This is a genomic window from Cohnella silvisoli, assembly GCF_021190915.1.
Lineage (GTDB): Bacteria > Bacillota > Bacilli > Paenibacillales > Paenibacillaceae > Cohnella > Cohnella silvisoli.
Genome location: NZ_JAIOAP010000001.1, coordinates 519,043 through 634,385, shown reverse-complemented (window position 1 = coordinate 634,385; position 115,343 = coordinate 519,043). Strand labels below are relative to the sequence as shown.

The window sequence follows — 115,343 nt, the reverse complement described above, 5'->3', positions numbered from 1 at the left end:
CGCTTCAGGAGGAAGCTCTTTAGCCGCTACTTTATACTCATTGTACAGAGAAGAGAAGAACGCTAACCCTTTCTTGGATTCCGGCGAATCCAGAAAACCTTTGACTTGGGTTCCGTCGGGGCTTAGAATCTCGCCTCCCGCTTGCCAGATGAACGGAAGTTTGACGAAAGTAGAGCCTTCTCCTTCTCCCAATCCCCAGCCCGGATCGATTCCGTATATTTTATTGGCGGGGTCGTTGATTTTCTGAGCGGCTTTAAGCACTTGATCCCACGTCCATGCCTGCTGAGGATCTTTAGAAGGCAGCTCGATTCCGTTTTTCTCGAACAGCTTTTTGTTATAGAACATCCCTATACTCGCATCGTTAAGCGGCGCCGCATAGATTTTCCCCTTATAGGTCAAGCTCTCCAATACCGGGGCGGCGATGTCCTCCTTGTTCCCGTCCATATCCATGTACTTATCTAACGGAATAACGGCATCCTGATGCGCGTAAGCCGCAAGCGTTGGACCGTCCAATCCAATAATATCCGGTGGGCTGCCTGCAGCAAGCGCCGTACGAATCTTCGTTTCGTAGTCTCCGTATGGAATGACTTCCATCTTCACGGTGACGTTAGGATTTTTCTCCTCGAATGTTTTGATCAGCTTCTTGATCGCATCGACTTCGGGAGCGAAATCATGTCTCCAGTATTTGATTTCTATCTTTTTGCCGTCCCCTTTGTTCTCTTCCTGACTGGCGCTTGCACTGCTTTCGCTCGCCGCGCCTTCGCTTGAACCTGGTTCATTCGACTTCTTGGAAGAGCAAGCCGACAACACCATAATTCCTAAACAAATAATAAGTAGCACGACCATCGACCTGCGCAACCTGAGCATTGTATCCCGCCTTTTGTAAAGAATGATGAATATGAGTTTAGGATAGCACGCCAAAGGCCGGGTCTAAATGCAGCCGTTTTGGGTGATGAGATGTAATATTTTTGGACTACGATTCAAGGGTAGACATCTTCTTGCGATACTCGTTCGGTCCTACTCCGAAGCAGCCTTTGAATACGTTGCTGAAATAGGCCGAGCTTGAAAAGCCCGTCAGCTCGGCGATGTCGGCGATCTTTAAGCTATTGTCTTGAAGTAACTTGCACGCATTGTCCATTCTAATCTTGAGCAAATAATCGCTGAACGTGCTGCCGGTTTGCTTCCTGAACAGATCGGACAAATACGCCACATTGTAATGAAATTGCTCCGCAATCGCGGATAACGTCAGCTCTTCTCCATAATGATTGAGCATATGCTTCTGAATAACGGTGATCGTGTCCTCTCTCCCCTTGTTCTTAAAACGTTGAAGAGACGCGACCGCCCGCAAGGAAATATCCCGTATGTTGCCGATGATTTTATCGAACGATTCGTAACCCCATACGGAATTAATGTAATGCCATAACATGAGGTGCAGGTCAATATCTCTAAGGTCGTACTTGCGTATCAACTCATCCATCATCAAACAAAGCTGTACTAGGAAAAAAGAAAAGGACTGAACGGATGCCTGTTTGCCGGCTTGAGAGATTTCATCCAGCGTCTGCAGCATCTGACCTTCATTTGCATTCTCGATAGACAAGGCGAATCTCTTGAGAATCGCGTTCGAGAGCCCTTCCTCATGCTCGTGGTAATCGTTGAAAATCGTTTGCGACACCATATCCGGCTTGCTTCTGCTCAAGGATAATAGGCTCGACTCTAAACCCGTTTTCCAATGCTGAACGCCGCATACCGGGTGACTGACACCGATTACTAGCTCGATTTGCAAGAAGCGGATTACTTTTTCCTTCACATCGGCAATAAATCTATTCAGAAGTTCATCGCTATCCTCATTCATGGAGCCAGAGTCTTGATGAACAATGAAATGCATCCGGTAAGGCTGATTGGGATCGCGGAAAACGACAACGTTCTTGTCCCACTGCGAGACGACTTCCATAACTAACAGTTGATAAGCTTCTTTGAAAGAAACCCCGCTTACTTGGCCTCCCGCAAGCCGCGATTGGGGTATGCGCATCTCCGAAGTGACAAAACGAACGGGAGCAGCATGATTCGCCCATTCCGCCATGCCATACATCGTAACAAGTGCCGAGACTTCAGGAAATAAGACATCCTCATGGACAATTTTTACAAGTGCCCGCTCCCTCTCGTCATCGAGTTCTTTCTTTATTTTAAGCAGCACGGCAATGAGCTCCGTCTTCATGACGGGCTTCAGAAGATAATCTTTGGCGCCCTTGCGTATCGCGGTTTGAACGAGCGGAAAATCATTGTACCCCGATAAGACGACTGTCTTCATCTCCGGATACCGGATTGCGCATTCCTGAAGCAGCTCCAGCCCGTCCATAACAGGCATTCTAATATCCGTAATGAGTACGGGTACTCTCCGGGCTTTGAGCAACGCTAATGCTTTTTCTCCATTAGATGCTTCCGTTAAAACATTAAAGCCATATTCCTGCCAGTTCAGCTTGAGCATTAAACCTTTTCTAATTTCCGCCGAATCGTCAACGATAATAATGTCATACACGTTCTCATCACCTCTTGATAGGCAGAATCATCGTTATCTCCGTGCCCTGGTTCATGGCTGTATGAATATCGAAAGCAAACCGAGACCCGTAATAAATTCGCCCTCTTGCGATTACGTTCTTAAGGCCAATTCCCTTCTCTCCTATGTCCAGCACGTCTTGCAGGAAATTCATTTCGGTTCCCGGCGATAAATCCTTCAGCACTTCATCCGGTATTCCGACGCCGTTATCCTTAATGACGATTGTCAGTTCATCGGCCGTCTCATGCAGCGAAATGGATACGACCGCAACCTCAACGATTCCGAGGCTGTATTTGACGGCATTCTCAATTAACGGTTGAATCAGAAGCTTAGGAATTTGAATATTATCGCTGATGTGGTCGTCAATAATATCGAACTTAACGCGACTCCCATAACAGATCGTGAGAATAGAAATAAACGCGCGAATCGTTCTGATTTCTTCATGAATCGAGATGAGCTCGGTGTCCACCCTGAGCGAAGATCTTAACATGCGGCTTAAGTCGTTTACGACTTGTTCGATATCTTCATTCCGGCCTTGCGCCGCCAATGACGTAATGACTTCCAGCGTGTTATTAAGGAAATGGGATTGATTTGCAGCAGCAAGGCTTTGTATTCCGCATTGCGTCTTCTAAGGTTTTGCGCGAATTCGGTTTCGATGTAGGATTTGAGCCGCTTGACCATGTTTAGGTAATTGGATGTCAGAAACCCGATCTCGTTTTGCTTGACCTTCTTATTCAGCATGACGGCATTTCCCTTGAGAAAATCGCCCGCTTCGACAAACCTCATGGATCGCACGATCTTGGAGATAGGAGTGGCGATGCTTGACGAAAACCAGAACGTCAGAGAAACGGTTATTACGAAGAGGATGCAAGCAACGATCAATACGTTTTGCCGAGCTACCGTTATCTTCCGGAATAGTTCCTTTTCCGATACGCTCCCCACCGCAACCCAGCCGGTCGTCTCCATCGTTTGATAAAAATAGATGTACCTGTGCTCCTTGTCCCTAAAGATCTGCGTCCCCGTATTTCTATCGCCATTCAGGGACTGAACCCGTTCGAGAAGAGCATGCGGCAATAGGTCCACCTTCTGATTCAGAACGGGGGAGCCGTCCGGGGTAATCAGAAATACTTTGCCGGTTTTGCCAAGCGACAGCTTGTCGAGCGGGTCTTGCAAAGAGGACGTTTTCAAGTTGATCTTCAGAACCCCTTCTTCTCGCAAATTCAGCAGATCCGACAACGGATAGACCAAGCCGTTGACTCTCGTGCTGTTCATATAAATTCCGTTCTGCCTCGAATCATAATGAGCTCTTGCCCACCTTACACCGGCTTCCCGATAGTTTCTGTACCAATCGCTCTGAAGGTAAGAGTCTCCTTCGAGATTCCACATGTCCCAACGATCATAAAAAATATTGACCGAGAAAATAAGGGTGCTGTTGCTAATGATGGAGTCGAAATATTTTCTCATCCGATAGTTCTGCTGAACGCTGCTAGCCTCATTATTCTCTTTTCTTGATCGAATCCAATCCTGCGTCGTGTCGCTTCTTATGATTTGATTTGCCGTATTCATGATTTGCGAGGTGGTGCTCTCCACGAAATCGGCATATTGATTCAAGGTTTGAACCGTCGAAGTTTCAATGGAGTCGCGCAAAGCGGTGGCCGCCTGATTCCAGAACAAATAACCCATCAGCACGAAAGGAACGATAAGCATAACGATAATCGCAATCAGTTGGGTTCGAATGGAGTAAAACATGGGCTCCCCGCCTTTGTCCTAGTTCTCCAAAGCATATGCACTCCGTTGCACCGAGTCAAATGCGAAAAAGCCGTCCCGAATGGAACGGCTGGGCTACTATAAAATATCGTATCAAATCGAAGGGCGATTAGAAATTCATTCTATTTGGATAATGAGATGTAATTTCTTTGGGTTTGCGGCCAGTTTGTACCGAGTGAATTGCTGGTTGGCTGGCCTAGGACCTTAAATTGTTTAGATGACGATACGGCCCTAATGACCGTTACAACACCATATGCTATGGAAAAGAGAGACCAGCCAAAGACCGGTCTCTCTCCCACGTTATCAAACATTTAATAAACCGCTTTCCAATCCGCGATGTTGGAGGCGTCGAATTTGAACGGGTCTCCGAGCATGATTTGCGTGCCGTCACCGTCTTGGATAACTTCCTTCTCGCCAAGCTTGCCGGCCGTTACTTTGTCTCCTACTTTGCCGGTGATCGTTCCTTTGACTAGCGCGTCGGCAACGTACCCCGACAGATAACCGACGTCCAGCGGGTTCCACAGGTACATCCAAGGACATACGCCGCTCTCGATATATTCCGCCATCTCGCTTGGCAATCCAAGGCCGGTCAGCTGCACTTTGCCTTTCAGGCCTTTGTCCGTCAGCACTTTACCGGCTGCCGCGATACCTACTGTCGTCGGAGCAATGATGCCTTTCAGGTTCGGATACGATTTCAGCAACGCTTCCGTTTCGGATACGCTCTTGTCGCGCAGATCGTCGCCGTATGCAACTTTGACCAATTTAACGTCTTTGTATTTCGCATCTTCCAATTCTTTTTTCATCCACTCGATCCAAAGGTTCTGGTTCGTCGCTTGGGACGTCGCGCTCAGGATCGCGATCTCCCCGGAGCCGCCGATCATTTCCACGACGCCTTGGATCAGCGTACGTCCGATGCGCTCAGGGTCCGCTTGGTTCACGTGCACCATGCGGCTTTGCGCGTTTACCGCGGAGTCGAGGGACAACACTTTGATGCCTGCTTTCATTGCTTTCTCCAGAGCTGGCTGAAGGGCATCCGGGTCATTGGCGACCATGGCGAGCGCATCGACCTTCTGCGAGATGAGCTCGTCGATCATCGTGATCTGGGCTTCCGCAGTCGGCTGGTCCGGCGCTTTCAGAATCGCTTCGTAGCCAAGTTCTTCAACCGCCTTTTTGTAGCCTTCCATTTCTTTCTCGCCGTAAGGGTTACCGGTATTCTTAAAAATAATGGCGAATTTCTTCTTGCCGCCCGCGCCGTTATCCACGGTGCTTGCTTTCGGGCTTTCGGATGCAGCTTGGCTGCCGCCGTTATCCGAGTTTTTGCTGCCGCATGCCGCGACCAGCGTCATCAGCATTATGGCGGTCAAACACGTTACGAGAATCTTTTTCACTTTCATTTCCTCCCTTTAATCTGTTTTTTTCTTTGTGATCTATACAGAACGGTTCGGAAACCGTCTTGTAACGCGGATTATCCCTTTCGTCCCGAAGCGAAGCGTTGCTTCAGTTGCGGAATCGCCACGGAGAAAATAAGCAGCAAGCCGAGGATGATGAGCAGCATTTGCGCGGACACGTTCACTAGCCCGAGCCCGTAGCGCAGGAAGCCGATCAGGAATACCGCGAGAATCGCGCCGATCATCCTGCCCTTCCCGCCCGCGGTGCTGATCCCGCCAAGCACGACCATCGCGATGACCTCCAGTTCGTAACCGGTCGCGATGTTTGGGCGCGTGCTCCCCATTCTCGAAGTCAGGAACAACGCAGTGACCGCGGACATCAAACCTGCAAGCGTGAAGACGATAATCTTGATCTTATCGACCTGCACGCCGGAGTATCGGCTAGCGGTGGCGTTGTTGCCGATTGCGTACACCCTTCTTCCGAACGTCGTCTTGTGCAGAAGCAGTCCGAACGCGATCGCGAATACGGCAAAGGCGATGAGAATGAACGGAAGGGTGCCGACATAATCCCAGCCTAGAAACTTGAACCATTTCGGAAACTTGCCCGAAGCCTGATCCTCAAGCAATATATAAGCGATTCCCCGGTAGATGATCATCGTCGCAAGCGTCACGATAACCGCCGACAGTTCCTTGAACTTAACGATCAGCATCCCGTTAATCCAACCGCACAGCGCCCCTACCGCCAAACAGACAACCATTGCCCAGGCCATCGGCATGCCGTGGTTGTACAAATCCGCCATGATAACGGAGGACAACGCGACGATGGAGCCAACGGAAATATCGATATCTCCCATGAGAATGATAAACACCATCGGAAGGACGATGAACGCCTTGTCGAGAAAACCCATCGTCGCATCCCTGAGATTACCGTAGTCCATGAAAAAATCGGACAAATTGGCATTCATCACGAACACGGCCATAATCAGTACGACCAGCAGCCATTCCCATTGGAGGAAAAAGCCCTTGGACGTAAACTCCTTCTTGTTCGCAAGCAACCTCTGTTCCATGGCTTATATTTTCCTCCTCATAAGATGATTGCGGTCGATTCCCCGCTTAACAAGAGCATTGACCAGAACAGCGATGAGGATGATCGTTCCCTGAATGAACATTTGCCAGAAAGGCGACACGTCGATCATCGGGAGCGCGTTGTTCAGGATGCCTAGCAAAATCGAACCGAGCACGATGCCGGAGATTTTTCCGACGCCGCCCGCGATGCTGACGCCGCCGAGCACGCAGGCCGCGATGACGCTAAGCTCGTAGCCGGAAGCCGTGTCGCCTTGGGCCGATGCGAACTTGGACACCCACAGCACGCCTGCGAGTCCGGACAGCCCGCCCATGATTGTGTACACGAGCCATAGCACTCTGCCGGTGCGGATTCCGCTGATCGCCGCCGAATCCGGGTTGCTTCCGACCGCGTAGATTCGTCTTCCAGTACGGGTATGGCTAACGAAGTAATAAGCGATCAAATAAATAACGATAGCGATCAAGATCAGATTGTTGATTCCGAATAGAGAACCCGTCGCAATCGCTTTGAAACTCGCCGGCATCTGATGCGCGCTGACCCATTTCCCGCCGCTGGCCTCGAAGGTCAGCCCGCGGAAGACGTTCATCATTCCTAGCGTGGCAATGATCGGCAGGATATTGATCCAGGCCACGAGAAAGCCGAGCACCATTCCGCACAGCAGTCCGATGCCAACGCCCGCAGCGATTGCCAGAAGCGGATGAAGATCCGGGTAATGGCTTACCGTCAACGCCGCGATCATGCCCGATAGGGCCAAGGTGGCACCGATCGATAGGTCGATGCCTCTCGTGATGATAACTAGCATCATGCCGACCGCCAATATGCTCAAGATCGCGGTATTTGTTGCGATATCGCTGACATTCTCCCATGTTAGGAAGCTTGGGTTGCGAAGCTGAACGCCAACCGCCAGCAAGAGAATAAAGGCTAGCAGGCCCAATTCCCTGAATTTAGCTATAAAGGCGCTCATCGAGAGTTTCTTGCTCTCGCTGCCAGCCTGCATAACCGATTGCAAACCCGTGGGCTCCGTTGCTGTCTGTTTCATGCTTCAACCCACCTTTTCCCATCTGTATTCGGCGCCCCGTTATCCATCGATGCCTTGAGGATCGCCTCCTGCGAAAGTCCTTTTTGACTCAACACCGCCGTTATCCGGCCTTCCCGCATGACTGCCACACGGTCGCACATCCCGATGATTTCCGGCATTTCGGAGGAGACGAGGATGATTCCGTACCCCGCACAGGCCAGATCGCTGATCATCTCGTAGATCGCCGATTTTGCGCCGACGTCTACGCCCTTGGTCGGCTCATCGAGAATGAGCACGTCCAGTTCCGCGGTCAGCAGCTTGGCGAACACGACCTTCTGCTGGTTGCCCCCCGATAAGGAACTAACCAAGTCGAACACGCTTTTCGCTTTGACGCTGACCTTCTCCGCCAGCCGTTTGGCGATGTCGAGCTCCTTGCGACTGTTTAACGCACCCTTGCTCGAGAATTTTTCCAACGTCGGCAAAGTAATGTTTCGGCCAATGCCCCATTGGAGCACCAAACCCTGCTTCTGGCGATCCTCCGGAAGGTAGCCGATGCCTAGCCGCATTGCTTCGCGGGGGCTTCGAACTTTAAGCTCCTTCCCCTTGAAGAACACTTTGCCTTTGTCAAACTTCTCGACTCCGAACAAGGTTTGGCATACTTCCGTCCTGCCCGCGCCGACAAGCCCGGTCAGCCCAAAAATCTCGCCTCTGCGAAGCGTGAAGCTGACGTCCGCGAAATAGCCGGTTTTCCCTAGCCCTTCCACGCGCAGCAACTCTTCGCCGATTTCCGCTTCCTTCTTGGGGAACAGCTGTGAGATTTCCCTGCCGACCATCGCTATGATTAGATCGGAATTTGAGATTTCGTTCACGTTCCAGGTCCCGATATATTTGGCATCCCGGAAAACGGTAACCATGCTGGCCAACCGGTACATATCCTCGAATCGGTGCGAGATGAAAATAATCGAGGTTCCGTTATCCCGCAGCCGCTCCGCGATCCGGTACAAATCCTCGCTTTCGTTTTTCGTCAGCGCCGCCGTAGGTTCGTCCATGATGATGATTTTGGCGTCCACGGACAGCGCCTTGGCGATTTCCACGATCTGCTGCTCGGCTATGCTCAGTGCACCCATCAGCGTTTTTGGACTAAATCCCGCGCCAAGCTCGCGTAGAAGACGTCCCGCTTCCTCGTGCATCTCGTTCCACAGGATCCTGTTACTGCCGCGCTTGATTTTCTCGTGTCCCATAAATATATTTTCCGTTACGCTTAAGTCCGGATAACAAGTAACATGCTGATAGATCGCTGCGATTCCCGCTTTCTGCGCATCCGTCGGGTGGTTAAAGCTCACCTTCCGGCCGTTCAGGAACATCTCGCCTTCCTCGGGCGAATGGACGCCGGTAATCACCTTGATGAAGGTCGATTTTCCCGCCCCGTTTTCGCCCATCAAGGCATGGATCTCCCCGCGTTTCAGCTTGAAATAGACGTCGTCCAACGCTTTAACACCCGGAAATATTTTCGTTATCCCTTTAAGCTCCAACACGTATTCCGACTCCGCCATGACCGATCCCCTCCTTGTCTCTAGGTGTCTGCCTCTCTTGACCTAAAGATACAGGCAAACGCCTCGCGCAAGTAGGTGACATTATTCGGGTAAGGGGGATAAAGCTCGGATCATCGGCAAAAAGCCTTCATCGCTAAGATGAAGGCTAAGTATACTCAGGGCAAACGCATTAGACTTGCTCCGCACCTGATTAAATTCTGGCATTATTCAGTTGCACGTAACGGTCAAAAGGACCGTTACAGAAGCCATTCAGTGAATATTTTCTGCCGTAACGGCCTTTTTGACCGTTTCGGCTTCATGCATTCAATATCTATATATCCCGTCCTAGGACATGTATTCTAATGCGATTGCCCTCTAAGTATACCGAACATTAATTGACAGTCTAAAGCGACTGATTTATGATTAAGATAACAAAGGAGCCGTGCTACAACACGACTCCCCGAACAACATCCGCTTCAAAGGCGGTCGGCTTTCGGAATAACGATCAGAAATAGACCGATTCCTTCGCGAGGGGCGGTCTATTTCCTTTTATGGAATGAAAGAATAAGTACGATTAATGTCGCAAATGAAATGATTAGCGCCAAAGCATCCTTAACTTCCATGGCATCACCTCCCTTCCGGGAGATTAGCCGACCGCCCTTGCAAGCCTTATGCTGTTAACTATATTATGCCAATTTTAGCCTAACAACGGAGGCTCTTTTTTATGTCCATCGCCGAACTGCAAAGGAAAATGTCCAAGCGAATTCATTGTTCGTCTCCATGCGTTTCGTTTCCTTCATAAGCGATCGTCAGCTCCCGGTATTTCGAAGGGGTCTGCCCCGTCCATTGCTTAAACAAACGGCTGAAATACTTGACGTCCTGATACCCGATCCGCCCGCAGACGTCCTGCAGCTTAAGGCGTTGGTCGCCGAGCAGTTCCTTCGCCCGCTCCATCCTTTGCCGCGTCAAATAATCGAGAACCGTCTCCCCTGTTTGTATTTTAAATACTTCACTGAAGTAAGTCGGGTTCATAAACACCTGATCGGCGATTTTCTTGATAGTGATGTCCTGATCAAAATTGTCTTTGATCCACAGCTTCGCTTGTTCAACCGGCTTCATATTAGCGCTCTCGCGCGATTGGCGGATATCTCCGATTACGCGGTCCACCATCATCTTCACGCATTGCTTTAACTCGTGCAGATTGGTCGCCCTACCTGCCTGATGGAGCTCGTCTTCGATCGACACTGGGTTCGCGATGCCGCGACGGTTCTCCAATCCTGCCGAATGAATCAGGATCATCGCATTCTGTACCGCCGTTTGCAAGGTCGATGGTGAATCCAACCGGTCCAACAGGTCGAAGAACTGCTTGGAGCACTCCGCGGCTTCTTCCGGATTTCCCTGCTCTACGCTCCGCTTCAGCTTCTGGACGACCACCGATAAATCCTTGTCGCTTGGGCTCGGAAGGCTTCCCTTCTCTTGCGAAGGCCGAAACACCTGATTGCCGCCGTAGAGGAACCGGTAATTCATGAGAGCGACCGCTTGGCGCTTCGCATCCGGCAACAGGTACAAATCCTCGATAATGTCCCCATAAGCGACGGACACCGTGAACGGCGTATACTTCTGAATGGCGGAACGGATTTGAACTGATAAGTCGTAAGCGGCAGTCTCCCACTCAAACTCGGTTTCCGGACTGAACAACAGCATCCAGAAATCCGAATCCCCTCCTCTCCAGTTCCACCCCCGCCGATCCGATCGGGCGAAATGGTTGTCCAACAGCTCGGCCATGATGTTCTCAAGCGCATAGAAGTAAGCTTTCCAGTCATTCGACTTGAAGCTTCGGGTCTTCACTGGAAGCGTATCCATACGAATATAGAAGAGTGAATACGTTCCTTTCGGAAATTCGTCCACCCAGTATCCTAAGGCGGTCATATCGATGTCCATCGAAGTAATATAGCTTAGCGTTTGGACTTCCCGGGTTCGAACCAACTTCTCCGCTTCCCGTTCCATCTCCCCGCGCTTATGGTTCTGATAGCGGCCGTTAGAGATGATCGTCCTTATCTCCGACATCCTCGTTCGAAATTGCTCGCGATCTACCGGCTTCAGGAGATAGTCTACTGCCCCTTCACGCAACGCCGTCTGCAAATAGGCGAAATCATCGTATCCGCTAATGAGCAGGGGATAGAACGAATAACGCTTCTTCGCTTCCTTGATCAACGTAAGGCCGTCCATTTCGGGCATCTTCACATCCGTGATCAGAAGGTCGATATTCCCTTGCGCGGCGTGAAAACAATCGAGCGCCTCCTTGCCGTCGCTTGCCGTCGCGACGACTTCCCATTCCTCCCCGCAGGAGTTGACCAACCGTTCGATGCCGCGGCGGATTCGGGCTTCGTCATCCACGATCAGCGTCTTTATCGTCTGCATGCGAGACCTCCTCCCCACGTATTTTCGGTATCCGGATAATAACCTCGGTGCCCTTGCCGACTATGCTATGCAACTGCAGGCCGTAATCCGTTCCATGCATCATGACGATGCGGGCATTCACGTTAATCAAACCGAAGTGCGAGCTTCGACCTTCGAAGCTGATTTTCTTCAACGATTGCTCCAAATCGTTCAAGCGGTCGCCGGGTATGCCCGGGCCGTTGTCGCGTATTCGGATGACAATATCGCGCTTGCCGGACTTCGCGCCGAACTCTTCGCTGACCGCAATATGGATCTCAAGGGCCTTGCGGCTTTCTAAGCCGTATTTAATCGCATTCTCGACGATCGGCTGAAGAATAAATTTAGGCGTAAAGAAGGCATGAAGATCATAGTCCCCTATCACCTGCACTATCTCGAAATGGACCCGCTCCTCGAACCGGAACTTCTGAATCGTCAAATAATCTTTCACGTGTTGTACTTCTTCCGCGATCGTCACGGACTTGGACTGATTGGAAACGGAAAACCGGAGCATACGGCCAAGCAGCGTTACCATATCGACGGCTTGCTCGGTTTCCCCCTCCTCCACGGCCATTCCGATCGTCTCAAGCGTATTGTACATAAAATGCGGATTGATCTGCGACTGCAATGCGTAAAGTTCCGCTTCCTTCTGCCGAATTTCAATTTGGTAATTTTTGTTAATCAATTCACGGATCGTGGCGATCATCGAATTGAAGCTGCGCGCCAAGGTGCCTACTTCATCCCCGCTTTGGACTTTAAGGTCGACCTGTAAATCCCCCCTCTCGACCGTCTTCATCAATCCGCTTAGTTTCTTCAACGGGCGGGTCATATTATAGGAGATCAGTACCGCGATCATGGAAGCCGCTATAACAATCGCGATGAACACGAAAACCGTCACATTCCGAATCAGATCGGTTCTCTGCGTCAGGTCGTGCAGGGGAATGCTGTGAACAAGCACCCATCCCAACTTAGAGGTTTGGTTAACGCTGACGAGCTTAGCCTCCTCTCCCGAGACGCTCGTGCGGAAGCTGCCGTTAAGAACCGGATAACGAGTTTTCTCTTCGTCTACCGTACCGATGAGCTCGTGGTTCGTATGGTAAATGATTTTACCGGACGGATTCATCACCCATAAATCGGCTCTCTTGTTCGTTTCGAAATTGCGCACGATATTGTCGATGAACGACAGGTCGACCGCGATTAGCATCGTTCCCAGATTTTTGCGGTTATCGTCGTCATTAATAGGCTTCTGAATGAACACGTAAGGAATGTCGCTTTCGAAATGAAGGCTCATTTCCTCTGGAAGAAGTATTGTTGCCTTGCCGCTCGGCTGAGGGTCAAGAGTGGCATAGCTACCAATCGTTTTCGTCCAGTTCGACTCTTTAAAACCCGCCTTGGAGTTGTAAAATACCCTATTGCCCGAGACGACAAACACCCCGAGCACGTCGTCGTTTCTCCCGTTAATGTAGGTGCGGGCCAGATAGCTGTTCAGAGTGTATTGGTCCTTGTTGAGATCGGATCGCTTTGCGTAAGACGTCCGTCTAAGGATGCCCAGAATATTTTCCGAGTTGAACAATATTTCCGGAAGCGTAGTTAGCTCCTGAATTCGCTTCTCGATATCCGCGTTCGCTTGGTACAGAAACTTAGGCATGTATTCGCCGATTTGTTGTTCAACCGATCGCGCATACTGGGTATAGGAGATATAAACAAGCAATAGCATCGGGAGCACCGTCAACAGAATATAGGTGACGATAAGTTTGTACACAAGGGGATAGTTCCTGAATTTCAGGCCTCGCCATCTTCTAAAAATCATATTGATCCACGTTATCAGTCGTGAAATCGAGCGGTTCTCCCATAATGACCATATCCCCATTCACCCGAATGTTTCCGACGCCGTCGATCTCTTGACCGTCGACCGGCATTTCCCCGTTCAAATAATGATAAGCGAGCATAATCGTTAAGAAACCGAGCTTCTTGGGACTCCATAGCGTAGCGACCTGTGCGGAGCCTTCATGCAAATAGGACCGCATCAGGTTCGGGTTCGACAGCCCAACGACCTTCACCTTTCCCGATTTGCCCGCTTCTTTCACCGCTTTGGCCGCACCTGGAGGTCCTACGGAGGAATTGCCGAGAATGCCGTTCAGGTTCGGATAATCGGCCAGTAACTTCTTGGCAACGTCGTATGCCTTGCCATGATCATCGTCCGTAGCCACCGTGGCTACGAGTTTCAAGTCCGGATAATATTCCTTCTGCTGAATGCGGATCCATTTCAGCCATTCGTTCAGGTTCGCCGCGGCGAACGAACCGGTCATGATCGCATAGTTGCCCTTCTCTCCCATCGATAGCGCCAAGGTGTCGAGCAGGTGCCTGCCAAGCACCTCCGGTTCGACCATGTTCACGAAAAACTGCCTGCCCTGAGGCTCCGTGTCCGCATCCCAAGTGATGACCTTGATCCCCCGCTCCCTAGCCTTCTGCAGCACGGGTACCAGCTTGACGGGATCGTTGGCGGATATGGCAATAAGATCGACCTTCTGTTCGATTAGCCCTTCCACGGTTTCGATCTGCAGATCGGCATCGGCAGTAGGCGGACCGCTAAAGATAATATCGATTCCGAGGCTCTTGCCCGCCTCCATTGCCCCTTGCGCAGCATAATTGAAATAGTCGATCCCAATGCCTTTCGGAACGAGTCCGATCTTGATTTTCTTCTCGGGCCTGCTTGACTTGGCCGGTTGTTGCCCCGTAGGTCCAGCCTTATCCATGGAGTAGATCAATTCATATTTCATAGCCGAGCTGGCTTGGCATGAGGTGGCCAGCAGAACGATCATAAACAGTGCCGCGATTGTTCGGTACACATGACTCCCCGCTTTCGTACCTAATGTCCTAACATCCTAACTTCTATTTCATATCGTAACATAATTCAGCCTTACTAATTCAGTCTGCTTTGGGACACCGAGTCAAATGCAAAGAAGCCGTTTCCGGTGAACGGCTGGACTATTGCAGTATTCTTATTGTTAGTCTTCGTCTTCGTCCGTCTCCGGAAAAATATTGCCCAAATCAATCTTCAGACAAGGTACGGTCAGAGAGGCAAGCTGATCCTGCTCGGTCAGTGTTGCCGCCAGAATGTATGCACCGTCCGTCAGTACAAATTGCTCGACGATGCGATAAACAGGGTCGGTCAGCCAGTATTCCTTCACGCCAAATCTCTCGTACAACGCCTTCTTGATCGTTTTGTCGCGGCGCCCCGTGCTTTTGGATAAAATCTCGACAACAAGATCCGGTACGCCGAACACAAAACCATCGCGGATGATCCCCAAATTATCACGATTAATGTAGATAACATCAGGCTGCACGATGTTTTCTTCGTCGAAATGGACGTCCAGCGGAGCCAGATACGACTTGCCCTCCTGACTGCAGGCGCTTCGAAAAGCTATATGAAAATTGCCCAAGATTTCCTGATGTGTGACTGTCGGAGAAGTCAAGAAATCATAACGAATTCCGCCAATTATCTCGAACCTCTCGGGCCGGTCGTATACTCCTTGTGATTCTTTAATAACCTGATCAGACTTCGATTTTTTGGATTCGCTCATGAGCATGATCACCTCCGCATATCCTTTTTTCGCTATTATATCATTTACAGATCCATATCAATTCCCATTCTTCTGAGCGCATTGCGTTCCCGGCAGGCAGGACATCTTTTAGGAGGCTGAAAGCCCTTCATTTTAAAAAACTTCTGCTCGTCCACCTCGAATATAAACCGTTCTCCGCACTCCCAGCATTTCAGGCGTTCCGCTTCAAGGGACGGACCCTCCAGCAATCTCAGAATTTCCTCTTCATGACTCTGATTCTCGATTGCTCCGGCGGACTCACCCCGTTCGATATGCTGGATAGTTTCCAAAATGGCCGCCTGCACCTTTTTGTAATCGATCTTATGCCATTGCCGGAGAAAGGGAATGTACTTGGGGTTGGCCGAGTGTTTCACTCGATCCAGAAAGAGCAGAATCAAGCCTCGGTTCCGATCTTTAAGATAGCTCATATCGAGGTCGAGATCGGTCTTCTTCTGGCTGATCCACAGATCCCATTCCCGCATGAACTCTTCCGCTCTTTGAGCACGTTCGATCGTCCAGCCTCGTTCCGTGAAAATAAGCATAGGCAGTTTACCGCTCATCTCTATTTCCAGAAAGTCATGCTCAATCATCCAATCGATCTTTCGTGTGATTTCTTCTAGAGTAAGCTCACGAAAATAGCCATAGGAGGGATTCGTCTCAAGCCCATGAGACAATAGCTTCTTGTCTTTGGATCCCTTCAGTATTTTCGCCAAAAGGTTCCTTCCGCCCTGTCCAATAAGATCGTCTGCTGCTCTGAGGATAGCTAGCCGGTCTGCAAATAATGGACTATCTATTGTGTGAGACTTATTTTTCATTTGGTTTCACTCCCATGAGTTCCTATATTAGTAATTCATCCCATCTACGTATTTCAAATTACCACGTTATATCAAAATTATAACTTTCTTTTCTCCATTCACAATAAAAAAGCTTAATCATATATGGAGAGCCGGTAAAGCGGAAACGCAATAAAAAACCTCGCTAAACCCAGAAGGGTTTCACGAGGTAAAGAATGAACAGCGGCTTAAAATCGGAAAACGTTTATTTTGGATTTCAGAACATCCGCTTGGCTTTTCAGCATTTCCGAAGATGATGAAAGCTCCTCCATGACGGCCATCTGTTCTTGAACGGAAGAAGAAGCCTGCTTGATGTCATTCGCAATCTGATTGGCAATACCCCCAACTTCATGCGTCTTAACCAAAGCGCTCTCCACTTGCTGCATCTGACCCGTAATGCTCGTAGAAATATTTTCAACCGCTTGCGCAGTTTCCTGTACGGCGAGATTGATTCGATCCAACGCCGCTTTAGCGGCTTCGCCTTTGCGGGATTCACGGCTTGCAAGCTGTTCCTGCGCGTTTGTTTTATTTACGACACCCGCTACGCCCGATTCCATCAGGGTAATTAGCTGATCGATAACCTTCACGGCGCTTGAGCTTTCTTCCGCCAGCTTACGAATCTCCCCCGCTACGACAGCAAATCCTTGGCCGTATTCTCCGGCTCTAGCCGCCTCAATGGATGCATTCAAGGCTAGAAGATGCGTTTGATCGGCGATTCCCCCTACAACCCGCGATATTGTTCTAATTTCCTTGGCATTTTCGTCTAATTCCCCGACAAAACCGATAGACTCCCGGTTTGATTGCGCAAGGTTCATCATGCCATCCACAAGAGAAAGGACAATGTTCTCGCTTTCCTTGATCGTCGCCAGCATGTCTTTAGTAATAGCCAGCGACTCGCCCGCCTTCTCTCCGATTTCACCCGCAGCTATCTGAATTTGCGATACGGCCGTTAATGTTCCGAGGGCGGACTCGGCTTGCTCCGCAGCGCCTTTCGAGATCGTTTCCGTGACGCTGGCAATGAGTTCGATTTGTTTGGCCGCCTGTTCCATACCTCCGCTCAACGCGCCTGCTTGATTATAAGTAAAAGAAACATTACCTGATATGCCTGTAATCATTTGCTGCAGATTGGCGATCATTTTCTGAAAAGATACGCTCAGCAGCCGAATCTCATCATCGGATGGATGAATCGGAATTTCCACCTGCAAGTTGCCTGTCGCCGCTTCGTTCGCCACGGTTGTCAACCGCAGAAGCGGCTTGATCAACCAAGAGGCGCCTATCCATCCCAGCAAGCCTGTCCAAAAAACGCCGAGCAATAGCACAATGGAGACATATAACCAATCGGACATCCCCGGCGCAATGATTTCTTTTAAGTAGAAAATAAAAAATGCACTGCACCCGTAAGTCACGATGGATACGCAGGTGATACCGGCTACTGTCTTCTTAACTATGCTTAACTTCACGATATCACCTTCATTTCCTATAAGTACAACGAGAACGCCACGTTACCAGGTTACGTAACCCGGAGAGGTAACCGTATTGCGGAGCATGTCGATTAACGGGATCGTGTAGGCGAAAAGGATAAGGACGACGGCAATGCCGATCCATACGCTCCAGCGTTCCAGAAAACGCGGAGTCTGCTCCGCCGCTTCCGATACTTCGCCGATCGGATACTCGGTTTCCCCTTTAGGAGCGCGCATCAGAGCAACGACATTGTAGACGATCAGAATGACGCCGACGAATAAGATCATACCGCCGATCGCCATCGCCACATGATACGGCATCCACAGTACGGCATCCGGATGATCGTCATAAGTCGTGTATGCGGTACGCCGCGGATCGCCCATTAACCCGACCGTGTGCATGGATCCCGACATGAACAGCATACCCACGCACCAGATCAGCGTCTGGATGATACCCAACCGATTCATCTTGGGGGTAAGTACCCGTCCCGTAACAACCGGAATAAGCCAATAAATGATGCCGAAAAACGTCAGTGCTACGCTGGTCGCCACTGTCAGATGGAAGTGGCCGGTCACCCAAAGCGTGTTGTGGACGACCGCATTCATCTGGTTGCTGGCATTGATGATACCGCCTGCGCCGGCTGGAATGAATACGAGCATGCCCATGAAAGGAGCGAAAAACCGAACGTCTTTCCAAGGCAGCACCTTCACCCAGCCGAACAGTCCGGTCGCTCCTTTGGCCCGTCCGTTCATTTCGAACGTGGCGAACATCGAGAATGCCGTCATAAGAGATGGAATAATAACCATAAACGTCAGCACAACCTGGAGGAATTTCCAGAAGCCGCTAATGCCCGGTTCCATCAATTGGTGGTGGAACCCAACGGGAATCGAAAACAATAGGAACAGGATGAACGAAAGCCGAGCCAGCGAATCGCTGAAAATCCGTCCCCCAATGATTTTCGGAATGACGACATACCAGCAGATGTACGCCGGCAGCAGCCAGAAGTAGACAAGAGGATGGCCAAAATACCAGAATAACGTGCGGCTCAACACGACGTTGACCGTTTCGACCCATCCAAAGGACCATGGAATGAGCTGAACGACCACTTCAATCGCCACGCCAATGGTCGCAATTTGCCACATCAGCATCGTAACGACGGACATGTATGCGAATAGCGGCGAGATTTTACCATTGTTCGACTTTCTCCATTTGCGGTATTGGTAGAAAACTCCGAATCCGCTAAGCCAACTGCCTATGACAACGAGCGCCAGGGCAATATAAAACCAGGGCGACGCCTTCATCGGCGCATAGAACGTATACAACACGCTCGCCTTGCCAAGCAGAATAACAACGACGCCGATGACGGTTCCGATCGACATGACATAATAACCGGCCCACCCTAACTTGCGCGCGACAGGGAGCAGGCTACCGCCCAGCGTCTGGGAAACGCCCGAATACAAGAAACCTATAATGAAATACGTCGTAAAAATGAGGGCCATCAGTACGCCATGCGCTGTTAGCAGTTCATAATAACCGATGTTCCCAGGCAGCGTCATCATGCCGCCGCGCACCATCCCTTGCAGCATCCCGGCGATTCCGCCGATGAGCAGCGCCCCGAACGCGAACAATATGTGGGCCAGCACTAATTTGCCGTCGCCTCTGTCAAAAGATTGTTTCATCCGGATTTCCCCCTACTTGACGACAATGGTAGTTTTCATAAATTCATGGCCTGTGCCGCAATATTCGTTGCACAGAATCAAATACTCTCCCGGCTTGTCGAACGTGTGGCTCACGTGGCTCACTTCGCCAGGCTCGATCATCATGTTCACGTTCGTGCCCACAATCTCGAAGCCGTGCACGACGTCGGAGCTCGTTACCTTGAAATCGACCGTTGAACCGACTGGAACCTCAAGTGTCTGAGGATCATACCCAAACGCGTAGGCAACCAATACGGCTTCGTAATGCATGTCTTCGATCTGCGTCATGGCCGGTTTGTCGAATGGAGCCGTTTCCGTAACCTTAGTCGGGTCAATCGTATGATGGTGCTCGCTAGGAGGCGTCATTCCCATGCTGAACGCCATCGTGCCGATTACGATCAGAAAAATCACAAGCATAGAAACGCCGATGCTGAGCCATATTTTTTCCAAACGATGAAGATGCATCAAGACCACTCCCCTTTAGTTTCGAGCGACGAACAGGGCGAACACACCGAACCAACTGACGGCTATGAACGCGCCCAGCAGCATAACGGAAACGAATGTGCCTTTCAGAGCTGGCTCCTCTTTCGTTTCCTTCGCCGCTTCGTTTGAAGTTTGCGTATTTTGTCCGATTTGAGGACGTAATTCCGGCATATGATTACCTCCTGTCATTTCACGATTAGAACGGGAACTCGCGCCTGTTGTACGACATGATGGCTGACGCTCCCGAGCATCCATTCCTTAATGGCACCCAGTCCCCTGCTGCCCATGACGATGAGATCGCAGTTATTCCCTTGGGCATACTCTAAAATGGCGGCCGCCGGATTGCCTCTCAACACCGCAACGCTCGCATAGGCTAACGACGCGATCCTGTTTCGGGCTTGATCCAGCATAACGGTTTCATATTCCTGTATTTTCTCTTGATAGCCTTCCGGCGGGACGAACCCGTACCCTGCGACCGCGAACGCCGGCTGATATTGCACGTATGCAACCGTCAGCCGAGTACCCGGCTTGCTCCCCGCGATCATAACCGCCTGTTGCAAAGCTTTATCGGACGGTTTCGATCCGTCGTATGCGGCCAGTATATGATGGTAGATCATCTTAAACCGCCTCCTGTGGACATTCTATTTTCAAGCAACTTCTTGGCTCTCTCGTAATCCTCTTGCCCGTGGATCGTAAAGGCGAAATCGCCGACTGCCTCTTCCTCCGCCCAAGAATCCGCCGGTATGCCTAACCACCGGATATGACCGAGGAATGCTTCCAGTTCTTTCTTTCCTGCCGAGAGCAGTTCGGCCGCGGCTTCCGCACACCGCTTGTCGTAAATCCCGTGCAAGGGCAACGGCCGGTTATGGACAAGCGGAATGACGGCGTGGCAGAACTCCGTGCGGCTGTCCGACAAACGTCTTGCCGCTTCCGCCGACACGAACGGCATATCGCAGGCCGTTATCCATACAGAAGGATTACGGGCCAAATACAACGCGGCGTGCATTCCCCCAAGCGGACCGCAACCAGGGAAATAATCGGTGATGATCCGTACGGATGGGTCGAGAACTTCAAAAAACGGTTTCGGCGTGTTCGTCACTACGATGATTTCCTTGCAAATTTCCCGCATCGTCTTGATTTGCCGTTCGATCAAGGTCTCACCGCCTAATGGAAGCAGCGCTTTCAGCGTGCCGGCCATGCCGGCGTTCGAACCGCCGACCAGAATGGCGCCGGTTATCGAAGAGGATTCCATGGTCCTCCCCCCTCTCATTGTTCCCCTAAAGTGACATGGTGCTTTGCAATCGGCCCTCTCGAATCAGCCTGCAGGCCCGATCGACTTCTTTGGAACCAGGCTCCGCCACATTTTCCAGTTCGTAACGCTTCCCTATTTGCTCCCACTTGTATACGCCCATCCGGTGATAGGGAAGCACCTCGATTTTATCGATGCCACCCAATTCGCCGATGAAACGTCCCAATGCGAGCAAGTCGTCTTCCCCGTCAGTCCATCCCGGTACGAGCACTCGCCTGATCCACATCCGCGTCCCCCGGTCCGAAAGGTGTCTGGCGAATTGAAGAATTCGGTCGTTCGGTTGGCTCGTCAGCTTCCGATGCCCCTCCCGGTTCATGTATTTGAGATCCAAGAGGACCAGATCGGTGACATCCAGAAGCGCTCCGGCATGGGCGACATCGCAAAAACCGGACGAATCGAGCGCGGTATGAAGCCCCCATCGTTCCTTGCAGCCGCGGAAGAGCTCGGCGACAAAAGGCGCCTGCAACGTAGGCTCTCCTCCCGTGACCGTAATGCCGCCTCCCGAATTTTTGTAATACTCGATGTAGGGTTCCATTTCGTCCAAAATATCCTCGACGCTCTTCACCGTTCCCACACTCGTGTCCCAAGAATCCGGATTGTGGCAGTACAAACACTGCAAGGCACAGCCCTGCATGAACAATACGAAGCGGATACCCGGACCGTCGACGGTACCGAAAGTTTCGAGAGAGTGGATTCTCCCCGTATGCATGACGGTCATCTCCCTTCGGACCTTTCGTTTTCTCTCTTTCCATCATCAGTATGATCGTACTTGAAAGTTTTGAATGTGAGATTCGTCACATAGGAGGAAATCTTCGCGAGTTTTTCGAGATCGGGCTCAATCAACCACCGCAGCCGGAAACGGACTTGCGGTTGGGCAAGCATAACGGCGAAGGCTGCGATCGAGAAAATCAGCAGCGCAATCGGGCAAAATAACCCGTTACGAAGGCGAACAGCGGAATATGAAATAGATATATCCAATTGTAGAAAGCTTGCAGACCGGAGAAACGCCCGATGATCGGCTCGATTCCGGTGGCAAGGAACACGAGAAGAATCAAGGCGAATCGCAGGTTGAGCATCCGAATTTCCACAAGTTCCCATGCAACGGCTCGCTGTAAGGTTTCCCTCATGGCTATTTCACGATATTGCTGATTGCATTTTGATGATTCACGGGCTTATTCTCTCCCTTGCGCCGAAGTAAAACCGGCGGCAAAATTTCGGATGGCCTCGAGATCAAGATTGGAAACATCTTGCGTCGTACCGCTCACCATTTTCACCATTGACCGTTCCAGGAAATTCATCTTCGAAAAATAAAACTCCCAACCGAATAGACCGCACGACGCGGATATCTCCCTCAGGGAGAGCGGAAAGGCCTTTTCGAATTGTTCAATCGCTTTGTCGCCCTGATACATGCAGCAAAGAAAAAGTCCAAGCTTCTTCTTCGATAGAACGTCCCCGCGGCTTTGAATGAACTTCATCACTTTTCTTTGGATGGAACCGGCATGAATCGAGCCGCCGATGATCACCGCGTCATACGGCCCGGGATCAGGGTTTCCCACTTGATCAAGATCGGCAAAATCGACTTTTCCCGTCATTAAATCGCCAACCATGCGGGCGGCTTTTTCGCAAGCTCCATGGGTGGAGCAAAACACAATCAACGTTTTCATGGAAATACCTCCATGTCCGGTTCTGTTCGTTAAACCGCCTTCCTTGATCGTCCCGTTGCAGAAAAAAACCTCCCGGGACACGCAGCAGGGTACGGATGCCGGGAGGGCGGTCTAAAGGTTGGCGAAAATCGCAGCTTACACCGATCCGTGGAACGTCCGGTTGATGACGTCGAGCTGCTGCTCGCGGGTCAGCTTAATGAAGTTGACCGCGTAACCCGAAACGCGGATCGTCAGTTGAGGATACAGCTCCGGATGCTCCATCGCGTCTACGAGCTGCTCTCGGTTGAAGACGTTGATGTTGAGGTGATGCCCGCCTTTGGCCGCGTAGCCGTCGAGCAGCGATACAAGGTTGAGAACCCGGGTATCCGCCTCCCGTCCAAGCGCCTTCGGAATGATGGAGAACGTATTCGATATCCCGTCCAGACAGCTTTCATAAGGAAGTTTGGCTACGGAGTTCAGCGAGGCGAGGGCCCCTTTGCGGTCTCTGCCGTGCATCGGGTTCGCCCCCGGGGCGAACGGCTCCCCGGCTTTGCGTCCGTCCGGCGTACTTCCGGTCTTCTTGCCGTAAACGACATTGGATGTTATCGTCAGAACCGACATCGTCGGCATGGAGCCACGGTACGTCTGGTGCTTGCGAAGCTTGTTCATGAACGTTTCCGTCAGTTGAACGGCGATGTCGTCCACCCGGGCGTCGTTGTTCCCGTACTGCGGATACTCGCCTTCGATAACGAAGTCGACGGCCAGCCCCTTCTCGTTGCGAATCGGCCGTACTTTGGCGTGCTTGATCGCGCTAAGAGAATCGGCCACGACCGACAGGCCCGCGATGCCGCATGCCATCGTGCGCAAAATCTCCGTATCGTGCAGCGCCATCTCGATCCGTTCGTAGCTGTATTTGTCGTGCATGTAATGGATGACGTTCAGCGTATTCATATACAGCTTTGCCAACCATTCCAGCATGTCGTCGTAACGTTTCATGACTTCGCCGTAATCCAAGGTTTCGCTGGCGAGGGGCGAGAGAGCAGGTCCAACCTGGATGCCAAGCTTTTCGTCCATGCCGCCGTTTATTGCATATAGAAGAGCTTTCGCCATATTGGCGCGGGCGCCGAAAAATTGCATCTGCTTGCCGATGCGCATTGCCGATACGCAGCAGGCGATTCCGTAATCGTCCCCGTAGATTGGACGCATAAGGTCGTCATTCTCGTATTGGATAGAGCTCGTATCGACGGACACTTTGGCGCAATAATTTTTGAATCCCTGCGGTAAGCGTGTCGACCACAGCACCGTCAGGTTCGGTTCCGGAGCAGGACCAAGATTATAGAGCGTATGGAGAAAACGGAACGAGTTCCGCGTTACCCTCGTCGTGCCGTCGCTCCCCATCCCGCCGATCGATTCGGTCACCCATGTCGGATCGCCGCTGAATAGCTCGTTATAGTCGGGCGTGCGGAGAAACTTGACGAGGCGCAGCTTCATGACAAGATGGTCTATTAACTCCTGTGCCTGCTTCTCGGTCAGTCTGGCCTCCTGAATGTCGCGCTCGATGTAGATATCGAGAAAGCTGGACACTCTGCCGAGGCTCATCGCCGCTCCGTTCTGCTCCTTGATCGCCGCCAAGTAAGCGAAGTACAACCATTGCACCGCTTCCTTTGCAGTTTTCGCAGGACCGGAGATATCATACCCGTAAGAAGCAGCCATTTCTTTCAGCTCGCTTAAGCTGCGGATTTGCTCCGACAATTCTTCCCGCGCCCGGATGACGCTTTCGGACATAACGTCCGTTTCCAGTTGCTGAAGATCAGTTTTTTTCGCTTCTATTAAGCGGTCTACGCCATACAGCGCCACCCTCCGGTAGTCGCCGATGATCCGTCCTCGACCGTAAGCATCCGGCAGCCCGGTAATAATGCCGGCTTTGCGGGCCAGCTTCATCTCCATCGTATAAGCGTCGAACACGCCCTGATTGTGCGTTTTGCGAATGTCGGTAAACAACCGCGAAATCTCTTCCAGAAGCTTGTAGCCGTAAGCCTCGCAGGCGTCTTCGACCATGCGGATGCCGCCGAACGGCTGTACGGAACGCTTCAGCGGCGCATCCGTCTGCAAACCGACCACACGCTCCAGCTCCCGGTCGATGTACCCCGGCTTATGGGACGTGATCGTGGATATCGTCTGCGTATCGATATCGAGCACGCCGCCGTTTTCCCGCTCGCGCTTCATTAGTTCCAGTACGGATTCCCACAGCCGCGTCGTCGCAATTGTCGGTTGGGCGAGGAAAGATTCGTCCCCCTCGTAAGACGTTATGTTGAGGCCTAGAAAATCGTTAACGTCGATATGCTTCTGCCAGCGTCCCGCCCGGAACCCTCTCCAGCCGTCGAGATGGCCGGATCCGTGTATTAGACGCAAATTATTTTCCGTTGTCCCCATATGCTTTTTTCACTCCTTCATGATCGATCGTTTATTCGAATTTTCCGTAAAAGGCATGACGGTAAACGTCGGCAAGCTCCGTCACCAGCGGCATTCGCGGGTTGGCGGTCGTGCACTGATCCTCGAACGCCCGATCGGCCAAGTAATCGACCTTCGATTCGAAATCGTTCGCGTCAAAACCGAGCGCTTGGAACGATTCGGGGATTTCGAGCGAACGGTTGAGCTTGCGGATCGCTTCGATCAGGCTGTTAACGCCCTCTTCCGTTGTACGGGCAGGCAGTCCAAGCAGACGGGCGATGTCGGCGTACCTCTTATCGGCTACGAAGTGATCGTATTTCGGGAACGATGCGAATTTCGTCGGCTTTTGCCCGTTGTAGCGAATGACGTGGGGCATCAGTATCGCATTAGTGCGTCCATGCGCCGTGTGATATTGTCCGCCCCATTTGTGTGCCAAGCTATGGTTGATGCCAAGAAACGCGTTGGCGAAAGCCATTCCGGCAATCGTTGAGGCGTTGTGCATTTTCTCGCGCGCTTTCGGGTCTGCTTTATGGTACGAAGCTTCCAGGTTCTCGAAGACGAGTTGGACCGCTTTCAGCGCGAGACCATCCGTATAGTCGTTGGCCATGACGGATACATACGCTTCGATGGCATGCGTCAGAACGTCCATGCCGGTGTCGGCGACCGCTGTTTTCGGCAGGCTGTAGACGTAATCCGGATCGATGATTGCCACATCTGGCGTCAACTCGTAATCGGCAAGCGGATATTTCGTGTTGCCTTTGCTCTTATCGGTGATGACCGCGAACGACGTCACTTCAGAGCCGGTTCCCGAAGTCGTGGGAATCGCGACGAATTTCGCCTTCCGGCCGAGCCGCGGGTACTTGTAAATCCGTTTGCGGATGTCCAGAAATTTTTGTTTCAACGCATCGAAGCTCGTATCCGGATATTCGTAGAACAGCCACATCGCTTTAGCCGCGTCCATCGGAGAGCCGCCTCCGAGAGCGATTATGCAGTCCGGCTTAAACTGGGCCATCATTCGGGTGCCGCGTTCCACGGTGTCGACCGAAGGATCGGGCTCGACGTCGGAGAAGATTTCGACGGCTACCGGCGTTTTCCGTTTCCGCAAGTAATACTCTACTTTCTCCGCATAGCCGAGCTTCACCATGGCGGCATCCGTAACGATCATGACCCGGCTGATGTCCGGCATTTTCTCCAAATATTGCGTCGATCCACGTTCGAAGTAAATTTTCGGAGGCACTTTGAACCATTGCATGTTCAGCGTTCGGTAAGCTACCCGCTTCACATTGACCAGATTAACCGCTGTGACGTTAGAGGTCGTGGAGTTGCTGCCGTACGAGCCGCAGCCGAGCGTAAGCGACGGCAGGTTCGTATTGTAAATGTCGCCGATCGCGCCGTGCGTCGACGGGGAATTGACGATGATGCGTCCGGTCTGCAACCGGGCAGAGAAAGCGGCGATGACCGCTTGGTCGTTCGAGTGGATGACCGACGAGTGGCCCATGCCGCCATAAGCGACGATCTGTGCCGCGCGCTCGATGCCTTGCTCAGCGGTTTTTACCTTGTAGCAGGCAAGTACCGGGCTCAGTTTCTCCGCGGACAGCGGGTACTTCTCGCCTACTCCCGCAAGCTCCGCTACCAGCACCTTCGTGCCGACAGGGACGGAAATGCCCGCCATTTCGGCGATCTTGACCGCAGGCTGGCCGACGATAACCGCGTTGACCGCGCATTTCTCTGGGTTTATAACAAGCCGTGATACGGCTTCTATCTCTTCTTTGTTGAGAAAATAGCAGCCGTGATGGATCATGCGTCTTTTCGCTTCGTCGTAAATCGGTTCCTCGAGGATGACAGCTTGCTCGGATGCGCAGATCATGCCATTGTCGAATGTCTTGGACAGGATAAGGTCGGTCACCGCTTGGTCGAGATCGGCAGTCCGTTCGATGAAGCAAGGAACGTTGCCGGGGCCAACGCCAAGCGCCGGCTTGCCGGTGCTGTAAGCGGCCTTCACCATGGCGGACCCGCCGGTTGCGAGAACAAGCGCCACGTCTTTGTGATTCATAAGCAGCTGCGTCGCCTCTACGGAAGGGTGCTCGATCCACTGGATGCAGTGTTCCGGGGCGCCTGCGGCGACCGCGGCTTCAAGCAGCGTCTTCGCCGATTCCGAACTGGAGCGTTGAGCGGATGGATGGAAAGCGAATATGATCGGGTTGCGAGTTTTGGCTGCGATTAGGGATTTGAACATCGTAGTGGATGTCGGGTTGGTCACCGGCGTGATCCCGGCGATGACGCCGATAGGCTCCGCTACTTTGCGGTAGCTTTCGTACGGATTGTCTTCGATGACGCCGACGGTTTTCTCATTCTTGATGCTGTGATAAATGTACTCGGTGGCGAACAGGTTTTTCGTGATTTTGTCTTCGTACACGCCTCGTCCCGTCTCTTCCACCGCCATTTTGGCAAGTGCCATATGCTTATCGAGCCCCGCCAGCGCCATCTGCTGAACGATCCGGTCGACCTGCTCCTGGTCTAGCCGCATATAAGCGTCATACGCCTGTTTCGCCCGCTCCGCGAGCAAATTCACTTCATCCTGGGCGGAAATGAGCGCTCCTTGCGTTTTTTCCTTCGTTGCCATAGGTTAGCCTCCGTTCTATTTTCAAGAACCGCTATATTCGATTTCATCCATCAGCCGCTCCGTCGCGGGGACTACGATCTCGTCCTCGACGCGAAAATGCTCGGCGATGATCATCAGCACCTGAAGCAGGCGGCATAGCGCGTCTTCGGGAGACGCGCCTTCCTCAGTCGCCTGCAAATAAGCCTCGTAAAACTGATCAACGATCCGACCGTCCTGCTCGAGGACGGCGACTGGACCCATCGGCCCCCCGCAAATGGCGGATTTGGCGATCGGATAGATCATCTTACGCTCCTTCGCCAAATGCTGCTGCCAATCCCGCATGAAAGGGAGGAAAGACTCCCGTACTTTGCGGTGATGGGTGCTCCAGTCGGGGTAAACGTAATTGCCCGGATTCCATTTCATTAAGCGGCACAATTCAAGCAGCCTGCCATGCAGCGTATCGTGCTCCTCTTTCCATTGGTCGTAGGTGAGATACAATTCGAGAAGCGGAGAATTCTGTTGCGTCATCGGGGTCTCGCCCTCCCTTTCGTTCCGGTCGGCGGGGCAAAATCTTGTTTCCCGCTTAGCCGGTTATGGTTTTGCCGTTTCTTTGGGTCAGCTTCGTCCAAGCTTTGCGGAGAATCGGGAGCAGGTAAACGTCAAGCCCGAAACGTCCGGCATTGGTGCCAGCCGTGAAGATGATTACGCCGAGCAGCAGCAGCCAAGGATTCGTGCTTACGGTTCCGGCAAAGAGGAACAGGAAGTTCAGCATCATTCCGAAAAATGCGGCCGTCAGCGTCAGTCCGCCGACGATGAGCCCGACGCCGATCAGGAATTCGCCGACCGGAATGAGGAAGTTAATCAGCTTAACATTCGGAAGAGCGAAGTGGTTAAGGAAGTACGTGTAGTTCGGGAACAGCACTTCCTGAGTCGCATGGTCCGCCACCGGTTTTCCGACCGCCCCTTTCAAGAAGCCCCCTGCATCGAATCCGCCCGTCAGTTTGTGCCAACCTGCATCCACCCATTTCCAACCTACGTAAATTCTTATCAAAGTTATCGCGACTGCCGCCCATACATTTTCTTTGAACCATCTCATAATCATTACGATCATCTCCATTTGGGAATTTGTTTTTGTTTTCCTTGCACCTTCAGTATGGAGGAGGATGAAATTCAAAAATGTGAGGTTTGTCACAATGAGAATAAATAACTTGTGAAAATAGGAACATATTATCTAGGAACCCTAATCTTCTCCGCCGCAAGAAACCAATACGCCATCCCAACGAAAGCTGCCCCGCCGACGATATTGCCCAGAGAGACCGGGATCAGATTGTTAACGAGTCCTTGCAAGGTTACGATATCCGGATGGGGTTCAAGCAACGCCAGCGTAAGGGTAGTCATATTGGCCACGCTATGCTCGAAACCCGAAGCGACGAAAGCGAGCAGGCACCAACCGATGAGCAGGATTTTAGCCGCTTCGTTGCGGACTCTAGCTGAACACCATAGCGCCAAGCATACGAGCCAATTGCACAGTACCCCTCGGTAAAACAGCTGTTCGAACGGAAGGTGCATTTTTTTCGCGGCGACGGCCATGAGTTGATGTTCAGGCGGGATTGCGGAAAATAACCCCGTCCGGCTCACGATCCAGGCGAAGATCGCCGCACCGAGGAAATTGCCGATCCAACACCAAAACCAGTTTTTGATTGCGTCTTTCCACGAGGTCGTTCCTGCGAACGTGCCTATCGTATACGTCATATGGTTGCCTGTGAACAGATCGGCTCCCCCGAAGACAACCAATAAGAGGGCGATGCCGAAAGAAGCGCCCATGCTCCATGACGTCCATGGAGAATGCACCGAATATAAGGGTGCGGAAACCGAAAACATGAGCACAACCGCCATCCCGACATAAGCCCCGGCAAGACCCGAGGACAACAAATATCGGGACAGGCTTGCGTCCAGCCTGCTTTTTTTATCCGCTGCGCTTTCGGTGAACTTTTCCAGCGTATCTCTATACATCCTCGGTTCTCACCTCTTTCAGAAGCCGTAACCGTTGGAGCGGTCGGTCAGCGACTGCATGATTTCCTCTTCCTCTTGGAATCGATTTTTCAGGAAAGCATAGGCCTGAAGCAAATACGACGCCATTTTACGAGCTTCCTCATGCGAGACGGGAATGACCGCCCGGTCCAAAGTATGCAAGAAGGCTTGGATATACTGCTCCGCAAGCTCATATTCCTGCTCCATCAACGCGAACATATCCGGCTCCGCTCCCAAGTACCAAGCGGCATAAGGGAATAGCTCGGATTCCTCCCATTTGGTATGGTCGCTCCACTCCTTCATGAAATGTTTGACGCTATCGTTCAGTTGACGGATTTCCCGGTTCAAGCGAATTTCATCCTCGTCGCTTCGGACCGTACACACTTGAGCGTATAGATCCTGAAGCTCTTCTTTAAGCAGATCGTGCTCTTGCTTGGCGCGGACAACGGCATTTTCCAGTAAAAAATGACGCGCATCGGCAGCGTGATACGCACCGGGAGTCGGGGCATGCGTTTTCATTGACAGCTCTCCTTTTATTGATTTTATGTGAATTTAATCACAAAGTGTGGTGAAAAAAACGTCCGCACACGGGAATTTCCAATCCGGTGACGGACGGTTGAATTCGGTATCGCATCCGTTATTCGACGATCAGTTTGCCGGTCATTTCAGCGTGACCTTTGCCGCAAATAATCGAGCAGGCAAATTTGAACTCGCCGGTTTGATCCGCAGTGAACGTAACCGTTTGATCCTTTTTAATTTCTTTATCGTAGCCTTCGATTTTGATCCCATGATTGCCTTGGCTGTTTTTCAATGTGATGCTGACCGTTTCGCCTTTCTTCACCTTGATTTCCTTCTGGTCAAACTCGAAGTTTTTTGCCTCGATCGTGATCGCTTTGGCAGCGCCCGCCGCTTGGCTCTCCACCGGCGAAGCCGCTGATTTTTCCTCTTTACTGTTGCCGCCTCCGCAGCCGGTTGCGATAAGCACAGCCGCAAGCACCACGCCGAACGTATAGATCCATTTGTTCATGTTGTCATCCTCCTTAAATTCGGTTACGGGTTTATCATAAGCATTGCCGCTTATCCAAACTGTGACATCCATCACATTGCCTGCGATTCCACAAAACGGACACAAAAAACCGGCTTTGCCATCTTCGGGAAGGAATGTGCCATCCTTATACGCCGTCATCGACCCTTCCGCCACTGTAATAGGGTGCGAAGGCCAAAAAACTGCCCTCATCACCTTAATCTGCAGCGTCGAGACTTCGCCAAGGCCAAAAAACTGCCCTCATCACCTTGATCTGCAGCGTCGAGACTTCGCCAAGGCCAAAAAACTGCCCTCATCACCTTGATCTGCAGCGTCGAGACTTCGCCAAGGCCATAAAACTGCCCAGGTGGCGATGCTGCTGATACGTCAAAAAAAGCCGCTCAGGTTTTAATCCCAAACGGCTGCAAAATAGCTTTCTTTTACTTAACTTTCTTAGCCGACTACTTTGCCGTAACCGGCACCTTCAGACTAATAACGGTGCCCTTTCCGGGCTCCGTTTGAACGCGCAGTTCTCCGGAAACGGCCCTCGCCCGTTCCTCCATGCTGAATAAACCGACGCCCCGGCCCGACTCGCCCCGGCTAAAGCCGATCCCCCGGTCTTCTACTACCGCTTCCAAATGAGCGCCTAGATCTCGTAGCGTCACTACGGCTTCGGACACGCCTGCGTATTTGCCGACGTTCGTGAGCGCTTCTTGAACGACGCGGTAAATCGTAGTTTCTACCAATAGGTTCGGCCGCGTACGGAGGTCGCAGTCGAAACGAATCCGGATGCCGTAATGGCGCTCGTAATTGTCGATATAGGTTCGCAGCGCCGGCACGACGCCCAAGTCGTCAAGAACGGAGGGACGAAGCTCCCAGGCGAGCCCGCGAACTTCCGCCATTAGCTGCGACACTTCCCGTCCGAGCATTTCCAGTCCTTTGTCGCCGCCTTCGGAGATCATACGGTCCAGCGTTATTTTCAAAGAAAATAGGCTTTGTCCGATCCCGTCGTGAAGATCTCGCGAGAAACGCCGGCGCTCCTCCTCCTGAATCTGCATCATCTGGGCCATCATCGACTGAAGCTGCGCTTCCGTGTTCTTCAATTGGGTCACTTCATGTCGGATCGCCAAATATTGATACGGCAACCCTTCGCCATCTACGAAAGGAACGATTGTCGTATCCACCCAATACTCCCCGCCGTGTTTGGTGCGGTTTTTGATTTCTCCCCGCCATACCCGGCCCGAAGAAATCGTCCCCCACAGGTCTCGCATAAACGTTTTACCGTGATAACCGGAATTAACGATACGATGATCCTGCCCGAGGAGCTCGTTGCGCGAAAACTCGGATATCTCGCAAAACTTGTCGTTAACATATTGGATAATGCCTTTATGATCCGTTACGGCGACGATTGAAGCTTCGTCCAGCGCGAATTTAACGTCGGCCAGTTGCTTGAGGGAACGATTAAGAAGCGCGCGAAACGCTGGATCGGCGATGTGCCCGTTCAGTTGTTCCAGTAAAGGCTGTACGTTTGCGGCGATATTCTCGGACGGATAGCGTTCCCGGTTATTCCGCTCACTCAAAGCTCAGCAATCCTTTCTTCATGGCGAATTTGACAAGATCAGGCCTCGTTCTCAATTCCAGCTTATCCATCAGGTTGCTCTTGTGGGATTCTACCGTCTTCACGCTGATGACGAGCATCTCGGCGATTTCCTTGTTGGAATATCCTTGAGCCACTTTGGCCAAAATTTCCTTCTCCCGATCGGACAATGACTCATACGTCCCGGCATGCTCGCCGTTCTTCATCTTATCCATGTAATCGCTCATCAGCCGTTTGGTCGCCGACGGGTGCAAGTAGGCATTTCCCGCCGCGATGTGGCGAATGGCCGTCAACAGTTCCTCATGCGGAGCGCTCTTCAAAATATATCCGGATGCTCCGGCGTGTATAGCCCGGAACAAATATTCTTCGTCATCGTGCATCGTAAGAATGAGTATCGCCGTGTCGGGCAGCAGCTTCTTGAGCTCGGCCGTCGCCGTCAATCCATCCTTGCCGTGAGGCATGCTGAGGTCCATAAGGATGACGTTCGGACGCAGCTCGTCGGCTTTGGACAACGCTTCATCCCCGTCAGCCGCTTCTCCAACGACGTCCATACCGTGTTTGCCGTGCAGCAACATGATTAGCCCCGACCGCACGATGGCATGATCGTCAACTACCAATATTCGAACCATCTATTCGCTCCTCTCGCCGTCAGCCCGTTTTTACACTCTTATTTTAACATACTAAACTAGGAAGACGGCGATTCGGCCGAGTTTGCGATAAGAAGCCGTGATATCCGCTCGCCCGCAAGCGACACGCACTTCCGCTCTTCGGGGCGATAGATGCGTTTCCTGCGGTCACCCGCCAGCAGCACGCCAATCACTAAATGGCCGTCAAATACGGGAACTGCATATGCGGATCGCAAATTTTCGGCGAGCAGAATCGGGTACTCATAGAGCTGACGGGACATGATGAGTTCTGCAACGTTCAGCGACATGGCTCGCCCGACCTTCACGACCGATCCGGTCAGTCCTCTGCCGGCCCGGTCCGTCATTTTCAGAAACCGTTCATTCTCGTTTCCCGATGCAAGCTTCCACTTAAGCGTACGTTCAGCACCTTCCAATAGCCCCAACGAGCAGAAATCGCTGCCGATCTCGGCCCGCAACCCATTCAATTGCTCCAACAACAAATCTGATTCCCGCCCGTTCATAGGGATCCCTCCTTCCACTCGCGCAAAGGTTGTTCTTTCAGTGTAACGGAACCCCTTCCAAAAGTAATTCGGGGAACTCCCTGAAAAAACAGTTAGGGAAAATCCTGATTTCACACTCCGCTGTGATATTTCTCCTATTAAATTAAGGGAATTCCCCCTGCGAAATTCAGGAAATTCCCCGATAACCTTCTCTTCGCGCAGGGGTTATGATGGACTCAACAGCGGAAAAGGGGTTGACGGACATGGCGATAAGCGAAGCGGCATTGAAGCAACGGCACGGTTCAGATACAGAAAAAAGAAACAATCCTCTTGGAATCAATAATTTTTTCTCGGAGGAGCAGTTTGCACGGCTTGAGGAACTGATGTATCCGAAGCGCGGAGAAGCGGGCAGCTACTTGTTCTGGGAAGGTGAGCCTACGGGCAAGCTGTACTATATCCGATCCGGCAAGGTGAAGCTGAGGAAATCTACAGCGGAGGGCAAAGATTTTATTTTGTCGATTTTGCAGGCGGGCGATATGCTTTGCGAGCCGGAGGACGGCATGCGGGCGGTTCATAGCTTCAGCGCCGAGGTGATGGAGGATGCGGAGCTAGGCGTTATTCAATGGAAAGACCTTGAAATATTGCTTTACCGTCACGGGGACTTCGCGGTTCGTTTCATGAACTGGATGGCGCTTATGCATCGGGTAACCGATTCGAAATTCCGCGACCTATTGCTTTTCGGCAAACCGGGGGCCCTTGCTTCTACGCTTATCCGACTAGCAAATTCGTACGGCGTCGCATGCACGGACGGCATACGGATCGGCCTCAAGCTTACTCATTCAGAATTAGCCGATATTATCGGAACATCCCGGGAAAGCGTCAACCGGATGCTGAACGGCCTCAAAGACGAAGGTACGATTGATGTGCGCAAAGGCCGAATTATCATCTTGAGCTTGGAAGCGCTAAGGCAAATATGCCATTGTCCCGTTTGCCCGAGTTGTCCGAAGGAAGTATGCCGGATTTGATGGGCAGCTCCCTACGCAATTAACCCCGCAGCTTAGCAACTGCGGGGTCTAGAAATCGCGGATGTGGGTAAGCTTCGAATCATTCGAATTCCAAACAAATGGCAACAACAGAATAAGCAGCTACTTCGAATGCAACAGAGTTGCCGCTAATTTGAATTGGCTGCAGCAAGAACAAGAAGTTACCGCTGCGTTCGCATTTTCACCGCAAATCGCTCTTTGCATCGATAAGGCGGCAAACAGACTTGGGAAGAGGATTCCCGAAGATCTTGCGATTATCTGCTTTGATAATCCGCAAATTAGAGATGTGGAGAACGATTACTTCACTTGGATCGAACAAAACTTTGAACGTATGGGGACTGAGGCTGCTCAACTTTTATTGAATACCATCCGCAATCCTTCCACATTAGAACAAATCGTGATTCCCGTATCTCTTCATGAAGGAAAAACCACCTCCATTCGAGCGAGCTTGGAAATTTGAAGAGCGTAGCCATTTGCCTGGTTCTAAACAGATTCAAAAACCGGGATACATAATATTGAGTCGAGTAATAAAGGAAAAAACCGCCAAAGAAGCAGGCGGTTAATGAATGCATATCCCCTATGGCTCAACACAATGAAGACCCGTTTTAGCTTTTCGTCGGTTTGATTGTCAGCACTCCCATTTTCGTATCCACTAAATAAAGAGTCCCTCTCTCATCAACTGCGATGTTATGTATTGAACTCTTGTTTTTGACAATCAAAACGAATCGCTCATTGCCCGCAGGGTCAAGAGAGAATACGCTGCCCCCGTTATCCGAAATATATACATTGCCTTTGGGATCGCTTAGTAAGGAGTTTACCGTATAATAACCGTTCAGGCGCAGCGGATATTCCCATATCGCTTTGCCTGCACTATCGATCTGGGTAATTCCACGTTTGGATTCCACATAATATCGTCCTTTGCCCGCTTTGGTCATCACAAGATCGAGTTGAGCTGCAGTCGGCTTGTTTACTTTGGTCAGATTCCCGCTCTTCAAGTCCAGAATTTCGACACGTGCAGTCGGATTGCCGAATGCACGGACCCACTGGCCTGTTTTCTGAATATAACCGGAAGCGCTCCAATCCTTCGGCGTTCCGTCAAGCGCCTTTTGCCACAATATTTCACCCGTATTGCTCAAGTAGTAAGCGTAATTCAAATCGGTTAGCACGAGTACATTGTTCTGAGAATCGACGATCAATTCCGCGATATTGGTTTCATGTCTTGTAAATGTATAATCTCCGACCAATGAAGTAACGACTTTCCAATCCACCACGTCTGAATTGATCCAGTTCAACGAACCGTTTGGAGACAGAGAAACGATGCTCCCGCTTGCAATCGTAATCAGGTTGTCATTCGAATCCATGGCAGCCGCAGAGATAAAATCCGGAAATATATACCGATCATGCGGAAGGAAATAATAGGATTTGACATTGCCGCGGCGGTCAATCAGATCCACCCTGGCATCGAGCGTGTCATCTGTAATATCCTTGCGAATCGTGTAGATGGTACCGTTTGCTGACTGTCCCCACCTATTCAGAAAGATCAAGTCGGAATCATTATAGTAATGCTCCCATAGTTCACTGCCATCCGATTTGGACACAGCTTTTGTAAAATTGCTGTCCAGAAGCAGCAAACGATCCCCATCCAGTTTAAACTGCCAAGAATCGGTAATTGCTGCACTCCAATCGACTTCAAAATTTTTGTGGCCTCGAAGCTGTATTTTCTGTCCGCTGTCGTTTACGTAGGGCAACTGCAGGTAGTCGTTTGCAGGAAGCAGCTTTACCTTCGCCGTTGCGGCAGCCATTGCTTGCACTCCGGTACTACTAAAAAGAAAGATGAGTCCCGCAATTAAGCAGATCAATTTCCGTTGCATCTAAAATCCCCTCTTCATACGTCGGTATGTAATAGATTTGTGTCATACTGACCCATTTTACTATAATGAGGTAAAATTTTCCACAATGGAGAATCTACAGATGGGCCGAAATTTGTCAATTGCAGGCTCACGGAAAGGTTCCTATTCGTACTATTTAATTGCGTTTTTCTACAACAAAAAACCTCGGAACACCCGGAATGGGGTCTGCCAAGGTTTAACGATTCAAGCCTCATTACTTTCTATCGGCTGCGCAAGCCATTGCTTAGGATCGGACGGATCCAACGGAAGTAAAATAGAAAACCGACAACGAGCACCGCAGCTGTTAGCAGAGAAATCGCCAGAAACGATTCTCTTCTGCTAAACGGCACAATGTTCAGGTCAAAGTTCATAAGTATGCTCCTTTGCGATACGGGATGCGCTTTCATTGTACCGAAAGGAGCCAAACGAAAAAACCGACGGTTGTTCTCGCCGGTTCGCGTTTCTGTCCTGCATATGCATCTGTTCCTGCAACGGGTGTCTTTTTGTTTGATAAAAATCGTCCGAATGTTAGATTACGAATTTCCGATCAATCGCATTAATAAACAAGAATACATCGAATACAGGTTGTACAGCATCTTCATGTTCGCCGACTAGCCTTTTTAAATTCCCCCATAATTCCAAAGACTTCTCATTATCGCCAAGAGCTCTTGCTTCAAATATAGCCGCAAGATGAACACAAATTTCCGCATGAAACCATAAATACTGCCACGATTGTGTTCTGTATTCATTTTCAATTCTTAGATTTTTTTCAATAGTGGACCTGAATTCTTCGATTACTTTGTATATTTTTCCAAACTGCATTGCGCTATCAATATTGACTTGCGGTTTCTCTCCCCTTAAATATACAGGATCAAACAGCTCGGAAAGCTTAGCCAGATAGACTCGGCATTTCTCGCCATCTTGACCGAATGCACTGCTAAAATAGTCCTTAGCAATGCTTTCGAAACAAAGCTGATCATTCCATAAAGTCTGTCCCAACACATATATGCCTAAGCCGGTTGGAAAAAAGGACCTCTGCGTCTGACAACTGATGAACCCATTAAGCCCTATCGTTTTCAAATTCTTGATATCGCGGCTTAGCAATTCGGCAATCTTGTAATACCCCGGATCGTTATAATGGTCCAGCATAAAATGATAATCAAAATCGAAGCTATCTCCCTTAAACTTCTGTTGCCACGCTTTTAGGAATGACAAATTTTCTTCTATGCCAGTCGGAAATATCAATTCATTCCGCTTAAACTCTGGCAGTTCTAGCTGAGCAGCTTCACTAAAAAATTCTTTGCTATATGTCCTTGAGCTCGGTGCAAACATCATAATAAAACGCTCTGGATTAAAAAACCTCTCCACTTGTGGAGGCCATAGTAAATCTATATAGATCAAGAAAACAATCCTCGTCTTTAGATTCTTTAAATTAAGCTGCTCATCTAACTCGTTAAGCATTTTCACATAAAAATCGGCAGGATTGGCTGTTCTGCACGGCTCACATTCACAATGATTATTGCCGTCATCGCCAAGCCATACATGCAACAGATCAATACCCTTATTTTCCTGAAGATATTGTACGATATTATCTACCATTAATCGCCTTACTCGCTGATTTGAATAACACAAGTTCGTATTGATGGGCACGCCATTCCAAAATTCTCGTTTTCCCTTTATTTCTGCAATGTAGGATTTATACTCGTCCGATAGATTGTATTCCTCTTTGCCCCAACCTAACCCAGGGATGCCCAACGGTTCACATGTCCATCCATGACCGACGGCATGATAGATTAAACCTCTTTTGTTGATTTCTTGTTCCAACTGGCGCGTATATGCTCTTGCTTGCTCTATGGTGAAAGCTTCAGGTTCTTTATGGGGATTGTTCTCATGAGAATACCAACGCTCAAAGAAAGTATGCGCTTCTCTGAACTGGATGAAATAACTGTTAAATCCTACCTTTGGCGACCATGCGATAATATCCGAGACATTTTCGTAGCTCACGGCACCCTCAATACATAACCCGCGATGCCTGTATGAAGCCTTTTCGTCTACATTAACCTGCATATCCGCTAGATTGTTTTTAGGTATATATTCACCGCTCATATCGGGCCTTATCCATCTACAGCCTAGCTCGGTTAGAAATCGATAAACCCCAAGCAAGACGCTTCTATGATTTACACCGGCTATAATGCCCAGTCCTTTTTCTACATGAATAGAATAGGCATCATCATATTGAGGATTATCTAAAGGGAACGCGCAGGTTAACCCCATCTCTTCATATAACCCAACCCATAAACATCCGAGAAGCGACGAATCATACTTTGCTTTCTGTTTTACATCTACAACATTTTCTCTCTCTACGATAAGCCGTAAATACTTTGCCAATTCCTCTGCGGCAAAATCAATCGTAATATTCCCCTCTGTTTTGCAGATGGTTATGGAGCTTATATGTTTATCATGCATAGTAACTACCTATTCTAATATAATCGATACTAAAGCTTCCGCTTGATGCTCCCTGCTCCGGATCAATACGCAGCTGCGATAGGGTTCCCGTCCAACCCGGTACGGACGACATATCAATGGTATATACCGTGTAATTTGGATCATTTACAGTAAGTCCAAAGCTAATGCTTTTTGCATCGTTCCAAACGCCATCTGTAGTTGTAGTAAAGTAAATCTGTCCCACATTACTGCTTGAAGTATTTTTCATGCGGATGGTTATCGTTTTATTGCTGCTAATAGGAGTGTTCACTCCAATTGAAGAAACGATATAGGGATCTGGTCCTGTGATCGTTCCATTAACAGCAGTTCCGCTTTGCGCAAAACCGGAAATATTGTTTTGAGCTGTCCATCCTTCAAGGTTGCCAGGAGCATTGAATTCCCATGCCGAATAATAGTTTTTATTATTAGACATGCTGACAGTGCTGGAATGCGCATTTACAAACCCGATTCCAGCCATGGCATAGTATTCATTATTGATTATACTGCCATTGTCATTCCCGTTTGGAGTATAGAAGTAGATTTCATAGCCTGATGGATTACCGCCATTCTGATTATTGTATTGAAATCTATTGCCATCTAACACAACGCGGTTGCTGACAAATCCTGAATTCCCATAGAACAAAGCGCCAACCGCTGCATTGTGGTGGATATAGTTATTTAGGAAAGTAACATCATAACATCTCAATTCAAAATCAATACCATCTCCATCAGGATCGGTGCCTTGTCGTTGCTGATAGGCAAACTCACTATTTTTAACTGTATAGTTCTTTATGTTTCCAATCATGATCGCTGCCGATCCAACCGTAATTTGTTGTTGACCATTAAACAAGAACGTACAATTATCCATGTACCCGCCATCTACTTCCGCGATAACAATACCGTATATTGCATTGTTGTTACTTACACTATTGGTTATCACCACATTTTTTTTCATCCAGTAAACATTGGCAGGCTCAGGGCTAACCAAAACCTGTCCAACACTACCCAGCAGCGCTCCACCACCGTTAGAAATACAGTTTGTGATCGTAATATTCTGGATCATCGTGTAATCTGCTCTTCCTGCCGTTTTTACATCGCCGCCAATCGCTATAGCGGAGGAATACTGATAGAAGATGCCTGATGCAGGTGGATGAAGCTGATCGATTCCATAGATGTCATGAAAATAGACATTCTCTACCCAGATATAATCATGTCCATAGGAATCATCATAGAAAAAGGTTATCCCCACGCCTGCATTACCGATATCTAAATTGGTTACTTTCCAACCGCCCACATTCGTAAACACGATGCATTTGTCTAGCGGTTGCATGTTACGATTAATTTTCGGTTTGTTGCCGCTCCCGTAAGAAGAAAGAAGAATAGGGTTGGCAGCTGTACCGGAGCTGTTGCTTATACTAAGCTGTTCATTCCACGAATCCCCGGATTTCAGCAGGATCTGATCTCCAGGCATATAGGATTTTGAGCCTACATTAGCTAGAGTCTTCCAAGGTGTACTGGGGCTTGTTCCGTTATTGCTGTCACTGCCGCTTGAAGAACTCACATAGTAGACCGTTCCGCTTGCATACGCCGTACTTGCACTAAATAAAGTTGAAACACTTAAAACCGCGGTTAAACTCAGCACAAAGCTAAACATCATGGCTAATGCTAATACAGAGCTTAATATTTTTTTCATCATCCTTTGACAGCCCCCTCTGTTACTGCGCTAATAAACGAACGTTGTGCGATAAGAAAAATGAGAATAAGCGGCATCGTCAGGAAGAACATGCCCGCATATACAGTGCCGAACCCCACGCTGTAGGCATTCGAGGCAAGCCTTGCCATGGCCACCGGAAGCGTGAATAGCTTGTTGCTGTTCAGGGCTACTTGCGCCCAAACGAATTCATTCCATATCCCAGGATAAGAGAGAATGCAGATGGTTCCAATCATGGGAAGCGCTAAGGGCATCATAACTGTGAATAGCATTCGGTATTCACCGCATCCGTCTATCGAGGCGGCATCCATCATATCTTTCGGAACCGATTCGAACACATTCTTAAGAAGAATGACCGGTAAAATAATTCCTCCGCTTATATAAGGGAGAAGGAGTCCAGCGTAAGAATCAAGCAAATGAAGCTTGCTGCTGAGAACGTATACGGGAACGATGAGCAACGAGCCCGGAACTAACATCGTGCCAAGCAGTATCGCGTAATGAATCCTATTGCCGAAAAAAGGGATTCGCGCTAATGCATAAGCACCCATCAAGGCGAAACCTATAACAGCCGCTAGGGAAACTATAGTAATCAGAATGCTGTTTAATGTGTATTGATTGAACTCGTAAGTGGTCCAAAGCTTAATGAAATGTTCTCCCGTCCAACCGGAAGGGGGGGTAAAGGGGTGGGCCAAAATTTCATTTTCCGGCTTGAAGGATTGGAAGAGCAGATTGATGAGCGGAAACAGCGATATGCCGGAATAAATAATGAGCACTGCGAACATAAGAGGTCGCGAGAGCAGCTTCATATAACCGTACCTCCTATAATTCATGGACGTGGCGGGTGACTCTAGATAAGACTCCAATGCTTATCAATGCTAATAGCAAAAGCACAAGAAGCGATACCGCGCTGGAATATCCGTAATGGTTTAGATTAAAAGCCTGTTGATAAGCGTAAAGACCAAGGACCATCGTTTTCCCCGCGGGTCCTCCATTGGTGAAAAGAAGCACGAAATCGTAAATTTTGAAGCTTTCCGCGATCGATAATACCGTCAACAGAAGCACGGCCGGTAATACTAAAGGAAAAATAATCGTCCTTATTATTCTGAACGATGACGCCCCATCGATTCTTGCGCATTCCAGAAGATCCTTAGGGATTCGAAGCATATAAGAAAATAGGATCAGCATGGTGAGAGGCATAGATACCCAGATTAAGACAACGATCATGGCATTCATGGCGGTTGCAGGCTCATTCAGCCAGTAATGCGTTAACCCATTCAGGCCAATCGATTTGAGCAGATTGTTTAACAGTCCAAAGTTCCCCTCGTAAATCAGCTTCCACAGCGCTGCGGATACAACGACAGGAACGATCGCGGGTAAGTAAAGTAAAATCTGAAAAAACTTCCATCCCATAGTCTTCCTATATAGAAAAACAGCAAATACAAAGCCGATTCCGATTTTGAAAATGGTCACCGTTGCTGCCAAGTAAACCGTTTTCCATAGTGCCGAATGAAAATCCTCCGATAGAAGTGCCTTCGAGAAATTGCCCAGTCCGACGAAAGGGGAAGAAAATAAGCTTCCGAAACCGCTATAATCATATAAACTATAGGCAAACGTTTGCAACAGCGGATAGACTACAAACAAATAGAAGACGATGAGCATGGGGCCAGCCATGCTGTAAGCTATCAACTGCCGCTTCCAATTTATTGCCTTCATAACTTTTCACTCCTTGTATGCTAAGGCAAGGGACGGTTAGACCGTCCCTTGTGTAACCAGTTGTGATATCAGATTATTTCTTGTTCTTAGGATTGTTAGCGTCCACATCCCATAGCTTCGCGTATTTGGTCATGAAGTCATCGACATTATGTTCGAAAACCAATGTCGGCAACAGCTCGTTATTGATTTTGGCTGTAGCATCCGCGCTGAATGGGACGGTTACCGGACTTGCAAATCCATTTTCATAGGCTTTGGCATAGGCACTCATGATCGTGTCGTCCGCTGGAGGTACATATCCCTCAACGGAAGGAACAACCTTCTGACTTGCCAGTAATTGAAATACCGTGGTCGAGGTCATAAATTTCGCGAACTTGACGGCAGCTTCTTGATTGGCCGTCTTGGCGCTAATGGACAGGTTGTTCGGAGCTCCCCCAAGCGAACGGGCAGGGAGGCCTTTCAAACCTGGCAGCGGGAAGGCGCCAAGAGTAACGTCTTTCGGCTTGTTCTCTACCAGATAAGTCACGAAATTCTCAGGCACGATATAGATTTGGGCGGCCTTCTGTTGAACGAACAGTTGCTGCGAATCTTCGATGGTTGCGGAAGCCATGCCCTCGTCGAAATGTTTTCTTGAAATCATATCGCTATAAGCACTTACCGCTTCCTTTACATATGGAGCATCCGCGTTCTTAAACGTGCCGTTCAGGAACGGATTGTCGGTGGAAGAATAATCTCGTCCGGTTTGATCTAAGAACGAACTGAAGAACCAATCGCCCCAAATTTTGCCCGCGACCGAGATCGGAATATAACCCGCGGTCCGAAGCTTGTCGTTATTGCTAAGAAACTCCTGAAAATCTTTCGGCTCTTGAATGCCCACTTTCTCATAAATGTTCTTATTGTAGACCATAGCGATGGAAATGGCTCCGAAGGGCAGCGACCAGAAGTGGTTGTTCTTCGGCTTCATGTCCTCTGGCATATTAACCATGTCGTTATTCAAGCTATCGGTGATTTGCTGCATCAGCGTCTTGGACTGAGTATCTCCCCAGCTCTTATCCGTATCGTAAGCTGGCGTTTTCAGGTATTCGTTCAGATCGAGCAGTTGTCCTTGTTTGACCAGAAAAGGAACTTTGTCCGACGGAGCGAATACATCCGGCAGATCATTCGTTGCAGCCAGCGCTTGCAGCTTATTGGCATAAGTGTCGCCTGGAGCGATATACATATTTTCAACTTCGATGTCCGGGTTCTGCTTCTCGAACTCCGCTATGATTTTGTCGTCCACATAAGCCCACCAATGCATGAATTTCAGCTTCACTTTGGGTTTGTCGGCCGTATCCTTCTCATTGGAACTGGATGCCGCAGGCGAATTCGTTTGGGCATCGGTTCCGGGTTGCGAACTGGAGTTGTTGTTCTTGGATGTTCCGCAGCCTGCAACAGCTGCAAGCAAGCAAAGGATAAGGAGGCTTAAGGTTAACGTACTGTATAATTTCTTCTGTTTCATCTCAATGTTGTCCCCCTCGGAGTTAGTTGTTGTTGCCGGTTAGCGGGGTTATTCGTCTCTAGAAAAGGAATCGCCCTCGAAATCATTTTATTCTGCTGGAAACCATTAAACAATCAACGGTTTTTGGGTTTGATGAATCGATTTTCAGAAGTCTTCCCGTATCCAAAAAATGATTCATATAAACCAAAAATAGCTTATTTTACGTTCTGACTAAGAGTTTGCCTATATTCGGACGGGGTGATGCCGACTATAGTTCGGAACGTTTTCATAAAGTGCTGAGTAGAGCCGTAGCCTACTTTCCCCGCGACCTCATAAATTTTCATGGAATAATCTTTGAGCAACGCTTGGGCTGACCGAATTCGCACTTGATTCAAATAATCCACGAAGTTGACCTCCATCTCTTGCTTAAACAACGCAGAGAAATAGGCGGGGTTTAGATGAACATATCCAGCCATAAACGTTAAAGTAATCGTATCGGCGTAATGCTCTTCGATATATCGGATCGCCTTCTGTACCAATACATGGTACTGTTTGCCGGAAAACGAACTCGCCGCGCTCGCTTCCTCTGTCCATACTCGAAGCTCATTCGAGAATCTTTCCCACTCTTCGGATATAGCCGCCGTCTTAAAAATGCGGAACAAGGCCTCCTCCGCCTCCGTTGACAGCAGATTATGGGATACGGCTTTCCAAACGCATAGGCTTAATCGGTATAGAAACTGCGATCTCTCCTCGGAACTTTCGCTATTTCTCCTAAATCGCTCCGTTATTCCGATAACATGGGATATCGCTTCCCGATCCCGACCTAGAAGAAAACCATTAGCTGCTTCTTGGAAGCCCAATTCCTTTTCGTATAGGCAAATGTGATCGGCGTATGTCACTTGTGCAGGGGTTATCATTCTAGAAAAGCTTAGACGCCTCACTTCAGGATAAGCTTCACTCATGTGAAAGATGTCGGGGCAGTCTGAGCTGATTCCAATAAAAACGGGAACGCGCAAATGGTCCTCGATATTCCGCTTCATGCGGTCGACGGCGATTTCTAGCGCTGAACCTTTGATTTCCGAATGAATCCCGACGAACATCATTTCGTTATGACGGCTTAGAAAGCATTTTACGCCTTGTTCCCCCTGCACGGATTCCTTCATCACTTGAAATGCCGCAAGATGCGCTAGTCGATAGTCGCCCTGCCAATCCGTTCTGGCGGAATAATCGATATGAACGATGCCCAGCCGCAAATTTTTCATTTCGAACAGACGAAGATCGCCGTAGAAACGTTCATCCAATAGCGGTTGTTCTCCATGAATCCATTGGTCGAACCATTTCTCGTGAATGTAGGGTAGAAGTCGATTGAACTGGTAATAGATATCGTCGCCCCCGCCGCGAAGCAAGGATAAAGCTTGGCGCCTCTCCGCAGCAAGACGTAAAGCCGTTTGGAGCTCTTCGGGTTGAAGAGGCTTCAATAGATAATCGACTGTCTCGCTTTGTATGGCTTTGCGCATGTAATGATAGTCATCATACCCGCTTACTACGATGGATACGATCTCCGAATGAAACGTACGAAGGTGATGAAGCAGCTCCAATCCGTCCATGCCGGGCATTTGCACGTCCGTCACAACGATATCGGGTTCGAGATCCTTCAGCAATTTTATGGCTTCAAGCCCGTTGGCCGCATAACCGGCGAGCGAAAATGGAGGTCCCATCGATTCCACGATAGCCGCTAATCCTTCCAAAATAAACCGTTCGTCCTCAACCAGCAGTACTTTCAGGTCCATCTCCTCCTTTGCGGAACGGAAACCTTATCGTTACAGTCGTTCCCTTTCCCGATTCACTGTGAATATCCAGTCCGTAAGGCTCGCCGTAATGCAAGCGAATTCTTCGATGTGCGTTAACAATTCCGATAGATTGATTGCGCCCGGAAGGATCGTTCAAACTCTGCCGCATCTTGTCACGGACATCCGGCATCATGCCGATGCCATTGTCTGAAACGGCTATATTGACCTCGCCATACCCGTCCTCAATTAGACGTATAGATGCCGAAACCGAGATTTTTCCTCCTGCGGGTTTGGAAGAGAGCCCGTGAATGACCGCATTTTCGATGAGCGGTTGGAGGATAAGCTTAATCATTGGAATGTTCGCCAGACCCTCATCCATGCTTGCCTCAACTTGCAGGCGGTCACCCATTCGTATCTTCTGGATTTCCAGATAAAGTTGAGTCATATCGAATTCCATACTCAATGGGATAAACAAATCTCTTTGTTGTACTTTAACCATCAACCTGTAAAATTTCGCCATTAAGCTTACCATACTGGAGATCTCAGGCGCTTTACGAACGATAGCCATCATATTAATCGTTTCCAATGTGTTGTACAGAAAGTGGGGATCCATTTGGCTTTGCAGCATCCGGACCTCCGCTTCTTTCAAGAGAAGCCTTGAACGAAGCACCTGATTAAGAAGTGTCTGGATTTCTTCCGCCATGGCGTTAAACGATTGGCCGAGCTGTTCAATCTCATCCTTTCGTTTCGTAGAATGGCGGACCTCAAGGTTACCTTGCCGAAGACGCTTTTGAAGAAGCGCCAAGTGGGCGATCGAACTCGTCAGCCGATGAGAAAATAAGAAGTAAATACTCCCCGATAACAGGATAAAGAGACCCACCATGAGCAATGTCACCCTTCTCAACGTGGATATACGGCTTGTCCACTCATCGTAAGGGATTAATGCGCCAACGGACATCCCGTAATAACCGAGAGGCTGTGAAACGACCAGATAATCTTTGCCTTCGATTTCCTGAAGACGGGAGCGCCCTTCCGACACCGTCCTGCTCCACACCTCAGGTGAAGCATTCATTGGAGTTCTTTCCTTACCGCGAAACAGTATGCGGTTATGATTATCCAGCAGATACAATCCCGTTTGACTATCCTCCCAGTTGGCGAACATGCTGCTCAGTTGTTCCGTGCTGTCTGCGATTCGCGCTATGCCCAGAATGCGCCTGTCGCTGTAATCCACGATAGGCCGGGTCATAGCAAACCATTCGGAATGGTCAGGAGGGAAAAACACCCGAGGTTCGGAGACGGGCCCGACGTCTATCGGGTGGAGCCACTGTTCTATTGCTTCCGGTTTAGGATCGTCGGGCCGCGGTTGGTACCGCGAAGTAAAACGCACATTGATTCCGTTGCTAAGATAAACGGAAGTTTGAAGATAGGCAATGGAATTCAGCAAAGATATAGAAGAAAATGTATCGTAAATATTCCGAAAATGAAGAAACTCTTCCGAGTTCGAAACTGGATTTGTTCCCTCGTTCAGCGCTTTCATATGGCCTTGCAAAGTCGGGTTGCCGGTCAGATACTCCAGATTCTGTCCCATGCCTCCAAAATAGGAATTCACATGCATAACCAACTGGTTTAATCCAAGCTCCGTATTGGCAGCAAAGCTATCTTCTAAAGTCCGATTATAGGAATAGTCCCAATAGCGATAGAAAAATAGAAAGGGGACCATAACCGCAAATAGAAAGATGGCCAGCAATTGCCGACTTATCTTGGAACGAATCCATTTCCACATAAGTGATCCTCTCTATTCTTTAATTATAGTGTCAACATTGTAACAGATTGAGTGAAAAAATAGGTTGTCAAAGATCATGTGAATGACGAAAAAAGTGATGGAACAGGGGTTATTCCTGCACCATCACTTTTCGATTTCGGTCAAGCTGCAACCGGACGCCTTCATTCGGTCGGCTGCACATTGAAGCGCATAGCCTCTTGAAACAGCAGATGCAAATCAATCGAAATACAGGTCAGATTCGGGGACTTAAGCGTGTCTTCTTCTCCGTAGGTGGCTTCCAGCCGATATTTGCCGTCAACGAACACCAACTGATCGATAGTGGAGTATACCGGATCGACAATCCAGTATTCTTTTACTCCGAACCGCTCATAAATGATTTTCTTTTGCACCTTATCCTTGGAGCCGGTGCTCGGGGACAGTATTTCCACAAGCAAATCCGGAACACCCTTAACCCATCCGTCTTTGATAATATGCAAATTATCGTTAGCGATAAAGATGAGATCCGGCTGCACGATGTTGTTCTCGTCAAAATGGACGTCCATCGGCGCCACCAGCACGATACCGCCCGCATGGCATGTCGAACGGATGGATGCGTAAAGTTCGGTGACCAGTATTTGATGCGAAACTCTCGGCGATGAGAGGAAGTCGTAGCGAACTCCCTCAATAATCTCATATCTCTCCTCGATCCAATAGTTGGCCTGCTGCTCCTTCATGGCTTCTTTCCGCTTGTCCTTTTCTTCTTCGCTCATAGTCCGTCCTCCCCCTTCACGATACCTCCATTATAGTTCAATGCCGTCGGATTGGGTATGATTCGGATTCGGCAAGGATTATTGCCTGTACGGGTACGGCGGTTTCGCCATAAGGCTTATTCCATGCGCGACTTATTGCAATAGCCTGGTCTACGGGCTATCTTCGGCGGTTTCGCGATGATTAAGCATCCGGTATATCAAGGTGAAAATGTAATTTTTATGCCGGTTCACAATTGACGCGGCTACCCTCAAAATCATTAAAAATAATTTCAAAGCTCTGACTTTTCTCGAAATTAAAAAACCTGACAGTAGATTACCGTCAGGTGTTTAACTCTGTTAATAAGCTGTTCAATTAGAATATAGAAGATATCTAAAATTCAGGTCGTGATAAACATGAAGATATTCTGAAGAATGAACAACATCACTCGCAATCTACGAAAAGCAAAGCAACCAGAGACGAAACGAATCGTTCCAAGTTTTCCGATAAGTGAATCAACTGTTTATGAATTAAATATTGCTCCTTGTTTTGAGAGGCTATCTCATCAGATGAAGCAGCAGTTTGCTCTGCGACCGCTCCGCTCTGAACCATCGCCTGAAATACGAATTGTCGGCTATCATCCAACATTCTAATGGATTGCGAGACCGTTTCAGTGTTAGTTACGAGAAACTCCATTTGTTGTTGAACCTTCATGAACAACGTCCCGACTTCCCTTGTGGACTCGTTCTGAGCATTTAGCATGGGCATGCAACTCGGCAAATTTTTTCAAGTGTGGGACAGGTTTGGTGAGGGCTAACTTCCGCTCAAGGCAACGTTAACCCTGACCACTCCCGACTCATAAAACTCGAATATAGGTTGAACGAATATCTATCATTGTCAGCCGAGAGGACTCCCACTCCCATAAGTGGTGAGGTGAATCGGCTCTTCTTGAATCTGCCCGAAAATCAGGTGTTGATGTTGTGGGCAAATAAGGTATATAATTGATAGGAACATACGTTCCTTGACAATTGAACATCTGAGGTTGTAGCAGGTACACCCTGGCTCTGCTACGTAAAATGTTCAAGCCACCAATAGAGCCGTATAAGCGCTCATGATTCTTAGGAATCCTGCAGTTGGCTCAAAAGTAGTCCCAAAGGCATGACCAATGGGATAGAGGGGTTGGGTGTCATAAACACACCACCGTGTCAACTCCACTAGCGTTAAGCGTCCGTACTCGACGATACGTTAGAAACTCCGACTTCAACAGCTTTAGCTGTAAGTGGGGGAGTATTCATTAGTTCCCTAATAAAATTTGATTAATATCCGTCTGACTCAGCGCTCTGTTGTATACCCTCACATCATCAAGCGCTCCATTAAATAACTCGTAGGTTCCCAAATGCCCGCTGAGCGTAAACGGATCGGTGCTGGAACCGTTAAGACTGGTGCACCCTGCAATGTTCAGCGTATTGCCGCTTGCCGCGCCGCAATAACCGGTGGCCGATGTCAACGTCTTCGCTGTGCCGTCCACATAAATCTGAATCGTTCGAGCAGAACGGTCGACGACTGCCGCGACATGATGCCAGTTGCCGTCCCCGAAGCCTCCGGGCGTTCCGACCAAAGCCGTGCTCGCGTTCGTCCCTTCTCCGCCGAGACTGAATGTCAGCGCCCCGCCCTCATACCAGAGGAAATAACCGGAGGCGCTGCCCCAATCCCCCTTGGACAGTATGCGTTGATGAGTACCGGTCGAATCGCTTTTGAACCACGCCGCTACGCTGAAGCTATGCTCTCCCATATTCAGCCCGCCCGACCTGCTCATTACGTCATAGCTGCTTTGTCCATTAAAGCTAAGCGCTTTGCCGAACTTGCCGGCCACCCAATCCGCATCGGTCGAAGTTCCCGCAGAGGTGTGACCGCTGGAATCGGCGAACACCGTACCGTTGCCTTCATCGAACTTCCACTGTCCCACAAGCCCATTGAAGGAGTAAATCTCCGTAATTTCCGCTGCGCTTAAAGCTCGTTTGTACAAGCGCACGTCGTCAAGCGAGCCGGAGTAGAATTCGGCAAACCCATTGTAGCTGCCGAACGTAAGCGCGTCCGAGCTCGAAGCGTTCAGCGAGGTACAGCCGGAAATATCCAGCGAAGCTCCGCTCGCCGTTCCGCAATAGCCTCCGCCCTTCGTAAGCGTCTTTGCAACTCCATCGATGTAAATCTTGACAGTCTGAGCCGTTCGATCCACTACGGCAGTGGCCTGATGCCAGTTGCCATCGTCTAAGCCACCTGGAGTGGAGACCAGAACGGTATTCGCCTGCACACCGTTTGAGCCGATACTGAACGTAATCGCGCCGCCATCATACCACATGAAGTAGCCCGACGAGTTGCCCCAGTTTCCCTTGGTGATCATCCGCAGGTGCCCGACAGGAGAGACGCTTTTGAACCATAGACCAACACTGAAGCTGTCCGTCCCCATGTTTGTCGCATTCGCATTCCCGCCAAAACCCAATGTTGCATAGCTGTTTGTACCGTTAAAATCCAGCTTGCCGCCGATTTTTCCATAATGATCGGAGGTAAGAACTTTGGTCAGTCTGTTGGCGATTTTGATATGCCCGCTTGCGGATGGATGTAAAGCGTCGCTATAGTCGGATGTTCCTGTCGTTACCCAGCCGTTCGTATCCACATAGAAAACTTTGGCATCCCCAGCATTTCTCCTCGCAGCTACAGCTGCGATCGTTGGTGCCACTTTATATCCGCCGAACGTCCGCAAGACGAATATTTCCGCTTTCGGATATTTCGTTCGAATATTTTGCAAAAAGGTCGTGTACGTGCTCTGAAAGGTGGCGTCCGATATCCCTGCGGTATTATCGTTCGTTCCCAGATTAATAACGACCTGGTCCGCCTGATAGCGATTGAAATCCCACATTGGAGAGCTTGGAAAATTAGGGGATTGCAATTTGAAATATTGAACGCTCATCCCGACGCCGCTCCCGCATGAGGGATCCTGCAAACAAACGCCGGAATAGGCGATTTGCGTATGATCCGCGTTCAAGCTTTCTCCTGTTAACCATGCGTAGTTATCCTGAACGTAATGTGGCAATGCGCAACACCCGGCGGTAATCGAATCTCCAACAAACTCAATTAATCTGTTTCTTACGGTAGGGGCTTGAGTCGTCGCGCCGCTGCCCAGAACTAAACCTTGAAACTGGATATTATCAACTTCGGCCCGGGCCGAAACCAGTAAAGTATGAGTACCTGATGATAGAGGAGTTGGTGTAAGATTCACGGTTCCGCTAACATTGTCGTACTGAACAACTGCCCCGTTATCTATCGTTACATACATGCCTGTTGTAGCAGCGAGTTTGATACTTAATGTCGTACCTGTAAAGTTCACCCGAAAATAAGCCCCTGCCCAATAGCTTTTCGCGTTCGTGAGATCGCTTTTATCCCAGCGCCCGAAATATTGAATATTGGCATCACCCGGTTGGCCGTCTCCCGTCGCCGCGCTCGTTGGCGCTGCGGGGAAAATACTTAAGAAGCTTAAGGCCACAACCAGTGCTACGACCCAATGAAATCCTGTTCTAATCATCTTTTATTCCTCCTATTGAAAATTCGCTCCTGTCCAGACCCTGATTACCAGCTCGTATTATAAAGCTGCGGTGCGAAAGTTCGGGTATTCGTATCATCTTCCGCACCCCCATCCAACCTCCAATGACCCACATAGGTCATCAAGTCGCGGATATCGGAGGCGCTTAACGCCCGGCTGTGCACGCGAACTTCATCCAATGACCCCGAGAAGAACTCATAGCTTCCATTATAGCTTCCGATTGTGAACGGATCATTGCTCGAGGCAGCCAAAAAAGAACAGCCGTCAATCGAAAGCGTCGTGCCCCCAACAACAGTGCCGCAATAGCCGCTCCCCTTGGTAAGCGAACGGGCAACCCCGTCGACGAAGATTTGAATGGTTTGCGCGGAACGGTCGACAACAGCGGCTACATGGTGCCAGTTGCCGTCGTTAAAGCCGCCGGAACTCGTCGCCAGTGTCGCGTTCGACTGTTGGGCGTTGCCTCCCACCCCGAAGGCCAAAGCCCCGGCTTCGTACCATAAGAAATAGCCGGCCGTATTGCCCCAGTTGCCCTTGCTAACCATCCGTTGGTGCACCTCGCCGGACGTACTCTTGAACCAGGTCGCCACGGTGAAGCTATGCCGATCCTGACTCAAAATCTGCGCATTCCCCACGTTCACGGAATTGTTCGTCCCGTTGAAGCTGAGACCCCAGCCCAGCTTCGCCCCTATCCATGAAGCGGTACCGGCAATTGTCCCGTTGTTGGCGCTTCCGGACGTATCCGATGCGATCGTTCCGGAGGAGTCGTCCATCGTCCAATGACCGACGAGATCCGGGCTGCCCTGAACCGTGACGAGAACGCTGTTGCTCGGCGCGGACAAGTTCCCCGCGGCGTCGCGTGCCCGAACCGTGAAATGGTATACTCCCCCGGGAGACAGCCCATCGATGAGGGCGCTTCGACCCGTGCCCGTCGTAGACGCCATAACGGTTTTCCCGTTATTGACCTCATAGCCGGTAACCCCTACATTGTCGGCCGCCGCGCCCCAAGAAATCGTGACGCTCGGCCCGGAGCCGACCGCGCTTGCGCTGGCACCGCCTGGCGCGCTTGGCGCTTGCGTATCGGAAGGCGGAACCGGGGCGGGAAGCATGTAGCGGTACGCCGGTTCCAGCCCCGCGTTCTGTAGAATGGAGGCCGGCATGGCGCTGATAGGCAGCAACATATAGTTGCCAAGCGCCATATCCGTCGCAAGCTGAAACTTGTAGGAATTGTCTTGATCGAAGAAATTATAGCGGATCGTGTTGCAGCATGGCTGCAGGATGAAATCGATGGTGTTGTAATCCAGGCTTGCGGAAGAATAGGCAACGTTATTCTTGACGACATATCCGCTTGCCCAAATGTCGAAGTAGATTTGGCCGTAGTTGTTATGGTTATCATAGAATACATTCCCGATCAAGGTGGAGTTCGGCTCGATACCGCTGACGCCGTTGTGCGTGCCGTTCGTATCGAAGCCTCCGCCGTCGCGAATATTGTTCATGTAGTCGTAAATCTTATTGTAGTTGAATTTGTTTCCTGAGGTTGCGGATGGCGGCTGAGTGGAATATTGGTAATTGGTTGCGATGCCGCCGCGAGGCAGATGGGCAATTGTATTATGCTCCACCGTCGTATTCTGCGTAATCGCATTCCAAATCCCGTAAGCGCCCGGATATTCGCGTCCGACATCATGAATATAGTTGTTTTTGATCAGATTGTCCGTGACGAGTTCCTGCACGGACGGCTGCGTCGTATCGACATTGCCGATCTGGATGCCGTTGCCCGATATATCGTAGAACTGGCTGCCGATAACCGCGTTGTTGCGGCTTCCCTCATCCAGGTTCAAGCCCGCTCCGCCCAACGCCCGGAAAGTGCTGCCTTCGATCAGTAAATGCTGCCCGGCGTAGAAGGAAACGGCTGCTCCCTGCTGGGATTCCGGTCCGGTCGTGTTGTTGTACTTGTTATAGCTCGTTTCCGGAAACCCTTGTGAAGCATTCGGAGCAAGCCAAGTCGCGTAAGCGAAGGTCAATCCCTTGAGCTGCACATGTTGAATCGGATTCGTAAGCGTTCCGTCTCCCCGAACCAGTTGCTCCAGCTTCGGCGCCACAACCGAAGCGGTTGCAAGATTCTGGCCGCTTCTCGGCTTGTAGTACAGCACGTGCGCGCCCGCGGTCGTGCGATCTAGGTAGAACTGCCCTTCTTGCGCGATCGCCTTGTAATTGTTCTCAATCCAGGTCGGCAGACTCAGGTTCCCGCCTCTGGCCGACTTGGCCAAATCAAAGCAGGGCTGTGCCATCGTAATGGTCGTCGTGCTCGCATTGCCGGTAATCGAAGCAACCGGACAGCGCGGCTCCGCCCACAGCCAGTTGCCGAGACCATCCCCATCGTGATAGACCATTTCGATGTCACCCGGCTGTGCCCAGGACTGCAGCGAAGTGTCGTTCGTCGTGTAGCCTGTTGCGGTTTTCGTTACCGTTCCGGGAATCCCGCCCGTCGTGCGAGCGCGGAAAGCCCTGACTCCGTCCACGAACAGCTGTCTGGTTTGCAAGCTTCCGACGTTCGCCTTCCATATATTCTTGACACTGTCGTGCAAGGTCCAGCCCGTAACGGTCTGTCCTCCGCTCAGAATGGGAACAGCCGGTGTAGATGTTCCATACCCGTCAGCCTGATAAATAATGTCATGCCCATTCGTGCCCGAGTCACCCAGAGACGGCGAGAAGACGAGCGTTTGCGACAGATCGTACGTGCCTCCAAGCAAATTAACAATGATATCATCAGTCATTGAAGCGCTTACAGATCTGACTTTGGCTTGAACTCCGGTTAGGGAGCAAGGAGAAGCCAGCGAGCAGGTCGAGCCGCTGCCGGTCGGAGAAGCATAATAAACCGTAGGAGCGGCATATGACTTGCCAGAATCCAGAGAAACAATAGCCACCAAAAACGCCGCAATGAATAACGTTAAAGCGATTGCCCCTGTAAACACGCTTTTTTTCCCGCAGATCAATTGCTTGGTATACCCTTTCATGAATGTCATCTCCTCTGCTTCATGTACTTGCTTCATTCTCAAGCGCTCAACTCTCGAATGCAAAGTCCAGCCAGTAAATGGCCGGTCATCCCCCCTCTCTTTGCTTGTTCTCGGCTCCAATCTTCTTAGCCCTTAACGCTGCCCAGAACGATTCCTTTAACGAAAAACCGCTGCAAGAACGGATAAACGACAATGATCGGCAGCGCCCCGAGGAAAATCTGAGCCGCTTTGGCTGTCCGATCGGAAACATCGCGCAATATTTCATAATCCTTGCCCGACATTGAAGTGATATCCATGTTCACGAGAATCGTCTGTAAATACGTGGACAGAGGGAAATGTTCCGGTAATTTCATCAGAATCAAGCCGTCAAACCAAGAATTCCAATGACCGACAATGGTAAAAAGCGAAATTGTAGCGATTGCCGGAAGCGATAAGGGGACATATATGCGCCACAAGATGATCCAATGGCTGGCACCGTCGATTGCAGCGGATTCATCCAATTCCTTCGGAAGCCCGCGGAAAAAGTTAAGCAACAAAATGATGTTGAACACCGGAACGGCGCCTGGCAGCACCAAAGCCCACAGCGTATCCATGATGCCCGTCCACTTGATTGTCATGTACCAGGGAATGAGCCCGCCGTTGAACAAAATCGTAAAGACGAATATCCAGGCGTATACCGTTCTGAACCGGAAGGCGGTAACCTCCTTGGACAACGGATACGCGATAAGCATCGTCAGCAGCAGGTTTACGAAGGAACCGAGAACTACCCGTTCTACGGTCACAATGATCGATTGCAGAAATGCCGGTTTCCTCAAAATAAATTCATATGAGCTTGTCGTGAATCCGACCGGCCACAGCTTGACCAGCCCTGCCGCAGCGGCGCTATTATTGCTGAAGGACAGGGCAAGCACGTGTACCAGCGGGAAAATGCATACTAATCCCAAAGCTGACAAGAAAATGATGTTCAGCACATTAAAAATCCGATAGGTTCCGCTCGTTTGAATCATGCCGAAACCTCCAATCTAGAAAATTCTATAATTTGCGAGGCGGTAAGCCAGTAAGTACGATAATGAAATCATAACGAACGACACGACGGATTTGAACAGTCCGATAGCCGTTGCTACGCTGTATTGGGCCTGCTCCAAACCTGTTCGATACACAAGCGTATCGATAATATCGCCGCTTTCGTAAACCGAAGGACTATATAAATTGAACACTTGGTCGAACCCGGCATTCAGAACGTTTCCTAAACTGAGCGTTGCAAGTAAAACAATAATCGGCAGTATTCCCGGCAAGGTAACGTGCACCGTCTGCTTCCAGCGACTTGCTCCGTCGATAAGAGCCGCTTCATAGAGAGAAGGATTGATCGCGGTCAAAGCAGCCAAATACACAATCGTATTAAATCCGAATTCCTTCCACACATCCGTTATGACGATCGTGAACGGGAACCAGCGGTTTTCGCCCAGGAAATAGATCGGCTCTATCCCAAAGGATTTAAGAATCTGGTTGACAATGCCTTGAGAAGGAGACAAGATATCAATCAGAATGCCGCCTAGAATAATCCACGATAGAAAATGCGGCAAATAGATCAGCGTCTGTACGCCTCGCTTCAGCCAATCTTTGCGAAGCTCGTTCAGCAGCAGCGCGACAACGATCGGCACGATTTGCCCCATCACTATTTTGAGTGCCGCAATATAGAACGTATTTCCTAACACGCGCAACGAATTCGGCATTTCCCACACGTACTTGAAATGGTCGAGCCCAACCCAAGGATTATCGAAATAGGGGCGCGCAGGCAAAAATTTAATAAACGCCATCGATAAACCGAACAAGGGCACGTAGCTGTATACGAGAACAAGAAGAAGTCCCGGCAACAGCATCACATGAAGCGGAATTTCCCGGATTGACTTTTTAGACAGCATTTCTTTCCACATCCTTGAGAAAAGAAGAAGGAGAAGCAATGAAGGTCACTTCTCCTTACTTCTTGTTCATAGTCTTTTATTTCCTTGAAGCGGCCCAATCGTTTACTTCCTTGGTAATTTGATCTCCGCCAAGCTTCTTCCAATTTTCCACGAATTTGTCGAACTCATCGATCGGTGCTGCGCCCATAATGATTTTCGTGAACGTTTCTTTTAGCAGCGTATCGAGTGTGCTTCCTTTTTCCCCCATCGTTGGCGTAGGAGCCCCGAAAAATTCGCTTCGCTGGATACGATTTTCTTGCATCAACTGCTCAATTACCGTGTAGCTGCCATCTGGGCCTAATATTTTGTAGTAGCCCCAACTCTTCTGATCGCCTTCCAAATATTTTGCAATTTCTTTGATCTGGCCTTCCCTTGCTGTCTTCATGCCTTCGATATCGTTGGCCTCAATCAGCGGCTTCGCCTTCCGGTATACATCCAGGTTCTCCGTGATCGGCGAGCCGGACAGAATCAGATATTTGAAAGTCTCAATGCCATCATATTTGCTTTCCGGCGTTTGATAAGGCTGCACGTAGTTGTGGTCGAACCAGTAATTCAGCAGCTTGATTGCCGCTTCCGGATTTTTGGCATCCTTCTTCACGACATAATACTGCGAAACGGTAAAAGGAACTTGTCCTTTAGCCGGTTGACCGTCTATGGAAGGAAGTGCGAACGGCTTCCATTCCATATTCGGATCGAGATTTCTGCCGTCCTGAATCGGCCAGACCGGTGTCCACATCGCACCGTAGTACATACCCAGCTTGCCGCTTGTGACGGCCTCTGCGACTTTACCGCCATCCTTGGTGCCGAATTCCTTGTCGATTTGTTTCCCGCTATATATTTTCTGCAGGTCGGCCAGAGCCGCTTTCATCTCCGGTTGAATATTGCTGTTGACCAGTTGACCGGATGCATCCTTCAACCATGTGTTGTAATACGCATGATAGCCGTTCAGGAAGCCTTCGAAGCCTGCGAATCCGCCGTTCAAATCTTTGGTGAGGCCGAGACCGAACGTATCGGCTTTGTTGTTGCCGTCAGGGTCCTTAGTCGTAAACGCTTCGGAAATGGCCAGCACATCTGCCATCGTCTTAGGCTCAGGCAAGTTCAGCTTTTTCAGCCAATCGGTACGTACCCACAAGAGAGGAACCTCGTCGATGTCGGAGCCAATACGCGGAAGGGCAAGCAATTTGTCGCCGAAAGTCGCGGAGCTAATCGCAGTGCCTCCGTCGTCCGCAAACACTTTCTTCATGAAATCCGAAGCATATTTGTCGTAAGTTTCGGTCAGATCCGCCAGTTGTCCCGCTTCCACAAGCTGCTTCAACTGGCTGCTGTTTACAGTCATGATATCAGCCAAGTCGTTGCTCGCAATCGCAACATTCAGCTTCTGATAGTATTGGTCGATCGGGCCTTGCAGCGTCCAGTTATATTTAATCTTGATGCCGAGCTTCTCTTCATATCGTCGAGTCCATAAATTATCATTGGCTGATTCGCCTTCGGCGAATTTGACGTTCTCGTCATAAGGACGAATAACCGTTACTTCAATCGGCGGATCGTACTTGCCGAGCGGATCGATCGCTTCAGCCGGTGCGCTGGCCGACGGGCTTGACTCGGTCGATGCCGACGGCGCCGAACTGGCGCTTGGACTTGACTCACTGTTCCCCTTGTTCGAATTGCATGCCGCCAGTACGGCGGCAAGCAGCACTATAACCGCAATGCTTGCTGCAACCGCTCTTAAATTCTTCATGCGATGGTTCCCCCTAGTGAAATTTTCAGAAGATATCTCTTCTTGTTATGAGTATAGATTCGAATCTAAGGAGGCACTATTAGACGATTTCGACTATTATTGACTTCTCGTTACAACTTGCGGATAACAGGAACGGTCACTGTGCAAGAAGTTATATGCGGGCTTGCTCGCGGTATTCCTGCGGAGTAAGTCCGCTTGCTTTCTTAAAAAAACGGTTAAAATAGGCTGCCGATTCGAAGCCGACTTGCGCTGCGATGTCCTGCACTTTGTCGTCCGTCTCCCGGAGCTTTCTGTTCGCGGCGGATAACCGGGTCGACATAATGGTGTCCGACAGGCTCTCGCCGGTAAGCTGCTTGTACAATCGGGACAAGTAAGAAGCGTTAAGAGAAACGACCTCGCCCAGCCGTATAACCGACAGATCACCGGACAAATTTGCGTCGATATATTGCCTGAGCCGATGAACGAGACTTTTGCCGTACTGCTTCGATATGCTTTCTTTTCTCATAAATACGGTCTCGCCCAGCTCGGCAAACAGCAGCATCGTCTGCTCCCAGCTAATATGCGTCTCCAGCTTTAGCAGACTATCCATGTTTGCGCTGCCGAGCAGCGGCTTAAGCAAGCCTTCATTGGCAAGAAAAGTCATGAACATGGATAGCAGTCGGCATGCCGCCGCAAGACGAAGATCGGCATCTCCGATAAGCAACTCGACGTTCATCAGCTCAGCTAGCTTGTGCCTAAACACTTCCCTTTGTCCGCTCTCCAGCAGCAGTCCCAATTCATCGGTCAGCTTGCATACCCGCTTCATTTGCCATTCTACAGGGGCGTTATCAATAAGTTCCTCAGCCGATTGTTCGGTTAGCAACAGCTCATAGCCCGCTCCGAAGCTTCTGCGCATTGCCCGTCTCAGCGCATCATGCTGGCCGGAAACAAGCGACCAAGTGCAGAATGCGCTCGATGCGGCGAAGGATACTTTCAGCTTCAGCAGTTCATTGCATGTCTGTTGGATTCTTTCCGCCGTGCCGTGTACGAATCGAATCAGCCGGGGAAACTCCTCTTCTCCTTGCAATTCGCCCATCGGCTGGATCAGGCAGGCAATCCGTGTCTTCTCATAGACGAATGATTGGGTCGCCACGGCGTCGTTTAAGTATTCATCCGCGATATTCTGCACAGCGAAAAGCAGCAACGCCTTGTCCGCCGTGCCGTAAGCGAGCCATTCATCGACACGGGCAAGCAGCAGCAGAACCGGGCGGCTGTCCGTGAGTTGCAAATTCAAAGCGTCGAATTGCTCCTGCATCGGTCTTCCCTTCGGAAGTTCGCCCTGCAGCAATTCGGTCAGAAATTCGTTCTGCAGCGATGGCAGCGCGATTTGCAGCCTGCTCTGCGCCTGCTCGACCTGAGCTTCTCTCTCCATCTCGCTGTCGAGCTCGCTTAACGCCCTGCGAATAGCGCCCAGCACCGCTTCGTCGCCCTCCGTCTTCAGAATATAATCTACGGCCCGATGATGAATCGCTTCCTTGATATAAGTGAACTCGTCATGTCCCGTCAGAAAGATCACTTTGCATCTCGGCCATTGCCTGATAATATGCCGCTGCAGCTCAATCCCGTCCATCCCCGGCATGCATATATCCGTCAGCACGATATCAATCGTAGCTCTATGCAGCCATTCGATCGCCTCGTCGGCCGAGGAAGCCTTGCACACTTCCAGATCGGCGTAATCGGCTTCCTTAATGATTCCGCTCAGGCCGTTTAAAATAAACAACTCGTCATCTACGATTAAAATTCGGCGCATAGCCTCATTCCTCCGCGTTCGTTGATTTTCCTAAAGGAATATACAAGGCGATCTTCAGACCGCCCAAAGCGCTTTTGGATACCCTCATGCCCCAAGGCTCTCCGAATTTAAGACGGAGACGCTGATGCACGTTCATCATTCCCGTCTTCTCGAACGAGCCTTCCATGACGCTCTCCAGCTTCTGCTGCAGACGGTGCAATTCTTCGTCGGACAAGCCTTCCCCGTTCTCTTCAACGGAAATGACGATAGCCTCTTCTTCCTCCGAATCTTGGATGGACAAGGCGATCATGCCGCCCGACTTCTTGGACTGAAGCCCGTGCTGATAGGCGTTTTCCACGATAGGCTGGAGAATGAGCCGGGGAATGCGTACAGATCTAAGCCGGGTGGACTGACAGGAGATACTCGCCTCGATCCGATTTTGGAATCGCATCTGCTGAATTTCCAAATAAGCGATCGTATGGTTCCACTCCTCCTCCAGCAAAGCGGCGTCTGAAGAATTTCGTGTAATATATATAAAATAATCTCCCAAATACTTCGTCGCCTTTGCAACATTATCAACATCATGAGCGCCCGCCATGCGATGAACCATATAATACGTGTTGTATAGAAAATGCGGATTGATTTGCGACTGGAGTTGCTTCAATTCGGACTGCTGGGCCATGATCTTCGATTCGTACACATCCTGCACCGATTGCTGAAGGCGGCTGACCATGATATTGAATTGGCGGTATAAATACTGGAATTCATCGTAGTTCCGATGGGCGATAGCCACGGTCAGATCGCCTTTCTCTACCTTACGGAAGGCCCTCACCATACTGCGCAGCGGAGAGTGAATAAGGCGGAATATCCAGTAGGAGAACCCGATGACGACCGCCAGGGACAGCGCGGACAATATCCAGAACCAGGTTTGGTATTTGTCCAGCGGTCCAAGAACCTGCTCCTCCGGCATATAAAGAGCCAGATACATATTAAGCAGTCCGGACCTCTCGAAGGTTACGTAGTAAGACCGACTGTCCACCGTAATCTTACCCTGGCCGAAGTGCTGGTCCACCGGCTGTCTTTTCACGAAAGCTCTGACTTGATCATTAATCGTCGTGCTGCCGGGCCCGCTCTCCAGCATCCATTTCTGATTATCGTTGAACAGCAGCGAGCCTCCCCCGCCGACCCCCGTCATATTGCGCAGAAAGGACTGAAGCCCCCGCTGATCCATCTCGGACTGAAGAATGTAGATCGGCGGCTTGGCAGAAGTAGACGGATCTGGGTAAATGGTGTTCAGCAGCAGCTTTCCTTGCCAATAGACGACCGGTGATGCTTGGCTTCTGTTCAGGTTCTGCAGCTCTCTCTCCTCTTCCTCCGTCATTCCCTCTTCGGTAGACAACGATAGCAGCGTCTTGCCGATCAGCGGAATGTACGCTCGGGCTTCCGAGATATACAGGCTGGCGTTCTCCATAATCCACAGCTTGTTCTGCACCCGCTTATGCAGAAGCATCACCTCGTAATAGGGCAGGATGGATGACATCATGCTCAGCTTCGTTACATCCTCATCAAGCGCATATTGCTTGTGGAGCCGTAACAGCCGATCCATCTCGGACTCGAGAGAGCCCATGTTAAACCGGATACGCGTCTCCATGGAGCCCCATATTTCTTTCCTTACGCTTTCCGCTCCCATGCGGTTGAGCTGCAGACTGACGACAAACAACGGCACGATAGCCACGAGGAACGTTAAAACCAGCTTGGGAAAAATGGTCATTCTGCGCATCGCCGAATGGATTTGTATGATGAACACGTCCTTTAATCCGAGTGAAAACGACATCTTTCTTATTCTTCGCCGACGGATTTCCTATTCCTGTCCGACTGCAGCCGTATCCGGTTGCATTATGATTACTTTTCTTGTCTTCCCGATACTTTCTTGCAGGTTCCATTCGATTAAACGCGAATAAGCCCATTCATTTATTTGGGCATGTACGGATCTGTGAGCTGTCGGGGTTGAGAATCGTAAATGGAATATGCTAAAATAGTTCTATCTAATGAACTTGGTTTACTATAATAAACCTAAACAACTAAAATCCGAAATACCTGTAAGGAGAATTCCTTCATGGATGCTAAATACCGAGTTCCGGCCATCGAACGCGCACATCTCATTATTAAAGAAATCTCGCAATCTCCCGGCAAATTGAAGCTTATTGATCTGTCCAAAGCGCTAACGATCAACAAAAGCTCGATGTACTCTTTGTTGCTGACGATGGAGAGCCTAGGCTGGATAGAAAAAGAGACCGGAGACACCTACCGATTAGGACGGGAGCTGTCGCGTTTCGGTCATGCGGCAAATCAGCAATTTGACTTGACGGGTTCTTTTCACAAGGAGGCTTCTCTTACTAAACTGAAGCTTGGCGAATCGCTTCAACTCGCCAGACTAGAAGGCAGAGAGGTCCTTTACATCGCCAAAGAAGAAGCGCCTACGCCAGTCCGACTCGCCTCCGAACCGGGAATGCGCCTGCCTGCGCATGCGACGGCGCTCGGGAAAGCGATGCTCGCCGATTTAAGCGATGATGAGATCGACCTGTTATATGGCTCGGAGCAAGAGCCGTATCGCAGTTTAACCATAAATACATCAACCACTTTACAGGCTCTTAAAAAAGATTTGAAGCAAATCCGATCTCAAGGCTGCGCCCTCGACATCGAGGAAGCCGTTGTCGGATTTTGCTGTGCAGCCGCTCCGATCCGCAACGCACAAGGCAAGGCAATCGCCGCAGTTAGCTGCTCGATGACGGTGTCCCAATGGGAGAAGAAACAGCAGCAGTGTATGGAAGAAGTTTGTAATCTGGCACAAAAACTTTCCGAGTAAATAGGAGGAGCTCTCATGAGACTTCAGGACAAAGTTATTTTGATCACGGGTTCGGGTTCGGGTATCGGTAAAAGCACAGCCCAGTTGTTTGCGCGGGAAGGCGCTCAGGTGATCGTCAATGATCTCGATGCAGCCAAAGGGAACGAAACGGTTAGCGAAATTACTGCCGCCGGTGGATCCGCCCATTTCATTCAAGCGGATGTCACGCAGCCGGAATCCGTCAAACAAATGGTAGACGAAATCATACAATTGCACGGCCGCATCGACGTTCTTTTCAATAACGCTGGAATAAGCGGCGTAGGCGCACTGCATGAAGTCGAGCCGGATGTCTGGGACCGCATTATGAGCATCAATATCAAAGGCGTATACTTGCCTTCCAAGTATGTTGTCCATCATATGATGGACCGCAAATCAGGCAGCATCATCAACATGTCCTCCTGCGTTGCGGAGATCGGCCTTGCTCGCAGAGCCTCGTATGCGGCAACGAAAGGCGCAGTTCTCGCCCTGACGAAAGCTATGCAAGTGGATTATGCCTCTTACGGCATTCGGGTGAATGCATTGGTACCTGGAACGATCATGACGCCATTTGTCGAAAACTACCTTCGCACCTCTTACGATGACCCTGAAGCGGCGATCGCATCCTTGAAAACGAGACAACTGAGCAATGAATTGGGACGCCCTGAGGATGTTGCTTACGCGGCGCTGTTCCTCGCTTCCGACGAATCGAAATTCATGATGGGCTCTCCATTCTATATTGACGGCGGCGCAACCTTCGGCAAGAATGCCTAATCGGTCTGTGAGCTATGTAATCATACATTCAGGAGGATGTTCTTGTGAAACTACTAACTTTCGTGAGAAATAAAGAGCAGTATCTTGGCGTGAAAACGGAATTCGGCGTGCTGGATGTTGCGGCAGCCGCCAAGCAATTATCTCCGACATTTACCGTTCCCCTTACCGTTCATGCAGCGATCGAAGGTGGAGAAACCGCGAATGCCGCGTTGCAGCAACTAGTAAGCCATACTCTGGAGAGCACAAAGAGAGATTCTTTGCTGCTTAATGAAGCAGAGTTGACCTTCGGTCCATGTGTCACCCATCCGAGCAAAATCATATGCATAGGCCTCAACTATCGCAAGCATGCCGAAGAATCGAAAATGCCGATTCCGGAATACCCAATTCTTTTCAACAAATTCAGCAATACGCTAACCGGACATAATCACGATGTTGCCCTGCCACGCGTCTCGAAGGAAGTCGATTACGAAGCAGAGTTGGTCATAGTGATCGGCAAGCAGACGAAATACGTGAACAAAGAACAAGCGCTGGATCACGTGTACGGTTACTGCTGCGTGAATGACTTGTCGGCGCGCGACCTGCAAATGCGTACCCAACAATGGCTGCTTGGCAAATCATGCGATGGCTTCAGCCCGCTCGGGCCCTATCTTGTAACCGCCGATGAAGTCGGCAATCCGAATGCGCTGCATATCAGCTGCACCGTCAACGGCCAAGTACGCCAAAACTCGAACACTGCCGATATGATTTTCCATTGTGACGAGATTGTCAGCTACGTCTCCCAGCATATGACTTTGTATCCGGGCGATATTATTTTGACGGGTACGCCTGAAGGCGTGGCGTTCGGAGCCCCGGTCGATCAGCGCGTGTACTTGAAAGACGGCGACGTTGTAACGATTGCCATCGAGAAATTAGGGGAATTGACGAACCGATTAGTGCGCGAGGAAGTTTGAGTTTGCAGATTCGTAGCTTGAGAAGCTTACTTATATGACAAGAAAACCTGCTTTGCCTTTTTCGGGAAAGAATGTGCCATCCTTATACGCCGTCATCGACCCTTCCGCCATTGTAATAGGGTGCGAAGGCCAAAAAACTGCCCTCACCACCTTGAACCGCAGCGTCGAGACTTCGCCAAGGCCAAAAAACTGCCCTCATCACCTTGATCTGCAACGTCGAGACTTCGCCAAGGCCAAAAAACTGCCCTCACCACCTTGATCTGCAGCGTCGAGACTTCGCCAAGGCCAAAAAACTGCCCAGGTAGCGAAGCCACCCTCGAATTTAATACTTCTGATATGTAAATAAAGAGCTAGCCCTGATGAGCATGAAATCGTTCATCTGGGCTAGCTCTCTCCAATTAACTTGTCCATTGTATGATCTAGTGAATTCAGAAAATGCTTCTCCACTAATGATAGTTCATTATTCGATTTCTCTCTATACTTGTCATATTCAGCATGTGCCTTCTTTAAGCCAGCCTCGTGACTAATCATACCTGGATGAGTCAGAATTTCATATTCATTAAGTTTGAGAAATGCATCCAATCGTTCAATCCAATTTTCCGATGAACGAATATCGCGAATTCTAGCAAGCAATTCATTGAAATAGTTGCCCCCGCCCGCTTGCTTCAGTAAAACATCATTCATAGTAAAACCCTTGATTAAGTATTCCCTCAATCTTTGGGTCGACCATATTCTAAATTGCGTCCCTCTATGAGACTTTACACGGTAGCCTACGGATATAATAACGTCGAGGTTGTATTAGTCCACTAGGTACGTCTTTCCATCCGTCGCAGTTGTTGCATATTTTGCAACAACTGAACCAGGGTCAAGCTCGCCCTCTTGAAACACATTCTTAATGTGACGTGATATAACCGATTTATCCCGTTGAAACAGTTCAACAAGTTGACTTAATGAGAGCCACACCGTCTCGTTCTCCATACGAACAATGATTTTCGCCTGACCATCCTCGCGCGCTAAAATCAACCGGCATGAATCGCGAGGCTAGGCGGCGTATGCAGTGAAAGTAAAATGCGCTAGCACTCTGGACTAGTTACACGCCGTGTACTCAGGTCGCCAGTGAAAGACGGCGACGTTGTGACGATTGCTATTGAGAAATTAGGGGAATTGACGAACCGATTAGTACACGAGGATGTTTGATCCTGAATGCTCGTAGCTAGTGAAACTTCTCACTGAATAGAGAAAATGAGCACCGGACGAGAAACTGTCCGGTGCTCATTTTTGTTAAACCTGATGCACTCTTGATGAAGTTCCGAAGGTATCAATACTTCCAACTTTAGGGTATGAGCAGCGAGGAAGCATACTGCGCATACCAACTGATCAAATAGTCGTTCGGAGTTCTGGGCTTTCACGGCATTTATGATCGATTGAATATTGGTTTAAACGTGCCTGATGTTACGCCGAATGTTCCATCGTTCATGCCGAAAGCAATAATACCAGCCTTGGTTAAATATGTTCCACCGTAAATGAATAGACACCCGATCCGACTTCCAATTCGGCATAACCCTCACTGCCTATGCCGCCATATATACCATCCATTCCCTGCATGAATCCCCCCCCGGTCCAGATGATGTTGCTTCCTTCCTTTATGATGAACGCCCTCGCTTGCTGAGCAGGAACGGGTAAGCATACCTTGGCGCGGCTGTTGGCCGGAATATTCACTTCCAGCGAAAATTCGTCGTTTCCCCGTACCCATCGAACCTCCACCAAGCCTTTGATCGTCTTCAAGGAGGCATTCACGAAGCTCAGATCGCCCGCCGGGTAAGGTTTGATGATCATCCTGTCGAATCCCCGCGCGGACTCGGCCGGGAGGATACCGGCAACGATTTTGTAAAACCACGATCCCACATTGGCATGCATCGGATGATTTCTGGAGTTCATCGCATTGCCGATGTCGTACTCCCATCTCTCCCATATCGTAGTCGCTCCGTTCGCGATCATGAATCCCCAGCTGGGATAAGTCGTCTGCGTGACGATCCGATAGGCCGTTTCGATTTGACCCTGCTCCGCCAGCGCTTCGAGCATATGCTTAGTGCATTGGTTGCCGGTGCTTAGATGAAAATCATGCGCTTGCTCGATATCTTCGACGAGATTGCGAACGACATCCTTGATCCGCTCTTCCGGAACTAAGCCGAATTTGAGCGCGATGGCATTCGACCCCTGACTGCCTTTCGCATAATTGTTCGTGTTGCCATCGAAAAAGCTTCGGTTAAACGCCTCTTTGATGTTTGCCGCAAGTCCGGCGTATACTCTCTCGTCTTCGGGCTTGTCCAATATCGCCGCGATCTGGACCAGCAGCGCGGCATTCCAATAAAAGTGCGCCGTCGATACCAATTCCCCGGGCGTACCTTTCGAGATCGCTCCCTCCCCGTCGCTCTGAATTTCGCAATCGATGATCGGCGACGCCCAATCCCCGTAATAGCTTCGCTTCACGATAAATTGCTCCGCCTCGTTGGCCAGATATTCTGTCCAGCCCTTCAATCCCTCATAATGCCGCTGCAGCACTCTCTTGTTCCCATAGTGCCGATACAGCAGAAGAGGAATCGTCAAGTAGCAGCTGGCGACCGGATCGGCGGGCCGGAATCCCCACCGGTAAGGTGCCGTGTCGGCGATCGCCCCCGTCGTTTCATCCCGGGTATCCTCGATGTCGTCCAGCCACTTCTGGTAAAACCGCGACATGTCGAAATTGTACAGCGCTTCTTCCGCCCTCGCGGTTGCATCGTTCAACCATGCCATGCGCTCGTCCCGCTGCGGGCAGTCCGTTGGAATGCTATGAAGATTGCTGGCTTCCGTCCACCACACATTTCGGTGAATCCGGTTGACCAGTTCATCGCTGCATGCGAAAGAGCCGATAGCTTCAACGGACGAACGCACGATCTGCGCTGTCAGCTGCGAAACCCGCGCATCCCCCGCTTCTATTTCCACTTGCACATACCGGAAGCCATGGTAGGTGAACCTTGGCGCATAGATTTCCCGCTCGCCGCCTCGCAAAATATAAGTGTCCTTGGCGTCGGCCAGCCTGAGATTTTCCTGGTTGACGGTCCCATCCTCGTAGAGGCTCTCCGCATATTTCATAGAGACGATAGAGCCGCTGGACCCGCTCACCACAATCTTCGCCCAACCCGCCATATTCTGACCGATGTCGTAAACCTGAACTTTATCGCTTATTCGGGTTACTTTTACCGGATTTATTTCTCCCATCACCTTGATCGGCTCCATCACCTGCGATACGAGTTTCCCTCCAGGGCTTTCCATCGACGAAGCCGTAATCCAGCCGCTTGCCCGATGGTTATATTTCGCCATATCATAAGCTTCAGTGTCCCAGCCCTCCTTTTCCAGCCGGGCGTCATACACTTCCCCTTCGAAAATGCTGTTCCTGACGATCGGACCGCGCGATACGTGCCACCCTGCTCCCCAATCCCACGCGGTGCATACTACTTCTCGGGAGCCGTCTTCGAAATCGATATTCATCTGGAGCAGCGCCTTCGGGGCGCCATACCAACCGTTGCCCAACATAATGCCGATGACGTTGCGTCCGGGCTTCAATCTATCAGCGACGTCATAAGTGCTATACAATATTCTTCGACTATAATCGGTAGCACCGGGATCCAGCACATGATCCCCGACCTTCCGGCCGTTCAGCCGGAGTTCATAGTACCCGAGCCCCGAAATGTAGGCTCTGGCCTTGGCGACTCGCTTGCCCTCTTGCAGTTCGAACTCCTTGCGCATGAGCACCGACGAGCCGTTAAATCCGCCGGCGTGGCCGTACCATGTGCCGTGCCAATCCTCGGGATAGAACAAGCCCGTTTCGAACGTGGCTGCCTTGCTGTAATCGCCTTCCCGTCCGTTTCCATCCCACGCTTTCACCTTCCACCAGCAAGTTTGGCCGCTGCTCAGATCGGCGCCGCCGTACGTGATGCCGCTTGATTGGTCCGAAATGACCTTGCCGCTGTCCCACAAATCCCCGTTATTTTCCTCCAGCAATGTCTGGCTGCTCGATACGACGATACGGTACGCCGTTTGCGTCTGTCCGCGCTCTTTATGCCGCAGAGCCCAGGATAGCAGCGGCGTTTTCGTGTCAATGCCCAAAGGGTTAGAAGCATACTCGCATAATAAATCAGCCGTAAAAAACAATTTGTCGGTGTTGTTCAAACGTTCCATCGGAAGCCTCCGTTGTCGGTTTTTCCTTTATTATTAAGGGTTCGGCATGCCGATTTGAAGTTTAAGTTTACGACTTTTGTTTGTTAAATCGCACTTCCGTTGTTTAAATTAGCGGACAAAAAAAGCCTGTGCGATCACAGGCCGAATTTGATTCTGTATTCGCTTGTCGTCATGCCGAATTTCGCTTTAAACATCGTGTAAAAGTAATTTTTATTTTCCCAGCCGATTTCGTCCACGATTTCCGGGATGCTTTTCTTCGTCGTACTCAGCAACTGAGCCGCTTTGTTCAGTCTGATCTCGTTCAAATATTCGCCGAAAGACTTCGCATACGTTTCTTTGAATATTCTTCCGATGTAATCCTTGGATACGTTCAAATCGCCGGCTACTCCTTCCTGGCAAAGCGCTTTGTTCGGATAGTCCGTTTCTAGGATGCGAATAATTTTTTCCGCTGTCGCGTTCTTCCGTTTGAACTTTTTCTGGTTAACGATTTCGGTCATCGTGGTGAACATCTCGACGAATTTGGCATCGACCTGCTCAAGCGTTTCACAGGAAATAATATCATGCGTGAATTGATGGCTGTCCAGCGACAGCTTGTCATAGCCCTTCGCCTCCATATCATTGATCTTCATATAAATGAGATAGGAGAAATAGAGAAGGTAGGATGCAACGTTGTCGAAGGAGTATCGGGCAGCGTGTTTCATAATCTCGTAATAATGCCGGATGCAGTCCTCCAGCTTGCCTGAAGTCAAGCTCTCCATCAAATCGCGCTCCAGATCCTTCGGATGTTCAAAGCCCGTCACCTCGACACGGTCCAGAATTTCCGCTTTCAAGAGCGATCGATGTCCGTATAGGAAGCGATACTTGGATAATTCGACCGCGTTCTTATAGGATGATCCGATTTCCGCAAACGTGGGCGCCAAATAACTGATCGCAGCCGTTAAAGATAAGCCAAGCTTCTCATCGAACCAGTTCTGCACCCTCTTCGCCAGATCAGGCGCAATTCCGTATACTTCCTCGGCATCCCCCGATTTATTTTGCAAAATGACGATCATCCGTTGGTTATCCACAATCACGCATTCCGTCCGGAAATGCTCCCCCATAATCTCGCAAGCCACGTTCCCGACCATGAATCGGAACAGCTTCTGATCTTCGATGCCGAATTTCCGGTTAAACGCCTCCGCGTGATCGATCGCATAGTTGCACACGAAGAACGGCTTGCCGGCATTCCACGTTATTTTATATTTATTGAAAACCCTTTCAACATAATCCATATCCAAGTTTACATCCGTCAGCATTTGGTGAAGCGCCTGCTGCTTCTGGTGAATATCGTTCTCGTTCTTGGCGATTTGCAGCGTTTTTTTGGCCTCGATGCTGTCCATGAAAGCTTTGGACAAAAAGTCGATATCGTTGACGTCCTTGCCAACTTCGGCAGCGTCGGTCGCTTTGACCACTTTCCCGATAATAAACCGGATCGGCGAATACAAATGCTTCGCCAGAAAATAAGCGAGCAAAAACCCGATCACAACAATGACGACGCAGGCGATATACGTCGCGACCCTGATTCTATCGATATCCTTGACGATTTCTTTATAGGGAGTAATGCTGACGAATTTCCAATCCGGAATGTCCGAAGACACAAAGGTGACCAAGTTGCTTTGCTTCCCGGTCGTATCCTTGAAGTAGCCGGATTTGTCCGGACTATGGAGAATTTGCTGAAAATAGGCATCGCCCATGGCATTACTATTGGCTTCGTTCGTTTGCTGGTTGCCCGTAATGAACCGGTTGCCGGCCGCAATTAAAATTTTGTTGGATATGGAGGAGCCCTTCGTTTTCAACGCGTTGATGACGCCAGTGAGATAATCGACCTTCACGTTGATGACGATCGCGCTTTGGATTTTGTCGCTGTTGTAGAACTGATCGAAGATGATATAAGTCAATACGTCGGTGAACAGCTGGTCTGAGCCGCTGTAGCTGTTGAGCGGAATTTTCCGCGGGATGGGCGAGAACTGATAATTGGCCGGCAGTCCTCCGTTTTCAAGTTTATGCACCATGTCCTTGTCCAGAAAATCCCTGGAGCTGACGATTGTCTCCCACGTCGTCGAATAGAATTCGTTTCTATTGCCGTTGTAGATATAGACTGAATAAATAAAGGGAGATTGATTGACCATCGTATCGATGCTTTTCATTTGCTCGTAAATCTCGTCCGGGTTTGTCGTTTGCGAGTACATCAGCGGAAGATTTTTCGAATCGGAATAGATGGTCGCCGCGAAGCTTCTAACCGAATCGTTCATGTAGTTGGAGCTATAGCTAATCTGGGATAAAATATTCAGATTGGAATTAAACGTGATCTGCGAGCCGATGCGTTCAAAATACCGGTTTAAAATAAACGATTGCAGCAACAGAATCGCGGCAATGAGAATGGAAGTGTATAGAATCATTTTTTTATATAGGCTGAAGGACCGGTTCAGAAATTTCATGTGGATGACTCCCTTGGATAGGTGACTCCATGATAGTACAAAATCGGAGTCAGAGGAAGTGTCGATCAAGCTCAACACCTCTCTAACCCCGACCATCCCGCCTGATCAGGAAAGCTTATTTTTTCGCCGCTTTCCATGCGTCGATTTGCTTCTGCATTTCTTTAATAATATCTTCGGCGCCCGCTTTGTTCATTTTGTCGATGAATTCTCCAAGCGCCTTGTTCACATCAAGCGATCCCGAGCCCAAAGAGGGCATAAATTGGTCGAAAACGGCGGTGACGCTGGCCACCTGCGTCTTCACAGGCTCCGGATTGAATACGAACCCGAGAATCGGTGACAGCTTCGCGGAATCGACGAATTTCTTCTGCGCTTCGACTTGGGCGACTCTGTCCGGGCTGTAATCGTAAAGCATCCACGGATCCGCGAACAACCAGCCCGAACCGTTCAGATCGTAACCGTTTGTCTCCGCCGTTACGCCGTCCGGACGTTTAATGATCTTAATATCAGACGAACCGTCCGTCACCATGTAATGCTTGCCTTCGATTCCGAAAGCGAAGAGGTTCAGCAAATGATAATCGGAGTTCACCAGGTCGAGCAGCATCATCGCCCGCTCCGGATTTTTGCTCGTTTTGCTGATCGCCGTCATGCTGGCGAAAACCCCTGCGGTGGACAATTCCGGCTCCGTCGTCGCCACTTGATAAATATCGAAGCCGTAATTGTTCTTGAACGAGACATCCCAGCCCGGCGCAACGTTATCCACAATTCCGGCAAACTTCCCGGCTTTCAGCGGCGTGTTGGAATCCTTCAAGGACACCGAATCTTTGTTGATGAATCCTTGTTGGTTCCAGCTTCGCATAAGCTCGACATAACTCTTGAATTCCGTAGACGTGTACTGGTTCATGATCGTGAGAGAATCGTCGTCGGCTTTCACGACTCCGGGAAGCTTATTGTCGATAAACATGAAGGGCATCGTATACATCGCTATAAAAGACCTTTGGTTATTATCCATGCCGATCGGAGTAATGCCCTTCTCGTTCTTCACGATCTGGGAGTAGAGCGGGTCGAAATCGGACAGTTTCTTAATGCCTTTCGGATCGAAGCCGTACTTGTCCGCCAATTGTTTATTGACATTAATGCCTCTTTGCAGCGCCATCGCGCCGATATTGTAAGGCAGCGCATACAGCTTTCCATTGATCGCGGCCGCCGGCAAGTATTTGCCGAACTTCTCCTTCAAATGAGGGCCGTATTGATCGATCAGTTCATCCATTGGCAAGAAGGCGCCTTTGCCCGCGTTCGTCACGTAGTTGTTGAACCAGGCAGCGGTAAACACGAGGTCGAAGTTTTCGCCTGTCGCCGTCATCGCGTTGAGCTTCTGCTCGAACGAGCTCCAGTCGATGTATTTGATTTTGATCGTGGCATTGATTTTGTCCTGCAAATATTTGTTGATTTCCGCCTCTACCGATTCGGTATCCTTCTGCGGCGTTCCGGGAACGTACCAAGACAGCTCCACTGGATCCAGCTTCGGCTTTTCCGAAGCGGCTGCCGTTCCCGACGGCGAGGATGATGCAGTTGCTGAGGCGTTTGGTGTGACGGCACCTTTCTCTTTGTTGGATGTACCGCATCCGGCCAGCACGAGCGCCAGCGTCAAGCAGACGGTTAAGACGAGACCCCATACTTTTGCAGTTTTGTTCATGTTGTTCGTTTCCTCCCTTTATGATGTTTAATTGTATACTTAACCGTTATCCGGTGTAAGCCGTTGTTCTCTCTACCCTTTGACTGCACCGACTTTCAAGCCTGCTATGAAGAACCGTTGGACGAACAGGAACGCGAACAGGATCGGTCCCGTGGCCAACACGGCAATAGCCATTCGCGTGTTTTCTCCGGGCAGTTTGATCTTCAACCCAGGCATCGGATTCGCTTGAATCGCCGAAAGATTTTGCATAATGTTATAGAGCAAATATTGTAAAGGGTATTTCTTACTGTCATCCAGATACAGCAGCGCCAAATACCAGTCATTCCAGTACATCAGAATAATGAACAGTCCCACGGTGGCCATGGCCGGGAGCGAGAGAGGAAGAACGATGGAAAATAAAATTCTGAATTCACCCGCGCTTTCGATCTTAGCGCTTTCAATCAACGACTCCGGAATATCCGCGAAATAGGTTCGCAATAAGAGCACAAACCACGGAATGACCAGATAAGGCAGAATAAGCGCCCACACGCTATTTTTCATATGAAGCGCCTGCGTAACCAGCATATAATTCGGCACAAGCCCTCCATTAAAGAGCATCGTGAAGTAAATGACGAACGAAAACTTGCGGCCATAAGCGAAGTCCTTCCTTGACAACACATAAGCGAGGCAGGACGAAATCGCTAAACTGAATACGGTGCCTATCGCGGTAACAAAAATCGTGACGCCGTAGGCTTGGAATATTTGCGAAGGGTTCGACAAAATGTACTTGTATGCGTAGGTACTAATGACCTTGGGCAACAAGGTGTAACCGTATTTCACGATTGCCGTTTCATCCGAGAAAGAAGCCGACACGACCAAGATTAGCGGAACGATGCACATGACCGCCAAGATCAGCAGCATCAAGTGGAGGACAGCGCGTTGCCATATGCTATATGTTTTCATCATAGTTGGCGCAGGAGACTCCGATCTCTACAGACGGAGAGGAATGCGCCTTCCCTCCTTACTTTTGCTTGAAAAGTTGCTCTCTTTGTTATAAAATAGAACATATATTCGCATTTCTATATGGGAGGTGAAATCTTGCAAGTTACGCTGACTGCCAAAGTCAAGCTGACTCCAACACCTGAGCAGGCTTCTCTGCTGCTCACGACCATTCGTTCGATCAAACAGGCATTGAATCACACCTCCCGGTTCTCGTTTGAACATCAAGTTGCTACCCCTTTTGCACTACATAAGCAACTATATAGGCCACTTCGTACCACATTCGGACTGCGTTCGCAAATGGCCCAAAGTGTCATCAAGACAGTGGCAGCCAAGTATCGGTCGATGAAGTCAAATGGTGTTACCGGAACACTGGCTGTGTTTAGAAAACCGGAATACGATCTGGTCTACAACCGGGACTACTCGATAAAGAAAGATCAATTTTCCCTCAACACTCTCGAAGGACGAGTCAAGGTTCCTTTTAACCCGAACGGAATGGAGCGCTTCTTTGATGGCACTTGGGACTTCGGTACAGCAAAGTTAGTTGTGAAGAAGGGAAAGTTCTTTCTGCACATCCCGATGACCAAAGAGATGGAAGAACCAACCGATGACCGCCGAATCCGAAACATCGTCGGAATCGACTTGGGCATCAACTTTTTGGCCACCACCTACGACTCGGATAGGAAAACGGCATTTTACAACGGCAGGCAAGTGAAGACCAGACGAGCCCGGTATGCCCAAGCACGCAAGTCCCTGCAGCAAAGGCAAACCCCTTCCGCCCGCCGGCGGCTCAAGGCCACCGGGAACCGAGAAAACCGTTGGATGAGCGATGTGAACCATCAGCTCTCGAAGGCACTCGTGACCCGGGCGGGAAAGGACAGTTTGCTCGTACTGGAGGACTTATCCGGTGTACGCGGCAAGACCGAAAAAGTCAGGCTGCAGGACCGGTATGTGTCAGTATCGTGGGCGTTCCGGCAACTGAGGCAGATGATCGAATACAAGGCCGCTTTGCACCAATGCAAGGTAATCGCCGTCGATCCGGCCTATACTTCTCAAACGTGTCCGAAATGTCTGAAGCCTGACAAAGCGAATCGAATCAAAAAGATCCACACGTTCAGATGCAAAAAGTGCGGTTATACGACGAACGACGATCGCGTCGGAGCCATGAATCTTCGATACAAGGGAACCGAGTACCTGTCGAAGTGACCGTAGGTGCAAGCACTTGCGGTACGGGTGGATGTCAGCCCGCCCTGATGTACCAACACGCTAATAAACGAGCGAATAAAGGCAGGAGGTTCCGACGAACCGCCCATACTGCCGGTTAGGTACAAGCTCCCGCTTCAAACGTGCAACGTTAAGCGGGGGTAGTTGATCTGTGCACCCTTTCATTAGAACAAGGCGTCGTCCGGGCTTACTTTTCTGACGCACCAGTTGGAAATATAGACGAGAACAAGTCCGCAGATCGCCTGATAAAATCCGGCCGCGGTGGCCATTCCCGCATCGCCCAGCACTCGAAACGTTCGGAAAACATACGTATCGATGACATCCGTTGTGCTGTATAACGCTCCGCTGTTCTGCGTAACGTTATAAAACAAGCCAAAGTCTGCGAAAAATATTCTGCCTACCTGCATTAGCACCATGATCGTCATTAACGGCATGAGCAGCGGCAGCGTTATTTTGCGAATTTGCTGAAATTTCGTAGCCCCGTCTATCATGGCGGCTTCATAGTATTCTTTATCGATGCCCAGCATCCCGGCCATGTAGATCAGACTGTAATAACCGACATACTTCCACATGTAGACGAGGACCAAAATAACGGGCCAGTATTGAGGCTTCGTATACCACTGCACGGCCTCCTGCCCTACGGATCCGAGCAGCCGGTTGATCGTGCCGCTGTCATAGTTTAGAAGAGCGTAAACGAAATAACCGACGATCACCCAAGAAATAAAATAGGGGAAAAATAATGCCGTTTGATACGCCTTTGTCAACCGCCGGCTGCGCACCTCCATCATGAGCAGAGCGACTAATACCGATCCCGCCAAAGAAAAGATGATGAACACGGCATTCAGATAGATCGTGTTGATCGTGCTGTTGAAGGCATCCCGCGTAGCGAATAAGTACTTAAAGTTGTCAAAGCCTGCCCACGGGCTTCCGAATATGCCGTCCGTAAAGTTGTATTTCTTGAAAGCAAGAACGACGCCGAAAATGGGTACATACGAGAACAAGATAACAGCTAACATAGCGGGAGCGGACATAAATAGGAGCCATTTGTTATGATTTAGAGTACTGATAAAACCGGATTTGCGGTGAGAATAATGTCTGAATTCTGATGTTGCCATTTTCCTTGTACTCCTTTCTCTTAACGACAACTCCATATTAGCAACTATCCCTATGAATGAAAGTTTAAATCCACGATCGTTATTTGTTTTGCCGTACAAGTCGGGTTTAAATTGCGGGGCGCCGGATTGTTGGGTTTTGTCCGAAAATATGAACAACGCAAAAAACCTTGATAGACCAATGATTGGGTCCAACAAGGCAGATAAATTATTCTCAAACATGTACAATGATTGTGGGTAATAGTTTTAGTTGAGACAAGAAACAACATCCAGTCTAACCGAATTATTAAAACGAAGGGAGACACTACGCCATGGAACTCAACGACTGGTCCGGCAAGCACCCGGCGGAAATGCACCCGGCGGATACGATCGGGAAACTTCTTGACTACCATTTTCCTCCGTATATTACGTTAGCGCATATGTTCAATGCCCCTAAGGGTTGGGAAATCCGTGACCGCGAAATGACTCAGTTCGTCCTTCAGTACGTTGTCGACGGTTTCTGCCGTTACCCGGTAGGCGATATCCCGTACGAGACACGCAAAGGGGACTTGTTGTTCCATCGTCCGCACGAGCGCCATTCCATCCTTACGGTCAAAGACCAGCCTTATACCTGTATCTCCATCGTGTTTCATTTCGGTTCTTCCGCTTTTCCCTACGATGACTTGTTCCAGAACAACCATCTTCTCGGAAATTTCGCGGGGCATCCGGTGGAATCCCTTCTCTCCCAACTCGTGTTCCACTATCGCCAGCCCGGGCTCGTTCACCAAGTTCATTGCCAGAGCCTTCTCATGCGAATATTAGCGGAAGCGGCCCAATGGGGCAGCGCTCATAGCGAACGAACGAAAACCGACGCGCACAATATGCCCAAGCTGGTGTTGATCAAAAACTATCTAAGCGAGCATTACGATCGGGAAATCCTCATAGGAGAGCTCGAGAAAGTATCGGGCCTCACCAAAAACTACATTCTGGCCCTGTTCCGCAAACACGTCGGCATGTCCCCCATGCAGTACCTGACTTGGATCCGAATCGGCAAAGCCAAAGAGCTCGCCATCCAATCAAACCTATCCATTGGCGAAATCGCGCTAAAGGTAGGGTATTCGGACGTGCACACGTTCGGGCGGATGTACAAGAAAAAAACCGGGCAGAGTTTAACCCAGTTTTGTTCGAATTTGATTTATTACTGAGTTCTGAGTCCTACGTTCTCCAGTACTTATCGTGCTGAAATCGATATCCGGTCTGCGATGGGGACGCGCCCGCAGCCAAAGCCAACGGTCCCGAGGGACGATAATCGAATGGCTTCTCCGACGCCCCGTATGAGGTTTGTTTGCGTCTGTCGATGCAGTCGTTCAGCAAGCGTTGTTTGATCGTCAAATACTCGAGCGTATGCGGTCCGAATTCGACTTCGATTTCTCCCGGACGGAATTCATAGTAAATGGTGCGTCGCAGGGCATTGCCCTCTCCTTCAGGTGACCCGTGCAGCAATTGAATGTCGTGGAAAATCACGTCTCCGGCTCTAAGCGGGACCGGAATCGCGCCCTCGAAATCGAAACCCGGCCGCGAGCAACGTTCTTGGGACGTCTTCGCATCCCATCGGTTGCTGCCCGGAATGACCCACAAGCATGACTTCTCGTCCGCATCGTCCAAATAAAAATCAACGTTGAAGATCGGCCGGGGATCGTCGCAGCCCTCCGGTACGGCGGCATCCCGATGCCAAGGCACGCTTGCCGCCTGGCTTGGAATCTTGACGACAAGGGAATCCCACGTCGGGATCAGATTGCGTCCTTGAAGTTTCTCCACAGACCTCAGAATAAACGGATGTCCCAGCAACGCCTTCGTCGCGTCCAGTTTGTCGATGACGTATTCCGTCCGCCAATAAACGCGCTCGCCACCGCTGCGTACTCGGTATAGAAAATCCTCGTCCACTCCCTCGCCCGTGATTCCTTTATCGACTATTCCTTTTGTTTGTTCCCTCAGCAGCCGTAATTCTTCGCCGGACAGTACGTTGCGGATGACCAAAAAACCGTTGTCCAAAAAAAACCTCATCTGCTCCTCCGTGATGACTTCCTGCACAGCCGCGTTCGCTTCCGGCAACCCTTTATTCGCAATTCCCAATTCAGCCAACCTCCTCCTAGAGTCGATTACAACCCTAGATTACCGGAAGGGGAGGGAAAAAGCTTTAGCCGAAACAGCCATTATGGTTGCCAAAAGCACTCGCGTTTTCAGATCTCCTACTTGTCTCGAGTAGACTAGCGGAACATTAGTAGAACAAATCTTAACCCCAAACGAAAGGGTTGGTGGATGTGCTCGCCATAGTCGGTAAATCCGACTATAAGTGGGGAGTGTTTGGTTTTATGCTCCCCATAGTCGGTAAATCCGACTATAAGCGTGGAGTGTTTGGTTTTATGCTCCCATAGTCGGTAAATCCGACTTTAGCGGGGACGAGAGGTGCTTGGGTGGTTTGGGTGGTTTGGGTGGTTTGGGTGGTTTGGGTGGTTTGGGTGGTTTGGGTGGTTTGGGTGGTTTGGGTGGTTTGGGTGGTTTGGGTGGTTTGGGTGGTTTGGGTGGTTTGGGTGGTTTGGTATCCTCTAGTTCGTGGCGGATGTGATTGGTATGAGCGTTAAAATCCGGGCTTCCTTCGCCAAGGCCAAAAAACTGCCTTCACCACTTTGAATCACAGCGTTGCGACTTCACCAAGGCCAAAAAACTGCCCACCGGGCGATGACACCCTTGAAACTCGGAGTTTGCTTTCTGAATGTATAAAAAACGGGCGGAAGTTCAGATGAACCTCCGCCCTATTCGTGCGTTTCGTGCTAGGGTGTTACGACCGTAATGTTGCGCCACTGCGTGGAAGTCCCCATTTGCCGCACACCGATTTCACCCTTCAATGGCCCTGCGGGGTCAGTGACCGTAAAATCCGTCAGCGTGACCAGATCGGACGAGCGTTGTACGATCGAACGTATAGTATGGCCGCTGACCTTGATCGTCACTGTGTACCACTGACCAGCTACAATCGAGGCGGCGTTATTTTGCAATAGTGTCCAGTTATTCTCCTCTCTGCCCACCATTACACCACCGACGTACATCGCAACGAAATACCCGTTGAGCGAATCGACCCCAACCGCGGGATTTGAAACTCTGACCAGGAAGCCCGAATGACCGGACGCATTGGCGAAATTCACCTCGCCCTTCAGCGTATAATCGCCCCAAGTCGTCGAGCCCGTAACCGACTTCTCACCGTTCCAGTTACTAGAAGCATTCGAATATATTCCGCCTGACGAAGTCCAAGTTCCACCGTAAGACGCCCAACCGGGATCGCTTGCGGTAAAGCTTGCCGTATAGGGCAAACTTGGCGCCGTAACCGAAATATTGCGGTACTGCGAGGGAGTACCGTTTTGTCGCAAGCCGATCGCTCCATTCAAAGGACCTGTCGGATCACTGACAGTGAAATCCGTCAGCGTGACCAAATCAGACGAGCGCTGCACGATGATCCGTAATAAATGACCGCTTACCTTGACCGTAACCGTATACCATTGACCCGTAGTGATTGACGCAGCGCTCGATTGCAAATTCGTCCAGTTATTCGCCTGCCTGCCCACCATTACACCGCCAACCTTGATTGCAACGAAATACCCGTTGAGCGAATCGACGCCAACCGCGGGATTCGAAGCCCTGACCAGGAAGCCGGTGTGGCCGGCTGGATCGGAGAAATTCATCTCACCTTTCACCGTATAATCGCTCCAACCCGTAGATCCCGCTACTGTTTTTTCGCCATTCCAGTTGTTGGAAGAGTTGGTAAGGACGCCACCGGAAGCGCTCCATGTCCCCCCGTAGTTCACCCACCCCGGATTACCGTTGGAAAAATCAGCTGTGTACGGAAGCACGCCTGCAGATGTGCTGTTCGTCCGTTCCGAACACGGCAGTGAACCTTGTGATGGCGCCGTATATCGTAAAGATAGACCGTCTGCCGATGGGAGCAAGCTCGGACTGTAGTTCGTAAAACATTGATTTCCTGGATTCTGTATCATGAAAGGCGCGGGCATCCACGACCAGTTACCGACACCCTGGTTCGTATTAATAAAGACCGATTGATAATCCTCTGTCGTAAACTGATTATTGCTAACTAACCTCGTGCGCATGCCCGCCATCATAAGTTGTCCATACGGTCCACCCTCGGGGCTCCATGTAATGTAAGGACTAGATCCGAGATAACGGCCATCGCTGGTCGTGACGAACGTTCCGACATTTGAAACTGGACTGTCCCATGTCTGTCCGCCATCCGTGGACTTTTTAATATAGGCTTCGCAAGCACTTCGTGGTGTAAAGCAAACTTCATATGCCAGGTAGGTCAGATTCCCGTACCCGCGAACCAAAGTCGGCATACCGGGTCGCTGCGTCTGATCCGGCATACCTACAACGCGTTCAAGTCCCGCTCCAAACGAAGTAGATCCGTTCGGATTCGCACTCCACGTATTCCCGCCATCAGTTGAAGTGATTCTAGCCACAAACTGACTGTAGGTTGGCGCTTGCCGCTCATCCGCGAAATAGACGGCCAACCTGTCCGAATCATCCAGAAAGATAAACGGCTCCCAGATTACCCCTGTCTGGTACGTGCTGATAAAGCTCCATGTCGCTCCGTGATCCGTGCTGCGCCACATCTGAAAGTTCGACTGAAAGGGAACGCCTCCGCGGACGTTAACGGTAAGTAACAGCGTCCCTGCAGCATAGCCCGCGATTGTCTTCGGAAACTCATAAAGCATGGGCTGGAACATATAGCTCGCAGGATGTCCCGCACCGGTCTGGCCGTCGCCCACGGTTGCTGCAGTTGTCCAGGTGGCGCCATCGTCGGTGCTCTTCCTGATCAGAAGCGCCGATGGCGACCCATCGCTGAAGCTTCGTTCAAAAGTAGCAAGCAAAGTTCCGTTCGCCGACCCCGAGTTTTGAAGCCGAATGACCCGGTTGTAGGCAAGAAATTCAGTCGTTTGGTTAGCCGACTGGTAAAGCACGTTACCGTTGGTATTCGCGTTTACGCTAGTCATCGGCATCATAGTCAGCATAAGGGCAAATACAAGCATCATAGCCAGTAACGGTGCGCTCAATCGCCGATGCCGACCATTTTGATCAACCGTCCAAACTCTTCCTTTCGAATCCCCTAACGGCTCAAAAGCTGCTTTGTTCATTTTTTTTCTCCTTTACTTTCGTATTTTTTAAGCGCTTTCAATATGGATTAAAGGTAAGGAATAAAGGAGAAAATAGCATGACCGTACACTATGCTCTCCCTCATTCCTTCCGATCCATCACTAAAAGACTAGTTACTTTACCGACTGCAGGTCGGATTTGGCCTGATTAATAGCATTTGTCCAATAATCACTCAACTTGTCCAATCCGAGCTTCTTCAAATCTTCGACCAATTGATTTCTAAGCGTTGCGTACTCATCATCATTTTTAGCCAGAATGACTTTGAATATATTTTTGTTCAGGTAATCCATGACTTTTTCATCCACGCGCTTCATATCGTCCGGTTCCGTAGCGGTCGCAATCTGAAGATCGGTATTGATATCAAGGAACTTCAGATTGCCGGATTCCCTCAATTTCTCGAATACTTGACCCGGATACTCCACACCGTAATGAGCAATGTATTCCTTGTCGATGTCGTTTAATCGTTTCTGAAATACCGCCGGCACGAGCGACAAATCCATCGGAGCGTTATCTCCTGGGTGAATGGCCATTTGCGCGTAACCGGCAAGCTTGTTATACCGGGTAATTCCCGCTTTATCCTTCATATCGGTGGTGCCGTAGGATTCGATCACCGAATCCGAAAGGTGAGGATTGCCGCCTTCCGCAACCCAATCCTTTCCTTCGACTCCGCTCCAAATCAAACGGCTGCCTTCAGGACTGAACAGGAAATCTATCAATTTCATGGCTTTATCGGGATGCTTATTGTTTTGGGTAATCCCAAGCAGACGATCCGGCATACCGTTGTTTGACGATCCGCCGAGATAGATATAAGGGAAAGCGCCTGGTATCGGCATAAACCCGCTAGTCGTCTTGCCTTTCTCCCTCATTTTGTCGTTGAATTGCGTCGTCCACTGAGCATACGTTGCCAGCACTTGACCATTATTGCCTTTGGCCAACATATTGTCGTACTTCTGGGTGAACGATTCGGGATCTAACAATCCCTTACGCTGCGCCTTGTTGTAGAAAGCGACTGCCTGCCACCATGAACTGTTCTCATCCAGTATGAAGTCACGGAAGTTGTGGTCCATGTCGTATTCCTTCGTACCTAGCTGCTCATACCCCAACCCGTACGAATGGAGAACTTTAATCGGCCATGTCATGCCCCAATCGTACCAGAGGGAAAATCCGTACATTTTTTTCCCGTCATCCGTTTTAGGATGTTTTTTCAGCATTTCGCTTACAACGTTTAGCAGATCGTCTGAGCTGGAAATGGCAGGGTAACCAAGCTCCTTGTAATATTCCCACCTTAACTCCGGACCGATGTCATAGGTGTAGTTTCGAGGCGTCGGGCCGGCCATCGTCGGTAGAACGAACAGCTTCCCCGTGCCGTCGCTTAGAAATTTTTTGGAGAAGTTAACCCTTTCCTTCATTCCTGCGATTCCGGGAGCATTGCTTTCCAGCAGCGGATCAAGCTCCATCAGACTATTCCCTTGAATGAGCGACTTAAGTTGGTCGCGCTTCACCAGGACGAGCTCGGGCAAATCGCCGCTCGCCATCAGAACCTTGAACTGATCGTCGCTCAGCTTCATGAACTCGAGCTGAACGCCGGTCCGTTTCTCGATTTCCTGCGCAACGGGGTCAGTCGCAACTCCTTCAAACGGTTCCATCATAAAAATCGACATCTTGACCGGAGGTTCAGCTGGTTGGCTGGACTCCCCGCTTGCACTCGCACTGGAAGCCTGCGAGTCGGAAGGACTTGCTGATTGCTTGCCGGTGTTCTTATTGCCGGAGCAAGCCGATATCGTAACGCTGATCAGAATCAAACTAAGAAAGATGACCGTCAATCTTTGGAACTTGAGCTTCGAATTCATGTGTTGTGCCCCTTTGTCTAGATTGGCTATCTTATATGGTATCCGGCTTGTCCGCGGAACAAGACCGGTATCACCCTTTAACCGCACCTAACATAATTCCCTTGACGAAATATCTTTGCAGCATCGGATAGACGACTAAGATCGGCAAGGTCGCAATCATCGTAATGGTCATTTTTATCGTCTCGGGGCTCATCTCCACCCGGGAAACATTGCCCATGGACGTCATATCCCGCATCCGTTCCGCCAGAAACTCCGCTTCGTTCAGATAGTCCCATAGAATCATCTGCAGAGTCTGCAAATGAGGATCCCGGACGAGAAAAAAGTTGTCCGTCCATGCATTCCAATGCCCAACGGACTGGAATACGGCTATCGTAGCCGCAATCGGCAGCGCCAAAGGAAAGATAACGGATCGGAATATCCGAAAGTAACCGGCCCCGTCGATCATAGCCGATTCCTGCAAAACAATGGGCATTTCTTCGATAAAGGTTTTAATCAGGATCACGAAAAATCCGACGATTGCCGAAGGCAGGATATACAGAAGAAAATTATCCTTCAATCCATACATCCTCATTGTCAAATACCAGGGAATCAGTCCGGCGTTGAAATAGAGGGTAATGATGACGGACCTGTACATCAATTTGCGGGCAACAAGTTCCTTGCGGGTGAGTAAGTAGGAAAATAACATGCAACTGAAGACAGTGATCGCGGTTCCCGTGATCGTACGAAGCAATGAAATAAGAAAAGCTTGCCCTATATCGTTCAGTTCGAATATTTTCGTGTAATTATGCAACGTCAAACCCACCGGAGCAAACGATACGTTTCCGGCAATTTCCGAAGCATCGCTTAGCGAATATATGAAAATATAATAAAAAGGATAGAAACAGCAAAAGGTGAATGTGACGAGGAGCGCATAGTTGACTATTTGAAATAAAATATCCGTTTTGGAGTGCTTCATTTCATTAGCTCCTTCATTAAAATATGGAATTGCCGCGAGTGCGCTTAGAAATGAAATTAACGGTAAACAGTAAAGCGATGCTGATTATCGTCTTGAATATACCTAGCGCTGTCGAGTAAGCGTAATCTGCCGATTGTATCCCTACACGGTAGACGTAGTAATCAAGTACTTCGAGCTTCTCGGATACCATGGGGTTGAAAAAAACGAAAAATTGCTCAAACCCGTTCGACAGCATATTGCTGACGCTCAACAATAGAAGCACCAGATAGGTTTGCACAGACCCGGGAATCGTAATATGCAAGATTTGCCTGAATCGTCCCGCTCCATCCACCTTCGCTGCTTCGTACTGCTCCTGATCGATTCCGGCAATCGCCGCCAAATAAATAATGGCGCTGAAACCAACCGTTTTCCAGGCGGATATGGCCGTCTGTACATACCAGGCGATGCTGCTGTCGGACAGCGGATTCGAGGGTTGGTCGATCCACCCCCAATTCAACAACTGCTGGTTCACTAGCCCGTCGTTGGAAAAAAGCGAAAACATGATCGAAAACACGATAACCCAACTGATGAAATGCGGCAGCGTCGTAATCGTTTGAACGATATTCTTAAACAATTTGCTTCTAACTTCGGACAGCAGAATTGCCAGAATAAGCGGCAGCGGGGAGATCAGCAACGATAATGCGCTTATGCCGAGAGTATTGCGGATAATGTTCCCGAGCTCGCTCCCATCCTCCAACGCCAATTTAAAAAACTTCAGTCCTACGAACGGAGTATCGGCTAACGGAATTCCGGGTTTATAATCGTAGAAAGCGTAAACCCACCCGAACAAGGGAACGTAGTTAAATGCGATAACGAGCAAAATAAATGGTGCAGCCATTAACAACAGTGACCATTCCATCTTGCGGGATATTCCGGCCTTCATTCATTCCACTCCCTAATTCCTTCTCTTATGTGATTTAAGTATAAAAAAATAGACCGTAAGGCATAAGTGGGTTTTCTACGACTTTTCGCACCATTCCCACTTGCACCATGCCGGTCTATTTCTTACGTTAGCATTATTCTACGAATTTTGGACAGAACCGACTCGAATGATAGCCGTTGTCTCCCCGTCTTCCCCGCTTTCCAGCCATAAGCCATAATCCGCGCCGTAGTTTAATCGGATCCTTTGATTGACGTTGCGAAGCCCTACGCCGATTCGGTAATTGTCTGCATAAGCACCGCGCTCTTGATCGAACATTTCGTTCCTGAGCGTGTTATTAATCCATTCCATAACTTCCCTATTCAATGGAATCCCATTGTTTCTAACCCATAACTCCATTCCAACGTCGACAAACCGACCGCCGATCATGATCTGCATATCATTTTGTCCATCGAAACCGTGCATAACCGCATTCTCGATCAGCGGCTGAAAAAGAAACCGCAAAATGGGCGCATTCAGCATTTCATCCGGAATCGTCAATTGCAGCTTGAGTTGCTCTCCATATCGGATGTTCATGATCTTAACATAGGTTTGAACAAAGTCCATCTCCTCCCTTAGGGAGCAAAAAGCCGACGAATTGCGGAAAATCCCTTGCAACAGCAGCCCCAGAGCCGTTACGGTTTCCGTAATCGAATGGTTTTGGGCCATAATCGACATCGATTTGATTGTATTAAGCGTATTGTACAAGAAGTGAGGATTAATATGAGCTTGAAGGGCAATCATTTCTTGCTTCATTTTCTGTTGCGCGATTTCCTGGTTTTGCTGAAGCAAATCCTCAATGCTTTGGGACATACGATTAAACTGGCGGCCAAGCAAACCGAATTCATTATTCGCCGGACTTTGGATACGTACGTCAAAACAACCTCTTTCCACACCTCTCATCACGGCGGCGAGCTCCTGCACCGGAGAAGTCAGCCTTCTAACCCAGTAAACGAATAGCAGCAAGGAGAGGATCAGGCTAACTCCAAAAATAATCGCGATAATGAATCGAATCGAACGGGTAACGCTTACAAATTCTTCGAATGGTATTTCCTTGACCATTGTCCAGCCTGTTTGACCGATCTTCTTGTAAATAACCTGTACCGGACCGTCTTTCTCCTTGACCGTAAAGCTTCCGTAGGACTTGTCTTCCGGAATATTGCTGAAATAATCGGTTTTCCTGCCCAGCATCTCTGTCTGATCGCCGGCAATGATCGCTCCCCCGACTTCTTCCATGTAGATGCGGGATTTTTCCGAATCAACCAATTGATTGAAAATGGTCGCAATCGACTCTTGGCGTATGTTCAATAGCAGGGTTCCTGCCTGAGGTTTTACGTTCAAAGATTTGATTCCTCTTGCCGCGGTTACGAGATTCGGAATTTGGTCCTTATCTTCCCCGGACCGCTGCACCGCGTATTCGTCTTTGCTTTGCCCCCCGAACCAAACCAGCTTGGGAAAAGCAAGCTTTGTTTTCTGATAAACAGGGTTCTCCTGAAATAAAATATTATCGCTTATCGTCGCCTTGCCGTTCGTAACCTCAATGATTTGCCCATCCTCGATAAAAATATAGATGGAATGAAGAAAGGAGTAATTCCCGAGAATCTGGGACAAATGTTCCAAGATCGGCCGAATATGTTCTATCCGCTCCACTTGGGTCATCGTGCCGTAGTTTTCCATCAGATGCTGCAGGTCTGAATTAATGATGATGCCGCGCGATACTTTCTCCACCTCATCGCGAAATTGCATGATGCCCGCTTCCGTTTGATTCAATGCTTGAACGGTGGACTTCTCCATGTTCACCTTAACGATATCCAGTACCCGATTGTAGATGAGCCCCATCGCAAGTGACAAAATGAGCAATATGATGACGAAGAAGGATACCGTCAGCTGAAGCATAATGCTTGTCTTGAATCGCTTGATTCTAGCGATCATACTTGTCCTCCGAAGACTCCGGGCTTCTCTGCTTGCGGTATTCGTTCGGAGCCAGACCTACGATTTTTTTGAAAGAACGGGTGAAATAGCTTTGATCCGAAAATCCTACCTGCTCGGAAATCTCGTAGACCATTTTATTGGAATCCTGCAGCAGCCGCTTAGCCTCTTCAATCCTCACGTTGGTCAAATAATCCATGAAATTGAGACGCACCTCTTTTTTAAACAGAGTGCTTAGATAATTGGGACTGATCCCGATCGTTTTGGCAATTTGCCGCAAAGTAAGCTCATCTTTGTACTTCGATCCGATTAAAGCCAACGCTTGCGCGATTTCTTTGCTGAAGCTGTTTAATTGGCGCAACTCCACCAATGCATTCAAATAGTTACCGAATTCTTCCGCCAACTCGAACAAAGTTTCGCATCCTCTGATTCGATCTCCGTATTCGGCCGTCAATTCAGCATACGTAACTTCCACCAAGCCGAGATGCGCAGCGGGTCGGTGCAGCCAAGCCAAAAAAAGATGGATGACCCTCTCTCTGAGATTCCCGTCATGACCAAGAAGGACAGACAGCTGTTGAAGGAAAGTTTTAGTTGCCTGACTGCCTAATGATGCCCATTTTCCCGCAAACTCGTTAAGGTTAATATTATCGTTATCAGGCAGAGCCCCGAACCGGAAGCTGCGATTCAAACCCTCAGTAAATTTGTTGGCTGCCGATTGACAAGCCTCCTCGTACATGAGCCGGATTTCGCCGAAACTATGGCCGAGACTGCTGACTCCGAATGTCAAAGTAACCTTAAAATAAGTTAAAAAGGTTTTGCGAACTTCCTCCATTAGCTTAGCAGTAGGATCCTGAGCCCCGTCCCCTGCTGTAACGTTGAGCAATAAAATATATCTATTGTCCGCGTCCCTGTAAGCTTCTCCTTTGCCGAAGGCCCCCAAAAGTTCGTCCAGAACATTGAGTAGAGACATTCGAACAAGCTGCCCCTTCTCGTCTTTGAACTTCTCATTCAAGCGTCTATAATGATCAATCTCCATGACCATTACGTACATCGGGCCGAGTTCGAATCTTTGACCCAAGTCGCGCAAGCCTTGCCCGAACTCTGCCTCCGTAAACTTGCCTCGAAACATAAAATCCATAAGCAAGCTTTCTTTCAACGCCTCTTTATCCCAGATCAAAGCCGGCTTTTCGCCTGACGGATGCCTCATGTCATCCAACTCCATGCGTACCTTGCCTAGCACCTTCTGGAGTTCGACCGGCGACATCGTTAGCTTCGGCAAATAGTCGGTCACCCCATATTGCATCGCCTGACGAGCCAAATCGAATTCTTCCACGCAAGTGAGAATGACGATTCGGGTGCGGGTATCGCGTTTCCTTATAGAAGCAATAAACGACATTCCGTCCATGATCGGCATTTTGATATCGGTAATAACAATGTCCGGAGCAGCCTTCTCATAGGCCTCTAATGCTAGCTTGCCATTCGGAACGTCGGCGACGACTTGCATATCGAACCGATTCCACTCAATCGAGTTTTTAAGCAGCATTCGAGCCAGTGTTTCATCTTCTGCTATCAGCACTTTATACACGGGTATCATCACTCGCTTCCGATAGATTTGCTTAAAGTTATTGAATATCTTTAGCAACATAATAACAGAATTCCAACAATGCAATATTTATTTTTGGAGTACCCCTACCACACGATCGTTATCCCGGTTCGTCATCATGCACGGCGTCATAAGCAGCAATTCGGCTTCGGCGAATATTACGATCGGGACATCCTCATAGGAGAGCTCGAGAAAGTATCGGGCTTCACCAATAACTATATTCTGGTCCTGTTCCGCAAGCATGTCGGCATGTCCCCTATGCAGTACTTAACTTGGATTCGTATCGCAAAGCCAAAAAGCTCGCCGTCCAATCGAACCTCTCCATTAGCGAAATCGCGCTAAAGGTAGGCAATTCTTCCGCAATCTCCTACTTGCCGCGAACGAGCTTCGAAATCTGACCGAATTGCTACTCTATGCCTAATCTGTAAGAAGATTAAGTGGCTTCGATAAAAACCCCGACGAGACTACTCCTCGTCGGGGTTTTCATCCTACATCCTAGCCGTATAACCTTCCTTCTCAGCATTGCCAAGCAAATACAAAAATGCTGGAGCGGGTATGCGAACTACTGGAATTCGTGAATGATGCTGCGTCACGCCATAATCTTCTGCCCTCTTTGTGATAATCAAGGAACCCTGTACTTTGGCTTTCTCGTCATTCGTCAACTCAATGATTGCATCCGTTTCCTTAACATGTGTATTTTCACGATATTTGACCTCGCATAAAAGCCTTCCCAGTGGAAGCTCAACCACGACATCAACTTCTTTTTCGTTCTCTTTAAGCCTCCGGTAATAACCAACTTGCGCGTTCGAGGTATAATAAAAAGCAGCAACATGCTTGTATACTGCCGTTTCCACCATAATTCCCATTTCTTCCGGGATCGTTATCACATCCTCAAGCATGAGTACCGCATTACGTATTGCAGCATCGGCAACATAAATTTTTGAGCGCCCTTTAAGAATCCCTTTTCCATCCACACCAATTGGATCACTTATATAAATCAGATTAGCTTCCTTTAAGAAATGGATATAGCTCGTCAAGGTAGACTTGTTCATTTCGTCAAGCTCCTTGCACATCGTGGTCACATTAATGATGCTTGAAGAATGCATGCAAAGATATAAAAATACCTTTTCTAGTTGCAAAGGATTTCTAACATTAAACAATGTTAGTACATCCCGCTTAATCACCTTGTCTACTACGTCCTCACGCAGCATTCTTTGGGCTAAGGCGTCGTCGCGTGATAGCGCAAGCTCCGGAAAGCCACCTACAGTCAAATAACGATTAAAATGCTGCTGAAGAGGTGAAAGCTTATTCATTAAATCGGTTAAATCTCCCTTGTCCATCTTATATAGCTGTGTAGGACGAATACCTTTAGGGAGTTGTGGTCTTGCAGAAATCTCTAATAGATCACAGTATTCATAAAAAGATAGCGTCGGAACCCTCAGAACACTCCAGCGTCCGACCCCGCTATCCGTTGAACCTTTTTCCAATGTAGGGCTTGCGGAACCTGTAGCCACCAACTTAAGATGGGGTCGCGAGTCAAACAGAACTTTTACCCACACCTCCCAATCCTCGGCGTATTGCACTTCATCAAAAAAGAAGTACACTTCACCTTCTGTTGAATACGCATTTTCATATGCCCTCAGTACACCTTCAAAACCACCGAGCTTCAGTATTGGATTGTCAAAAGATAAATATACAATATTACGTACCGAGACCCCCTTCGCCAAGAGTTCGCTGATTAGCTGATACATGATTGTGGTTTTACCAACACGTCTCGCGCCACTGATAATAACAAACCTTCTAAGATCAGGATGCTCAAGCAGCTTCTTTGCCTCGTAGAACGCAAATCGCCGGTGAGGAGGAGCACTTTTTTCTGACATCTGTATCCCTCTCCACCAGGGATTATATTGTAATAGCAAATTCAGCAACTTCTCATCCGTAAACATAGCCATGACGATTCACCACCTCAAAACAATTGTAGATTATAACCAAAGTAAAGACAATAACTATTGATATTATAATATCCATTTATAAATGATTTATGCACATTAAAAAATCTTTTTCCAATTATAAGCAAAAAACAGGGACTTTCCCTTAGCCATTTTCATGGTTATTGGAACAGCCCCTGAGGTCAAAATCATGCGGTCAAGCTCTACTCCCCGAAACTTTTTGGTTCACTCGAATTGCGGTACGGTTGTGAAAGGGCTGCCGTAATCGTTCGGAATTCCGGGCTGAGCCCGAATGCGGGGTCCCCGGGTCGGCTTGATCGAACTGCGCAATAAAAATGATAGAGGACGCCGTTATGGCGAACGACGGATGGCTTGTGGGCATGCATTTCGTCCAGTTCTCCCTTTTCACCATGCTCCAGAATCGGTCGCTCGATTGGGTACCATTCCAAGAGATCGTCAGATACAGCCAAACCTTCCTGCGCGTTAACACCATCGTACCCGAAGTAAAATAGGACCCATTGCCCATGGTCGAAGGCAACGAACGGATCAGCGACACAGTGGGACTGCCAGCCGGCACGATTCCGAATGACCGGATTTCCTTCGTATCGGGTCCAATGCAGCATGTCCTTCGACATCGCCACACCCGTTTGCTCGTACCATTTGCCTTCCGTGAGGTCCTTGGCATTATAAAACATGTAATATAATCCCCCATGCGCGATCAAAGCCGCTTTGTATAGCCCACCCCGCTCCCAAGGTTCTCCTTGCTTCCAGGAAAATACGGGGTTCTTCAGGCGGTGCCAGTTCATCAGATTTTCATCCTCACTCCAAGCCAATCCCATTTCCGCCGGTCCTGCCTCATATCCTTCTTCTGGGTAAGCATGATAAACCATCCAATACTTCCCGCCCACTTTTTTTAATACCGGAAGCTCTGAAAGTTCGTTCGTTTCCTTCAGCAACCACGTTCCGGCTGCGCCCACCCGATCCCAGCCTTCATCAGTCTTTCGATTCAAGATCGTACCAACGGGCCTCCAATCGATCAAATCGTCGCTTTCCGCAAGCGCCGTCTGATAGCCGATCCCGTCAAAACCGACATACATCATCATAAACCTGCCTTGATGATAGAAAACAAACGGACAATCGACCCCATGGCTATCGAAAGCGCCCGGAATACCACTTGGTTGCAATAGAGGCTTCCCTAGCTTGTACGGAGTGCTCCAGTTGTCTCTCATCTTCACGTCAACCTGCGTCACGCGTATTTCTCTCCTTTGCATCATCCGTTGTCAGAATGTCTTTATACTTCTTATTTTACTTATTATAATGAGATAGAGAATAACAGGATCCGACTAACACTTGGCATTATCCGATATCCAGAAGTTTAAATGCTCGCCAAGCAAGTACAGGGAGGAGATGCACTACCAGAAGGCGTAGCAATCCCGCCGACATATCGAAAAAATCCCCTTATCGATTCCGGGTCATCCGGTTCGGTGAGGGGATTTTCTCGCTTCATTCGGTTGCATCCAAGCCGATTACCTGCCGATTATCGATTATAAACTTCCACTTCGGCGATTTTGAACAAGTAACCACCTGCTTGCTGAATGCCCAGCTTCGTTGCCGTAATCCGAACATAGCGGGCATTCGTCTGTTTGAACGGCAACGATTGCGGCTCGGTCGGGTTCAAAGGCACATAACCCGTATACGATTTCACTATCGTCCAATTGACGTTATCGGTCGAGGTCTCAATCGCGAAGTCAACCGGGAAACCATCCGCGGTATAATTCGAATTGACGACCGGATAAAGCAGCAGCTGATTGATCGGCTGGGAGTTGGTCAAATCCAGCTTTAGCCATTCGGTATGATTCTCGTCGCTGAAAGCGGTCGACGAGCTGAAGCCATTGGCGCCGCTGCGCGGCACGCGGATGCCATCAACCGCTTTCGCTTTGCCGAAATCCGTATCTTCGATGCTTGTCGAAGAGGTTACGGTCGGCAGTTCATAGTTGAACTGATAGCGCAAATAGACAGTTGGCGATTGGGTCGAGTTCGACGAGAAAATCCATCGCGCTGTGCTGGTGCTCGGGAACCCGACTACATTCGTCCCCCAAGGGCTTGCTCCGTACGCGCCGTAATCCGTCGCGTTAACCCAACCGGTTTCATCGAAGCCGGGCTGCTCCCAGCCGTCCTTCGCGGTACTCGTTACTTTCCAGTTCGTATTGCTCACAACCTTCGCTCCATCAGGCAGCGTGAAATCACCGATGAAGCCGCCGGGTGAATCGGCGAGGTTCGTGACCTCGACAGCGATCGTATTGACGCCGTTTTTCAAATACCCGCGTAGGGAATCCCCTGTTTCCCACAACGTGGAAGTTCCCTTAAGCCTTTTACCGTTCAGATAAATTTTGTACAAGTTGTCAGCCGTCACTATGCCGCTGATTGTCTTAAGAGCGATCGAATTCAGATCGTAAGTCTTTGTCGTCCGCTCCAGAGTTACTGTGCCGCCGGCCGAAATCGGTACCGTCTGATCAAACAGGCCGCTTACTGCTATGCCGTTGATTTTCCAATCCGTGTACGGACTGTTGTTATCCAGCGCCTGGATGCGGACTGACGTGTTGGAAGCCGTGATTTTCAACTTCATGTCCCAATAGTACATACTGTTCAACGTAAGCGAGGTCATGCCGCTCGTCGGGAAATTCGGCTTCACGTGCAGACCGTCTTTGTCCGCCGAGATGCCCATAAACCCGTTCTTGAGCGCAACAGGTACGAGACCGCTTTCAGGGAATTCGCCCCACGTTCCGACGAGACCTTCAGTGTAATGTTGGTTAACTTCACCATAGTACAGTGGGTTTCCGCCAGAGAGGTGTTCCAGATTGAAGCGGTTCACTATCGCCTGCAGCCGGGTATACGCATCGTTCGCTCCTGTTGAACGGAGCCTGCTCATCAACTCATAGTAGGCCGTATAGAAAATAGCGCCGCCGTTCTGAATCTGATTGCTGCTGTAAACACCGTTGCCGTCATAGTCGCTGACCCACCAGCCGCCAGAGGCTTTCGGCGGGATGTTGAACATAATCGCCCGCGGTGCAAAGACGAATTTGCTGAACACATCATTAGTGCCGGCCGAAGTGTTCGTATTCGACAAGTACGACATGATCGCATTCGCCTTTGTCGTATCGGCCAAACCGTACGCAATCGCTTCGAGATTGAGGAACACTCCGCCGTAATCGCGAGTTACCCCGTTCACGTCGATATTCATTACGTAGTGATTGGTCGACCAGAAGGTCGAGTTATAAGCCGTTTTTAAATCGTCGGCATAGCCATTCAACTGAGTGGCGCGAGTTGTGTTGCCGACCATACTTTCTATCTCGGCCATTCTGCGCAGCGCTAAATACCCGTAGATATTGTCATAAGCACTTTTATGACCGAATGGTAAAAGGTCCCAATAATTGCTGCCGACCGATCCGATCGTGCCGTTGTGATAAGAATTGGTGATAATGAACAACTTTGCGGTCGAGTCGTATTGCGTCGTCAGCAGGTAGTTCATTGCATTCCGCATTCGGTCGATGTTGTACTTCAACGCATTCAAATCGCCCGCGTTCATAATGTGATTGTACAGGCCATTAATCAAGTTGGCCGAAGTCATAATATAATGATTGCTGTCCATGAAACCTGGAAACGGCCAACCCGGTGAATCTTGCCAAGTGTACACATAACCGTTCGGGTCCTGCTTGACCTGGGAGGCGTCATGCTCCATCGTGTCACGGTTGATATCGTCGGTCCAGACTCGTTGTAAGCTCTGCCATTCGTACCAGTCTGGATTGACTTCTCCCGGCTCCCAGCCATAATTGCGCTCGGAGAAGATGGCGTTCGCACCGGTCGTCACCGTAGAATCACCTCCCTCATACCTCGCATGAACAGCCGGTGTAATATCCGAGGAAGGCATCAGTTCAATGTCAAGCGTGTGAGTAAGCGTGTTGCCGGTATTCAATACCGTTGGAAGAATTGCGGGAAAATTCATATACATCATATCCAAAGAGGCCAAGTTATTCAGCCGCTTAGTCGACGGATAAAACCGCAGATTGAAATCAAAACCGTTCGCCCCCTGCCAGTCGATACGGTTCCCGCTCAGATTAAAGGGAGCCTCTGACCTGTTAGTCCGCTTGAAAGCGTGCACTTCCTTGTAAAGTGCGTTCACATCGGCCATCCTAATGAATGGGTTGCGCAGTGAATTCACTTGATAACCCGGGTTGTCCCATAGCGACTCGATCGTGAACCCGGACGATTCCAGCTTTTTGCCGTTAGCTGACGACGTGACTGTATAGGTGTTTTTCATCCATTTGCCGTCAAGCGCAATCGTCCAACTGCCACTGATGCCGGATCCGCCGAAGCCAATGCCGTTGAGCGTAAGTGTTGTTCCGCTGGTCGAGGCCGTCACCGAACTGTTTCCTGCATACGGAACGCCGGCTAATTGGAAGTTAAAATACATGTTGTTCGCGATCAGGTCATCGCTGTAATTACCCGCGCCCGTCGGGTCGAAACGCAGCGTATCGATTAATCCATCCACACCGGACAAGCTGTAGTAGCCGTTGCTAATCGAATAACGATTCGCCTTGTCAAGCACGCGCAACGAATCAAGCTCAAAGTTGCCGTTGCCCCCGTTGGTTGTCGGATCGAAACGCAACTGCGTTATTGTGCCTGTCCAATTTGCGTTGCCGCTCAAATCGATTTGAAGCGTATGCCACTTGCTATCGGAAATCGTCGAAAACGATTGGCTGCGCGCTGCCGCCCATCCGCCCGTGCTCGTCGTCCAAAACAATTGCGCATTCGTGTTACCCGTATTGTTGTAATAGGTGATCTCTACTATTTTGAATGTTGAGGCCTGTATAGAAACCGGCGGGCCTGTCAGGGTAGGATCATTGCTGCCGCTCGGAACGTGCATAACGATTTTTCCGTCAATCACGAGATGAGCATCGATTCCGGCATTTGGCGTCCACCCATCCAAATTGTTGTTTGTACGCCAATCATAACTTAAGGAACCGCTTGCAAAAACACTTTGAACAACCATCCATAACGTTACCAATAAGAAGACGGCAAAAAGCAACAGTGTATTGCGAATTGTAGCCCGATTCATTTACGTTTCCTCCCTTTATAGATAATGACTAATGCCTCCCTGCTTATCTGGTTGCCTATTTACCTGATGATAGTGAAGCCGTTTCACCTCCTTTCCGAACGGACGATTGATGCATTTTGTACCTTTGAAAATATGCCGTCAGTTCGAATACACGTTAAAGCTATACAAGGAATATCCCCAGCCCGTGCCTCTTTCCGATCCGTACATTCGTACATACCTCGCGTTAACGCTCGGGAAGCGAATGTAATCAAGGCCTCCGTCCCCCGATACAGTCTGGTAAACATCGGTCCAGCTTAACGCATTATAGGACACCTGAATTTTATAGGTTTTGCCATATGCGGACTCCCAATAAAGCTTAACGCCATTAAAGCTCTGCACCGAGCCAAGGTCAACGTAGATCCATTGCGGATCGATACCTTCCGGACTCGACCACCTTGTCGCCATGCTGCTATCGGTTGCATTGCCGGCTGCGTTCCCTGCCGGATAAGTTCCGGATGCGGTTGCCGCCTTGGAAAGCGCCAAATTCGTCTGCGCAGGATTGTCGTAATAAACACCGAATTCGAACAGCGAGTAACCCCAGCCCGTACCTCTCTCCGTTCCATACATCCTTACATATCTCGCGCTTGCAGCCGTAAACTCGATATCGTCGATGCCGCCATTACCGGTCGTCGTGGAATATACGTCCGTCCAGTTCACGGAGTCCGTAGATAATTGAATTTTATAGGATTTAGCATAAGCTGCCTGCCAATTCAACCTTACTCTGTTGATCGTTCTGTTCTGACCGAGATCGATGTTGATCCATTGCGGATCGACGCCTTCATTGCTGGACCATCTGGTCGCCTCGTTGCCGTCGAGTACGTTGGAGGCATTCGTCGATGACGGGTATACGGAGGATGCCGTTGCCGTCTTGTTCAATGCATAATTATTGCCGGCCGGCAGATCGTAATAGACGCCTAAATCCCATAACGAATAGCCCCATGCCGTCGCTCTCTGCGTGCCGTGCACTCTCACGTATCTCGCGGAAACGGTGGGGAGGCTGACATCGTCAATCCCGCCGTCGCCGGATGTCGTCGAGTAAACGGTTGTCCAGTTCGCGGCATCGTTGGAGACGGAAACCGTGTACGATACCGCGTATGCCGTCTCCCAATTCAGCTTTATTCGATTGAAATTCGAAGGAGTGCCCAAATCCACGTAAATCCATTGCGGATCAATGCCTTCGGCGCTGGCCCACCTTGTCGTCGCCGCTCCGTCAACGGCATTCATGCCTGCAAGATTGCCGTTCACATTGGAGGAAGTCGTTACGGGTCTTGTCAAAGCCAGATTGATCGGCGCATTTCCTCCCAGTGTAATGAGCCCCGGAGGTTCTCCCGCCAGCGCCGAACGGTTCAGGAATGCCGCATAACCTTCGACGGATTGGGGACCTCCCCAAGTCTTTTCGGAAACAATTCTCAAGGGGGAAGCTACGATTTTGGCAATTTCTTTTTCCGTGAAGCCTTTGGCCACCGAGATGTCATTCCAGTTGTTGAATTTAACTCCGAGTATGTTCGGGTCTGCCCCTGACAACTGATTGGAAGTGTTGAAAGAGTCGAACATATTCGGTTTCCATGTTTGATACAAATAAACATTATCGCTTTGCCAGTCTGTGCCCGGAACGCTGTACAGATACCTGGCAGACGAGTTGATGATTTGGAACCCTCTCTGCGATATGGATTGGATCCCGTCTGCCAACCAAGCGTCATATACGATGTCGTTACTGATCGGAATATTGCCCGGAAGGGTGTCGAACCATGCCCATACTCTCGTCTTCTTTCCTTTGTTCTTCAGAACGGTGTTGTAATCATTGATAAACTTGCGGTACAGCTCACCTGCCGTCGAGTACCCTTGGGCAAGCGCATAGTTATGCGTGCGGGTATCCGCATCTACGTGACGGTCAAAATAAGGGAAGCCTCGGGCATCATTCGGCGTTTCGTCCGCCCCCAGATGGAAATCGGGAGCCTCGAACAAGGGGACGAATTCATCGAGAAGGTTGTTCACGAAAGTGAACGTATCCGGAAGCGAGAGGTCTATCACGTCGCTCCAAGTCTGATTCTTAATAGAGGGCAAATAAGACGTGATGGCAAATGCGTGCCCGGGCAGATCAATTTCGGGCGTGATCGTGACCTGATATTTTCGGGCGAAATCTTGAATATCCTGCAAATCCGCATGGGAATAACTTTGGGTGGCAGCGAGTCCCGGGTATGTCGTACTGACTAGTCGAAAAGCATCGTTATCCGAAAAATGAATGTGCAAGTCATTCATTTTGTGCCATGACAGAAATTTGATGGTGTCTTTAATGCTGTCAACCGTAAAATATTTGCGCGCCACGTCAAGCATGAATCCGCGTTCTTTATAGGCCGGATAATCTCTTGCCGTGCCTTTAGGGATGCTGGTCTTGTCCGGACTTTGATTCAGTATTTGAAGCGCCGTACGCGTACCGTAAAATACTCCTTTGGCACTGTTGGCTTTTATCGTGACGTAGTTGGCGGCTTGCATGATGTAACCTTCGCTGCCGATACCCGAATCCGTGTTGTTCAGCGTAAGATAGAAATCTCCCGCCGCCGGACTGGTTGTCGTCACGACATTGAGCGTGAGGCCGGTAAGCGCCAGCATGTCTTCCCGGAACGTATTGGCCGTATCGGCAAGAGCCGTGTTATATGCACTATCGACTGCGATCCGGGAACCGACTGCAAGACTGAAATCTCCCGCGTCGCTAGTCCATTCCCGCAAGCTGGGAACGACATTCGGAGCCGTTCCAAGATCGTATACTTCAGATACATAATCATATCCAGCTAGTCCCGAGGAGCTTCCATTCAAGTACGCGGTCGATGGATGCGTGCTGGCCGTATACGTCCATACGCCCACGGTTTCGACCGGATTACTGAGCACCCACAAATAATTGCCGGAGGCTTGAGTTGCAAAATTCAACTGCAGCCAGGCATTGTCCGCGAAATTCGTGTAGGTTTGAGAGGCAATGGACGTTCCCGCAACCGTCGTTGCGTAATCTGCATTCCACCGATACAACTTTAGCGTGAGACTGCCAATATTATTCGAATAACTGGGGCACAAGACTCTAAGCGAATTAAAGGAATCGGCGGAATAAAATTGCTCTCCCCTTGTTTGGCCTGCGGAAATCATGGAATCCGTGGATGTGCCGTCAATCGAATAAAGTTTCGTCCAGCCGCCGCCACCCACAGCATATCCGGTTTTTGGCAGAAGGAACAAGCAACCCATAAAAATAATGACGAAAGCAATCTGATACTTGGATGACAACAATCCGGTAAAATAAGCTCTCATCCTCAACCCCTCCTCGAATAGTGATGTTTCCGGACGTCGGAACCGGAATCAACGATCAGCTATGATCTCATCCATTTGCAAATAATAGATACCATAATTGTCTGCTCTCAGTTTGGTGGCGTAGATCCTGAAGTATCTTGCATTCACGAGCGTACTGAATGGAAATACTTGCGTTGTCGCTTCCGGATTATAGTAATCGGTATAGCTTTGCCCAATAATATCTGACCAAGTGCTGCCGTCATTGCTGGACTGAATCTTAAAGTCCTCAGGGAATCCATATGTGTCTCGCGGACGGATGCGCAATTGACTCCAAGCTTGAACGGATCCCGTATCGATTGAAATCCACTCTGTTGAATTACTCGAGGCATGTCCGATGCTAGAGTAAATCGTCCCTATTTGATTATCGACCGCGTTGGCTGCCCCCCAACCGGAAAGCGATGAAGAGCTTGAGGCCGTACGTTTCGGGAGAAGATCCACCTTCATTTCTGACATTTGCAAATAGTAATTCGAATAGTTATCGCTCCCGAGTTTTGTCGCATACAATCGCAAAAAGCGGGTAGATACCGGGGATGTGAACTTAAAGGTCTGCGCAGCGGAACCTGGATTCGGATAAGAAACATACGATGCACCGCTTATATCGCTCCAGGCGACCCCGTCGTTGCTGGACTGGAATTTGAAATCGACAGGGAAGCCTAAACCGGATGCACGGGGAGTAAGCAGTACTCCTTGAACAGGCTGTACTGCGCCTAAATCCTCCGACAACCATTGAACGGTGGCGGCAGAAGACGAACTAACGCTGGAATAATCCGTCGTACTCAATCCGTCCAAAGCCCTTTCCGATCCCCAGCCTGAAAGAGATGAAGAGGCAGTGATGCCGTACGGGATATCTTCAATGGAAATATCGGAAAGTTGAAAGTAATGAATCCTCGGCTGATATTGGTCGAATCCTAAATTACCGGTAAAAAATCGGACATACCGGCCATACAACGGCTCATTGAATTCATAGACATGCCGGGCATTCGGCTCAACCTTGTAGTGGCCGACATCAATATCAGCGGTTACCCAGTTGGAATTGTCCGTGCTCACTTGAATGGCGAACGGGCCGGGGTATCCGAATTCTTCGGGAAGCCGCGGCGTCAACGTGGTTCGCTTGATCATCCGATTGGCGCCGGTATCCACCGTGATCCACTCCTGTGCCAACGAAGTATTATGATCAACCGATGACCAGACCGTCGAAACAAACCCGTCGATTGCCTTCGATGCTTCCCAGCCGCTTAACTGGGACGAGGCAGTTACGCCGACTCGCGGAGAGGCACTGTAAGCGAGAGGAACGGCAGCAGCCTGTGCAGAACTGCCGCTGTCGCCGCTGGCATTCGACGCCGTGACAGTGAAATAATACGGTGTCCCGTTCGTCAGTCCGGTTACGGTATAGGGACTGCTTGTCACCCCTGTAATCGTGTTCGGATAAGAACCGCTAACGGTACCATATTTGATCTTGTAGGTTTCACCCGAAATGCCCGTCGTCCGAAAGTGGAGCTCAACCTGCCCATTTTGGGGAATAACGGCTTTGATTCTGGGGACCGCAGGAAGATTGTCATCAGTCAGCGTGAATGGGTTCATTGCCGTGTACCAGTAAGCCCATTTGGTCCCGTAAGCATAAGCAATCCGGTTGTTCTTGGCTGTATCGAAATGGCCAAGCTCATCACCTGTAATACCGGCATTGTGCGCGGCGATGTTGATATAATTTTTAGGCAAGGTGCCTGGCTTATATGTGATCCCGTCCGTTGACTCGTATAACTTGATATATGCAAACGGTCCCATACGCATGGCGGTGCTAACGGCAATAAACTTGTTTATGGAAGGCACATATTTAAAATCGGCTGAATCCTCTTCCAGCTCCTTATTGATCGCAACTCCTTGATATACGGTTGCCCCCGGCCAATTGGCATTCGAGATGGACGCCGTACGAACCCTCATTTGTTCGATTTCTCTTCCTGTCACCGGGTCCCGGCTGCTCCATGTGTAGTAAATATAGAGAGTTGAATCTTTGACTACAAAACTCGGTTCCCCTGCCCCATACTTGTCGATGAGAGGATCATTAAAGACAATGAAAGGCTGTGGATTTCCTCCCCACCCGCTGCCGTTCCACTTTTCCCATGGACCGGTTACGCTGCTCGAGCGCGCGACAAATACGTCATTATCCGTTCCTAAGGAATTTTGAGTGGATGTATAGCCCATATAGTAATAGCCGCCGAACTTTACAACGCCCGGGTCGCAAACGGAATTCGCGTCCACCGAACCGGGAGTTGGCTTAAGAGCGATCGATTCCGTCCCCCAGGTAACGCCGCCGTCCGTAGAACGCTTGTATCGGATATAGTCCCACTCTTCCACGGTTCCATAGGAGCATGTCCACATATCGATGCTATTGTCCGCATTCAATATCATGGATGGACCATATCGGTATTTCCCACCTCCCGACGGATCGAATATATTCCATCCTGCTGAAGTACTGCCAGTGGCAACGGCGGATGTAGAAATCGGAAATGCAACAATCGCGCAACACAAGCAAATCAAAATCAGAATCATTTGCAATCGAATTTGTAATCCTGAATGTTTCTGCATACGAATCCACCTCTCTAATTTAGGTAAGGGAGTGCACTGTAGCTGCTATCAACACCTCTTTAACTTCATAACTTCAAATGTTATTGAATCCCCCCTTTCAAAATATTGTAAGCGTTATCAATTAACGGCGTATGAGGGGCAGCTCGGAAAGAGCTGCCTTAATCGTTAATCGTTTCGGGATTTGGCGTTATACCGGCTTGCCTTCCATGACCGCCCTAATCTTCTCGAACGGCAGTTTGGGTTTCCTGTCATAAGTGAGCAAACCGTTGATTTCCTGCTCGATGATCCGTTAACCCATACCGACAGAAGGGCACCAGGATTTGCCGATCGAACGGCTCTTCGGACATATGCCACAAGTCCCGCTCACCAACTCGTTCATCGTCAAACGCGAATTGCCATGTTCCGTTCAAATTCAGCCAGTCGTTCCGAACGAACTGCGGCCTTGGATATTCAGCCCTGATCAAGCTTTCTTTCATTTGACTTGTTTCGATTTAATGAAATCAGCTGCTTGCCGTTTGACTTCGTCCACCACTTTTTGCGCGCCGGCTTTTTTGTATTTCTCGACCAGTTGGGCGACTGCCGCATCCACGTCTTTCACGATTCCAAGCTCAATCGGAATCGCGTACTGCTTATACACGTTGTTAATATTGGCTACTTCTGTTTTGATATTGGTTTCATCTACGTTAAAGCCGTTCAGCAAATAAGGGGAAGCTTTCTCAAGCAGTGCTTTTTTCGTGTCGATATATTGCTGCGTATAGCTTTCGAGCGGCGGCCATTGGTCGCGGTTGTTGGACCACCAACCGGCTCCATACATCGGATAAGGATTCGGATCGGCATTAATGATGGCCAGCTTGCCATCCACCATGTTGTAGTTTTTCCCTTCGATCCCGAAGGCAAGCAACATATTATAGGACGGTTCTTGATGAAGCAGATCGATGGCCATCAAAGCTCTTTCATAATTTTTGGATATTGGAGAGAAGGAGAAGCCATTGCCCGTTGCCGTTCTAATCATGGCCGTTCCGTTCGGAGTCACGTTGTTTATACCGCCAAGTTCCCAGCCCTTAGCGGTCATATCGGAGCTTAACTGGGCGTAGTTCTCGAACGCGGTCATATAGTACCCGGATTTCCCTGCTTTCAACAAGTCTAATCCGGACGTTTTCTGGGCAAAGGCGTTTTTCGGAAGCAAACCTTTATCCGCCCAATCCTTCATCGTTTTGGCAGCATCGGTATAGATTGCAGCGAATTCCGGATCGAGAAGACCCGTTAACTTGTAATCTTTGTTCTCCGGATTGAAGTTAACCAAATTTTGGACTTTGAAGGCGCTCCAGCCTTGCAGCATTCCGCCAAAGAGGTTTTTAATGTCGTCAGACGTGCCATCTACCGGCATCATGCCCGGTTCGTTGTCTTTAATGGCTTGAAAGTAAGGTCCTAGGTCTTTGAACGTTTTGATTTCAGGAACGTTATATTTTTTTCTGATATCTTCCCGGAAAAAGCCCGTTCCTACATCCAACTCCTTGAACGTTTGAGGGATCATGTAGATTTTTCCATTCACAACAGCATCGGTCCACATGGCTTCGGACGTTGCCTTGTGAGTTAAAGGCATATTTTTCTCCACATCTGCCATTGTAATCTCATGATAACCGCCTTTGGCAGCGTTGGAGACGTAGCTTACGTTTCCGAAAATAACATCCCAGTCCTGCGGGGAAGCAAGAATCAACGGATATTTCGTGCCGATGTCGGCAAAAGGAATATACGTCAGCTCGATCGTCGCGTTGATGTCCGCTTCGAGCTTTTTGTTCACTTCGGCCATGACCGCATCATTGTCCTTGGGCGCTTCTCCGAGGAGAACGAATTTAAGCGTAACTTTGTCGAGCTGGGGCTTCTGAGTCTCTGACGGTGACGAGTTGGACGATTCGGAGGAACTGGACTCGGCCGCCGGCGAACTGCCGGAATTGGAGTTTTCTTTTTTCGTACATGCGGATAAGACCATCATTACGCTAAGCAAGAGTGCAACTGTGACGCTTAGTACTTTGTTTTTCTTACTCATCTTTTGTAACCTCCCTGATTTTTGTATGTTAAACCGCCGGTTAGCGGGATTAACCTTAGCCTTTGACGGAACCGATCGTGAGACCGGAAACGAAATATTTCTGAACGAAAGGGTATGCCAGTACGATCGGTCCCGTTGCAACAACGGTTAAGGCCAGCTTGACCGTCTGCTGAGGCAGTTCGATCGCGGAGACCGCGCCGTTGCCTTCCAGAAGCTGCTTGGCGAACGTTGTAGAGCTTAGAAGCTTGTAGAGCGTGTATTGAAGCGGAAACAGCTTCTCTTCCGTGATGAATAAGGTTGCGGTATACCAATCGTTCCAGTATCCAAGCGCCACGAACAAACCGATAGAGGCAAGAGCAGGCTTGAGCAACGGCAGGATAACCTTCATGAAAATGGAGAAGTCATTCGCTCCGTCGATCTTCGCGGATTCCGATATGGAATCGGGAATGCTGTTCGCGATATAGGTTCTCAGAATCAAGATATAAAGGACGTTGAACATCCCGGACAAGAGCAGAATCGATATCGTATTTCTAAGAAACAGATAATTAGTGATCAGCATATAATAGGGGACGAGTCCGGCGCTGAAGAGAGTCGTAAAGAACAAGTAGAACGCCATCGGATTGCGATACTTGACATCTTTCCTTGCAAGTACGTACGCCGCCATGGAAGAGAAGAAGAGCGACAAGCCCGTTCCCGCTACTGTAATGAATAGGGTCACCCCGTAACTTTGAATGATTTTGGCCGGTTGATCGAAAATAAACTTGTACGCGCCAAGATCGAAGGTTCTGGGAATGAGGGAATATCCGTGTTGCAAGATGGAGTCCTCGGATTGAAAGGAGCCCACCAGAAGCATGACAAATGGTATTATCGCCGCTCCTCCAACGATGCCAACAATAATAAATGCGATAATATTGAAAATAAAAATGTCTTTTCCCCTATTCACGATTCGAAACCACCTTCCCTTGCTTACAGCGAGTGTCTAATATAACGCGTAATCGCTATTCCATTTCTTAACCGCCCAATTCACCCCATAGATGAGGATAAAGCAGAGTACGGATTGATAGAGGCCCGCAGCGGAAGCCATTCCAAAGTCGTTCGAGAAAACCATGGATCTGAATACAAGCGTGTCGATAATGTCCGTTTTGTCGGCCAACAATCCGTTGTCGCCAATCAATTGGTAAAACATTTCGAACTCCCCGCGCATAATTCTGGAAAGACCGAGGAGAACAAGAATGACGACAGTCGGCTTCAGCATCGGCAGCGTAATATACCAGATTCTTTGGAAAATGTTGGCGCCGTCAATCTTCGCCGATTCGTAGCTTTCCTGATCGGCTCCCATAATTGCGGAGAGATACAGCACGCTGGAAAATCCGATCCCCTTCCAGACATAGAAGATAGGAAGAAGGAGCATCCATGCCGTTGGGTTCGAGTAGATGTCGACGGGTTCTGCTCCGAGCGATCTTAACAGGGTGTTCAAGGTTCCGTAGTCAAAGTTGAAAATATTGTAGAAGAAAGCCGATACCGTGACCCAGGATATAAAATACGGAAGAAACATGAACGTTTGCGCCGTTTTCTTGAAATACTTGCCTGCCATCTCTGCAATCATCACGGCGACGAGCACGGAGATGACCGTACTTGCTGTGAGGAATACCAGATTATAAATGATCGTGTTGCTCGTCACCAGCCAGAGCTTGCCGGACTCGAAGAAATACCGGAAGTTCTCCATGCCGTTCCAATCGCTGCCGAATACCCCGCCGCTGTAGGTATACTCCTTGAACGCTATGACTATACCCGGCATGGGGAGATAAGCCAGCACCAGGAAGTAAAAGCCGACTGGCAGAAACATCAAGTAAAGAATCTTATTTTTGGTTATCTCGTACAGGAAACCTTTTTTCTTTCTCGTTATGTCCATGCTGCACCTCATATCGTTTATGTAAACGCTTCCAAAAAGAACGAGCTGAACATTTCGAAAAACGGATGCTTTCGCTCGTATACATCTTCTTATCGCACTACGTCACGCGCATTTCTCTCCTTTGCATCATCCGTTGTCCGAATGTCTTTATGCTTATTATTATACTTGTTATAATACGATAGAGAATGACAGGAGCCGACCAACGCTTGGCATTATCCGATATCAATTGCTATTGTTTATAATCCCAATCATCCAATATCCGGATGTCCGGTACGAACGTCTTACGAATATACAGTTCGGATTGCAGCGCGATTTGGGTTTGTTTCAATATACGCTCGGCGTTCATTTTTTTGATAAGGAAGCGGAAGGCTTCATGAATGATCCGTTGGGTTGGGATATGGATCGTCGTAATCTCGTATTCCTTAGACAAGGCAAATTCATCAAAGGCGATGATGCTAATATCTTGAGGGTATTCAAGGCCGAGTTCCCGCATTCTGTTGATCATTCCAATCGCGATGATCGCAGTCCCCGCAATGATAGCAGTCGGCTTTTCCGGAAGCGACAGAAAATGATCCAACGCCCTCTTCCCTGCTTCGAGCTTGTGCGAACCTGTAATGAAATAATCGGCATGTATCGGAATATCAAAGTGTTTCAAAGCCATCTGATAACCTGTAAAACGGTCGCAGCTGACCAGGTAGTCCATAGGTCCCGGCGAAACGAAGCCAATTCCCTTATGCCCGGATTTGATCAGCATGACGGCCGCTTTAAAACCGAGGTCGATATTGTCGACATCCACCCAGTCAGCCGGGACTCCCTCCTTAGGACGAGTCGTTAACACGTACGGAAAATTCATATCGTTCAGTACCTTGAAAGTTTCCCCTTCATCCATCGGAAGAACAAAACAAAGCGCATCGACTTGGCCGCTTCTGACCATATTCAATACTTTTTTTCCTCCGAAAGTATCTTCCCAAGACAGCAGAATGTGGTACCCCATTTCGGATATGGCTGCGCCGACTTCGCCGATAAGTTCCAAGTCCAAAGAAAAGTCCGTTCCCGGTTTCGGCATGACGAGACCGATCGTGTTCAAGCTCCCGGATATCAGCCCTTGCGCAGCCCTGTTGGGCGTATAGTTCATTTCATTGGCGATATTAACAATACGAAGCCTGTTTTCATCAGACAACGTACCCGTCCCATTCATGGCGAATGAGACGGCCGTTACAGACACTCCGGCTCTCTTGGCAACGTCACGAATATTAGCCATGTTCTCTCCTTTGCATCATCCGTTGTCAGAATGTCTTTATACTTCTTATTTTACTTATTATAATGAGATAGAGAATAACAGGAACCGACTAACACTTGGCATTATCCGATATTCGAAGGAGGTTTCCGCATGACTATGCATCGCTGGCTCAACTTCAGCAGTCGGTCATTTCCCAGCTTCATCAGCGCCGGTAAAAGAATTTTCCAACCGGGAGAGCGGCATGATGAACGGATTTTCCCCGCATTTGTTGCCATGTTCGTCATAAAAGGCATCGTTCACCTGATGGAAGACGGCGTTCCCTATGAAATCAAGGATGGAGAGTGGTTTATCCAAACGCCCGGCTTGCGGCACTTTGGTTACAAGGAATCGGACCAGGAAACCGTGTATTACTGGATTCACTTTCTTCCGGGGGACTGGGAAATATCGGCTTCAGACTTGAGCGCACCGGGCCGAATCGTCAAGATCGATATGGGGGATGGCCTGCGGGTACCGGATACCCGTTATTCTTTAAACATGAATTACGGGCCGTTCCCATGCGAGGAATGGGATGGCCCGTTAGAATCTATCGTAGAAGCGGTCCTTGTCGGAAATTGGACCTTGCAGCAATCCCGATTCATGCAACTGCTGGAACGGATGATGGAATTTGATCCCGACCGGCATCTTATACCGTCCAATACGGTTGCGCTTCAGGTTTACCGATTTTTACTGGAGAATTTCAGGAAACCTATCCGTCTGAAGCAGTTGGCTCAAAACCTCCACTATTCCGTGGATTACCTTTCCCGCTGTTTCCGACTCCACTATCAGACGACGCCCTCGGCATTCCTTCACAGGCTCAGGATGGAAGAAGCCAAGCTTCTGCTCGCTACGAGCGGTTATTCCGTACGAAGAATCGCAGTGGAGGTAGGCTATGAGGAACTGAGTGTCTTTAGCCGAGCATTCAAGAACGATCAGAACGTCTCTCCCGTCCAATACCGCGAACGGATTTATGCAGGTGGGATGCTGGCAAGGGACGACTCGTAGCTCATGATGCCGGCAAGGAAAATTTAAGCGGTATTAAGCTTTGACCGCCCCCGCTGTGACTCCTTCGGTTATTCGATTTCACGAGATCGTAACGTTGTTAATGATTCGGCGATCATAAGATCGTCCATCTTCCGCGCGGAATTCGGGGTGCTAGACGCGAAAAAGGAAGGAGCGGGGGGCACCCGCTTCTTCCTTTTTCCGTGTTGCCCGTGCAACAAATATACGCTAACGGCGTCTCGCGCCTAAACCTCTTTCTCGAAAACGGCCGAAAGCTCGATAGCCAGGCAAGGCACTGCGGAGGAAACGAGCCTGTCTTCCTCCGTCCAGGTCGCGAGGAGCCGGTATTCGCCTTCGATGAGCGCGAATTGATCCACGAGCCGGTAGACGGGATCGGCCAGCCAATATTCCCGAACCCCGAATCTCTCGTATGTCGCTTTCTTGATCGTTTTGTCATTGCGCGCCGTGCTGTCCGACAGAATTTCCACGACCAGGTCGGGAACTCCGAACACGTAACCATCTCTGATGATTTCCTTGTTTCCCTTGCGGATGTAAAGAATGTCCGGCTGTAAAATATTTTCTTCGTCGAAATGGACATCCATCGGAGCTAGCAGGATCACCCCGTCCTGCGCGCAAGAAGAATGAAACGCCAAATGAAGCCTCCCAAGCACGTTCTGGTGAACGTATTTCGGAGAGAAGAGAAAATCGTATCGCACGCCTCCGATGATTTCATATCTTTCTTCAATGAAATAGGTGCCGTGCGTCTCCTTGATTTTAGTCGCCTTCCCGTCTTTATTGCCGCTCATCCTTCATGCCTCCCTTATCGAAAACAAGCACCCCGCAAAGCAACACGAATCGTGTCCCGCTTTACGGGGTGCTTCCCCGAGCATTTTCCTTATTATTGCCCATCAAGGACATCCTGTCAATTCCCCTACACCTTATAAGCAGGGCTAACGCATTAGAATCCGACTGCCCAAACATTTCTCTTTTCAAATCCAAAAAGATTCTATCTTGATTGCTTGGATGCTAATAGCTGGTAATCCTCACCAAGTATAAAAAAAACCTCTTAACAAACGCTGAACAGCGAGAACTAGGACTTCCGCCTCAATTCCGCTTTTTCCATGTCGGTCAAAGTTTCAAGCGCTTTCGCAATTCCCGCCGTCACTCTGTTCACATTTCTGGATAAGCATTGACACGCATCCAAACGCAGCCAAAAGAAAAGAGACAACGCCCTCGAAAAGGCAGTGTCTCTTTCATCGCAACCTGAATCTTTCGAGATTAATCATATCGATGACATTAATAACTAACGATTGGAACTTCATCTTTCTGTTCACTTCGTGCAGACTTGCGATAAACGATCTTGGATAAAAGAACGCTTAGTTCAAACAGTAGAAGGAGCGGAATCGCCACCAGTATATCGGAAATTAGATCCGGAGGGGTAATCACTGTCGCCACTATGATCAGAAGCAAATAGGCGAACTTTCTAAACTTTCCGAGAAGCTTAGGGGAGATCAGTTTGAGCCTTGTCAAGAACATAATCAAAATAGGAAGCTCGAACAACAACGAAACCGGAAACACGATATTGATTAGAAAGGAGAAATATTGCGATATTCCATAGGTTTCCTGGAATCCCAATTCTTTTGTTATACCCGATGTAAAAGTAAAAGCCATCGGAAACACGATATAATATGCAAAAACAAGTCCGGTCGCAAACATAAGAGTTGCATAAGGGATATATCGTATCGCCGCTCTTCGCTCATTGGGATGAAGACCCGGACGGACAAACAACCAAAGTTGATACATCGTAAAAGGGAGAGCCGCCGTAAACCCGATGATGAACCCTATCTTTAACCAGATTCCGATTGCATCGGAAGGTGAAAATACGTTCAGAGCCAGATCATGAATTAGAGGCTCGCTTTTAATAAAAAGAATGACGGGTTTCGTTACAAACATCCCACCGACCACAGAGACAAACAGAGCAATCACGATCCATAATAAGCGTCTGCGCAGCTCCCGCATATGGTTTAAAAGCGTTGCTTCCTTGATTTCCTTCATCAGATCCCCCCTCCCAACCGAACAGGCATTGCGGAATCAAACTTCCGGACACACATCTACTATGGTTCTAGAGGTTTTTTCAATTCTTTCATGCTTATCCTTATTTGTCCGCCTGCCTCGACTCGACAACCCTGCCGTCCTCAAGCTCTTTCCCGTCCTCCATGAATTCTTTGGTTCCTTTTTTAAATTCTTTAAGCGTCCGGCCGAATGCCCTTCCCAATTCCGGCAGTTTGCTTGGACCGAACAAGATAAGCGCGACCAGTACGATTAATAGAATACCCATAGGGCCGATGCCAGCCATATTCTCATTCCTCTCCTAAGTATTATCTTGCTTGCTTAGATAAACGGACAGCATCCAAGGATATAAGATCTGGCTGAGGGAGTCCGTTTACATGCAACGGAGCGCCCCCTTCGCTTCTCTTCGTTGCCCAAACCCAGGCAGAGCATGAAGAAACGGCGTTCGAATCCATTGACAGATCCGCTTGCAAATGATTCTCTCCTTGCTCCAAAGGGATTCTCAAGAACACCCAGTCCTGCTCTACCTTCGGCAGCCAGGAATGATCAAAGCCGTCGGCGGAGGAATCCACCGTCGCAGTTACTTCACGGCCGTTAACGTGAAAACGATAGTCCTTGAACGATAGTCCTGCCTTCCCCTCCGCCAGCACAAGCAATTCCGCTCGAGGAGCGCTATTCGTAATGACTGCTTCGAGGCCTAGCGAATCTGCCGTTTGTTGCTCGCTTAACACTCGAGACTGAATATAAGCCCCCTTCTCATGGATGGCAGCAGCAATGGAAGACTGGCTTTCCTCCGGAACAATGGACAATACGATTGTTTCATAAGGGGCAAGCGGGATGTCCAATTGTTCTCCAGCCTGCACATCCTTGCCGTATAGCCGTTCTTCGGGATATACGCTAATAACACGAAGCTTCCCTCTCTTCTGCGCGTCTTCAGGTATACGCATGCGATATACAGCAGGCTCGATCCACGGATTGCGCAAGGCTGCCAGACCTTCTCCCTCTCCCCAATGCGCGTAACCATACGGCTCTCGCGGCATCACGGCCTCGTTGGTGAAGTCGGGTACGGCTCCTTCGGACCATGACGCAGGCAACAAAAGCATAGTGTGCTTAAGGAGGTCGGCCTTGGCTCTTGCCCACTTCAGAAACCCGGCGAATTTCTCCCACCTTGTATCCGACATGAACTTCGGATTCAAATACAGCGGCAGGAATAGATGTCCCCTCATAACGGTCATAACCGCATCGTTCATGAAGCAGTCCGGGGTCTGATGGACAATACCAAGCACCTCCTGACATGCGGGAGGAATGAGAGACCCTGCGGTACCTTGAAGATTAAAAAAGTCGCGCGCGGATGTATAGCTCTCCCGATAGACGGGGGCAGGTACACGGCCGAACGGAACATCGTCCCCATGGTTTCCAAGGACCGAGTTCACGTACCAGAGCCACCACGGACTCGGATTCCAACCAAAACACGTCGTTTCCATCCATACTCCCGGAACAGTCTGACGAATACTTTGGAAAATATCGATGATTCCAAGGGCGATTTTCTCCGTAGAGTAGGTATCGACCTCATGATCATGGTCTTGCTCGCTGCATTCCAGCATACATCCATCAAACTTGATCTGCCGGATCGGGTAATCCTGAACGAGCTTTACTATTCGGTTTTTAAATACGCTTTGATACTTGTCGTCTCCCAAGCATACGAATCTTATATTGTGATCGCCCGTCCATGGAGTCGTGGAAGTACCGTATCCCTGCTCTTTGGCCCAATCATTATCAAGTGCTTCCGAATAACAGGCTGTCGGAGAAATCCATAATCCAAGCTCGCTGTCCATTTCGCCCGCTTGCCGTTCAAGCTCTTTAAACCCTTCCGGGAATCGGGTCTTGTTGATTTCCCAGATGCTTTGCTTATCCGACCAGCCCAAATCAATGCAGAATGTATCGAGCGATACGCCGTGCTTGTCATAAAGGCTTTCCTCAAACTCCTTCATGATGCCCACAATTTCTTCTCTCGTATAAGGAACAGGGGAAGTATACCAGCTGTTATAGTTGACATGAAGGTCTCCTGAAATCTGACAATGCCTTCGCAGATAGACTTGAAACGCTGCTTTTTCCTCTCCTTGCTCAGCTATTCCGAACACGGCCTTTCTGGATTCGTAAGCGGAGCCCGGAACCAGCTTTGCCCCCGGACGATGGGCAATGTACAACGTACCGGCTTCCATTCTCGTGCTCGAGACTGGAAATTCGACTCCTGCAAAATAACCGGCGAAAAATACCGGTTGACTCTGCATCCGGCTCTGCATATGATTTTCCGAATAATGCGGATTGAACTGCATCAGGCGATTACTCTCGACGTCACTGCTTTCCAGAATGACTTCTTGCAGCACGCACTCTTCCGTAAACAGATCCGCTCTTACGACTGCCCATTTCCGTATGACTTCTTCCGTGTTATCCCATTGTACATGCAAATCCACATTCAACACGGCGCCGGACTTCGAAGACCCCAGACGGAATGTCGTCGAATACGACTCCCCTTCTTCGTACACCGCATCCGTTTGAGAGGAAATAAGCCATTCTCCGGTCTCCGCTCCCTTGATTACCAATTGCGGACAATCCAAGGAAACGGTCATCATGCTGGAGCCTTTACGAACGCGCACTTCTTTCCCGCGTACATCGAATTCAACATGGATTTGCGAACGTTCTATCTTCTCTATCATTTTAAGCCTCCCGATTTGGGCTTGGTTGTGAATGAATCATTCCAAGCCATGAACTTTATTTGAGCTGCCGCAGACGAGGGATCACTCTTGTCCAACCTCTCCGGCACTTCAAAAACTCGACTTTCCCCAGGCAGCAATACCGTATAGTGTGCACAACCCGGCACCGAAGAAGACTCTTCTGTCCATCCGGGTCTGACATAGAGAGCAACCACAGATCCTATGTTACGGACGACATAACGGTTGATTAGCGTATTCGTCTCCATAAGCAGGGTTTGATCCGCCAACGACCAATCCAAATCCGGCTTTTCAACCTCTAGCAGGGGCTGGAAGTAACTTTCCTCCCGCGTCGAGAATAAATAGATGTTGCTCTCCGCTTCATCCCACTTTAATCGGACCGCGAATATTTCCGGGATCGCTTCCTCGATTCGCATCGTAAAATCAGCCACCTTAATGGCGGATTGCGCCTCCATCTTGGCGGATCCCCGCTTGTTCCACAGAAAGCGGCCATTAAGATCAAAGCATTCCGCTTCCCATTCGATGCTGCGTTCTTTGCCGCTATTATGAGCATAACAAGAAGCCGTGAACGTCTCGCCGCGACGGAATATCAGCTTCTCGTATTTCAATGACAAAAGGGTATTCCGGTACGCATTGCGAACCCCGTAATACGCCAACTTGGGAATGCCGTAATAATCAACGAGACTGGTGCACGAAACATTCGGCCATGGCTCGTTAAATTGCCACACGATGCTTCCGCTGTTGCGGTACTTGCGCCTGCGGTTCGCTTCGAGCGCATACCTAAGCCCTTCCGCCTGAACCCACTGACTCGCGGCCGCCAATTGTTCAAGATCAGCCATCTCCCCGAACATTAGCTTGCTGCGTTCCAATGTATCCCACCATTCCCCCTGATGACGCCATACCAGATTATCGAGCACCGAGGTTACCGCAAGATCTTTCTCCGGCAAAAAACGTTTCATCGACTGCACGGAGCAGCAACCGTCGACCCCAAATTCACTGTGCAGCAGACTGTCCGATTCGTTGAACAACCGGTAATGCTCCTCAGGTCCCGCGTATTTCCATGGGCCATGAACATCCTCATTCATACCCGGTCGATCAGCCAGCAGAAATTCGGACGGACCGGATGCCGATGTTGGCAGAAAATAGCGCATTGGATCGTATTGTTCAACAAGCGATTTCAGCAAACTGATATTTTCGTCTTCATAAGTTGCTGGACGCCCATCCCTGTCCGTAAGCTCGTTCCCTCCGCTCCAACACGCTAAGGAAACATGATTACGCTTGGCCTTAAGCGCATGGATTGCCGTTTCTTTAAGCAATTCGAGAAAATGCGGATCTTGGGACGGAACATTATCGATCCCGGAGCTGGATTGACTCAAGCCCGTTTTCGGATAGGTTACTCATCAATACCCCTCCATATAATAGTGATGATTACAGCGGACGCCCGATCCCGAAGAACGGATAACTATTGGCGCCCGCCTTCTCGCCATTGTTGCTATTGGTTATCGGCCAAGAACGTCTCGATCGACTTCAATCTTTCATTCACGATATCCCGCGCCCCGCTCGATTCAAATGCCTTAAGCATTTCCTGCGTTTTTTTGCGGACCTCATCTTCGGATTTGGCCGTGATCGCCTTCGACTGCCACATGTCGAACTCAGCCCACATCTGTCCCCACTTCTCCGTTTCGATCGGCCCTGGCGACGTTAACTGAAAGGCGAGCGGATCCGATTCGATCTTCGCTTCATCCCAAATCGTGCCCAACTGCGCTTCCTCCGTTCTGGGATTCACTTCATCTGTCGGAATAGTAAACGATCTTAATAAATTGTATTGGTTTAAGCCCGTTTTCGGGATGAAATCGCTGTTTTCCTTGTCCCGCTCGGCAACGAATTCCTCTTTCAAGGCATAGAGCCCTTCGCTGTTCTTCTCATAGTACTTGCCTTCCGGACCATACTTCAGCATCCGGATCGCATCGTCGGTCGCACACCAGTTCAAATACTCCATCAAACGCGCCAGATTGTCGCCGTTCTCGGCAAACTTCTTAGAGATTACTAGTCCCGTGAATGCCCGTGGAGTCCCGCTTGTATAGATCGGCATCGGGTTACCCGGCACCCTTATTACAGGGCTCGGAACGAATCGGGTTTCCGGGTTGGCCGCTTTCAGC

At 49.5% G+C, this 115,343-nt stretch carries 89 protein-coding genes and 1 pseudogene (2 of these 90 only partly in view); 9 read left to right on the top strand and 81 right to left on the bottom strand.

What is annotated here, in order from left to right:
- The 33 genes from K7P76_RS02660 to K7P76_RS02505 all read right to left on the bottom strand — a co-directional run.
- Positions 1 to 867: the 5' portion of an ABC transporter substrate-binding protein gene (locus tag K7P76_RS02660; RefSeq protein WP_232182906.1), read on the bottom strand. The gene continues 498 nt to the left of window position 1, outside the view; only the first 867 of its 1,365 coding nucleotides appear in the window; the start codon lies at positions 865 to 867; the stop codon falls past the left edge of the window.
- A gap of 106 nt (positions 868 to 973) precedes the next feature.
- The gene (locus K7P76_RS33390; RefSeq protein WP_232182904.1) at positions 974 to 2,536 is read right to left on the bottom strand and encodes a response regulator transcription factor; all 1,563 of its coding nucleotides are present in this window, start codon (positions 2,534 to 2,536) and stop codon (positions 974 to 976) included.
- Between the two features lie 7 nt (positions 2,537 to 2,543).
- Entirely contained in the window at positions 2,544 to 3,110 is a 567-nt protein-coding gene (locus tag K7P76_RS02650; RefSeq protein ID WP_373692331.1) for a sensor histidine kinase, read from the bottom strand.
- The gene (locus K7P76_RS02645) at positions 3,059 to 4,303 is read right to left on the bottom strand and encodes a sensor histidine kinase (RefSeq protein WP_232182892.1); all 1,245 of its coding nucleotides are present in this window, start codon (positions 4,301 to 4,303) and stop codon (positions 3,059 to 3,061) included. Before K7P76_RS02645 ends, K7P76_RS02650 begins: the two co-directional genes overlap by 52 nt.
- 329 nt (positions 4,304 to 4,632) lie before the next feature.
- Positions 4,633 to 5,715, bottom strand: a complete 1,083-nt coding sequence (gene rhaS, locus K7P76_RS02640; RefSeq protein WP_232182882.1) for a rhamnose ABC transporter substrate-binding protein — start codon at positions 5,713 to 5,715, stop codon at positions 4,633 to 4,635.
- Positions 5,716 to 5,786: 71 nt separating this feature from the next.
- Positions 5,787 to 6,776: an ABC transporter permease gene (locus K7P76_RS02635; protein WP_232182880.1), complete on the bottom strand. Its 990-nt coding sequence runs from the start codon at positions 6,774 to 6,776 to the stop codon at positions 5,787 to 5,789.
- A 3-nt stretch (positions 6,777 to 6,779) separates the two neighbouring features.
- Complete coding sequence (locus K7P76_RS02630; RefSeq protein WP_232182878.1) at positions 6,780 to 7,832, bottom strand: ABC transporter permease; 1,053 nt, start codon at positions 7,830 to 7,832, stop codon at positions 6,780 to 6,782.
- A complete protein-coding gene (locus tag K7P76_RS02625) occupies positions 7,829 to 9,364 on the bottom strand; it encodes a sugar ABC transporter ATP-binding protein (protein WP_232182876.1) in 1,536 nt (511 codons plus the stop codon). Before K7P76_RS02625 ends, K7P76_RS02630 begins: the two co-directional genes overlap by 4 nt.
- A 518-nt stretch (positions 9,365 to 9,882) precedes the next feature.
- Positions 9,883 to 9,966, bottom strand: coding sequence for a putative holin-like toxin (locus K7P76_RS33605; protein ID WP_373692330.1), 84 nt, complete (start codon positions 9,964 to 9,966; stop codon positions 9,883 to 9,885).
- Between the two features lie 142 nt (positions 9,967 to 10,108).
- Positions 10,109 to 11,764, bottom strand: coding sequence for a response regulator transcription factor (locus tag K7P76_RS02620; RefSeq protein WP_232182874.1), 1,656 nt, complete (start codon positions 11,762 to 11,764; stop codon positions 10,109 to 10,111).
- Complete coding sequence (locus K7P76_RS02615; protein ID WP_232182868.1) at positions 11,733 to 13,541, bottom strand: sensor histidine kinase; 1,809 nt, start codon at positions 13,539 to 13,541, stop codon at positions 11,733 to 11,735. The genes K7P76_RS02620 and K7P76_RS02615 overlap by 32 nt, the downstream gene beginning before the upstream one ends.
- 37 nt (positions 13,542 to 13,578) lie before the next feature.
- Positions 13,579 to 14,628: an autoinducer 2 ABC transporter substrate-binding protein gene (locus K7P76_RS02610; RefSeq protein WP_232182859.1), complete on the bottom strand. Its 1,050-nt coding sequence runs from the start codon at positions 14,626 to 14,628 to the stop codon at positions 13,579 to 13,581.
- Positions 14,629 to 14,787: 159 nt separating this feature from the next.
- Entirely contained in the window at positions 14,788 to 15,363 is a 576-nt protein-coding gene (locus tag K7P76_RS02605) for a Uma2 family endonuclease (protein ID WP_232182849.1), read from the bottom strand.
- 44 nt (positions 15,364 to 15,407) lie between these two features.
- Positions 15,408 to 16,196 (bottom strand): RQC-minor-1 family DNA-binding protein, encoded by a 789-nt coding sequence (locus K7P76_RS02600; RefSeq protein ID WP_232182847.1) that lies wholly within the window; start codon positions 16,194 to 16,196, stop codon positions 15,408 to 15,410.
- 206 nt (positions 16,197 to 16,402) lie between these two features.
- Positions 16,403 to 17,674 carry a methyl-accepting chemotaxis protein gene (locus K7P76_RS02595; RefSeq protein ID WP_232182836.1) on the bottom strand — a complete coding sequence of 424 codons (1,272 nt, stop codon included), beginning with the start codon at positions 17,672 to 17,674 and terminating at the stop codon, positions 16,403 to 16,405.
- Between the two features lie 42 nt (positions 17,675 to 17,716).
- Positions 17,717 to 19,354 carry a b(o/a)3-type cytochrome-c oxidase subunit 1 gene (locus K7P76_RS02590; protein WP_232182833.1) on the bottom strand — a complete coding sequence of 546 codons (1,638 nt, stop codon included), beginning with the start codon at positions 19,352 to 19,354 and terminating at the stop codon, positions 17,717 to 17,719.
- Positions 19,355 to 19,366: 12 nt separating this feature from the next.
- On the bottom strand, positions 19,367 to 19,837 hold the full coding sequence (locus tag K7P76_RS02585; RefSeq protein ID WP_232182831.1) for a cytochrome c oxidase subunit II: 471 nt from the start codon (positions 19,835 to 19,837) through the stop codon (positions 19,367 to 19,369).
- A 15-nt stretch (positions 19,838 to 19,852) separates the two neighbouring features.
- The gene (locus K7P76_RS02580; protein ID WP_232182830.1) at positions 19,853 to 20,026 is read right to left on the bottom strand and encodes a cytochrome c oxidase subunit 2A; all 174 of its coding nucleotides are present in this window, start codon (positions 20,024 to 20,026) and stop codon (positions 19,853 to 19,855) included.
- Positions 20,027 to 20,040: 14 nt separating this feature from the next.
- Positions 20,041 to 20,472, bottom strand: coding sequence for a universal stress protein (locus K7P76_RS02575; protein WP_232182828.1), 432 nt, complete (start codon positions 20,470 to 20,472; stop codon positions 20,041 to 20,043).
- Positions 20,469 to 21,107, bottom strand: a complete 639-nt coding sequence (mobA, locus tag K7P76_RS02570; protein WP_232182826.1) for a molybdenum cofactor guanylyltransferase — start codon at positions 21,105 to 21,107, stop codon at positions 20,469 to 20,471. Before mobA ends, K7P76_RS02575 begins: the two co-directional genes overlap by 4 nt.
- Before the next feature lie 25 nt (positions 21,108 to 21,132).
- On the bottom strand, positions 21,133 to 21,873 hold the full coding sequence (gene pflA, locus K7P76_RS02565) for a pyruvate formate-lyase-activating protein (RefSeq protein WP_232182824.1): 741 nt from the start codon (positions 21,871 to 21,873) through the stop codon (positions 21,133 to 21,135).
- Positions 21,874 to 22,072: 199 nt separating this feature from the next.
- The gene (locus K7P76_RS02560) at positions 22,073 to 22,291 is read right to left on the bottom strand and encodes a hypothetical protein (RefSeq protein WP_232182822.1); all 219 of its coding nucleotides are present in this window, start codon (positions 22,289 to 22,291) and stop codon (positions 22,073 to 22,075) included.
- Positions 22,292 to 22,336: 45 nt separating this feature from the next.
- Entirely contained in the window at positions 22,337 to 22,828 is a 492-nt protein-coding gene (locus K7P76_RS02555; RefSeq protein ID WP_232182820.1) for a flavodoxin domain-containing protein, read from the bottom strand.
- A 135-nt stretch (positions 22,829 to 22,963) separates the two neighbouring features.
- Positions 22,964 to 25,240 (bottom strand): formate C-acetyltransferase, encoded by a 2,277-nt coding sequence (gene pflB, locus K7P76_RS02550; protein WP_232182818.1) that lies wholly within the window; start codon positions 25,238 to 25,240, stop codon positions 22,964 to 22,966.
- A 31-nt stretch (positions 25,241 to 25,271) separates the two neighbouring features.
- On the bottom strand, positions 25,272 to 27,881 hold the full coding sequence (gene adhE, locus K7P76_RS02545; protein ID WP_232182816.1) for a bifunctional acetaldehyde-CoA/alcohol dehydrogenase: 2,610 nt from the start codon (positions 27,879 to 27,881) through the stop codon (positions 25,272 to 25,274).
- Between the two features lie 21 nt (positions 27,882 to 27,902).
- The gene (locus tag K7P76_RS02540; RefSeq protein ID WP_232182814.1) at positions 27,903 to 28,388 is read right to left on the bottom strand and encodes a hemerythrin domain-containing protein; all 486 of its coding nucleotides are present in this window, start codon (positions 28,386 to 28,388) and stop codon (positions 27,903 to 27,905) included.
- Positions 28,389 to 28,443: 55 nt separating this feature from the next.
- Entirely contained in the window at positions 28,444 to 28,962 is a 519-nt protein-coding gene (locus K7P76_RS02535) for a DoxX family membrane protein (RefSeq protein WP_232182812.1), read from the bottom strand.
- Between the two features lie 125 nt (positions 28,963 to 29,087).
- A complete protein-coding gene (locus K7P76_RS02530) occupies positions 29,088 to 29,873 on the bottom strand; it encodes a formate/nitrite transporter family protein (RefSeq protein WP_232182810.1) in 786 nt (261 codons plus the stop codon).
- A gap of 18 nt (positions 29,874 to 29,891) precedes the next feature.
- Positions 29,892 to 30,410, bottom strand: a complete 519-nt coding sequence (locus K7P76_RS02525) for a hemerythrin domain-containing protein (RefSeq protein ID WP_232182808.1) — start codon at positions 30,408 to 30,410, stop codon at positions 29,892 to 29,894.
- A 118-nt stretch (positions 30,411 to 30,528) separates the two neighbouring features.
- Positions 30,529 to 31,077, bottom strand: coding sequence for a cupredoxin domain-containing protein (locus tag K7P76_RS02520; RefSeq protein WP_232182807.1), 549 nt, complete (start codon positions 31,075 to 31,077; stop codon positions 30,529 to 30,531).
- 299 nt (positions 31,078 to 31,376) lie between these two features.
- On the bottom strand, positions 31,377 to 32,495 hold the full coding sequence (locus tag K7P76_RS02515) for a PAS domain S-box protein (RefSeq protein ID WP_373692322.1): 1,119 nt from the start codon (positions 32,493 to 32,495) through the stop codon (positions 31,377 to 31,379).
- Positions 32,488 to 33,141 carry a response regulator transcription factor gene (locus tag K7P76_RS02510; protein WP_232182805.1) on the bottom strand — a complete coding sequence of 218 codons (654 nt, stop codon included), beginning with the start codon at positions 33,139 to 33,141 and terminating at the stop codon, positions 32,488 to 32,490. The genes K7P76_RS02515 and K7P76_RS02510 overlap by 8 nt, the downstream gene beginning before the upstream one ends.
- Before the next feature lie 56 nt (positions 33,142 to 33,197).
- Positions 33,198 to 33,659 carry a GAF domain-containing protein gene (locus K7P76_RS02505; RefSeq protein ID WP_232182803.1) on the bottom strand — a complete coding sequence of 154 codons (462 nt, stop codon included), beginning with the start codon at positions 33,657 to 33,659 and terminating at the stop codon, positions 33,198 to 33,200.
- 242 nt (positions 33,660 to 33,901) lie between these two features.
- On the opposite strand from K7P76_RS02505, the gene K7P76_RS02500 reads away from it, so the two are divergent.
- Both K7P76_RS02500 and K7P76_RS02495 read left to right on the top strand, forming a co-directional pair.
- Positions 33,902 to 34,663, top strand: a complete 762-nt coding sequence (locus K7P76_RS02500) for a Crp/Fnr family transcriptional regulator (protein ID WP_232182793.1) — start codon at positions 33,902 to 33,904, stop codon at positions 34,661 to 34,663.
- 151 nt (positions 34,664 to 34,814) lie between these two features.
- Complete coding sequence (locus tag K7P76_RS02495; RefSeq protein WP_232182791.1) at positions 34,815 to 35,141, top strand: substrate-binding domain-containing protein; 327 nt, start codon at positions 34,815 to 34,817, stop codon at positions 35,139 to 35,141.
- 145 nt (positions 35,142 to 35,286) lie between these two features.
- On the opposite strand, the gene K7P76_RS02490 is transcribed toward K7P76_RS02495, so the two are convergent.
- From K7P76_RS02490 to K7P76_RS02405, 18 genes are all read right to left on the bottom strand, one after another.
- A complete protein-coding gene (locus tag K7P76_RS02490; protein WP_232182782.1) occupies positions 35,287 to 36,552 on the bottom strand; it encodes an NHL repeat-containing protein in 1,266 nt (421 codons plus the stop codon).
- Positions 36,553 to 36,791: 239 nt separating this feature from the next.
- The gene (locus K7P76_RS02485) at positions 36,792 to 36,941 is read right to left on the bottom strand and encodes a hypothetical protein (protein WP_232182780.1); all 150 of its coding nucleotides are present in this window, start codon (positions 36,939 to 36,941) and stop codon (positions 36,792 to 36,794) included.
- A 157-nt stretch (positions 36,942 to 37,098) separates the two neighbouring features.
- A complete protein-coding gene (locus K7P76_RS02480) occupies positions 37,099 to 39,036 on the bottom strand; it encodes a DUF4838 domain-containing protein (protein ID WP_232182778.1) in 1,938 nt (645 codons plus the stop codon).
- Positions 39,029 to 40,750, bottom strand: coding sequence for a right-handed parallel beta-helix repeat-containing protein (locus K7P76_RS02475; protein WP_232182776.1), 1,722 nt, complete (start codon positions 40,748 to 40,750; stop codon positions 39,029 to 39,031). Before K7P76_RS02475 ends, K7P76_RS02480 begins: the two co-directional genes overlap by 8 nt.
- Positions 40,747 to 41,571, bottom strand: a complete 825-nt coding sequence (locus tag K7P76_RS02470) for a carbohydrate ABC transporter permease (RefSeq protein ID WP_232182775.1) — start codon at positions 41,569 to 41,571, stop codon at positions 40,747 to 40,749. Before K7P76_RS02470 ends, K7P76_RS02475 begins: the two co-directional genes overlap by 4 nt.
- Before the next feature lie 13 nt (positions 41,572 to 41,584).
- The gene (locus K7P76_RS02465) at positions 41,585 to 42,478 is read right to left on the bottom strand and encodes a carbohydrate ABC transporter permease (RefSeq protein ID WP_232182773.1); all 894 of its coding nucleotides are present in this window, start codon (positions 42,476 to 42,478) and stop codon (positions 41,585 to 41,587) included.
- A 73-nt stretch (positions 42,479 to 42,551) separates the two neighbouring features.
- Complete coding sequence (locus tag K7P76_RS02460) at positions 42,552 to 43,973, bottom strand: ABC transporter substrate-binding protein (RefSeq protein ID WP_232182770.1); 1,422 nt, start codon at positions 43,971 to 43,973, stop codon at positions 42,552 to 42,554.
- Between the two features lie 194 nt (positions 43,974 to 44,167).
- Positions 44,168 to 45,742: a response regulator gene (locus tag K7P76_RS02455; RefSeq protein ID WP_232182768.1), complete on the bottom strand. Its 1,575-nt coding sequence runs from the start codon at positions 45,740 to 45,742 to the stop codon at positions 44,168 to 44,170.
- Positions 45,717 to 47,525: a cache domain-containing sensor histidine kinase gene (locus K7P76_RS02450; protein WP_232182752.1), complete on the bottom strand. Its 1,809-nt coding sequence runs from the start codon at positions 47,523 to 47,525 to the stop codon at positions 45,717 to 45,719. Before K7P76_RS02450 ends, K7P76_RS02455 begins: the two co-directional genes overlap by 26 nt.
- 161 nt (positions 47,526 to 47,686) lie before the next feature.
- Complete coding sequence (locus tag K7P76_RS02445; protein WP_232182750.1) at positions 47,687 to 48,274, bottom strand: Uma2 family endonuclease; 588 nt, start codon at positions 48,272 to 48,274, stop codon at positions 47,687 to 47,689.
- Positions 48,275 to 48,695: 421 nt separating this feature from the next.
- Positions 48,696 to 48,965, bottom strand: a complete 270-nt coding sequence (locus K7P76_RS02440) for a hypothetical protein (protein WP_232182748.1) — start codon at positions 48,963 to 48,965, stop codon at positions 48,696 to 48,698.
- 580 nt (positions 48,966 to 49,545) lie between these two features.
- Positions 49,546 to 51,831, bottom strand: a complete 2,286-nt coding sequence (locus tag K7P76_RS02435; protein ID WP_232182741.1) for a LamG-like jellyroll fold domain-containing protein — start codon at positions 51,829 to 51,831, stop codon at positions 49,546 to 49,548.
- Positions 51,832 to 51,875: 44 nt separating this feature from the next.
- A complete protein-coding gene (locus tag K7P76_RS02430) occupies positions 51,876 to 54,860 on the bottom strand; it encodes a LamG-like jellyroll fold domain-containing protein (RefSeq protein WP_232182731.1) in 2,985 nt (994 codons plus the stop codon).
- 125 nt (positions 54,861 to 54,985) lie between these two features.
- The gene (locus K7P76_RS02425) at positions 54,986 to 55,867 is read right to left on the bottom strand and encodes a carbohydrate ABC transporter permease (protein WP_232182729.1); all 882 of its coding nucleotides are present in this window, start codon (positions 55,865 to 55,867) and stop codon (positions 54,986 to 54,988) included.
- 15 nt (positions 55,868 to 55,882) lie between these two features.
- A complete protein-coding gene (locus tag K7P76_RS02420; protein ID WP_232182727.1) occupies positions 55,883 to 56,782 on the bottom strand; it encodes an ABC transporter permease in 900 nt (299 codons plus the stop codon).
- 76 nt (positions 56,783 to 56,858) lie between these two features.
- Positions 56,859 to 58,559: an extracellular solute-binding protein gene (locus K7P76_RS02415; RefSeq protein ID WP_232182726.1), complete on the bottom strand. Its 1,701-nt coding sequence runs from the start codon at positions 58,557 to 58,559 to the stop codon at positions 56,859 to 56,861.
- A 151-nt stretch (positions 58,560 to 58,710) separates the two neighbouring features.
- The gene (locus K7P76_RS02410; RefSeq protein WP_232182724.1) at positions 58,711 to 60,348 is read right to left on the bottom strand and encodes a response regulator; all 1,638 of its coding nucleotides are present in this window, start codon (positions 60,346 to 60,348) and stop codon (positions 58,711 to 58,713) included.
- Between the two features lie 4 nt (positions 60,349 to 60,352).
- The gene (locus K7P76_RS02405) at positions 60,353 to 62,161 is read right to left on the bottom strand and encodes a sensor histidine kinase (RefSeq protein ID WP_232182722.1); all 1,809 of its coding nucleotides are present in this window, start codon (positions 62,159 to 62,161) and stop codon (positions 60,353 to 60,355) included.
- A gap of 282 nt (positions 62,162 to 62,443) precedes the next feature.
- On the opposite strand from K7P76_RS02405, the gene K7P76_RS02400 reads away from it, so the two are divergent.
- Genes K7P76_RS02400 through K7P76_RS02390 form a run of 3 tightly spaced genes read left to right on the top strand, consistent with a single transcriptional unit; the run spans position 62,444 to position 64,932 of the window.
- Positions 62,444 to 63,193, top strand: coding sequence for an IclR family transcriptional regulator (locus K7P76_RS02400; protein ID WP_232182720.1), 750 nt, complete (start codon positions 62,444 to 62,446; stop codon positions 63,191 to 63,193).
- A gap of 15 nt (positions 63,194 to 63,208) precedes the next feature.
- On the top strand, positions 63,209 to 63,982 hold the full coding sequence (locus K7P76_RS02395) for an SDR family NAD(P)-dependent oxidoreductase (RefSeq protein ID WP_232182717.1): 774 nt from the start codon (positions 63,209 to 63,211) through the stop codon (positions 63,980 to 63,982).
- Positions 63,983 to 64,026: 44 nt separating this feature from the next.
- Positions 64,027 to 64,932 carry a fumarylacetoacetate hydrolase family protein gene (locus tag K7P76_RS02390; protein ID WP_232182715.1) on the top strand — a complete coding sequence of 302 codons (906 nt, stop codon included), beginning with the start codon at positions 64,027 to 64,029 and terminating at the stop codon, positions 64,930 to 64,932.
- A 384-nt stretch (positions 64,933 to 65,316) separates the two neighbouring features.
- On the opposite strand, the gene rhuM (K7P76_RS33025) is transcribed toward K7P76_RS02390, so the two are convergent.
- The 6 genes and pseudogenes from rhuM (K7P76_RS33025) to K7P76_RS02365 form a co-directional block, all read right to left on the bottom strand.
- On the bottom strand, positions 65,317 to 65,565 hold the full coding sequence (gene rhuM / locus K7P76_RS33025; protein ID WP_255678151.1) for a RhuM family protein: 249 nt from the start codon (positions 65,563 to 65,565) through the stop codon (positions 65,317 to 65,319).
- Positions 65,545 to 65,718: pseudogene (rhuM, locus tag K7P76_RS33020) on the bottom strand (RhuM family protein); the annotation flags it as partial. The pseudogene rhuM (K7P76_RS33020) and the gene rhuM (K7P76_RS33025), both read right to left, overlap by 21 nt.
- A 717-nt stretch (positions 65,719 to 66,435) precedes the next feature.
- Positions 66,436 to 69,150, bottom strand: a complete 2,715-nt coding sequence (locus tag K7P76_RS02380) for an alpha-L-rhamnosidase (RefSeq protein ID WP_232182714.1) — start codon at positions 69,148 to 69,150, stop codon at positions 66,436 to 66,438.
- A gap of 134 nt (positions 69,151 to 69,284) precedes the next feature.
- Complete coding sequence (locus K7P76_RS02375; RefSeq protein ID WP_232182712.1) at positions 69,285 to 71,627, bottom strand: AraC family transcriptional regulator; 2,343 nt, start codon at positions 71,625 to 71,627, stop codon at positions 69,285 to 69,287.
- A 115-nt stretch (positions 71,628 to 71,742) separates the two neighbouring features.
- Positions 71,743 to 73,320 carry an ABC transporter substrate-binding protein gene (locus tag K7P76_RS02370; protein ID WP_232182710.1) on the bottom strand — a complete coding sequence of 526 codons (1,578 nt, stop codon included), beginning with the start codon at positions 73,318 to 73,320 and terminating at the stop codon, positions 71,743 to 71,745.
- 72 nt (positions 73,321 to 73,392) lie between these two features.
- Complete coding sequence (locus K7P76_RS02365) at positions 73,393 to 74,265, bottom strand: carbohydrate ABC transporter permease (RefSeq protein WP_232182708.1); 873 nt, start codon at positions 74,263 to 74,265, stop codon at positions 73,393 to 73,395.
- 132 nt (positions 74,266 to 74,397) lie between these two features.
- Between K7P76_RS02365 and K7P76_RS02360 the strand changes: the two genes are divergently transcribed.
- A complete protein-coding gene (locus K7P76_RS02360; RefSeq protein ID WP_232182706.1) occupies positions 74,398 to 75,504 on the top strand; it encodes an RNA-guided endonuclease InsQ/TnpB family protein in 1,107 nt (368 codons plus the stop codon).
- Positions 75,505 to 75,686: 182 nt separating this feature from the next.
- Here the strand turns inward: K7P76_RS02360 and K7P76_RS02355 are convergent, their stop codons facing one another.
- Positions 75,687 to 76,637, bottom strand: coding sequence for an ABC transporter permease (locus K7P76_RS02355; RefSeq protein ID WP_232182704.1), 951 nt, complete (start codon positions 76,635 to 76,637; stop codon positions 75,687 to 75,689).
- 308 nt (positions 76,638 to 76,945) lie between these two features.
- Here K7P76_RS02355 and K7P76_RS02350 point away from each other — a divergent pair, with 308 nt between their 5' ends.
- Positions 76,946 to 77,818 carry a helix-turn-helix transcriptional regulator gene (locus K7P76_RS02350; RefSeq protein ID WP_232182702.1) on the top strand — a complete coding sequence of 291 codons (873 nt, stop codon included), beginning with the start codon at positions 76,946 to 76,948 and terminating at the stop codon, positions 77,816 to 77,818.
- Between the two features lie 10 nt (positions 77,819 to 77,828).
- On the opposite strand, the gene K7P76_RS02345 is transcribed toward K7P76_RS02350, so the two are convergent.
- From K7P76_RS02345 to K7P76_RS02315, 7 genes are all read right to left on the bottom strand, one after another.
- Complete coding sequence (locus K7P76_RS02345) at positions 77,829 to 78,746, bottom strand: phytanoyl-CoA dioxygenase family protein (RefSeq protein ID WP_232182691.1); 918 nt, start codon at positions 78,744 to 78,746, stop codon at positions 77,829 to 77,831.
- 698 nt (positions 78,747 to 79,444) lie between these two features.
- Complete coding sequence (locus K7P76_RS02340) at positions 79,445 to 81,811, bottom strand: 3-keto-alpha-glucoside-1,2-lyase-like domain-containing protein (RefSeq protein WP_232182689.1); 2,367 nt, start codon at positions 81,809 to 81,811, stop codon at positions 79,445 to 79,447.
- A gap of 132 nt (positions 81,812 to 81,943) precedes the next feature.
- Positions 81,944 to 83,680 carry an extracellular solute-binding protein gene (locus tag K7P76_RS02335; protein WP_232182680.1) on the bottom strand — a complete coding sequence of 579 codons (1,737 nt, stop codon included), beginning with the start codon at positions 83,678 to 83,680 and terminating at the stop codon, positions 81,944 to 81,946.
- A gap of 70 nt (positions 83,681 to 83,750) precedes the next feature.
- A complete protein-coding gene (locus K7P76_RS02330) occupies positions 83,751 to 84,635 on the bottom strand; it encodes a carbohydrate ABC transporter permease (protein WP_232182678.1) in 885 nt (294 codons plus the stop codon).
- A gap of 16 nt (positions 84,636 to 84,651) precedes the next feature.
- Positions 84,652 to 85,557, bottom strand: a complete 906-nt coding sequence (locus K7P76_RS02325; protein WP_232182676.1) for an ABC transporter permease subunit — start codon at positions 85,555 to 85,557, stop codon at positions 84,652 to 84,654.
- 138 nt (positions 85,558 to 85,695) lie between these two features.
- Positions 85,696 to 87,525, bottom strand: coding sequence for a cache domain-containing sensor histidine kinase (locus K7P76_RS02320; RefSeq protein ID WP_232182675.1), 1,830 nt, complete (start codon positions 87,523 to 87,525; stop codon positions 85,696 to 85,698).
- Positions 87,515 to 89,167 carry a helix-turn-helix domain-containing protein gene (locus tag K7P76_RS02315; RefSeq protein WP_232182674.1) on the bottom strand — a complete coding sequence of 551 codons (1,653 nt, stop codon included), beginning with the start codon at positions 89,165 to 89,167 and terminating at the stop codon, positions 87,515 to 87,517. The genes K7P76_RS02320 and K7P76_RS02315 overlap by 11 nt, the downstream gene beginning before the upstream one ends.
- An 18-nt stretch (positions 89,168 to 89,185) precedes the next feature.
- On the opposite strand from K7P76_RS02315, the gene K7P76_RS02310 reads away from it, so the two are divergent.
- Positions 89,186 to 89,467 carry a hypothetical protein gene (locus tag K7P76_RS02310; RefSeq protein WP_232182663.1) on the top strand — a complete coding sequence of 94 codons (282 nt, stop codon included), beginning with the start codon at positions 89,186 to 89,188 and terminating at the stop codon, positions 89,465 to 89,467.
- Positions 89,468 to 89,613: 146 nt separating this feature from the next.
- Here the strand turns inward: K7P76_RS02310 and K7P76_RS02305 are convergent, their stop codons facing one another.
- From K7P76_RS02305 to K7P76_RS02260, 10 genes are all read right to left on the bottom strand, one after another.
- On the bottom strand, positions 89,614 to 91,077 hold the full coding sequence (locus K7P76_RS02305; protein WP_232182652.1) for an ATP-binding protein: 1,464 nt from the start codon (positions 91,075 to 91,077) through the stop codon (positions 89,614 to 89,616).
- Positions 91,078 to 91,277: 200 nt separating this feature from the next.
- Complete coding sequence (locus K7P76_RS02300; RefSeq protein ID WP_232182650.1) at positions 91,278 to 92,324, bottom strand: glycoside hydrolase family protein; 1,047 nt, start codon at positions 92,322 to 92,324, stop codon at positions 91,278 to 91,280.
- A 287-nt stretch (positions 92,325 to 92,611) separates the two neighbouring features.
- Positions 92,612 to 96,190: a discoidin domain-containing protein gene (locus K7P76_RS02295; protein WP_232182641.1), complete on the bottom strand. Its 3,579-nt coding sequence runs from the start codon at positions 96,188 to 96,190 to the stop codon at positions 92,612 to 92,614.
- Positions 96,191 to 96,328: 138 nt separating this feature from the next.
- Positions 96,329 to 99,523, bottom strand: coding sequence for a glycoside hydrolase family 20 protein (locus K7P76_RS02290; RefSeq protein WP_232182639.1), 3,195 nt, complete (start codon positions 99,521 to 99,523; stop codon positions 96,329 to 96,331).
- Positions 99,524 to 99,571: 48 nt separating this feature from the next.
- Positions 99,572 to 102,145 (bottom strand): discoidin domain-containing protein, encoded by a 2,574-nt coding sequence (locus tag K7P76_RS02285; protein ID WP_232182637.1) that lies wholly within the window; start codon positions 102,143 to 102,145, stop codon positions 99,572 to 99,574.
- A gap of 248 nt (positions 102,146 to 102,393) precedes the next feature.
- Positions 102,394 to 102,621: a hypothetical protein gene (locus tag K7P76_RS02280; RefSeq protein ID WP_232182635.1), complete on the bottom strand. Its 228-nt coding sequence runs from the start codon at positions 102,619 to 102,621 to the stop codon at positions 102,394 to 102,396.
- A complete protein-coding gene (locus tag K7P76_RS02275; protein WP_232182633.1) occupies positions 102,618 to 104,192 on the bottom strand; it encodes an ABC transporter substrate-binding protein in 1,575 nt (524 codons plus the stop codon). The genes K7P76_RS02280 and K7P76_RS02275 overlap by 4 nt, the downstream gene beginning before the upstream one ends.
- A 55-nt stretch (positions 104,193 to 104,247) precedes the next feature.
- A complete protein-coding gene (locus tag K7P76_RS02270) occupies positions 104,248 to 105,135 on the bottom strand; it encodes a carbohydrate ABC transporter permease (RefSeq protein ID WP_232182630.1) in 888 nt (295 codons plus the stop codon).
- 36 nt (positions 105,136 to 105,171) lie between these two features.
- A complete protein-coding gene (locus tag K7P76_RS02265; protein WP_232182629.1) occupies positions 105,172 to 106,104 on the bottom strand; it encodes an ABC transporter permease in 933 nt (310 codons plus the stop codon).
- A gap of 229 nt (positions 106,105 to 106,333) precedes the next feature.
- Positions 106,334 to 107,365, bottom strand: coding sequence for a LacI family DNA-binding transcriptional regulator (locus K7P76_RS02260; RefSeq protein WP_232182627.1), 1,032 nt, complete (start codon positions 107,363 to 107,365; stop codon positions 106,334 to 106,336).
- Between the two features lie 129 nt (positions 107,366 to 107,494).
- Here K7P76_RS02260 and K7P76_RS02255 point away from each other — a divergent pair, with 129 nt between their 5' ends.
- Positions 107,495 to 108,385, top strand: a complete 891-nt coding sequence (locus K7P76_RS02255) for a helix-turn-helix transcriptional regulator (RefSeq protein ID WP_232182618.1) — start codon at positions 107,495 to 107,497, stop codon at positions 108,383 to 108,385.
- Positions 108,386 to 108,627: 242 nt separating this feature from the next.
- Here K7P76_RS02255 and K7P76_RS02250 read toward each other — a convergent pair whose 3' ends face one another.
- The 6 genes from K7P76_RS02250 to K7P76_RS02225 form a co-directional block, all read right to left on the bottom strand.
- A complete protein-coding gene (locus tag K7P76_RS02250; RefSeq protein WP_232182617.1) occupies positions 108,628 to 109,188 on the bottom strand; it encodes a Uma2 family endonuclease in 561 nt (186 codons plus the stop codon).
- Positions 109,189 to 109,678: 490 nt separating this feature from the next.
- On the bottom strand, positions 109,679 to 110,437 hold the full coding sequence (tatC, locus tag K7P76_RS02245) for a twin-arginine translocase subunit TatC (RefSeq protein ID WP_232182616.1): 759 nt from the start codon (positions 110,435 to 110,437) through the stop codon (positions 109,679 to 109,681).
- Between the two features lie 100 nt (positions 110,438 to 110,537).
- Positions 110,538 to 110,738 carry a twin-arginine translocase TatA/TatE family subunit gene (tatA, locus tag K7P76_RS02240; protein WP_232182609.1) on the bottom strand — a complete coding sequence of 67 codons (201 nt, stop codon included), beginning with the start codon at positions 110,736 to 110,738 and terminating at the stop codon, positions 110,538 to 110,540.
- A 22-nt stretch (positions 110,739 to 110,760) separates the two neighbouring features.
- Entirely contained in the window at positions 110,761 to 113,169 is a 2,409-nt protein-coding gene (locus tag K7P76_RS02235; protein WP_232182608.1) for an alpha-galactosidase, read from the bottom strand.
- The gene (locus K7P76_RS02230) at positions 113,166 to 114,560 is read right to left on the bottom strand and encodes a glycoside hydrolase family 2 protein (protein ID WP_232182606.1); all 1,395 of its coding nucleotides are present in this window, start codon (positions 114,558 to 114,560) and stop codon (positions 113,166 to 113,168) included. Before K7P76_RS02230 ends, K7P76_RS02235 begins: the two co-directional genes overlap by 4 nt.
- Positions 114,561 to 114,676: 116 nt before the next feature.
- Positions 114,677 to 115,343, bottom strand: the end of a protein-coding gene (locus K7P76_RS02225) for an extracellular solute-binding protein (protein WP_232182604.1). Its footprint extends 962 nt past the window's final position; the window shows 667 of its 1,629 coding nt (coding positions 963-1,629); its start codon lies beyond the right edge, outside the window; it ends in the stop codon at positions 114,677 to 114,679.

Bases quoted from the DNA above. Each gene is read 5' to 3' on its own strand.
- K7P76_RS02475 (WP_232182776.1), bottom strand. From the start codon at position 40,750: ATGATGAAAAAAATATTAAGCTCTGTATTAGCATTAGCCATGATGTTT.
- K7P76_RS02450 (WP_232182752.1), bottom strand. From the start codon at position 47,525: ATGTGGAAATGGATTCGTTCCAAGATAAGTCGGCAATTGCTGGCCATC.
- K7P76_RS02490 (WP_232182782.1), bottom strand. From the start codon at position 36,552: ATGCAACGGAAATTGATCTGCTTAATTGCGGGACTCATCTTTCTTTTT.
- K7P76_RS02580 (WP_232182830.1), bottom strand. From the start codon at position 20,026: ATGCCGGAATTACGTCCTCAAATCGGACAAAATACGCAAACTTCAAAC.
- K7P76_RS02260 (WP_232182627.1), bottom strand. From the start codon at position 107,365: ATGGCTAATATTCGTGACGTTGCCAAGAGAGCCGGAGTGTCTGTAACG.
- K7P76_RS02645 (WP_232182892.1), bottom strand. From the start codon at position 4,303: ATGTTTTACTCCATTCGAACCCAACTGATTGCGATTATCGTTATGCTT.
- pflA (WP_232182824.1), bottom strand. From the start codon at position 21,873: ATGCATACGGGGAGAATCCACTCTCTCGAAACTTTCGGTACCGTCGAC.
- K7P76_RS02370 (WP_232182710.1), bottom strand. From the start codon at position 73,320: ATGAACAAAACTGCAAAAGTATGGGGTCTCGTCTTAACCGTCTGCTTG.
- K7P76_RS02510 (WP_232182805.1), bottom strand. From the start codon at position 33,141: ATGGTTCGAATATTGGTAGTTGACGATCATGCCATCGTGCGGTCGGGG.
- K7P76_RS02265 (WP_232182629.1), bottom strand. From the start codon at position 106,104: ATGGACATAACGAGAAAGAAAAAAGGTTTCCTGTACGAGATAACCAAA.
- K7P76_RS02295 (WP_232182641.1), bottom strand. From the start codon at position 96,190: ATGAATCGGGCTACAATTCGCAATACACTGTTGCTTTTTGCCGTCTTC.
- pflB (WP_232182818.1), bottom strand. From the start codon at position 25,240: ATGGGGACAACGGAAAATAATTTGCGTCTAATACACGGATCCGGCCAT.
- K7P76_RS02500 (WP_232182793.1), top strand. From the start codon at position 33,902: ATGGCGATAAGCGAAGCGGCATTGAAGCAACGGCACGGTTCAGATACA.
- K7P76_RS02530 (WP_232182810.1), bottom strand. From the start codon at position 29,873: ATGTATAGAGATACGCTGGAAAAGTTCACCGAAAGCGCAGCGGATAAA.
- K7P76_RS33605 (WP_373692330.1), bottom strand. From the start codon at position 9,966: ATGGAAGTTAAGGATGCTTTGGCGCTAATCATTTCATTTGCGACATTA.
- K7P76_RS02480 (WP_232182778.1), bottom strand. From the start codon at position 39,036: ATGCATGATAAACATATAAGCTCCATAACCATCTGCAAAACAGAGGGG.
- K7P76_RS02445 (WP_232182750.1), bottom strand. From the start codon at position 48,274: ATGAGCGAAGAAGAAAAGGACAAGCGGAAAGAAGCCATGAAGGAGCAG.
- K7P76_RS02280 (WP_232182635.1), bottom strand. From the start codon at position 102,621: ATGAAAGAAAGCTTGATCAGGGCTGAATATCCAAGGCCGCAGTTCGTT.
- K7P76_RS02425 (WP_232182729.1), bottom strand. From the start codon at position 55,867: ATGATTCAAACGAGCGGAACCTATCGGATTTTTAATGTGCTGAACATC.
- K7P76_RS02600 (WP_232182847.1), bottom strand. From the start codon at position 16,196: ATGAAAAATAAGTCTCACACAATAGATAGTCCATTATTTGCAGACCGG.
- K7P76_RS02605 (WP_232182849.1), bottom strand. From the start codon at position 15,363: ATGAGCGAATCCAAAAAATCGAAGTCTGATCAGGTTATTAAAGAATCA.
- K7P76_RS02520 (WP_232182807.1), bottom strand. From the start codon at position 31,077: ATGACGGCGTATAAGGATGGCACATTCCTTCCCGAAGATGGCAAAGCC.
- K7P76_RS02410 (WP_232182724.1), bottom strand. From the start codon at position 60,348: ATGCGCCGAATTTTAATCGTAGATGACGAGTTGTTTATTTTAAACGGC.
- K7P76_RS02635 (WP_232182880.1), bottom strand. From the start codon at position 6,776: ATGGAACAGAGGTTGCTTGCGAACAAGAAGGAGTTTACGTCCAAGGGC.
- K7P76_RS02325 (WP_232182676.1), bottom strand. From the start codon at position 85,557: ATGAAGGCCGGAATATCCCGCAAGATGGAATGGTCACTGTTGTTAATG.
- K7P76_RS02505 (WP_232182803.1), bottom strand. From the start codon at position 33,659: ATGAACGGGCGGGAATCAGATTTGTTGTTGGAGCAATTGAATGGGTTG.
- K7P76_RS02435 (WP_232182741.1), bottom strand. From the start codon at position 51,831: ATGATTAGAACAGGATTTCATTGGGTCGTAGCACTGGTTGTGGCCTTA.
- K7P76_RS02365 (WP_232182708.1), bottom strand. From the start codon at position 74,265: ATGATGAAAACATATAGCATATGGCAACGCGCTGTCCTCCACTTGATG.
- K7P76_RS02335 (WP_232182680.1), bottom strand. From the start codon at position 83,680: ATGAATTCGAAGCTCAAGTTCCAAAGATTGACGGTCATCTTTCTTAGT.
- K7P76_RS02525 (WP_232182808.1), bottom strand. From the start codon at position 30,410: ATGAAAACGCATGCCCCGACTCCCGGTGCGTATCACGCTGCCGATGCG.
- K7P76_RS02560 (WP_232182822.1), bottom strand. From the start codon at position 22,291: ATGAGGGAAACCTTACAGCGAGCCGTTGCATGGGAACTTGTGGAAATT.
- K7P76_RS02400 (WP_232182720.1), top strand. From the start codon at position 62,444: ATGGATGCTAAATACCGAGTTCCGGCCATCGAACGCGCACATCTCATT.
- K7P76_RS02285 (WP_232182637.1), bottom strand. From the start codon at position 102,145: ATGCAGAAACATTCAGGATTACAAATTCGATTGCAAATGATTCTGATT.
- K7P76_RS02455 (WP_232182768.1), bottom strand. From the start codon at position 45,742: ATGGACCTGAAAGTACTGCTGGTTGAGGACGAACGGTTTATTTTGGAA.
- K7P76_RS02330 (WP_232182678.1), bottom strand. From the start codon at position 84,635: ATGAAGCACTCCAAAACGGATATTTTATTTCAAATAGTCAACTATGCG.
- K7P76_RS02380 (WP_232182714.1), bottom strand. From the start codon at position 69,150: ATGGAACGTTTGAACAACACCGACAAATTGTTTTTTACGGCTGATTTA.
- K7P76_RS02430 (WP_232182731.1), bottom strand. From the start codon at position 54,860: ATGAAAGGGTATACCAAGCAATTGATCTGCGGGAAAAAAAGCGTGTTT.
- tatA (WP_232182609.1), bottom strand. From the start codon at position 110,738: ATGGCTGGCATCGGCCCTATGGGTATTCTATTAATCGTACTGGTCGCG.
- K7P76_RS02485 (WP_232182780.1), bottom strand. From the start codon at position 36,941: ATGAACTTTGACCTGAACATTGTGCCGTTTAGCAGAAGAGAATCGTTT.
- K7P76_RS02590 (WP_232182833.1), bottom strand. From the start codon at position 19,354: ATGAAACAATCTTTTGACAGAGGCGACGGCAAATTAGTGCTGGCCCAC.
- K7P76_RS02415 (WP_232182726.1), bottom strand. From the start codon at position 58,559: ATGAAGAATTTAAGAGCGGTTGCAGCAAGCATTGCGGTTATAGTGCTG.
- K7P76_RS02340 (WP_232182689.1), bottom strand. From the start codon at position 81,811: ATGAACAAAGCAGCTTTTGAGCCGTTAGGGGATTCGAAAGGAAGAGTT.
- K7P76_RS02355 (WP_232182704.1), bottom strand. From the start codon at position 76,637: ATGGCAACATCAGAATTCAGACATTATTCTCACCGCAAATCCGGTTTT.
- K7P76_RS02540 (WP_232182814.1), bottom strand. From the start codon at position 28,388: ATGACGCAACAGAATTCTCCGCTTCTCGAATTGTATCTCACCTACGAC.
- K7P76_RS02350 (WP_232182702.1), top strand. From the start codon at position 76,946: ATGGAACTCAACGACTGGTCCGGCAAGCACCCGGCGGAAATGCACCCG.
- K7P76_RS02460 (WP_232182770.1), bottom strand. From the start codon at position 43,973: ATGAAACAGAAGAAATTATACAGTACGTTAACCTTAAGCCTCCTTATC.
- K7P76_RS02420 (WP_232182727.1), bottom strand. From the start codon at position 56,782: ATGCTGTCTAAAAAGTCAATCCGGGAAATTCCGCTTCATGTGATGCTG.
- adhE (WP_232182816.1), bottom strand. From the start codon at position 27,881: ATGGCAACGAAGGAAAAAACGCAAGGAGCGCTCATTTCCGCCCAGGAT.
- K7P76_RS02255 (WP_232182618.1), top strand. From the start codon at position 107,495: ATGACTATGCATCGCTGGCTCAACTTCAGCAGTCGGTCATTTCCCAGC.
- K7P76_RS02305 (WP_232182652.1), bottom strand. From the start codon at position 91,077: ATGGCTATGTTTACGGATGAGAAGTTGCTGAATTTGCTATTACAATAT.
- K7P76_RS02315 (WP_232182674.1), bottom strand. From the start codon at position 89,167: ATGTTGCTAAAGATATTCAATAACTTTAAGCAAATCTATCGGAAGCGA.
- K7P76_RS02465 (WP_232182773.1), bottom strand. From the start codon at position 42,478: ATGAAGGCAATAAATTGGAAGCGGCAGTTGATAGCTTACAGCATGGCT.
- K7P76_RS02620 (WP_232182874.1), bottom strand. From the start codon at position 11,764: ATGCAGACGATAAAGACGCTGATCGTGGATGACGAAGCCCGAATCCGC.
- K7P76_RS02290 (WP_232182639.1), bottom strand. From the start codon at position 99,523: ATGAGAGCTTATTTTACCGGATTGTTGTCATCCAAGTATCAGATTGCT.
- tatC (WP_232182616.1), bottom strand. From the start codon at position 110,437: ATGAAGGAAATCAAGGAAGCAACGCTTTTAAACCATATGCGGGAGCTG.
- K7P76_RS02405 (WP_232182722.1), bottom strand. From the start codon at position 62,161: ATGTCGTTTTCACTCGGATTAAAGGACGTGTTCATCATACAAATCCAT.
- K7P76_RS02585 (WP_232182831.1), bottom strand. From the start codon at position 19,837: ATGCATCTTCATCGTTTGGAAAAAATATGGCTCAGCATCGGCGTTTCT.
- K7P76_RS02440 (WP_232182748.1), bottom strand. From the start codon at position 48,965: ATGAAGGTTCAACAACAAATGGAGTTTCTCGTAACTAACACTGAAACG.
- K7P76_RS02235 (WP_232182608.1), bottom strand. From the start codon at position 113,169: ATGATAGAGAAGATAGAACGTTCGCAAATCCATGTTGAATTCGATGTA.
- mobA (WP_232182826.1), bottom strand. From the start codon at position 21,107: ATGGAATCCTCTTCGATAACCGGCGCCATTCTGGTCGGCGGTTCGAAC.
- K7P76_RS02470 (WP_232182775.1), bottom strand. From the start codon at position 41,571: ATGAAGCTGCTCTCGCGACCTCTTATGTTCGCAGTGCTCATTATTTAT.
- K7P76_RS02320 (WP_232182675.1), bottom strand. From the start codon at position 87,525: ATGATCGCTAGAATCAAGCGATTCAAGACAAGCATTATGCTTCAGCTG.
- K7P76_RS02535 (WP_232182812.1), bottom strand. From the start codon at position 28,962: ATGATTATGAGATGGTTCAAAGAAAATGTATGGGCGGCAGTCGCGATA.
- K7P76_RS02275 (WP_232182633.1), bottom strand. From the start codon at position 104,192: ATGAGTAAGAAAAACAAAGTACTAAGCGTCACAGTTGCACTCTTGCTT.
- K7P76_RS02625 (WP_232182876.1), bottom strand. From the start codon at position 9,364: ATGGCGGAGTCGGAATACGTGTTGGAGCTTAAAGGGATAACGAAAATA.
- rhaS (WP_232182882.1), bottom strand. From the start codon at position 5,715: ATGAAAGTGAAAAAGATTCTCGTAACGTGTTTGACCGCCATAATGCTG.
- K7P76_RS02375 (WP_232182712.1), bottom strand. From the start codon at position 71,627: ATGAAATTTCTGAACCGGTCCTTCAGCCTATATAAAAAAATGATTCTA.
- K7P76_RS02630 (WP_232182878.1), bottom strand. From the start codon at position 7,832: ATGAAACAGACAGCAACGGAGCCCACGGGTTTGCAATCGGTTATGCAG.
- K7P76_RS02310 (WP_232182663.1), top strand. From the start codon at position 89,186: ATGCAATATTTATTTTTGGAGTACCCCTACCACACGATCGTTATCCCG.
- K7P76_RS02250 (WP_232182617.1), bottom strand. From the start codon at position 109,188: ATGAGCGGCAATAAAGACGGGAAGGCGACTAAAATCAAGGAGACGCAC.
- K7P76_RS02555 (WP_232182820.1), bottom strand. From the start codon at position 22,828: ATGAAAACGTTGATTGTGTTTTGCTCCACCCATGGAGCTTGCGAAAAA.
- K7P76_RS02395 (WP_232182717.1), top strand. From the start codon at position 63,209: ATGAGACTTCAGGACAAAGTTATTTTGATCACGGGTTCGGGTTCGGGT.
- K7P76_RS02575 (WP_232182828.1), bottom strand. From the start codon at position 20,472: ATGATCTACCATCATATACTGGCCGCATACGACGGATCGAAACCGTCC.